Origin of the sequence: Streptosporangium sp. NPDC023963, from assembly GCF_040639135.1 — a bacterium.
Classification (GTDB): Bacteria; Actinomycetota; Actinomycetes; order Streptosporangiales; family Streptosporangiaceae; genus Streptosporangium.
In genome coordinates this window covers 1,051,045-1,164,560 of sequence record NZ_JBEZZK010000002.1, presented here as the reverse complement: position 1 = coordinate 1,164,560, position 113,516 = coordinate 1,051,045, and the positions used below count along the sequence as shown (strand labels likewise).

At 69.8% G+C, this 113,516-nt stretch carries 109 protein-coding genes and 1 pseudogene (1 of these 110 running past the window's edge); 29 read left to right on the top strand and 81 right to left on the bottom strand.

All coding sequences use genetic code 11. The features are described 5' to 3' along the window. Window positions 1-1,898 carry the 5' portion of a glycoside hydrolase family 95-like protein gene (locus AB0F88_RS11155; protein WP_362680485.1) on the bottom strand. 859 nt of this gene lie to the left of the window's left edge, so 1,898 of the gene's 2,757 nt are visible here — the first part of the coding sequence; the start codon lies at window positions 1,896-1,898; its stop codon lies off the left edge, out of view. Window positions 1,899-2,522: 624 nt separating this feature from the next. On the opposite strand from AB0F88_RS11155, the gene AB0F88_RS11150 reads away from it, so the two are divergent. The 4 genes from AB0F88_RS11150 (at window position 2,523) to AB0F88_RS11135 (ending at window position 9,826) form a co-directional block, all read left to right on the top strand. Then, window positions 2,523-4,646, top strand: a complete 2,124-nt coding sequence (locus AB0F88_RS11150; RefSeq protein ID WP_362680482.1) for a ThuA domain-containing protein — start codon at window positions 2,523-2,525, stop codon at window positions 4,644-4,646. Between the two features lie 46 nt (window positions 4,647-4,692). Further along, entirely contained in the window at window positions 4,693-8,013 is a 3,321-nt protein-coding gene (locus tag AB0F88_RS11145; RefSeq protein WP_362680479.1) for a discoidin domain-containing protein, read from the top strand. Window positions 8,014-8,312: 299 nt separating this feature from the next. Next, a complete protein-coding gene (locus AB0F88_RS11140) occupies window positions 8,313-9,158 on the top strand; it encodes an ABC transporter ATP-binding protein (RefSeq protein WP_362680476.1) in 846 nt (281 codons plus the stop codon). Then, the gene (locus AB0F88_RS11135; RefSeq protein WP_362680473.1) at window positions 9,155-9,826 is read left to right on the top strand and encodes a hypothetical protein; all 672 of its coding nucleotides are present in this window, start codon (window positions 9,155-9,157) and stop codon (window positions 9,824-9,826) included. Before AB0F88_RS11140 ends, AB0F88_RS11135 begins: the two co-directional genes overlap by 4 nt. A 220-nt stretch (window positions 9,827-10,046) precedes the next feature. On the opposite strand, the gene AB0F88_RS11130 is transcribed toward AB0F88_RS11135, so the two are convergent. From AB0F88_RS11130 to AB0F88_RS11120, 3 genes are all read right to left on the bottom strand, one after another. Then, window positions 10,047-11,543, bottom strand: a complete 1,497-nt coding sequence (locus AB0F88_RS11130; RefSeq protein ID WP_362680470.1) for an alpha/beta fold hydrolase — start codon at window positions 11,541-11,543, stop codon at window positions 10,047-10,049. A gap of 371 nt (window positions 11,544-11,914) precedes the next feature. Then, window positions 11,915-12,190, bottom strand: coding sequence for a hypothetical protein (locus tag AB0F88_RS11125; protein ID WP_362680467.1), 276 nt, complete (start codon window positions 12,188-12,190; stop codon window positions 11,915-11,917). 609 nt (window positions 12,191-12,799) lie between these two features. Continuing rightward, the gene (locus AB0F88_RS11120) at window positions 12,800-13,591 is read right to left on the bottom strand and encodes an SDR family oxidoreductase (protein WP_362680464.1); all 792 of its coding nucleotides are present in this window, start codon (window positions 13,589-13,591) and stop codon (window positions 12,800-12,802) included. A gap of 130 nt (window positions 13,592-13,721) precedes the next feature. Here AB0F88_RS11120 and AB0F88_RS11115 point away from each other — a divergent pair, with 130 nt between their 5' ends. After that, the gene (locus tag AB0F88_RS11115) at window positions 13,722-14,192 is read left to right on the top strand and encodes a helix-turn-helix domain-containing protein (RefSeq protein ID WP_362680461.1); all 471 of its coding nucleotides are present in this window, start codon (window positions 13,722-13,724) and stop codon (window positions 14,190-14,192) included. Here the strand turns inward: AB0F88_RS11115 and AB0F88_RS11110 are convergent. The 3 genes and pseudogenes from AB0F88_RS11110 to rlmN form a co-directional block, all read right to left on the bottom strand. Beyond that, window positions 14,183-14,512 (bottom strand): annotated as a pseudogene (locus AB0F88_RS11110) (23S rRNA (adenine(2503)-C(2))-methyltransferase RlmN); the annotation flags it as partial. The gene AB0F88_RS11115 and the pseudogene AB0F88_RS11110 sit on opposite strands and share 10 nt — an antisense overlap. A gap of 187 nt (window positions 14,513-14,699) precedes the next feature. Then, on the bottom strand, window positions 14,700-15,368 hold the full coding sequence (locus AB0F88_RS11105; RefSeq protein WP_362680639.1) for a DUF4143 domain-containing protein: 669 nt from the start codon (window positions 15,366-15,368) through the stop codon (window positions 14,700-14,702). A gap of 14 nt (window positions 15,369-15,382) precedes the next feature. Then, window positions 15,383-16,507: a 23S rRNA (adenine(2503)-C(2))-methyltransferase RlmN gene (gene rlmN / locus AB0F88_RS11100; RefSeq protein WP_362680458.1), complete on the bottom strand. Its 1,125-nt coding sequence runs from the start codon at window positions 16,505-16,507 to the stop codon at window positions 15,383-15,385. A 72-nt stretch (window positions 16,508-16,579) separates the two neighbouring features. Between rlmN and AB0F88_RS11095 the strand changes: the two genes are divergently transcribed. Next, window positions 16,580-17,671 carry a suppressor of fused domain protein gene (locus AB0F88_RS11095; protein WP_362680455.1) on the top strand — a complete coding sequence of 364 codons (1,092 nt, stop codon included), beginning with the start codon at window positions 16,580-16,582 and terminating at the stop codon, window positions 17,669-17,671. Between the two features lie 150 nt (window positions 17,672-17,821). Here AB0F88_RS11095 and AB0F88_RS11090 read toward each other — a convergent pair whose 3' ends face one another. From AB0F88_RS11090 to AB0F88_RS11065, 6 genes are all read right to left on the bottom strand, one after another. Beyond that, a complete protein-coding gene (locus AB0F88_RS11090; protein WP_362680452.1) occupies window positions 17,822-18,691 on the bottom strand; it encodes a phosphatidate cytidylyltransferase in 870 nt (289 codons plus the stop codon). 59 nt (window positions 18,692-18,750) lie between these two features. After that, a complete protein-coding gene (gene frr, locus AB0F88_RS11085; protein ID WP_362680448.1) occupies window positions 18,751-19,308 on the bottom strand; it encodes a ribosome recycling factor in 558 nt (185 codons plus the stop codon). A 440-nt stretch (window positions 19,309-19,748) separates the two neighbouring features. Next, complete coding sequence (gene pyrH / locus AB0F88_RS11080; RefSeq protein WP_362680445.1) at window positions 19,749-20,444, bottom strand: UMP kinase; 696 nt, start codon at window positions 20,442-20,444, stop codon at window positions 19,749-19,751. A gap of 122 nt (window positions 20,445-20,566) precedes the next feature. Next, a complete protein-coding gene (gene tsf, locus AB0F88_RS11075; RefSeq protein ID WP_362680442.1) occupies window positions 20,567-21,400 on the bottom strand; it encodes a translation elongation factor Ts in 834 nt (277 codons plus the stop codon). A gap of 109 nt (window positions 21,401-21,509) precedes the next feature. After that, entirely contained in the window at window positions 21,510-22,445 is a 936-nt protein-coding gene (gene rpsB / locus AB0F88_RS11070; protein WP_362680439.1) for a 30S ribosomal protein S2, read from the bottom strand. A gap of 237 nt (window positions 22,446-22,682) precedes the next feature. Beyond that, the gene (locus tag AB0F88_RS11065) at window positions 22,683-23,303 is read right to left on the bottom strand and encodes a helix-turn-helix domain-containing protein (protein ID WP_362680436.1); all 621 of its coding nucleotides are present in this window, start codon (window positions 23,301-23,303) and stop codon (window positions 22,683-22,685) included. Window positions 23,304-23,421: 118 nt separating this feature from the next. Between AB0F88_RS11065 and AB0F88_RS11060 the strand changes: the two genes are divergently transcribed. Continuing rightward, a complete protein-coding gene (locus AB0F88_RS11060; RefSeq protein WP_362680433.1) occupies window positions 23,422-24,744 on the top strand; it encodes an MFS transporter in 1,323 nt (440 codons plus the stop codon). A 252-nt stretch (window positions 24,745-24,996) separates the two neighbouring features. Here AB0F88_RS11060 and AB0F88_RS11055 read toward each other — a convergent pair whose 3' ends face one another. Next, window positions 24,997-26,409, bottom strand: coding sequence for a CoA transferase (locus tag AB0F88_RS11055; RefSeq protein WP_362680430.1), 1,413 nt, complete (start codon window positions 26,407-26,409; stop codon window positions 24,997-24,999). A 381-nt stretch (window positions 26,410-26,790) separates the two neighbouring features. Here AB0F88_RS11055 and AB0F88_RS11050 point away from each other — a divergent pair, with 381 nt between their 5' ends. Next, window positions 26,791-27,492, top strand: coding sequence for a M23 family metallopeptidase (locus AB0F88_RS11050; RefSeq protein ID WP_362680427.1), 702 nt, complete (start codon window positions 26,791-26,793; stop codon window positions 27,490-27,492). Window positions 27,493-27,675: 183 nt separating this feature from the next. Here the strand turns inward: AB0F88_RS11050 and dprA are convergent, their stop codons facing one another. Both dprA and AB0F88_RS11040 read right to left on the bottom strand, forming a co-directional pair. Next, window positions 27,676-28,902, bottom strand: a complete 1,227-nt coding sequence (dprA, locus tag AB0F88_RS11045; RefSeq protein WP_362680424.1) for a DNA-processing protein DprA — start codon at window positions 28,900-28,902, stop codon at window positions 27,676-27,678. Further along, window positions 28,899-30,356, bottom strand: coding sequence for an ATP-binding protein (locus AB0F88_RS11040; RefSeq protein WP_362680636.1), 1,458 nt, complete (start codon window positions 30,354-30,356; stop codon window positions 28,899-28,901). Before AB0F88_RS11040 ends, dprA begins: the two co-directional genes overlap by 4 nt. Before the next feature lie 94 nt (window positions 30,357-30,450). On the opposite strand from AB0F88_RS11040, the gene AB0F88_RS11035 reads away from it, so the two are divergent. The 4 genes from AB0F88_RS11035 (at window position 30,451) to AB0F88_RS11020 (ending at window position 33,978) form a co-directional block, all read left to right on the top strand. Then, on the top strand, window positions 30,451-31,002 hold the full coding sequence (locus AB0F88_RS11035) for a hypothetical protein (protein WP_362680421.1): 552 nt from the start codon (window positions 30,451-30,453) through the stop codon (window positions 31,000-31,002). A 188-nt stretch (window positions 31,003-31,190) separates the two neighbouring features. Continuing rightward, window positions 31,191-31,430 carry a hypothetical protein gene (locus tag AB0F88_RS11030; RefSeq protein ID WP_362680418.1) on the top strand — a complete coding sequence of 80 codons (240 nt, stop codon included), beginning with the start codon at window positions 31,191-31,193 and terminating at the stop codon, window positions 31,428-31,430. Continuing rightward, the gene (locus tag AB0F88_RS11025) at window positions 31,427-32,182 is read left to right on the top strand and encodes a DUF2637 domain-containing protein (protein WP_362680415.1); all 756 of its coding nucleotides are present in this window, start codon (window positions 31,427-31,429) and stop codon (window positions 32,180-32,182) included. Before AB0F88_RS11030 ends, AB0F88_RS11025 begins: the two co-directional genes overlap by 4 nt. Beyond that, window positions 32,179-33,978 carry an FtsK/SpoIIIE domain-containing protein gene (locus tag AB0F88_RS11020; protein WP_362680411.1) on the top strand — a complete coding sequence of 600 codons (1,800 nt, stop codon included), beginning with the start codon at window positions 32,179-32,181 and terminating at the stop codon, window positions 33,976-33,978. The genes AB0F88_RS11025 and AB0F88_RS11020 overlap by 4 nt, the downstream gene beginning before the upstream one ends. Before the next feature lie 360 nt (window positions 33,979-34,338). On the opposite strand, the gene AB0F88_RS11015 is transcribed toward AB0F88_RS11020, so the two are convergent. Continuing rightward, a complete protein-coding gene (locus tag AB0F88_RS11015) occupies window positions 34,339-34,590 on the bottom strand; it encodes a GntR family transcriptional regulator (protein ID WP_362680408.1) in 252 nt (83 codons plus the stop codon). Between the two features lie 230 nt (window positions 34,591-34,820). Between AB0F88_RS11015 and AB0F88_RS11010 the strand changes: the two genes are divergently transcribed. Next, window positions 34,821-35,342, top strand: coding sequence for a hypothetical protein (locus AB0F88_RS11010; protein WP_362680405.1), 522 nt, complete (start codon window positions 34,821-34,823; stop codon window positions 35,340-35,342). Window positions 35,343-35,633: 291 nt separating this feature from the next. On the opposite strand, the gene AB0F88_RS11005 is transcribed toward AB0F88_RS11010, so the two are convergent. From AB0F88_RS11005 to AB0F88_RS10940, 14 genes are all read right to left on the bottom strand, one after another. Then, window positions 35,634-35,942 (bottom strand): hypothetical protein, encoded by a 309-nt coding sequence (locus AB0F88_RS11005; protein ID WP_362680402.1) that lies wholly within the window; start codon window positions 35,940-35,942, stop codon window positions 35,634-35,636. Beyond that, complete coding sequence (locus AB0F88_RS11000) at window positions 35,939-36,154, bottom strand: hypothetical protein (protein WP_362680399.1); 216 nt, start codon at window positions 36,152-36,154, stop codon at window positions 35,939-35,941. The genes AB0F88_RS11005 and AB0F88_RS11000 overlap by 4 nt, the downstream gene beginning before the upstream one ends. A 23-nt stretch (window positions 36,155-36,177) precedes the next feature. Beyond that, on the bottom strand, window positions 36,178-36,552 hold the full coding sequence (locus tag AB0F88_RS10995; RefSeq protein ID WP_362680396.1) for a hypothetical protein: 375 nt from the start codon (window positions 36,550-36,552) through the stop codon (window positions 36,178-36,180). A gap of 573 nt (window positions 36,553-37,125) precedes the next feature. After that, a complete protein-coding gene (locus AB0F88_RS10990) occupies window positions 37,126-37,527 on the bottom strand; it encodes a hypothetical protein (protein WP_362680393.1) in 402 nt (133 codons plus the stop codon). Beyond that, window positions 37,527-37,733 carry a hypothetical protein gene (locus AB0F88_RS10985; protein ID WP_362680390.1) on the bottom strand — a complete coding sequence of 69 codons (207 nt, stop codon included), beginning with the start codon at window positions 37,731-37,733 and terminating at the stop codon, window positions 37,527-37,529. The genes AB0F88_RS10990 and AB0F88_RS10985 overlap by 1 nt, the downstream gene beginning before the upstream one ends. A gap of 101 nt (window positions 37,734-37,834) precedes the next feature. Further along, window positions 37,835-38,014: a hypothetical protein gene (locus AB0F88_RS10980; RefSeq protein WP_362680387.1), complete on the bottom strand. Its 180-nt coding sequence runs from the start codon at window positions 38,012-38,014 to the stop codon at window positions 37,835-37,837. Continuing rightward, window positions 38,011-38,646 carry a hypothetical protein gene (locus AB0F88_RS10975; RefSeq protein WP_362680384.1) on the bottom strand — a complete coding sequence of 212 codons (636 nt, stop codon included), beginning with the start codon at window positions 38,644-38,646 and terminating at the stop codon, window positions 38,011-38,013. Before AB0F88_RS10975 ends, AB0F88_RS10980 begins: the two co-directional genes overlap by 4 nt. Then, window positions 38,612-38,968: a helix-turn-helix domain-containing protein gene (locus AB0F88_RS10970; RefSeq protein ID WP_362680381.1), complete on the bottom strand. Its 357-nt coding sequence runs from the start codon at window positions 38,966-38,968 to the stop codon at window positions 38,612-38,614. Before AB0F88_RS10970 ends, AB0F88_RS10975 begins: the two co-directional genes overlap by 35 nt. Continuing rightward, window positions 38,965-39,168, bottom strand: coding sequence for a hypothetical protein (locus AB0F88_RS10965; protein ID WP_362680378.1), 204 nt, complete (start codon window positions 39,166-39,168; stop codon window positions 38,965-38,967). Before AB0F88_RS10965 ends, AB0F88_RS10970 begins: the two co-directional genes overlap by 4 nt. A 32-nt stretch (window positions 39,169-39,200) precedes the next feature. After that, window positions 39,201-40,970, bottom strand: coding sequence for a phage/plasmid primase, P4 family (locus AB0F88_RS10960; protein ID WP_362680375.1), 1,770 nt, complete (start codon window positions 40,968-40,970; stop codon window positions 39,201-39,203). After that, complete coding sequence (locus AB0F88_RS10955) at window positions 40,967-41,809, bottom strand: bifunctional DNA primase/polymerase (protein WP_362680372.1); 843 nt, start codon at window positions 41,807-41,809, stop codon at window positions 40,967-40,969. The genes AB0F88_RS10960 and AB0F88_RS10955 overlap by 4 nt, the downstream gene beginning before the upstream one ends. Beyond that, a complete protein-coding gene (locus AB0F88_RS10950; RefSeq protein WP_362680369.1) occupies window positions 41,806-42,156 on the bottom strand; it encodes a hypothetical protein in 351 nt (116 codons plus the stop codon). The genes AB0F88_RS10955 and AB0F88_RS10950 overlap by 4 nt, the downstream gene beginning before the upstream one ends. Next, window positions 42,140-42,286: a hypothetical protein gene (locus AB0F88_RS10945; protein WP_362680366.1), complete on the bottom strand. Its 147-nt coding sequence runs from the start codon at window positions 42,284-42,286 to the stop codon at window positions 42,140-42,142. Before AB0F88_RS10945 ends, AB0F88_RS10950 begins: the two co-directional genes overlap by 17 nt. Continuing rightward, window positions 42,283-42,480 (bottom strand): helix-turn-helix domain-containing protein, encoded by a 198-nt coding sequence (locus AB0F88_RS10940; RefSeq protein ID WP_362680363.1) that lies wholly within the window; start codon window positions 42,478-42,480, stop codon window positions 42,283-42,285. The genes AB0F88_RS10945 and AB0F88_RS10940 overlap by 4 nt, the downstream gene beginning before the upstream one ends. Window positions 42,481-42,629: 149 nt before the next feature. Here AB0F88_RS10940 and AB0F88_RS10935 point away from each other — a divergent pair, with 149 nt between their 5' ends. Beyond that, entirely contained in the window at window positions 42,630-43,169 is a 540-nt protein-coding gene (locus AB0F88_RS10935) for a hypothetical protein (RefSeq protein WP_362680361.1), read from the top strand. Here AB0F88_RS10935 and AB0F88_RS10930 read toward each other — a convergent pair. From AB0F88_RS10930 to rpsP, 12 genes are all read right to left on the bottom strand, one after another. Further along, the gene (locus AB0F88_RS10930; RefSeq protein ID WP_362680358.1) at window positions 43,166-44,644 is read right to left on the bottom strand and encodes a recombinase family protein; all 1,479 of its coding nucleotides are present in this window, start codon (window positions 44,642-44,644) and stop codon (window positions 43,166-43,168) included. The two genes, AB0F88_RS10935 and AB0F88_RS10930, sit on opposite strands and share 4 nt — an antisense overlap. A 4-nt stretch (window positions 44,645-44,648) precedes the next feature. Then, window positions 44,649-44,924, bottom strand: coding sequence for a magnesium chelatase domain-containing protein (locus tag AB0F88_RS10925; RefSeq protein ID WP_362680355.1), 276 nt, complete (start codon window positions 44,922-44,924; stop codon window positions 44,649-44,651). A 104-nt stretch (window positions 44,925-45,028) separates the two neighbouring features. Beyond that, window positions 45,029-45,382, bottom strand: a complete 354-nt coding sequence (locus tag AB0F88_RS10920; RefSeq protein ID WP_362680352.1) for a YraN family protein — start codon at window positions 45,380-45,382, stop codon at window positions 45,029-45,031. Window positions 45,383-45,627: 245 nt separating this feature from the next. Next, a complete protein-coding gene (locus AB0F88_RS10915) occupies window positions 45,628-45,951 on the bottom strand; it encodes a DUF2469 domain-containing protein (RefSeq protein ID WP_030511723.1) in 324 nt (107 codons plus the stop codon). A gap of 39 nt (window positions 45,952-45,990) precedes the next feature. Continuing rightward, on the bottom strand, window positions 45,991-46,677 hold the full coding sequence (locus AB0F88_RS10910; RefSeq protein WP_362680348.1) for a ribonuclease HII: 687 nt from the start codon (window positions 46,675-46,677) through the stop codon (window positions 45,991-45,993). Between the two features lie 64 nt (window positions 46,678-46,741). Then, window positions 46,742-47,338, bottom strand: a complete 597-nt coding sequence (gene lepB, locus AB0F88_RS10905; protein WP_362680345.1) for a signal peptidase I — start codon at window positions 47,336-47,338, stop codon at window positions 46,742-46,744. 9 nt (window positions 47,339-47,347) lie between these two features. After that, complete coding sequence (gene lepB, locus AB0F88_RS10900; RefSeq protein WP_362680342.1) at window positions 47,348-48,214, bottom strand: signal peptidase I; 867 nt, start codon at window positions 48,212-48,214, stop codon at window positions 47,348-47,350. A 156-nt stretch (window positions 48,215-48,370) separates the two neighbouring features. Next, the gene (gene rplS / locus AB0F88_RS10895; protein WP_362680339.1) at window positions 48,371-48,724 is read right to left on the bottom strand and encodes a 50S ribosomal protein L19; all 354 of its coding nucleotides are present in this window, start codon (window positions 48,722-48,724) and stop codon (window positions 48,371-48,373) included. Window positions 48,725-48,915: 191 nt separating this feature from the next. After that, window positions 48,916-49,725 carry a tRNA (guanosine(37)-N1)-methyltransferase TrmD gene (trmD, locus tag AB0F88_RS10890; RefSeq protein ID WP_362680336.1) on the bottom strand — a complete coding sequence of 270 codons (810 nt, stop codon included), beginning with the start codon at window positions 49,723-49,725 and terminating at the stop codon, window positions 48,916-48,918. Between the two features lies 1 nt (window position 49,726). Continuing rightward, complete coding sequence (gene rimM, locus AB0F88_RS10885) at window positions 49,727-50,260, bottom strand: ribosome maturation factor RimM (RefSeq protein WP_362680334.1); 534 nt, start codon at window positions 50,258-50,260, stop codon at window positions 49,727-49,729. A gap of 104 nt (window positions 50,261-50,364) precedes the next feature. Continuing rightward, on the bottom strand, window positions 50,365-50,607 hold the full coding sequence (locus AB0F88_RS10880) for an RNA-binding protein (RefSeq protein ID WP_362680331.1): 243 nt from the start codon (window positions 50,605-50,607) through the stop codon (window positions 50,365-50,367). A 1-nt stretch (window position 50,608) separates the two neighbouring features. Then, window positions 50,609-51,109 (bottom strand): 30S ribosomal protein S16, encoded by a 501-nt coding sequence (gene rpsP / locus AB0F88_RS10875; protein WP_362680328.1) that lies wholly within the window; start codon window positions 51,107-51,109, stop codon window positions 50,609-50,611. 258 nt (window positions 51,110-51,367) lie between these two features. On the opposite strand from rpsP, the gene AB0F88_RS10870 reads away from it, so the two are divergent. Continuing rightward, the gene (locus AB0F88_RS10870; RefSeq protein ID WP_362680325.1) at window positions 51,368-51,868 is read left to right on the top strand and encodes a hypothetical protein; all 501 of its coding nucleotides are present in this window, start codon (window positions 51,368-51,370) and stop codon (window positions 51,866-51,868) included. A 250-nt stretch (window positions 51,869-52,118) separates the two neighbouring features. On the opposite strand, the gene ffh is transcribed toward AB0F88_RS10870, so the two are convergent. The 5 genes from ffh to AB0F88_RS10845 all read right to left on the bottom strand — a co-directional run bounded on the left by ffh (window position 52,119) and on the right by AB0F88_RS10845 (window position 58,448). Then, window positions 52,119-53,678 (bottom strand): signal recognition particle protein, encoded by a 1,560-nt coding sequence (gene ffh, locus AB0F88_RS10865; protein ID WP_362680322.1) that lies wholly within the window; start codon window positions 53,676-53,678, stop codon window positions 52,119-52,121. Between the two features lie 85 nt (window positions 53,679-53,763). Next, on the bottom strand, window positions 53,764-54,324 hold the full coding sequence (locus AB0F88_RS10860) for an ATP/GTP-binding protein (RefSeq protein ID WP_031158879.1): 561 nt from the start codon (window positions 54,322-54,324) through the stop codon (window positions 53,764-53,766). A 13-nt stretch (window positions 54,325-54,337) separates the two neighbouring features. Continuing rightward, window positions 54,338-54,736: a DUF742 domain-containing protein gene (locus AB0F88_RS10855; protein WP_362680633.1), complete on the bottom strand. Its 399-nt coding sequence runs from the start codon at window positions 54,734-54,736 to the stop codon at window positions 54,338-54,340. 84 nt (window positions 54,737-54,820) lie between these two features. Next, a complete protein-coding gene (locus AB0F88_RS10850) occupies window positions 54,821-55,234 on the bottom strand; it encodes a roadblock/LC7 domain-containing protein (protein WP_326646986.1) in 414 nt (137 codons plus the stop codon). Between the two features lie 43 nt (window positions 55,235-55,277). Continuing rightward, window positions 55,278-58,448, bottom strand: coding sequence for a nitrate- and nitrite sensing domain-containing protein (locus AB0F88_RS10845; RefSeq protein ID WP_362680319.1), 3,171 nt, complete (start codon window positions 58,446-58,448; stop codon window positions 55,278-55,280). Between the two features lie 486 nt (window positions 58,449-58,934). On the opposite strand from AB0F88_RS10845, the gene AB0F88_RS10840 reads away from it, so the two are divergent. The 5 genes from AB0F88_RS10840 (at window position 58,935) to AB0F88_RS10820 (ending at window position 63,543) form a co-directional block, all read left to right on the top strand. Then, window positions 58,935-59,924: an ABC transporter substrate-binding protein gene (locus tag AB0F88_RS10840; RefSeq protein WP_362680315.1), complete on the top strand. Its 990-nt coding sequence runs from the start codon at window positions 58,935-58,937 to the stop codon at window positions 59,922-59,924. Next, a complete protein-coding gene (locus AB0F88_RS10835) occupies window positions 59,921-60,709 on the top strand; it encodes an ABC transporter permease (protein ID WP_362680312.1) in 789 nt (262 codons plus the stop codon). The genes AB0F88_RS10840 and AB0F88_RS10835 overlap by 4 nt, the downstream gene beginning before the upstream one ends. Next, window positions 60,709-61,500: an ABC transporter permease gene (locus AB0F88_RS10830; protein ID WP_362680309.1), complete on the top strand. Its 792-nt coding sequence runs from the start codon at window positions 60,709-60,711 to the stop codon at window positions 61,498-61,500. The genes AB0F88_RS10835 and AB0F88_RS10830 overlap by 1 nt, the downstream gene beginning before the upstream one ends. 9 nt (window positions 61,501-61,509) lie before the next feature. Then, window positions 61,510-62,292 (top strand): ABC transporter ATP-binding protein, encoded by a 783-nt coding sequence (locus AB0F88_RS10825; protein ID WP_362680306.1) that lies wholly within the window; start codon window positions 61,510-61,512, stop codon window positions 62,290-62,292. A 246-nt stretch (window positions 62,293-62,538) separates the two neighbouring features. Continuing rightward, on the top strand, window positions 62,539-63,543 hold the full coding sequence (locus AB0F88_RS10820) for a methyltransferase (RefSeq protein WP_362680303.1): 1,005 nt from the start codon (window positions 62,539-62,541) through the stop codon (window positions 63,541-63,543). A 77-nt stretch (window positions 63,544-63,620) separates the two neighbouring features. On the opposite strand, the gene AB0F88_RS10815 is transcribed toward AB0F88_RS10820, so the two are convergent. The 10 genes from AB0F88_RS10815 to AB0F88_RS10770 all read right to left on the bottom strand — a co-directional run bounded on the left by AB0F88_RS10815 (window position 63,621) and on the right by AB0F88_RS10770 (window position 75,981). Next, window positions 63,621-64,916, bottom strand: a complete 1,296-nt coding sequence (locus AB0F88_RS10815) for a flavin-dependent oxidoreductase (protein ID WP_362680300.1) — start codon at window positions 64,914-64,916, stop codon at window positions 63,621-63,623. Between the two features lie 25 nt (window positions 64,917-64,941). Further along, window positions 64,942-65,757, bottom strand: coding sequence for an ABC transporter permease (locus AB0F88_RS10810; protein WP_362680297.1), 816 nt, complete (start codon window positions 65,755-65,757; stop codon window positions 64,942-64,944). Continuing rightward, a complete protein-coding gene (locus AB0F88_RS10805; protein ID WP_362680294.1) occupies window positions 65,754-66,533 on the bottom strand; it encodes an ABC transporter permease subunit in 780 nt (259 codons plus the stop codon). Before AB0F88_RS10805 ends, AB0F88_RS10810 begins: the two co-directional genes overlap by 4 nt. Beyond that, window positions 66,530-67,504: an ABC transporter substrate-binding protein gene (locus AB0F88_RS10800; protein WP_362680290.1), complete on the bottom strand. Its 975-nt coding sequence runs from the start codon at window positions 67,502-67,504 to the stop codon at window positions 66,530-66,532. Before AB0F88_RS10800 ends, AB0F88_RS10805 begins: the two co-directional genes overlap by 4 nt. A gap of 1,220 nt (window positions 67,505-68,724) precedes the next feature. Next, window positions 68,725-69,264, bottom strand: a complete 540-nt coding sequence (locus tag AB0F88_RS10795; RefSeq protein WP_350948706.1) for an ATP/GTP-binding protein — start codon at window positions 69,262-69,264, stop codon at window positions 68,725-68,727. 7 nt (window positions 69,265-69,271) lie between these two features. Next, entirely contained in the window at window positions 69,272-69,670 is a 399-nt protein-coding gene (locus AB0F88_RS10790) for a DUF742 domain-containing protein (RefSeq protein WP_362680287.1), read from the bottom strand. Between the two features lie 9 nt (window positions 69,671-69,679). Continuing rightward, complete coding sequence (locus AB0F88_RS10785; protein ID WP_030906232.1) at window positions 69,680-70,102, bottom strand: roadblock/LC7 domain-containing protein; 423 nt, start codon at window positions 70,100-70,102, stop codon at window positions 69,680-69,682. Further along, window positions 70,099-73,071: a nitrate- and nitrite sensing domain-containing protein gene (locus AB0F88_RS10780; protein ID WP_362680282.1), complete on the bottom strand. Its 2,973-nt coding sequence runs from the start codon at window positions 73,069-73,071 to the stop codon at window positions 70,099-70,101. Before AB0F88_RS10780 ends, AB0F88_RS10785 begins: the two co-directional genes overlap by 4 nt. A gap of 197 nt (window positions 73,072-73,268) precedes the next feature. Next, window positions 73,269-74,675 (bottom strand): aminobutyraldehyde dehydrogenase, encoded by a 1,407-nt coding sequence (locus AB0F88_RS10775; protein ID WP_362680279.1) that lies wholly within the window; start codon window positions 74,673-74,675, stop codon window positions 73,269-73,271. A 34-nt stretch (window positions 74,676-74,709) separates the two neighbouring features. Then, entirely contained in the window at window positions 74,710-75,981 is a 1,272-nt protein-coding gene (locus AB0F88_RS10770) for a glycosyltransferase (RefSeq protein WP_362680276.1), read from the bottom strand. A gap of 126 nt (window positions 75,982-76,107) precedes the next feature. Here AB0F88_RS10770 and AB0F88_RS10765 point away from each other — a divergent pair, with 126 nt between their 5' ends. Next, on the top strand, window positions 76,108-76,716 hold the full coding sequence (locus tag AB0F88_RS10765) for a TetR family transcriptional regulator (RefSeq protein ID WP_362680273.1): 609 nt from the start codon (window positions 76,108-76,110) through the stop codon (window positions 76,714-76,716). Here the strand turns inward: AB0F88_RS10765 and AB0F88_RS10760 are convergent. From AB0F88_RS10760 to AB0F88_RS10745, 4 genes are read right to left on the bottom strand one after another with little or no spacing between them, the layout of a single operon-like run. Then, window positions 76,710-77,735, bottom strand: a complete 1,026-nt coding sequence (locus AB0F88_RS10760) for an ABC transporter ATP-binding protein (protein WP_362680270.1) — start codon at window positions 77,733-77,735, stop codon at window positions 76,710-76,712. The genes AB0F88_RS10765 and AB0F88_RS10760 overlap by 7 nt on opposite strands. After that, window positions 77,735-78,508: an ABC transporter permease gene (locus AB0F88_RS10755; protein ID WP_362680267.1), complete on the bottom strand. Its 774-nt coding sequence runs from the start codon at window positions 78,506-78,508 to the stop codon at window positions 77,735-77,737. Before AB0F88_RS10755 ends, AB0F88_RS10760 begins: the two co-directional genes overlap by 1 nt. Then, a complete protein-coding gene (locus AB0F88_RS10750; protein WP_362680264.1) occupies window positions 78,501-79,385 on the bottom strand; it encodes an ABC transporter permease in 885 nt (294 codons plus the stop codon). The genes AB0F88_RS10755 and AB0F88_RS10750 overlap by 8 nt, the downstream gene beginning before the upstream one ends. Beyond that, entirely contained in the window at window positions 79,385-80,509 is a 1,125-nt protein-coding gene (locus tag AB0F88_RS10745) for a spermidine/putrescine ABC transporter substrate-binding protein (protein ID WP_362680261.1), read from the bottom strand. Before AB0F88_RS10745 ends, AB0F88_RS10750 begins: the two co-directional genes overlap by 1 nt. A gap of 313 nt (window positions 80,510-80,822) precedes the next feature. On the opposite strand from AB0F88_RS10745, the gene AB0F88_RS10740 reads away from it, so the two are divergent. Further along, window positions 80,823-81,806, top strand: coding sequence for a hypothetical protein (locus AB0F88_RS10740; RefSeq protein ID WP_362680258.1), 984 nt, complete (start codon window positions 80,823-80,825; stop codon window positions 81,804-81,806). 85 nt (window positions 81,807-81,891) lie between these two features. Beyond that, window positions 81,892-82,896: an SIS domain-containing protein gene (locus AB0F88_RS10735; protein WP_362680255.1), complete on the top strand. Its 1,005-nt coding sequence runs from the start codon at window positions 81,892-81,894 to the stop codon at window positions 82,894-82,896. Window positions 82,897-83,001: 105 nt separating this feature from the next. Here AB0F88_RS10735 and AB0F88_RS10730 read toward each other — a convergent pair whose 3' ends face one another. Together AB0F88_RS10730 and AB0F88_RS10725 are read right to left on the bottom strand one after the other, a co-directional pair. Then, window positions 83,002-83,601, bottom strand: coding sequence for a DUF742 domain-containing protein (locus AB0F88_RS10730; RefSeq protein ID WP_362680252.1), 600 nt, complete (start codon window positions 83,599-83,601; stop codon window positions 83,002-83,004). Window position 83,602: 1 nt separating this feature from the next. Further along, the gene (locus tag AB0F88_RS10725) at window positions 83,603-86,587 is read right to left on the bottom strand and encodes a nitrate- and nitrite sensing domain-containing protein (protein ID WP_362680250.1); all 2,985 of its coding nucleotides are present in this window, start codon (window positions 86,585-86,587) and stop codon (window positions 83,603-83,605) included. Window positions 86,588-86,977: 390 nt separating this feature from the next. Between AB0F88_RS10725 and AB0F88_RS10720 the strand changes: the two genes are divergently transcribed. After that, window positions 86,978-88,015: an ABC transporter substrate-binding protein gene (locus tag AB0F88_RS10720; RefSeq protein ID WP_362680247.1), complete on the top strand. Its 1,038-nt coding sequence runs from the start codon at window positions 86,978-86,980 to the stop codon at window positions 88,013-88,015. Window positions 88,016-88,130: 115 nt separating this feature from the next. Here AB0F88_RS10720 and AB0F88_RS10715 read toward each other — a convergent pair whose 3' ends face one another. From AB0F88_RS10715 to AB0F88_RS10675, 9 genes are all read right to left on the bottom strand, one after another. Then, window positions 88,131-88,718, bottom strand: coding sequence for an ATP/GTP-binding protein (locus AB0F88_RS10715; RefSeq protein WP_362680244.1), 588 nt, complete (start codon window positions 88,716-88,718; stop codon window positions 88,131-88,133). After that, the gene (locus AB0F88_RS10710; protein WP_362680241.1) at window positions 88,699-89,061 is read right to left on the bottom strand and encodes a DUF742 domain-containing protein; all 363 of its coding nucleotides are present in this window, start codon (window positions 89,059-89,061) and stop codon (window positions 88,699-88,701) included. Before AB0F88_RS10710 ends, AB0F88_RS10715 begins: the two co-directional genes overlap by 20 nt. A gap of 39 nt (window positions 89,062-89,100) precedes the next feature. Then, window positions 89,101-89,514 carry a roadblock/LC7 domain-containing protein gene (locus AB0F88_RS10705; RefSeq protein WP_362680631.1) on the bottom strand — a complete coding sequence of 138 codons (414 nt, stop codon included), beginning with the start codon at window positions 89,512-89,514 and terminating at the stop codon, window positions 89,101-89,103. A gap of 5 nt (window positions 89,515-89,519) precedes the next feature. Further along, complete coding sequence (locus AB0F88_RS10700) at window positions 89,520-92,456, bottom strand: nitrate- and nitrite sensing domain-containing protein (protein ID WP_362680238.1); 2,937 nt, start codon at window positions 92,454-92,456, stop codon at window positions 89,520-89,522. Between the two features lie 204 nt (window positions 92,457-92,660). After that, on the bottom strand, window positions 92,661-94,937 hold the full coding sequence (locus tag AB0F88_RS10695; protein ID WP_362680235.1) for a [protein-PII] uridylyltransferase: 2,277 nt from the start codon (window positions 94,935-94,937) through the stop codon (window positions 92,661-92,663). A gap of 3 nt (window positions 94,938-94,940) precedes the next feature. Then, on the bottom strand, window positions 94,941-95,279 hold the full coding sequence (locus AB0F88_RS10690; RefSeq protein ID WP_329091194.1) for a P-II family nitrogen regulator: 339 nt from the start codon (window positions 95,277-95,279) through the stop codon (window positions 94,941-94,943). Continuing rightward, window positions 95,276-96,589, bottom strand: a complete 1,314-nt coding sequence (locus tag AB0F88_RS10685) for an ammonium transporter (protein WP_362680232.1) — start codon at window positions 96,587-96,589, stop codon at window positions 95,276-95,278. The genes AB0F88_RS10690 and AB0F88_RS10685 overlap by 4 nt, the downstream gene beginning before the upstream one ends. Window positions 96,590-97,305: 716 nt before the next feature. Beyond that, window positions 97,306-98,481, bottom strand: coding sequence for a ZIP family metal transporter (locus AB0F88_RS10680; protein WP_362680229.1), 1,176 nt, complete (start codon window positions 98,479-98,481; stop codon window positions 97,306-97,308). 1 nt (window position 98,482) lies between these two features. Further along, window positions 98,483-99,550, bottom strand: coding sequence for a multicopper oxidase domain-containing protein (locus tag AB0F88_RS10675; protein WP_362680226.1), 1,068 nt, complete (start codon window positions 99,548-99,550; stop codon window positions 98,483-98,485). A 365-nt stretch (window positions 99,551-99,915) separates the two neighbouring features. Here AB0F88_RS10675 and AB0F88_RS10670 point away from each other — a divergent pair, with 365 nt between their 5' ends. Both AB0F88_RS10670 and AB0F88_RS10665 read left to right on the top strand, forming a co-directional pair. Then, on the top strand, window positions 99,916-100,905 hold the full coding sequence (locus tag AB0F88_RS10670; RefSeq protein WP_362680222.1) for an RNA polymerase subunit sigma-70: 990 nt from the start codon (window positions 99,916-99,918) through the stop codon (window positions 100,903-100,905). 95 nt (window positions 100,906-101,000) lie between these two features. After that, the gene (locus AB0F88_RS10665; protein ID WP_362680219.1) at window positions 101,001-101,456 is read left to right on the top strand and encodes a DUF6069 family protein; all 456 of its coding nucleotides are present in this window, start codon (window positions 101,001-101,003) and stop codon (window positions 101,454-101,456) included. A 412-nt stretch (window positions 101,457-101,868) separates the two neighbouring features. Here AB0F88_RS10665 and AB0F88_RS10660 read toward each other — a convergent pair whose 3' ends face one another. From AB0F88_RS10660 to AB0F88_RS10635, 6 genes are all read right to left on the bottom strand, one after another. After that, window positions 101,869-102,816 (bottom strand): sigma-70 family RNA polymerase sigma factor, encoded by a 948-nt coding sequence (locus tag AB0F88_RS10660; RefSeq protein WP_362680216.1) that lies wholly within the window; start codon window positions 102,814-102,816, stop codon window positions 101,869-101,871. Between the two features lie 210 nt (window positions 102,817-103,026). After that, entirely contained in the window at window positions 103,027-104,199 is a 1,173-nt protein-coding gene (gene hutI / locus AB0F88_RS10655) for an imidazolonepropionase (RefSeq protein ID WP_362680213.1), read from the bottom strand. Beyond that, window positions 104,196-105,557: a formimidoylglutamate deiminase gene (locus tag AB0F88_RS10650; RefSeq protein WP_362680210.1), complete on the bottom strand. Its 1,362-nt coding sequence runs from the start codon at window positions 105,555-105,557 to the stop codon at window positions 104,196-104,198. Before AB0F88_RS10650 ends, hutI begins: the two co-directional genes overlap by 4 nt. Beyond that, window positions 105,545-106,768: an allantoate amidohydrolase gene (locus AB0F88_RS10645; RefSeq protein ID WP_362680629.1), complete on the bottom strand. Its 1,224-nt coding sequence runs from the start codon at window positions 106,766-106,768 to the stop codon at window positions 105,545-105,547. The genes AB0F88_RS10650 and AB0F88_RS10645 overlap by 13 nt, the downstream gene beginning before the upstream one ends. A gap of 164 nt (window positions 106,769-106,932) precedes the next feature. Next, complete coding sequence (locus AB0F88_RS10640) at window positions 106,933-107,619, bottom strand: SDR family oxidoreductase (RefSeq protein WP_362680207.1); 687 nt, start codon at window positions 107,617-107,619, stop codon at window positions 106,933-106,935. Between the two features lie 30 nt (window positions 107,620-107,649). Continuing rightward, window positions 107,650-107,979 (bottom strand): hypothetical protein, encoded by a 330-nt coding sequence (locus AB0F88_RS10635; protein ID WP_362680204.1) that lies wholly within the window; start codon window positions 107,977-107,979, stop codon window positions 107,650-107,652. 38 nt (window positions 107,980-108,017) lie between these two features. Between AB0F88_RS10635 and AB0F88_RS10630 the strand changes: the two genes are divergently transcribed. The 3 genes from AB0F88_RS10630 to AB0F88_RS10620 all read left to right on the top strand — a co-directional run bounded on the left by AB0F88_RS10630 (window position 108,018) and on the right by AB0F88_RS10620 (window position 110,404). Continuing rightward, window positions 108,018-108,548, top strand: a complete 531-nt coding sequence (locus AB0F88_RS10630) for a PadR family transcriptional regulator (RefSeq protein WP_362680201.1) — start codon at window positions 108,018-108,020, stop codon at window positions 108,546-108,548. 130 nt (window positions 108,549-108,678) lie between these two features. After that, complete coding sequence (locus tag AB0F88_RS10625; RefSeq protein WP_362680198.1) at window positions 108,679-109,638, top strand: ATP-binding cassette domain-containing protein; 960 nt, start codon at window positions 108,679-108,681, stop codon at window positions 109,636-109,638. A gap of 16 nt (window positions 109,639-109,654) precedes the next feature. Beyond that, on the top strand, window positions 109,655-110,404 hold the full coding sequence (locus tag AB0F88_RS10620) for an ABC transporter permease (RefSeq protein ID WP_362680195.1): 750 nt from the start codon (window positions 109,655-109,657) through the stop codon (window positions 110,402-110,404). 57 nt (window positions 110,405-110,461) lie between these two features. Here the strand turns inward: AB0F88_RS10620 and AB0F88_RS10615 are convergent, their stop codons facing one another. Further along, window positions 110,462-111,286 carry a MurR/RpiR family transcriptional regulator gene (locus AB0F88_RS10615; RefSeq protein WP_362680192.1) on the bottom strand — a complete coding sequence of 275 codons (825 nt, stop codon included), beginning with the start codon at window positions 111,284-111,286 and terminating at the stop codon, window positions 110,462-110,464. Between the two features lie 370 nt (window positions 111,287-111,656). Further along, window positions 111,657-113,312 (bottom strand): urocanate hydratase, encoded by a 1,656-nt coding sequence (gene hutU, locus AB0F88_RS10610; RefSeq protein WP_362680189.1) that lies wholly within the window; start codon window positions 113,310-113,312, stop codon window positions 111,657-111,659. Window positions 113,313-113,516: the final 204 nt, after the last annotated feature.

Sequence of the window (113,516 nt, the reverse complement as noted above, 5' to 3'; positions counted from 1 at the left end):
GTGTTGGTCGTCATGCCGTTGGGGTGGTTCTGGTACTTCTGTAGCATCGTCTTCATGCCCTGATACGCCTGGTCGCCGAGACCGAGGCGGGCCGCCTGCACCGCGTCGTTGGACCAGACGTTGCCGTAGGGGAACGGCCGCTGGTTCCAGGTGTTCAGCGCGGTCTGGTAGTCGGGGTAGCCGATGCCGGTGATGTTGTACGGCCAGATCAGCTCCGAGGCGACGTTCTCGTTGTTCCTCGTCTGCGAGATCGGCGGCTCGTGGGGCAGGTAGGCGCCGTTGCCCGTCGGGTAGGCGACGAGGTTGTTCACGATGTTCTGCCAGTCGGCGCGCAGCCCGGCGTCGAGGCCGAGCTGCTGGCTGACCTGGATCGTCAGCGGGAAGATGCTGCGCACCGCGGCCAGGTCGGTGATCGCGTTGCGGACGTTCCAGTACGTCTCGTGGGAGTGGGAGTTGGCCATGTAGTACTTGCCGGTCGGCCCGTCGAAGGACAGCAGGCCCTTGTAGAGCTTCGCGGTCTCCCGCATGTACGGGTACGCCACGTCCCGCAGGTAGTTCGCGTCGTTGGTGTAGCGGTACTGCAGGTACATGTTGTACGCGGCCTGGTAGCCGGTCGTCAGGATGTTCTTGGTGTAGTCGCTGTCGACCGTGCCGCGCGCGTTGCCGTCCCAGCCCATGGTCTCGGGCACCCACAGGGCGTCGATCCCGTACCTCGTCTGCGTGTACGCCTTCAGCGCGGTGTAATTACGGCTGTAGAGCCGGTTGAAGGTGTTCATCAGGTCGGCGTGGTTGGAGGCGAGGAAGGAGTTGTAGACGTCCCGCTGGTTCCAGTACCAGTAGGCGTTGCTCCACTTGGAGTTGTCCTGCGTGGCGCGGAAGACACCGTTGATGAAGTGCAGCGGGTAGTTGCCGTAGCCGCCCGCGGCGATCATGTACGTGCTGAGGTAGTAGACGTTCTCCAGGTAGTCGGCGTCGCGGTTGGAGTTGGAGTACTGGACGAACGACTTGGCCCAGAACGCGTGCCACCAGTTGCGGTAGTTGTCGAACGTGGTGGTGTAGCCGGTGTTCTTGACCGAGGTGAGCTGGCTGCGGGCCTGGGCCACCGAGTCGCGGTTGGGGGCGTTGATCCGGCTCGCGGCGGTGAACCAGATCGTGTAGCTGGAGGTGGGCGTGATGTTCAGCCGCACCTTCCTGCCGTCCACGACCTGGGTGGTGAAGTTCGCGCCCTCGACGGTGGCGGCCATGGTGTAGCCGAAGCCGTTCGCGTCGGTCTGGCCCCGGCTGAACCCGGCCACGCCGGAGTCGGAGAAGGTGGAGATCGTCCGCCAGGTGTTCAGGTCGGGCACATCCGCGATGTTCTGGACGGTGGCCGGGTCCCACATGCTGAGGTCGAACGCCACGTTGGACACGCCGCCCCGGGTGTCCTCGACGTGGATGCCCATGACCTCGGAGTTCGGCGACCCCATCACGGTCACGGTCCGGTTGGAGTCGTACCTGGTGGTCAGCGTCCCGTCGTACAGCGACAGCCGCTGCTGGAAGGTCGTGTACCCGGTGTCCATGGCCGGGGTGGTGCTGAGGTTCGCCAGGCCCGCCGCGTACGTCGACTGCGGTGACAGGTCCACCCCCGACACCTGCATCGTCAGCCCGTTCTGGTTCCAGGCCATCGCCCCGGTGCGGCCGTTGCCGACGGTCAGGCCCTGGACCGGGTTGGTGTTGGGGCGGTTGTAGACGATGTCGTGCTTCGACAGGTACGACCCGTGGTTGACCCTCAGCACCCCGGTCGCCTGGTCGAAGGCCGTGTCACCCGGTGCCGCCCACGCCGGCACGGCCATGCCGACCGCGGCGAGGCATGTCACGAGGAACCACATGAGTAAGAGGCGTACTGGTTTTCTCGACATGATCTTCCTTAATCGCCACCGGGGACGGCGGCCACGCCGCCCCGCCCTGACCAAGCGCGCGACTCACCCACCCGCGTGGCCGGCGCCTCCGCCTGGGGGAGAGCGGGTCGCTTCGGCGGGACGGGGCTGCCGGTGGGTGACGTGATGCGGGGGAAGTACGCCGGGGAGTCAGGGAGCCGCCGCCGGCAATCGGCGACCGGCGGCGGCTCCCTGACTTCCCCGCGGGTACAGATCCGTCACCAGGACACCTGTGATCACAGGCCGGGCCTGCTTCACATCTGGTAGATCGGATCTGTCAGCCGTAGTTAACATCGGACGTCTGCGCACGTCAAGATGTGAAATATCCCCTTTGGACAGGAAAAACCGATCTCTCGATCGCGATAAGTCGCTGACCAGGCCGTATTTTGTCCATCCCGTCCGGAAATTACAGCGCGCCGCAAATAAATACATCCGATGTATCAAGATCATCTTAAGGCGAATCGCCTGTTAGCGCTCCCATACATTGACGCTTTCGCCAGCCCATGCGAATCTTTTGTCGTACGGCGGCGAATGTCTCGACATCTCCGCCGAAAGGTTGTCACCAGGTGCGGCGGCGCGCTCCTTTACCCCCCTAGGAGTAGACGTATGCGCCGGATCCCGCGGGTTCTCCTCGCGCTGGCCGTCATGATCACCGGAGCCATCGCGCTGCTGCCCGGTACCGCCTCCGCGGCCCCCCTGACCAAGGTCCTCATCTTCTCCAAGACCGCCGGCTTCCGGCACTCCTCCATCCCCGTCGGGATCTCCGCCATCCAGCGGCTCGGCTCGGCGGAAGGCTTCACCGCGGTCGCCACGGAGGACGCGGGCGCCTTCACCACCGCCAACCTCGCCCAGTACCAGGCGGTCATCTGGCTGTCGACCACCGGCGACGTGCTCAACGCGACACAGCAGGCCGCCTTCCAGTCCTACATCGCGGGCGGCGGCGGATACGTCGGCGTCCACGCCGCGGCCGACACCGAGTACGACTGGCCCTGGTACGGCGGCCTGGTCGGGGCGTACTTCCGCGCCCACCCCGCCACCCAGCAGGCGACGATCCGCGTCGAGGACCGGGCGAACCCGTCCACCTCGCACCTGGCGCCCACCTGGACCCGCACCGACGAGTGGTACGACTACCGCGCCAACCCGCGCCCCGCCGTCAAGGTGCTGGCCAACCTGGACGAGTCGTCCTACGGCGGCGGCGGCATGGGCGCCGACCACCCGATCACCTGGTGCCAGGACTACCAGGGCGGCCGGGCCTGGTACACCGGCCTCGGTCACACCGACGAGTCCTACGCCGACCCCGGCTTCACGAAGATGCTGCTCGGCGGCATCCAGGTCGCCGCGAAGGCGAAGGCCGCCGACTGCCGTCCCGAGACCGGCTACACGTCGCTGTTCGACGGCACGCAGGCCAGCCTCAACCGGTGGCGGCAGGCCGGCGCCGGCGGCTTCACGCTGGCCGACGGGACGCTGTCCTCGGTCGGCGGCATGGGCCTGCTCTGGTACCCCGTCTCGACCTTCTCCGACTACTCGCTCAAGCTCGACTGGATGATGCCGGGCGACGACAACGGCGGCGTCTTCATCGGCTTCCCCGACCCGGGGAACGACCCGTGGCAGCCGGTCGACCTGGGACACGAGATCCAGATCGACGCCTCGGACGCCGACCCCACCCGGACCACGGGCAGCGTCTACGGCTTCAAGGCGCCCGACACGGCCGCGCGCGCCGCGGCGCTCAACCCGCCCGGCTCCTGGAACACCTACGAGATCGCGGTGCACGGGCAGCGCGTCGAGATCTACCTGAACGGCACCAAGATCAACGACTACACGAGCACGCGGAACATCGCCAACGGCTACATCGGCGTCCAGAACGACGGCGACGGGCTCGACATCAGCTACCGCAACATCCGCATCAAGCAGGACGGTCCCTCCAACCCCCCGGCCACCGACCTGGCGCGGGGCAAGCCCGTCACGGTCAGCAGCGTGGAGACCGGCAGCGCGCACGCCGGGGCGAACGCGGTGGACGGCGACCCCGCCACCCGCTGGGGCAGCGCCTACGCCGACCCGCAGTGGATCACCGTCGACCTCGGCGCGACCTACACCCTCAACCGGGTCCGGCTGAACTGGGAGGCCGCCTACGGCAAGGCGTACCAGGTGCAGACCTCCACGAACAACAGCACCTGGACCACCGTCCACTCCACCACCACCTCCGACGGCGGGGTCGACGACCTCACCGTCACCGGCACCGGCCGTTACGTGCGCGTCCACGGCACCCAGCGCGGCCTGCCCGCCTACGGCTACTCCCTGTGGGACCTCAACGTCTACGGCACCCCCGCCGGCTCGACCCCCACGCTGCTGTCCACCGGAAAGCCGGTCACGGTCAGCAGCGTGGAGACCGGCAGCGCGCACGCCGGGGCGAACGCGGTGGACGGCAACCCCGCCACCCGCTGGGGCAGCGCCTACAGCGACCCGCAGTGGATCACCGTCGACCTGGGAGCGACCCGCTCGATCAGCCGGGTCCGGCTGAACTGGGAGGCCGCCTACGGCAAGGCGTACCAGGTGCAGACCTCCACCGACAACAGCACCTGGACCAACGTGTACTCCACCACCGTGGGTGACGGAGGCGTCGACGACCTGACCGTCAGCGGCACCGGACGTTACGTGCGCGTGTACGGCACCCAGCGCGGCCTGGCCCCCTACGGCTACTCCCTGTGGGACCTCGACATCTACGGCACCTGACACCCCTCCCGCACGCATCTGCCTTTTCACCCCCCTGGAGACCTTCGTGTCAGGTTTCACGCGCCTTCGTACAGCCTTGGGCGTCGCGGTCCTCGCTCTCGCCGCCGCCACGGCGGGAGCCACCGGCACCACCGCCTCGGCGTCGACCACCACCGCTTCCACGCTCGGTAGCACCGTCGCCTTCGCTCCCCCGCCGACCAGCGCCTTCGAGAAGGTCAAGCTGGACGGCGGGCTGTCGATGGGCGAGCCCATCGAGCTCTCCGTCCTGCCCGACGGCAAGGTCCTCTACATCAACCGGGGCACCACCTCCGGCGGTGGCCAGGTCCGCCTGTACAACCCCGCGACCAAGGCCACGACCGTGGCGCTCACGCTCCAGCTGGACGCGCGCTTCGAGGACGGGCTCATCGGCGTCACCCTCCACCCGAAGTTCGCCACCAACCACTGGGTGTACCTCTTCTACTCGCCCAAGGTGACGCCGCTGGTGAACCGGATCTCCCGGTTCACCTTCAACGCCACCACCAACGTCCTCGACCCGGCCAGCGAGGACATGATCATCGAGTGGCCCACCGAGCGTGAGCTGTGCTGCCACTCGGCCGGCTCGATGACCTGGGACGGCAACGACAACCTGTACTTCGCCGTCGGCGACAACACCAACTCCGGCGGCGACTCGGCGGGCATGGCCCCCATCGACGAGCGCACGAGCCGCAACCCGCAGTACGACGCGCAGCGCACCTCCGGCAACACCAACGACCTGCGCGGCAAGATCAACCGGATCCACCCGGAGAACAACGGCACCTACACCATCCCCGCGGGCAACCTCTTCGCCCCGGGCACCGCGCAGACCAGGCCCGAGATCTACGTCATGGGCACCCGCAACCCGTACCGGATCTGGGTGGACAAGAAGTCGGGCAACACCCTGCACTGGGGCGAGGTCGGCCCCGACGCGAACGCGACCCTCGCCAACCGCGGTCCCGCCGCCTACGACGAGTTCAACCGCGCCACCGGGCCCGGCAACTACGGCTGGCCCTACTGCGGCGGTCCCAACGTCGCCTACAACGACTGGGACTTCGCGGCGAACGCCCCCCGTGGCTGGTTCCCCTGCGGCGGCACGACCGGCCCGGTGAACAACTCGCCGCGCAACACCGGCCTCCAGCAGCTGCCCCCCACCAAGCCGGCGCTGGTGTGGGAGCAGCACGGCGGCAGCAAGGAGTGGCCCGCCCTGGACAACCCCGGCGGCTGCGGCTCCCCCAACCACGCCGAGGTCTACCACTACGACCCGAACCTCGTCTCGGACGTGAAGTGGCCCGCCTACTACGACAACAAGCTGCTGATCTCCGAGTACTGCCGTAACTGGATCAAGGAGGTCCAGTTCGACAACGGCAACCCGACCACCGGGGCGCCGACCGTCATCGAGCCGGTGCTCGCGGGGATGAACCTCGTGCACCCCATCGACATGGAGTTCGGCCCCGACGGCTCGCTCTACCTGCTGGAGTACGGCAGCGGCTACTTCTCCGGCGCCGCCGACGCCGGCCTCTACAAGATCAACCACGTGCAGGGCGGCCGGTCGCCGATCGCCCAGGCCACGGTGAACCGGGACAACGGGCTCGCCCCGCTCGCGGTCACCTTCTCCAGTGCCGGGACCTCCGACCCCGACGGTGACGCGCTCACCTACGCGTGGGACTTCGACGACAACGGCACCGTCGACTCCACCGCCGCCAACCCCGCGTACACCTACACGACCAACGGCGACAAGCGGGCCCGGCTGACCGTCAGGGACCCGGGCAACCGCACCGGGACCGTCGTGATCCCCGTCGTGGTGGGCAACAACCGGCCTGCGGTGACGCTGAACGGCCTGCCCGCCGGAGGCATGTACGGCTGGGGCGACGACCTGGTCTCGACCGCGACCGCGACCGACGCGCAGGACGGCACCCCCGCCTGCGCCGACGTCGTCATCCGCGCCGCGCTCGGCCACCAGGAGCACGCCCACGAGGAGGGCCAGGGCACCGGCTGCGGCTTCACCGTGAACACCGGTCCCATCCACGCCGGGCTCGACGCCGTGCAGTTCTTCGTGATCCGCGGCGGCTACACCGACCGCGGCGCGACCGGCTCCGTCCCGCTCACCGGCGAGAAGGAGATCACGCTCTGGCCCAAGCAGTGGCAGGCCGAGCACTACGTCCAGCTCAACGGCCCCAGGGTCGTCGACCAGGCGGCGGCCGAGGGCGCCAAGCGGCTCGGCGACATCCAGAACGGCGAGTGGGTCAAGCACCACGCCGTCAGCCTCAAGGGCATCACCGGGGTGAAGGCACGCGTCTCCTCGGCCAACGCGGGCGGCACCGTGTCGTTCCGCTTCGACTCGCCCACCGGCCCCGAGGTCGCCCGCGTCGCGGTCGCCGGAACGGGCGGCTGGGACAACTACGCCGAGGTGACCGCCCCCGTCACCAAGCCCGACGACGGCACCCACGACCTGTACATCGTCTTCACCGGGACCGGCACCGGCGCCCTGTTCGACCTGGACAGCTACACCTTCACCGGTGCCGGGGCCGGCACCCCGCCCGGCGGCCCCGACCCCGGCGGCGACCTGGCTCGGGGCAAGCCGGTCACGACCTCCAGCGTGGAGGAGGGCAACGGCCGGGTCGGCGCCTACGCCGTGGACGGCGACCCCGCCACCCGCTGGAGCAGCGCCTACGCCGACCCGCAGTGGATCACCGTCGACCTCGGCGCGACCTACACCCTCAACCGGGTCCGGCTGAACTGGGAGGCCGCCTACGGCAAGGCGTACCAGGTGCAGACCTCCACGAACAACAGCACCTGGACCACCGTCCACTCCACCACCACCTCCGACGGCGGGGTCGACGACCTCACCGTCACCGGCACCGGCCGTTACGTGCGCGTCCACGGCACCCAGCGCGGCCTGCCCGCCTACGGCTACTCCCTGTGGGACCTCAACGTCTACGGCACCCCCGCCGGCTCGACCCCCACGCTGCTGTCCACCGGAAAGCCGGTCACGACCAGCAGCGTGGAGGAGGGCAACGGCCGGGTCGGCGCCTACGCCGTGGACGGCGACCCCGCCACCCGCTGGAGCAGCGCCTACGCCGACCCGCAGTGGATCACCGTCGACCTGGGGACCACCCGCTCGATCAGCCGGGTCCGGCTGAACTGGGAGGCCGCCCACGGCAAGGCGTACCAGGTGCAGACCTCCACGAACAACAGCACCTGGACCGACGTCTACTCCACCGTCGCCTCCGACGGCGGGGTGGACGACCTGACCGTGAGCGGCAGCGGGCGTTACGTGCGCGTGTACGGCACCCAGCGCGCGCTGCCCGCCTACGGCTACTCGCTGTGGGACCTCGACATCTACGGCAGCTGATCCCGTGGACCCGGAGCCGGACGGCACGTGACACCGCACCGGCTCGACGACGACGGAGACCTCGCGTTCGCGCGGGGTCTCCGTTCGCGTTCCGGGAGTCCTCGGCCGGGGAGCGGGTGCCGTCGACCGGGAAAGGCGGGGACCGGGGAAGACGGGGACCGGGGAAGGGGAAGACGGAGAGCGGGGAAAACGGAGATCAGGGATGCGGGCGAAAGAGCGGACGCCGGGAACCCGGCCGGAGAACCGGGGGATCGAGGACGCGGGCCGGAAAACGGATGATCACGGTAGGGTTGCGGCCTATGCGGCTCTCCACGGTGTCCTTCCGATACTCGCGGCGCGGCCCCTGGGTCCTGCGGGACGTCGATCTCACGCTCCGTCCCGGCTCCGTCATCGAGGTCACCGGCCGCAACGGCGCGGGAAAGTCGACGCTGCTACGCCTGATGGCGGGGTTCGTGCCCCCGTCCCGGGGCTCGATCTCCGACCGGCCGGGCGTCGTCGGCTACGCCCCCGACGTGTTCCCCGTGGACCAGCCGTTCACCGTCGCCGCCTACCTGGCCCACATGTCCAGGATCCGGGGCCTCTCCTCCGGCTCCGCGGCCGGGGACCTCGCGGGGCGGCTGAACGCGACCCACCTGCTGGAACAGCCGCTCGGCGACCTGTCCAAGGGCAGCGCGCAGAAGGTGGGACTCATCCAGTCGCTGCTCGCCCCGCCGGACCTGCTCATCCTGGACGAACCCTTCGCCGGGCTCGACGAGCAGACCCGCGCCGAACTCCCCGTGATCATCGAGGAGATCGCCGCGCGTGGCGGGACCGTCGCGGTCAGCGACCACCAGAAGCAACTCCAGGACTTTCCCGGTGCCGAACACTGGCTCGTCGCGGACGGCGGCGTCACCGTCGGCACCCGCGAGCCCTCGGCGCTTCCCACCCCGGCCCCCGGCTCCTCCCCGCGAGACACCTCCGAAACACCGCGACCACTTCCCGGGGTCTGTCCGGACACCTCGCAGGAGCCCCCGCCGATCCCCCGGCCCTCCCCTGAAGAGCCGTCCCGGCAGGTGGTCATCGAGGTGGTCGTGGACGCGGACGACGCCGACGAGGTGGAGCAGAAGCTCCGCGCCGACGGCTACCTCACCAGGCGGTCATCGTGATCCACCTCGTACGCTTCAAGCTCGCCGCCTACGCCCGGTCGCACCGGCTGCTCCAGCCGATGATCGGGCTCTTCGTGATGCTGCTCATCTTCTACTCCACGCTGACCCCGCCGGGCAAGGAACTGCCCGCGTACGCCGACTCGGCCGGGCTTCTGATCCTCGTCTTCGCCTGGGCCGCCCGGGGACTGCTCGACACCGAGCCCCCGACGCAGCGGCTGATCTCCATGACGGCCGCCGGGCGGCCCGGCCGCGAGATCGGGGCCGGGCTGCTCGCCGCGCTGGCCGTCACCCTCGGCATGGCGGCGATCGCGGTCGGGTTCCCGCTGCTCCACGGCTTCGCGGCCATGCCCACCTCCGCCGACCTGGCGCTCGGCATCGTGCTGCACGTGCTCGGCGTGGGCGTGGGAACGGCCCTGGGCACCCTGACCAGCCGCCCGATCCTGGCCTCCCCCGCCGTCTCGATGCTCGCCCTCTTCGGCGGCTATCTCGCCCTGCTGCTGATCAGCCTCACCCCGGTGGGCCGCCTCTCGGTGCCGATCATGCCCTGGATGCGCGCCGCCAACGCCGGCCTGCTCGACACCGTCGTGCTCCCCATCTCCGCCGCCACCCTCTTCTGGACCGCCGCGAGCCTCATCCTGTACGCGCGCCTGCGCCGCCTGAACCCCTGAACGGGGTGTCGCGAATGTCGGCCGATCGATGGCGACGGGCCCTGGAGAACGGCTGGGGCCGCAAAGGTCACACGCCGATCGTGTCCTGCCGGGGCCCGCGTCACACAGGCATGGGTGTCGTCGAACCACCGGACTCGCCGTGGTTCGACGACACCCACCCACTCGACAGCCGCACAGATCTCACCCGGATGAGCCGCCCGGGCGGAGGCCCGCTCCGGGGTTAGGAAACGGGCGAGGCCGCCCAGTGGTTCGGGCCGGTCGGCCACGTCCGCGACGGCGCCTGCTGCTTGAGCACACTCTCCTCGGGCGTGCCCACGGCGCAGCGCGTGCCGCGCGGCGGCACCTTCAGCGAGATCAGGTACTCGTCGAAGATGTCCGTCTGGCACTTGTCCTTGCCGTAAATGCGGTGTCCCCAGCCCTCGTATGTGAGCAACACCGCCTTGGACCCGAGCTGACGGGCCGCGTTGGCGGACCATATCCACGGGGTGGCCGGATCGTGCAGGGAATTCCCGAGCAGCAGCGGGGCGTCGCCCGTGTATCGCAGTGCGTGCGGCGCGTTGGTGGTCGGGTAGTTCATGCAGATCGGCAGATCGTCGATCGGGTACGGGTGGTACCCCGTGTCGGGTGCGAGCCCGCTGGAGACACGCATGAGCGCGGCGTACTCCGCGTAGTTACGCACCTTGAGGTGGTAGTCCTGGCAGAGGACCGCGGTCGGCAGATACGCGACGTCCCCCTCCACGGGCTGCCGGCCGGGCAGCGGGGGCACCCACTCCGGCTGCGGCCCGCCGTCCAACCAGTTGATCACCTCGCTCAGTATGTTCCAGGCCGGCCCCTCGGTGCCCAGCGCGGCGTTGTAGATGACCTGCAACTCGGTCATCGTCTGGCCCGTGCTCGGGTACTTCAGCTCACCGCGCCGCGCCTTCTCCCGCAGGTCCTTCCAGATCGCACGGATGTCACGCCCATGCAGGACGCAGCTGGTGTCCTGCTCGCACCAGCCGACGAACTGGTCGAACGCGTCCTCGATGGCGAGCGCCTCGGTGGCCAGGAAGCCCGCGACGCCGAGGCTGTGGTCCATGTTGCTGTCGAGCCCGAGGGCCCGGACGCGGCCGGGGAACAGCTCGGCGTACATCTGGCCGATCAGCGTGCCGTACGAGATCCCGTAGTAGGTGAGCTTCTCCTCGCCCAGGGCGGCGCGCAGCGCGTCCAGGTCACGGGCGACGTCGACGGAATCGACGTGGTCGTACAGCGGACCGGTACGAGCGCGGCAGTCGGCGTGCAGCTTCTTGGTGAACGCGTTCCAGGCGTCGAAGTCGGCCTGGCTTCTCATGACGGTGTGCGGCATCCGGTTGTACACCGACGCCGAGCAGATCACCGGGTTGCTGCGTCCCACGCCCCGAGGGTCGAACCCGACGATGTCGAACCGTCGCTGCAGTTCCTCGGTGTAGGACCCGGGAGCGCCGTACACGGCCTCCACGCCCGACCCGCCCGGACCGCCGGGATTGATCACCAGCGAACCGACCCGCGCGGCCGGATCCGTGGCCTTGCGCCGCGCGACGGCGATGTCGACCTTCGCCCCGCCCGGCTTCGACCAGTCGATGGGCACGCTCAACGTGCCGCACTCGGCGGCGGGCTCCTCCTCACAGGGCGCCCAGACGATGGTCTGCGCCTTCAGGACTTCGGTGTCCGCGCTGGCCACCCCGACCGGTAAAACCGTCACCGTCGCCAGGAGGACGGCGAACCAAGAGGTTCTTCTTCGCACAATGCTCCAGTCTCTAGTCGATCTTCTGTCGTAACGGGCGACGGTAGCGGATCACCACATATTCGAAGGCATAAACAGGAGAGAATGGCAGCATTTCCTCTAAATGGGTATCCGATCCGGTGGAGGTCGTGCCCTGTCATCGACATGGACGACGACACCGCCACGCGGACGTACGACCGGTGAAACAGGACCCGCCGGGTCCACCTCACGGGAAGGCCCCTCGGGTCCCCTCACGAGCGCCTCGAAACCGAAAGGCCGCTCGTCGGCGAGGGCGACGGCCGATATCGCCCTGTACGTGCCCGGTGTGAGCGCGGGAACGGCCCCTTTGATCAGTCAGTATCGGTGGCTGTGTCCAAGGCGTACCGCAGGTAGAAGTCTGGTTTGGCAAGAAAGCGTCGCCAGTGATCGACCAGTTGGAGCTTTTCCCACTCTGTGGTGCGGGTGCCGTGGTCGCCGAGTTCGGCGATCTGCGCACCGGGGAGGCTGGTGAGGATCGGCGAGTGGGTGGCGCAAATGATCTGCCCGCCCTCGTCCGCGACGCGGGCCATGAGGCCGACCAGGCGCACACATGAGTGAAACGAGAGGGCCGCCTCGGGTTCGTCCATGAGATCTCGGGTTCGTCCATGAGATAGAGCCCCGGCCCGGTCACCATGCGTTCCAGAACGGTGAAGAACCCTTCGCCGTGGGATTGCTCGGTGAGGTCTTCTTCCCAGAACCCGTACCGGCCGGAAACGTTCTGGCTGAGGTTGAAGAGAGTTTCGGCGCGGAGGAAGAACGCTCGGCGCTTGGTGCGAGGGCCGCGAAGAAGGCGGAGGCCGGTAGCCGTGAGTTCGGCGTCCATGACCTCCCCGAGGGGGGTGGCGGGTCCTGTGCTGGCGTATCGGGTGCCAGCCTTACCGCCTGCGGAATTGATGCCGCAGACGTCGGTGATCGCTTCCATGACGGTGGACTTCCCGGAGCCGTTCTCTGCGACCAGGAACGCCACTGAGGCGGTGAGATTCAAGCCGTGTTCGGAGAGGTGACGGACGGGCGGCAAGGTGGCGGCCCACCCTGGGGGAAGGTGACGGGTGCTCAGGCGGGTGAGGAGCACGCGCTATCGCCTTCCTGCGGGTTGGATCAGCCGGGCGACGTGGGCGCGCACTGGGGCGGCGAGGGTTGGGTAGTCGCCGCTTCGGCCGGCGCGGTCGAGAATGTGCCCGCTTGGTGGGGACCGGCTATTCGACGATCATGCCGCCGGTGAGGTTGGCGATGGTGCCGGTCATCCCGGTGGCGCGGTCGGAGGCGGCGAAGGCCGCGACGTTGGCGATTTCCTGGATGGTGGGCAGGCGTTTGCGGAGGGTCCGTTCAGCCATGCGGGCATGGAAAGCGTCGTAGCTGATGCCGTAGGCGCCGGCGTGAAGGCGGTAGACCTCGTCGAGCTGCGGGGAGTCCGGCATACCGGCCGCGTTCAGGCAGATGACCCGTATGCCGGAGGGGCCTAATTCGGCGGCCAGGCCGCGTGACAGCGATTCGATGGCCGCCCATGCGGGTGCCATGCCGCCCATCAGGGGTACGGCGGTGCGGGACGGGGAGGCGGTGATGGTGAGGATGACGCCGGAGCCTTGACTGGTCATGCGTCGGGCGGCGGCTCTGGCGGTAAGGAAGTTGGCCTTGGGATAGGTGTTCATGGGCAGATCAAAGCCGGCGGGTGTCATGTCGACGATGGCCGTGCCCTGGATGCCGGTCTGGGGAAGGCTGATGAGGTTGAAGGAGACGTCGACGCTCCCGGCGCCGCGGACGACCGCTTCGACGTGGGCTTCGACGGCGTCCTGGTCGAGCACGTCCACGGTGGCGGCGCTGGCGAGGCCGCCGGACGCCGTGATCTCGTCGGCGACCTCCTCCAGAGCGGCCTTACCGCGCCCGGCGAGATGGACATGTGCGCCTTCGGCGGCGAAGGTGCGGGCGACCACGCGTCCGACCGCTCCACCTGCTCCGTAGACGATCGCGTTCTTGTTCTCGAGCAGCATCGCCGGCTCCTGGTCTCTCGGATGATCCATCACATCTGGTCTCGTGATGAAACTAGATTGACCTTATCGACAGAGAGTTCCATCAAGCAACCACTCTCGTCATAAAACTGTTGGGGGGTAGGCTGTGGCCATGCTTGGTCGGACTTATGAGACCCAGAACTGTTCGGCGGCGCGGGCGCTGGAGATTGTCGGCGAGCGATGGAGCCTGGTGATCATCCGTCACGCGCTCTTCCGGGACATCACCCGCTTCGGGGACTTCCAGCGCTGCCTGGGGATCTCCCGCAACATCCTCACCGCCCGCCTGGACTGGTTCGTCGAGCAGGGCCTAATGGTGCGGCAGCCCCACGTGGACGGATCGGCGTACCAGGAGTACGTGCTCACCGACAAGGGCCGAGAGCTGCAACCGGTCATCGTGGCCCTCACGCACTGGGGCGACCGCTGGGCCGCGCCGGACGGCCCCCCTGTCGTCCTGCGGCACGCCGAGTGCGGCGGCCAGGTACGCCAGCACACGGTCTGCGATGACTGCGGCGAACAGGTGACCATCGACGCGGTGGAAGCAGACCCCACCGCCCACAGAAGCGACACCGCCACTCATGGGTGAGTCCCGGAGTTTCCCGTGAGCCGCCCGGCGGTGGTCTTCACCGTCACCGGCACGCCGTGATACTCCAGGCGGTGGACGAAGGCCCGCTCGTCCTCCGGGCGGGAGGCGGTCCACTTCGAACCCGGGGTCGGGTTGAGCGGGATCAGGTTGACGTGCACCAGCTTGTTCTTGATCAGCTTGCCGAGCAGGTCGGCGCGCCACTCCTGGTCGTTGATGTCCTTGATCAACGCGTACTCGATGGAGACCCGGCGCTTGGTCCTGGCCGCGTAGTCCCAGGCCGCGTCGAGGACCTCGGCGACCTTCCAACGGGTGTTGACCGGAGGCGGCTGGTACGCCGTGCGACGCACCAACATGTCGGCGTACGGACTTGAGCACGGCCTGTGCGATGTCCGCTGCGGAGCGACCGTGGAGGAACTGGCCCGCAACCTGGCAGAGGAGGCACGACTGGAAAGCCAACCCTGGCGACGCGTGCCGTTGTCACCAATGCGGTAACCGGCGACCAGGCGGTCACCCACGCGGAGCGGTGACCTCCCAGAGGGCGCTCACCGGCATGGCGCGCATGCGGTCGCCGAACGGGAGTGTCTGCGTCCCCGTGTAGAGGATGATTCCCACCGCGAAGTCGTCGCCGAGACAGGCCGCCAGGTGTCGCAGTCCCTTGAAGTCGTCCGGTCGCACCGTCGACGACGCCTTCACCTCTATGCCGACCGCGCGCCCCTGGCGATTCTCCAGGACGGCGTCCACCTCCACCTTGTCCTTGGTCCGGTAGTGGAACAGCTCCACGCGTTCGTCGGACCAGGTGAGCTGGCGGGCCAGCTCCATGAGGACGAAGCCCTCCAGGAGCGGGCCGAAGGCGCCCTCGGGACGCACCAGGCTCCGGGAGTCGGCTCCCAGGAGGTTCGCCGCGATCCCGGAATCGACGAAGGCCATCTTGGGGGTCCCGATCGCACGGCTGCCGAGGTTGCGCGACCAGGCGGGGATCCGCTTGATCAGGAAGACCTCCTCCAGCAGGCCGAGATAGCGATGGACCGTGCTCGCGGAGAGCCCGACCCCGTTGCTCAGGGATCCGGGCGGGCCACACCGGGCCGGTCGGCGATGCGGTGGGAGCCCGGAACGGCCGGGGAGCGCCGCCCCGGGTGGGTGAGCCGGGGCGGCGGTCGGCGCCTCGGGGGGGCGCAGCCGTACGGCAGGGGCTACTCGGCGGCGGCGAGCTGGCCGCAGGCGCCGTCGATCTCGCGGCCGCGGGTGTCGCGGACCGTCACCGGCACGCCGTGATACTCCAGGCGGCGGACGAAGGCCCGCTCGTCCTCCGGGCGGGAGGCGGTCCACTTCGAACCCGGGGTCGGGTTGAGCGGGATCAGGTTGACGTGCACCAGCTTGTTCTTGATCAGCTTGCCGAGCAGGTCGGCGCGCCACTCCTGGTCGTTGATGTCCTTGATCAACGCGTACTCGATGGAGACCCGGCGCTTGGTCCTGGCCGCGTAGTCCCAGGCCGCGTCGAGGACCTCGGCGACCTTCCAGCGGGTGTTGATCGGCACCAGCGTGTCGCGGAGCTCGTCGTCGGGCGCGTGCAGCGAGAGGGCCAGCGTCACCGGCAGGCCCTCGGCCGCGAGCTTGCCGATCGCCGGGACCAGGCCCACCGTGGAGACGGTGACGCCGCGGGCGGAGATGCCCAGGCCGTCGGGGGCGGGCTCGACCATGCGGCGGACGGCGCCGATCACGGCCTTGTAGTTGGCCAGCGGCTCGCCCATGCCCATGAAGACCACGTTGCTGACCCGCCCGGGACCACCGGGGACGTCGCCGGCCGCGAGCGCGCGGGCCCCGGCGACGACCTGCTCGACGATCTCTGCGGTGGTCATGTTACGGGTGAGACCCGCCTGGCCGGTGGCGCAGAACGGGCAGTTCATGCCGCAGCCGGCCTGCGACGACACGCACATGGTCGTACGGTCGCTGTAGCGCATGAGGACCGACTCGACCAGCGCGCCGTCGAAGAGCCGCCACAACGTCTTGCGGGTGGTGCCCGCGTCGGTGGTCATCTCCCTGACCGAGGTCAGCAGGCTGGGGAACAGCGCGGTGGCGAACTTCTCCCTGGCCGCGGCCGGCAGGTCCGTCATCAGCTCGGGATCGCCGTTGAACTTCTCGAAGTAGTGCCGGGAGAGCTGGTCGGCGCGAAACGGCTTCTCGCCCAGTTCGGCGACGACCGCCCGGCGCTCGGCCATGGTCAGGTCGGCCAGGTGGCGGGCGGGCTTGGCCCGGCGCGGCGCCACGAAGGTGAGCTGGCCGGGTACGGGGGTCCCGGACGGGCTGACGGTCGACAAGTCCAACGCCTTCTCTCAACGGTTACGCGAATGCTCGAAGCGGTGCCCGACAGTGATCTAGAGTCCGGAGGTATGGCGACAAACCGCCCCACGGGCCCCGCGGAACGGCGGGGAGACGGCGTCGAGGTCGTGTTCGCCGACGTCAACCCCTACGGAAGCCGCACCCTGGTGGTCGAACGCGACGGGACTTCCTCGGTAGCTTACCTGTGCGGGCCGGGGGGAACGGTGCACGGAGCCGTCTGGCTGGCCAACCACCGCCCGGCCCCGGACGGGATCGACCCGGACCGCCTGAACTCCGAACTGCCGCCGGTGGCCCCGAGGGCGAACACCCGCCACCCCGACGGCAGGGGGCCCCTGGGCGCGCTGCGATCGCTGTGGTTCGAGGAGGGCGACGGCGTCGCCCTGTACGAGAACGACGAGCTGCTCGCGGTCATTCCTGGATGGGCGGACATGGGCCGGGGAATGCCCGGCTACTCCCGTGACGCACTGGGCGAGTCCCCGTTCGCCTGGTCGCTGGAGGAGGCCCACGAAGGTCTGGCCTCCCGGATCGCCAAGGCCCGCGCCTACTGGGAGTGGCGCGCGGGAGACGGCTCCTGGGCCACGTTCCAGCAGTTCGTGATGGGGCACCTGGACCGCAAGGTCGGCACCGCGGGCAGGTTCTGGGACGCGGGGGGCGAGCGGATGCCCGCGGTGGGCATCACCGAACGCCCCCCGGAGCGGGGCAGGGAGCACACGATCCTGTCCACGGTCGGGATGAGCTGCCAGCGGATGCCCACCGTCGAGCAGTACATCGACCGGCCGGACGCGTACGCCCGGGTGGAGCTCGCCGTCGCCTCCCCCGGCGACGCCCGCGACGCGGCCCGGCTGTTCCTGTGGCTGGGGCAGTATCCGTGGCACTCGGTCACCTGGCTGGGCCACGGCCACACCGCCAGGTGGTACCACCGGCCGGAGACCTTCCCGCTCGGCTCCGCCTACGGCGGCGTCATGATGCTGACCGGGCTGCCGGGACTGCCCGACCTGTCGGGCTTCTCCTTCGGCGGCGACTCAGTGCAGTGGCTCTGGCTCGTCCCGATCACCCCGGACGAGCTGAACCTGGTCTCGGCCCAGGGCTACCGGGCGGTGCTCCCTCGCCTGTCCGCGACCCGGCTCACCAGGGCGGGCTGACCGGGACCGCCCAGGCCGTACGGGAGCGCGGAAGCCGCCGTACGGGGCGTGACGTCACGCGCGGACGGGAGGCCCGGTGACACGGGCCGGCGGTTCGGGTCAGCAGGGTGAGGTCAGCAGGGCGGTTCAGACCAGCGTTCAGACCAGCGTTCAGACCAGCAGGGTGAGCAGGACCCAGACCGGGATCAGCGCGGCCACCATGGAGTCGAGGCGGTCCATCATGCCCCCGTGGCCGGGAAGCACGCTGCCCATGTCCTTGACGCCGAGATCGCGTTTGATCACCGACTCGACCAGGTCGCCGAGCGTGGCGAAGACCACCACGACAGCGCCGATGAGGACGCCCTTCCAGATGTCGTCCTCCAGCAGCCACGCCACCAGCCAGCCGCCCACCGCCATGCAGGCCAGCGCCGAACCGGCGAAGCCCTCCCAGGTCTTCTTCGGGCTGATCACCGGGGACATCTTGTGCCTGCCGAGGGAGATCCCGGCGAAATACCCGCCGATGTCGCTCGCGGCGGTGGTGGCGATGAAGACGACCACCCGGTCCGGGCCCTGGTCGGGGTCGGCGAGCAGCAGCGCCACGAACCCGGCGAGCAGGGAGGGGTAGACGACGACCAGGATGGTCGCGGTGATGTCGCGGACGTAGTTCTCGGTGCCCTGGAACATCCGCCAGATCATCAGCACCAGCACGGTCATCGCGAAGACGCCGACCAGCCATGCGGTCCCGCCCCAGGCGGATCCGGTCACCTCACCGCCCCAGTAGGCGCCGACCAGCATGGCGGTCATGCCCGCCAGGACCGGGACGAGCGGGACGTTGATGCCTCTGGCCTCGAACGACCGGACCAGCTCCGTCACGCCGATGCCCACCGCCGCGATCACCACGGCGAGGAAGAGCACCTTCACGAAATAGAGGGAGGCGATGATGACCGCCGCCAGGGCGAGCCCCACCGCCACTGCGACGGGGAGGTTCCGGCCGGTACGGCTACTGCCCGCCACGGGTTCCACAGGGGGTCCTACTTTCATACCTGCACAAAATCCTTGCCCCGTACGGACAACGGCCCGCACGGGACAAGGATCATGGTTCAGACTTCGAGCAGCTCGGCTTCCTTGTGCTTGAGCAGCTCGTCGATCTTGGCGACATGCTTCTGGGTGAGGTCGTCGAGCTCCTTCTCCGCCCGGCGCACCTCGTCCTCACCGGCCTCGCCATCCTTGATCAGCTTGTCCAGGGTCTCCTTGGCATTGCGACGGATGTTGCGAATGGAGACCTTGGAGTGCTCCGCCTTGTTCCGAGCGACCTTGATGTACTCCTTGCGGCGCTCCTCCGACAGCTCGGGGAAGGCCACGCGGATCACCGCTCCGTCGTTACCGGGGTTCACACCGAGGTCCGAGTTGCGGATCGCCTTCTCGATCGCGGCCATCGAGCTCTTGTCGAAAGGCTGGATGATGACCATGCGCGCCTCGGGCACGTGGAACGAGGCGAGTTGCTGAATGGGGGTGGGTGTCCCGTAGTACTCAGCGCTGATCTTGTTGAACATCGACGGGGTGACACGACCTGTGCGGATACCCGCGAAGTCGTCCTTCGCCACCGACACGGCCTTGTCCATCTTTTCCTCGGCTTCGAGGAGGGTTTCGTCGATCACAGCGGCTCCCTGTCTTCTCGGTCACTCCCCATCCTCACGCACTTCGCGGGACGCCATCACGCCGGAGGCCCAGCCTGGACCGCCACGGTCGCGTACCGTTCAGCTCGCTACGTCAGGTTCGCATCCTGTCCTCTGGTCGCTCACCACTCCTCACGCGCTTCGCGGGACGCTCCTACCTCGCGTACCACTCCGCTCGCTACGTCGGGTTCGCTCCCTGTCTTCTCGGTCACGCGCCCCTCGCGCGCTTCGCGGGACGCTCCTACCTCGCGTACCACTCCACTCGCTACGTCGGGCTCGCTCCCCGTCCTCTGGTCGCTCACCACTCCTCACGCGCTTCGCGGGACGCTCCTACCTCGCGTACCACTCCACTCGCTACGTCGGGTTCGCTCCCGCCGTACCGGCCCCGTCGCAGGACCGGCTCGGTCACCGTTCCGGCGCCGTCACCGGGCCGGGCTCACCAGCGTGCCGATCTTCTCACCGCGTACCGCCCGCAGGATGTTGCCCTCGCCCATGAGGTCGAAGACCACGATGGGCAGGCTGTTGTCCATGCACAGGCTGATGGCGGTGGCGTCCATGACTCCGAGGCCCCGGGTCAGCACCTCACCATATTCGAGATGGTCGAACCTGACGGCGTCGGGGTTCTTGCGGGGGTCGGCGTCGTAGACGCCGTCCACCTGGGTGCCCTTGAGCAGCGCCTCGGCACCGATCTCCAGCGCTCGCTGCGCGGCGCAGGTGTCGGTGGAGAAGAACGGCGAGCCGAGCCCCGCCCCGAAGATGACCACGCGGCCCTTCTCCAGGTGACGGATGGCCCGGCGGGGCAGGAACGGCTCGGCGACCTGCTGCATGGTGATCGCCGTCTGGACACGGGTGTCGACGCCCCGCTTCTCCAGGAAGTCCTGGAGGGCCAGGCAGTTGATGACCGTGCCGAGCATGCCCATGTAGTCGGCCCTCGCGCGGTCCATGCCGCGCTCGGACAGGGCGGCGCCGCGGAACATGTTTCCGCCGCCCACCACGACCGAGACCTGGACGCCACCGCGAACGGCCTCGGCGATCGAGTCGGCGAGGTGGCCCACGACACCTGGGTCGATACCCAGCGGCTCGCCGCCGGCGAACGCCTCACCGGACAGCTTCAACATCACCCGCTTCCAGCGAAGCGGGTCCGAGTACGAAGAAACCGCCGGCGTAGCGGGTCCTGGGTTCTCCTGCACGGCGGCGGCCTCCTCGTTTGGTGCTCTGCTTGAAGAGCGGATGTCAGGGATTAGGCCTGGCCGACCTTGAAGCGGACGAAGGCCTGGACCTTGACACCATTCTCGTCCGCGAACTTCGCGACCGACTTCTTGTTGTCCTTGACGAAGGACTGCTCAAGGAGGGTGAAGTCCTTGTACCAGCCGTTGATCCGGCCATCAACGATCTTGCCGATGGCGGCCTCGGGCTTGCCCTCCTCGCGGGTCATCTCCTCGAAGAGCGCGCGCTCCTTCTCGACGACGTCGGCCGGGACCTCGGCGGGGCTGAGGTACTTCGGGGCCATCGCGGCGGCGTGCTGCGCGATGTCCTTGGCGACGTCGGCGTTCGGGGAGTCGAGCTGCACGAGCACGCCGACCGCCGGGGGAAGCTGGGGGTCGGTCTTGTGCATGTAGGCGCCGATGAAGCCGCCCTCGAGCACCGCGAACCTGCGGATCTCGATCTTCTCACCGAGCGCGGCGTTGGCCTCGTCGAGGTGCGTCTTGACGCTCTTGCCGGCGAGCTCGGAGTCGAGCAGCGAGGGCACGTCGGACGGCTTGGTGGCCAGGATGTGGTCGACCACCTGGCCCGCGAGCTCCTGGAAACGCTCGCCCTTGGCGACGAAGTCGGTCTCGCAGTTGAGCTCCAGCAGCGCGGCGGCGGAGTCGCCCTCCTGCTTCAGGGCGACCAGGCCGTTGGAGGCGGTACGGGCCTCACGCTTGCCGACGTCCTTGGCGCCCTTGAGGCGGAGGATCTCGACCGCGCGGTCGAAGTCACCCTCGGAGGACTCGAGAGCCTTCTTGCAGTCCATCATGCCGGCGGCGGTCAGCTCACGAAGCCGCTTGACGTCGGCCATGTTCACGGAAGCCATTGTCTTTTCCTCGTGGGAATCGTCGTGGATCGGGTGGGTGCCCCCGACTGAGCGGCACCCACCCGGAAGGGTCTTGCGGGTCGTACGGCCGGGGCCGTACGAAAGTGACCTAGGCCTGCTTCTCGGTCTTCTCGGCGGACTCGTCCTCGGCGGCGGGAGCGTCCGTCGCCTCGGCGGGGGCCTCGGCGGTCTCGGTCTCCGTGACCTCGGCCTCGGCGGGAGCCTCGGCGGTCTCGGCCTCGGCGGCCGGGGCGCTGTCGGCGCTGCCCGCGAGCAGCTCCTGCTCCCACTCGGCCAGCGGCTCGGCGCCACCGGCGACGGCCGGCTTGTCGTCGCCGCGGTTGGCGCCGGCGCGGGCCATGAGACCGGCGGCGACGGCGTCGGCGACGACGCGGGTCAGCAGGCCGACGGCGCGGATGGCGTCGTCGTTACCCGGGATCGGGTAGTCGACCTCGTCCGGGTCGCAGTTGGTGTCGAGGATGGCGACGACCGGGATGTGAAGCTTGCGAGCCTCGCTGATCCCGATGTGCTCCTTCTTGGTGTCGACGACCCACACGGCGCTGGGGATCCGGGACATGTCACGGATGCCGCCGAGGGTGCGCTCGAGCTTCTCCTTCTCGCGGCGGCGCATGAGGAGCTCCTTCTTCGTGAGCCCCGAGGCGGCCACGTTGTCGAAGTCGAGCTCCTCCAGCTCCTTCAGGCGCTGGAGCCTCTTGTGCACGGTGGAGAAGTTGGTGAGCATGCCACCCAGCCAGCGCTGGTTGACGTACGGCATGCCGACGCGGGCGGCCTGCTCGGCGATGGCCTCCTGGGCCTGCTTCTTCGTGCCGATGAACATGATCGTGCCGCCGTGCGCGACGGTCTCCTTGACGAAGTCGTAGGCCCTGTCGATGAAGGCCAGCGACTTCTGAAGGTCGATGATGTAGATGCCGTTGCGCTCGGTGAAGATGAAGCGCTTCATCTTCGGGTTCCAGCGACGGGTCTGGTGGCCGAAGTGCACGCCGCTTTCCAGCAGCTGTCGCATGGTGACGACGGGGGTGGACATTGATCGTCCTCCAGATCGGGGCGCCCATCTCTGGGCGCTGTTCTCGGTTGGACGCGACAGCCTGCGGCTGTCGCCCTGATGCCCCGAACAGGATCCAGCCGGGCTCTCGCCCGGACCGAGGGACCCCGGTTCTTGACGGGGCATGCGAAGTCGGCCCATGACTCACAGGCCTCCAAAAGTGTACCCGCAACCGCGCCTCTTCCCGACCTTCGGGCGTCAGGCCGCCTTTACCCGTCTTTACCCGTCGCGTGGGAGGCCGTGCGGCCGTCGCCGGGCGCGGGGGAAGAGACTGAGCTGCGCCTCGGCGACCCGGGCTCCGGGCGGGGCGCTCTCCCGGTCCCTCACGGTGGTCTTGTAGGGGGCGAGCAGCTCGTCGATCCGCTCGTTCAGCGTCTTCAGCTCGTCGGCGTCGACCAGCAGGATGGCACGGTTGAACATCGCGGCCTCGCGCCACTCGTGTGACTCCCGCTCAAGGCCCTCCAGCGCCCTGCTCGCCTCGTCCGCCGCCTGCTCCCGGAACGCCTTGATCAGGAATTCCTTGGCGCTGCGCACGTCCGGGCCGTCGTCAGGCTCGGGACTGACGCTGAACCCCACGGCGCTGGAGCGCCACAGGCGCTCCCTGCCGTCACCGCGGCCGTCGTCGCGCGCGGGCGCGTCCTCGACGAAGCCGTACTTGGCGAGCATGCGCAGGTGGTAGCTGGCCGCGCTGGGCGTGACCCCGACGACCTCGGCGACCTCGGTCGCGGTGCAGGGCCCCTCGGCCTGGAGCCGGTTCAGGATCGCGAGCCGCGCCGGGTGCGCCAGGGCGCGCATCGCCGTGGGGTCGGTGAGGGGCTTGCGCCTCGGTACCTCGGTCATGTGCAGACCGTACCCACTCCACATATGAAGCATTGCCTTCATAACTATGAAGGGTTATCTTCACAGTTATGAAGCGTTCCCTTCAGAATCGCCGGAAGCCGGAGAGGGGCCGATCCCTGTGACTTCCGGGTCCTCCGCGATCAAGCCGGTGCCCCTCAGGAAGCAGCGTGACTACCGGCTCCTGCTCTCCGCCCGTGCCGTCACCGAGACCGGCACCGAGGTCTCCCGGCTCGCGGTGCCGCTGACCGCCGCCGTCCTGCTCGGCGCCTCCCCGGTCCAGATGGGCGTGCTCACCGCCGCGACCTCGTTGCCCTACCTGCTGATCGGGCTCCAGGCGGGGGCCCTCGCCGACCGGCTGAGGCGGCACCGGCCGGTCATGGTCGCCTGCGACACCGTCTCGGCCGTCGCCATGGCCACGATCCCGGCCGCCTGGATCACCGGGCTGCTCAGCGTGCCGTGGCTGATCGCGGTGGCGTTCGTCGTCGGCACCTGCTCGGTGATCTTCCGGACGGTCAACTTCCCGCACCTGGCCACGGTGATCCACGAGAGCCAGCGGACCGAGGCGCTCGCGGGCTTCCAGTCGGCCTTCGCCGTGGCGACCGTCGCGGGACCGGGTCTGGCCGGACTGCTCGTCCATCTGATCACGGCCCCGTTCGCGCTCCTGGTCGACGCGGTGTCGTTCCTGGCCTCGGCGTTCCTGATCAGATCGATCAAGACGCCGGAGAACCACACGCCCGCCGCTCCGCGCGGCATGTGGACCGAGATCCGCGAGGGTCTGGGCACGGTGGCCCGGCATCCGGTGCTCCGCGCGCTCTGCGCCGCCGGGATCACGATCAACTTCTTCGGCAGCGTGTACATGGCGCTGTTCGTGATCTACGCGCTCACCGTGGTCGGCCTGCCCGCGGGGCTGGTCGGCGCCATCACCGCCTTCTTCGGCGTCGGCGGCCTGCTCGGTGCGGCCCTCGTCCCGCGCCTGACCCGGCGGTTCGGCGAGAACCGGGTGCTGGCCTGCTCCGCACTGCTCTTCCCCGTCGACTTCGTGGTCGCCGCGCTCGCCTCGGGACCGGTGTGGCGCAGCTTCCTGTTCCTGGCCGCCAGCGCGGCGATCTCCGGCACGGCCGTCGTGGCCTTCTCCGTCTGCATGGGCGCCATCACCCTGCGCGAGACCCCCGCCGAGCTTCGCGGCCGGGTCAGCGCCACGCAGTCGTTCATGATCCAGGGTGTCGTCACCCTCGGTGGTCTCGCGGGCGGCCTGGCCGGCGAGCTACTCGGGTTGCGCCCGGTGTTCTGGATCTCCGCGGCCGGAGTCCTGACCACGATCGCGTGGATCTGGCTCTCTCCCCTGCGCCGCTCCCCCGCCTCGGTGGCCCCGGCCGCTCCCCCGTCCCCGGCGACCCCGGCCGGACCCGATGACCCCGATGACCCCGGCCGACCCCGATGACCCCCGGCCGGACCCAATGACCCCCGGCCGGACCCGATGACCCCGCGCAAGCCGCTCCTGCCCGCGCGGATACGCCCGATCACGGGTGGGCCCGACCCCGTGCACACCCACGGCGAGGCTGTTCGCGGGGCCTCTTGAGAGGGCGTTCGGGAGAGGCCTTTCAGAAGCGGGAGCGGGTGCGGAAACGGAAACGGGAGCGGGAGCGGGAGCGGGATTCGGGAGAGGTCCTCCGGGAACGGTCGTGGAAAGGTCTCACCACCAGGCGGGCGGGTGCTCGCCCCTCTCCGGAGGCGGACTCGACCAGTACGGTGACACGCCGTCGACGGTGCCGGGCGGCCTGAGGTAGGTCAGACGGCCGAAGGCGCTGTCCATCTCCTCGATCATGCCGGTGACGTCGGGCTCCGGCGTGGCCGCTCCTCCGACCCGGCCGAGACCGTCCAGCCACCGCGCGGTCCTGGCCAGGGAGAGTTCCACCCTCCAGGATCCCCCCTCGATGGATCGGCGGAGCAGGGCGGCCATCGCGCCGAAGGCGGCCAAATGGCCGGTGGCGTGGTCGAGGACCTGGGCGGGCAACGGGTGCGGCCGCGATCCGTCGCCGCCCTCGCGGGCGATACCGGACACCATCTGCACCAGGCTGTCGAATCCGCGCCTGCCCGCCCACGGCCCCTGCCTGCCGTACGCCGAGACGTCGACGCACACGATTCCCGGCCTGATCCCGGCCAGCGTCCGGGAACCGAACCCCAGCGCTTCCAGGGCGCCCGGCCGGTAGGACTGCACAAGCACATCGGCCTCCGCCACCAGGTCGCGTAGCGCGGCACTCCCGGCCGGAGTCCTCAGATCGAGGTGGCAGGACCGCTTACCGAACGCGGTGCCGATCACCGGCCCCGGAACCTCGGGAAGGTGCCGGGCCCCCACCCTGAGCACCTGGGCCCCGTGGGCGGCCAGCGTGCGGGTCGCCACCGGCCCGGCGATCACCCTGGTCAGGTCGAGCACCCGTACCCCGTCAAGCACCCGCCCTCCCTCGCCTCTCGGAGCACCGGTCCTCGGAGTACCGGTTTTCGGAGTACCGGCTCTCGGAGCACCGGACTCCGGAGCACCGGCTCTCGGAGCACCGGACTCGCCGATCCGGGTCAGATGAACGAGCGGCGACGCGGCGACCGCCCGCGACTGAGGGTGCTCCCGCCATCCGGCGCGGTCGCGCATGGCCGCCGCGCATCCTCCCGCGGCCGTCACCGCCTCCTCGACCTCGACGGCGGTACGCCCCGCGCAGGCGCGTTCGACGGCGTCCCTGCCCGTACCGATGGGCAGTCTCAGTGCCGTGAGGACCGCGTCACGATGGTGGTCGAAATTGCAGTGCAGCCGGACCCAGCCGTCGGCGGTGCGGTAGTCACCGGAGAGGGGAGCCCAGAGATCCACGGCGGCTCCGTCGATCCTGAAGTGGCGCTCGTCCAGGAAGGCGATCGCCGCCTCCCGCACGTCCACCGCGGCCCGGCTCCCGCTTCCTTTGAGCGCCGCGGCCGCCGCGGTGGCGGCCCCGACGGCGACGGCGGCCGCGGTGCCCACCCGGAAGACGGAGGGCAGCACCGGATCGCCCCCGCTCACCCTGACCGGCGGCAGCTCGACGCCCACCTCGGCGGCCAGCCCGCGGATAAGCTCTTCGACCACGCGATCCTCACTCGTGCACGACGTTCCGGGCTCTCCCCGCTCGCCCGGCGTTCCCAGGCTCGCCCCGCTCATACGGCGTTCTCCTGCTCTCCCCGCTCGCCCGACGTTTCCCGGCTCGCCCCGCTCATACGGCGTTCTCCTGCTCTCCCCGCTCGCCCGACGTTTCCCGGCTCGCCCCGCTCATATGACGTTTCCCGGCTCTCCCTGCACAGCCGATATTTCCGGGTCATCCCATTTCACATGACATGCCAGGACTCTCATCGCTCACATGACGCTCTGGGACCCTCTTCGTCCCCGCCCTCAGCCACATCCTCGATCACCTATCCACAGAATCCCGTTCGGCCCATACCCGGCCCATCACGGGACTTCATGCTCACGGGCATGAAGTCCGTCCACACCGTGGGGCTGCGAGCCCTGTTGTGCTCACTGATCCTGGCCATACCGGCGGCGGGCACCCGTCACGCGACCGCCCTCGCCCACCCCACCGGCGTGACCGGCCGCGCGTACGGCGTGACGACTCCCGCGACCACCCCCGCGTCCGCCCGCACGGGTGCGCGCGGCCCGGCGATGACGGCGCGTCCCGCCGGAGCACCCGCCCCCTCCTTTCACAGGGAACCGCTCTACGGGGAACCGCCCCACAGGGAACGGCCCCATTGGGAATGGCCGCTCGCCGGACGGCCGAGGGTGCTCAGGGGCTTCGCACCACCGGCGCAGCCGTGGCTGGCCGGTCACCGGGGCACCGACCTCTCCGCGTCTCCCGGAGCCGAGGTGCGGGCCGCGGGAGCGGGAACGGTCGGCTACGCCGGGCCGCTCGCGGACCGGGGCGTGGTGACCGTGCTCCACTCCGGTGGCCTGCGGACGACCTACCTTCCCGTCCAGCCCTCGGTGCGGCGCGGGCAGGCGGTGTCCACCGGCGAGGTGATCGGCACCCTCCAGGACGTCCCTGGGCACTGTCCCGTCGCCTGCCTGCACTGGGGCCTGCTCCGCGACCGTGCCTACCTCGACCCTCTGCTCCTCCTCGGTCATGGCCAGGTCCGTCTTCTTCCCCTCTGGCCCGCTCCGGCCTCGCGGCCTGCTTCGTAGGCTGCTCTGGACCCCTGGTCCGAGTTTTCTGCTTGGGCCGTTTCGAGTTTTCTGCTTGGGCCGTCTCGAGCCTTCGGCTTGGGTTGTCTCGAATCTTTGGCCGAGCTGTTCCAAATCTTTGGCTTGGGCCGTCTCGACTCCTTGGGATCGACCGACGACCGTCCCTCGCGGCCCGAGAACGGGCTATCCGCCGGGAGGGCGGTCGGGGCGGAGGCGCCAGCCCCGGGAGACGCGTTCGACGTAGCCGGCGGCCGCCAGACCGCCGAGGCAGGCGAGCACGGTCTCCAGGTCGACCCCCGCGGCGACGGCTATCGTCGCGGGGCCCACGCCGATCCGGGTGGGCATGGCCTCGACGACCTTCCGGGTCTCCGGGTCGAGCCGGTCGCGAGGAAGCATCGGACCGCGCGGCTCGGAGGCCAGGTCGGTGCCCATCGTCCCGGCGAGCTCGATCACCTCCTCGGGACCGGTGACGCAGATGGCCCTGCCCTGGCGGATCAGCCGATGGCACCCCGCCGAGAACTCCGAGGTCACCGGGCCCGGCACCGCGGCCAGGTGGCGGTTGAGCGCGATCGCGTGCCCGGCGGTGTTGAGCGCTCCGCTCCGCACGGCCGCCTCGACGACCACGGTGCCCCTGGACAAAGCCGCGATGACGCGGTTTCTGATCAGGAACCTCGGCCGGGTCGGGTGCGCGCCCATGGGGCACTCGCTGACCAGCACCCCCCGCTCCCGGATGGCGGCGAACAACTGCTGGTGCGCGCTGGGGTAGGCGACATCGGCGCCACAGGCCAGCACGGCGACGGTCGGCCCCTCGCAGGCGAGGGCGCCCCGGTGAGCGGCGCCGTCGATGCCGTGGGCGCCGCCGGAGACGACACCCCACCCCCTCTCGCTCAGCCCTGCCCCGAGCTCCGCCGCCACGTGCGAGCCGTATGGCGTGGCGGCTCGGGAACCGACGACCGCGACGGATCTGAGGCAGGAGAACCGCAGGTCGGCGTCACCGTGGAGCCAGAGAGCATGAGGACGGGAGTCTCCCAGGTCGTCCAGCTGGGTCGGCCATTCCGGATCGCCGGGAACCACCAGCCTCGCCCCTATCCGCTCGCCCTCGGCCAGGTCGCGCACGGGGTCGGCCGTCTTCGACCGGGCCGCCCAGGAGGTGACCATCCGGTCCAGCCTGGCCGCGAGCCGCCCGTTCCTCGCGACCTCCGAGCCGTTGTCCGCTCCAGACCGGCCGGGACTTCCGGCCGGGCGGCCGTGCGTTTCGGCGAACCATCGGGTGAGATCCGCGTCCGCGGAACCCCTCCGGGCCAGGGCGACGGCGGCCTCGGGGCCGCGCAGGGCGACGAGAGCCCCCATCACGGTGTCGCCCGGCTCGGCCAGGCGCATCAGGGTGAGCCGGGCGAGCCTGTCGCTCATCGTTCCTCCCCCAGCCACAGTCCCAGCGCGGAGTTGGTCTCGTGGAGCTCCGGCCGGTCCTTGCCCGCGAGGTCGGCCAGCGTCCAGGCCACCTTGATGATCCGGTCGAGGCCCCGGGCGCTCAACCGGCCGCTGTCGAGATGCCCGAGCAACGGCGACATCGCCGCGGGCGGTGGCCGGTATTCGGTGTGGAGGGCTCGGGCGGGCACCTCCGCGTTGCACCGCCACGGCGTGTTCGCGAACCTTTTGGCGGCCCGCTCACGCGCGAGCAGCACCCGCTCGGCCACCGCCCCGCTCGACTCGATGAACCGGCGGTCGGCGAGGAGCTCGCGCCTGGTCGAACGGAACAGGCCGACCTTGACGTCCACCCGGTCGAGCAGCGGGCCGGAGAGCCTCGCGAGATAGCGGCGGCGGGCCGCGGGAGCGCACGTGCACGGGTCTTCCGGGGTGGAGGGCCGCGCGCACGGGCATCTGTTGGCCGCCAGCACCAGCATGAACCTGGCGGGGAAGGTCACCGACGCCAACGCCCTGGAGATCGTCACCCGCCCCGATTCGAGCGGCTGCCTGAGCGCGTCGAGGACGGTCGTCGAGAACTCGGGCGCCTCGTCCAGGAAGAGGACTCCCCGGTGGGCCAGTGAGACCGCCCCCGGACGGATCATCCCGCTGCCCCCGCCGATGACGGACGCGACGGTCGCGGTGTGGTGGGGCGCCACGAACGGCGGGCGGACCAGCAGGGGGCGGTCCCTGGGCAGCACACCGGCGACCGAGTGGATGGCGGTCACCTCCAGGGCCTGGTCCCGCTCCAAAGCGGGGAGCAGGGTCGGCAGCCGCTCGGCGAGCATGGTCTTCCCGGTGCCGGGGGGACCGAGCATCCAGAGGTTGTGTCCTCCGGCGGCGCAGATCTCCAGCGCGCGGCGGGCGAGCGGCTGTCCCGCGACGTCTCCCAGGTCGGGCGCGTCGTCCGGGCCGTCCCCGGCATCGTGAGCGCCTCCAGGACCGGCCTCCCCGGGGAATCCCGGTGGAAGGGGGCACGCGCCCCCCATGCCGCGATCGCCGGCACCGGCACCCGGCTCTCCCCCACCGGCTTCCTCGCCCCCTCCTGAACCGCCCCCTCCGGAACCGGGCCCTCCGGAACCGGATCCTCCGGAACCCGGCGGAAGACCTTCCGCCGGGTCATCGCTCCGCAACCAGCGCACCAGGGCGCCCAGCGTGGTCGCGGGCACCACGCTCACCCCCGGCACGAGACCGGCCTCGGCGGCGTTACGGGCGGGGACGACGACGGTGTGGGCACCGGCGGCGACGGCCGCCAGCACGGCGGGGAGCACGCCCCGCACCGGCCTCACCGAGCCGTCCAGGCCCAGCTCGCCCAGGAAGATCGGCTCGGCGACCCTGGCGGCGGGCACGAACCCGGCCGCCGCGAGCAGAGCCATGGCGATCGCGACCGCGAACGTCAGGCTATGGCTTAGTTACTTCTGCAAGACGGGCCAAGCCGGTGCTGCGAACACCGACTCGGCCCTAGATCCACAACCGCACAGGGAAGTAGATCCAATGCACCACCTTAAAACCCTCTCCACCGGCACGGTTCACGCTGCGATTGACGGGCGGCCCGCCTGCCCGACCCGCGCGAAGACCGCCACCGCGTACAGCGACACCACCGACGCCGTCACCTGCGGTCACTGCCTCAAGCTGGCACCGGCCGAGGTCGCCGAGGTCGACATCATCGCCCTCACCGATGACCAGCTCGACGGCATCGCCTGCATCCGCTGCCACCGCACCGACACGCCGATGATCCCCGCCGGCACCGGTGAGCGTGGCCAGCTCTTCGAGTGCATCCCCCACGGCATCGCCGACGAGCCGGGACCGGTCTCCGACCACGTCCTGATGGTCGCGATGTCCTGCGGCATGCTGCTCGGCCTCGAAGCGGTCGACCAGCACGGCTACGGCGACGCCGAAACCGTCATGCGGCGGATGGCGCGCAAGGAGTTGTCCGGCTTCGACATCGGCGAGATGGCCAGGGCGTTCCGCGGCGTGTTGTCCCGGCGGGAGGCGTCCGACGCGTGCGCCGAGGACACGTGCCTCATGTGCCAGGTCCTCGTCTGACCTTTCCGAACCCCTCATAGCAAGACGGCTGCGGTCGGTGTGTCACCACCGGCCGCAGCCTCGACCCCAACCTGACTAGACCAGGAGAGACCGTGTCGCAGAATCTACAGCCTCCGCTTCAGCCGGGGCAGTGCCCCAGTTGGTGCCGACGCGAGCACATCCCTGGCGAGCCCGTCGTCACTCACGGCGTGATCGTCGAGTACACCGGCATCCAGATCATCTGGCTGCAGGCAGAGGAAGACGGTGTCGTCCACGCGCCGATGGTCAGGGTCAGTCACCCGACCGAAAGGGGCCGGCGAGTCCTGGAGTGGCGCCCGGAGGACGCGGCGGACGTCGGCGACTTGCTCGCCTCCATCAAGCTGCAGGACGTCGGCGACGTCGCGGCCCGCCTGATCGACTCGTTCACCCAGATGGGACGGACCCTGTGATCCGGTTCGCTACAACCGTCGCTGTCCTCCTCGTCGCTGGCGTCGCTGGCGTGATCAGCTACCAGCACGCCTACACGCTCGTCACCGCCCACGGGGAGACCGGTCTCACCGCGATCCTGGCGCCGCTGACGGTCGACGGCGCGATCTTCGCCTCTTCGATGGTGCTGCTCGACGCGGCACGCCGGGGACATGCTGTCCCTACCCTCGCCCGCTGGACTCTCGGCCTTGGGATCCTGGCGACCCTCGCGGCGAATGTCGCGGTCGGGTGGGCGCATGGCGTGGTGGGGTCGATCGTCGCCGCATGGCCGGCGGTCGCACTGGTCCTGTCATACGAGCTGCTGATGGGCATGATCCGGCGCGGAGCCGTACCCGCGAAAACCCATGAGAATCTAATGGGTTTCGGGGTCGTCGAGGAGGCGTGGCGCGATGTCGAGGAACTCCTGAAGCTCGCCGACCAGGCTGAGGTACACCTGCCTGCTGTACCTCCGCAGGTCAACGGCTCGACGGTTCGGGCAGAGCTGCCGGAAGCACCGCCCGATCTGTCTGGCATGCCGAACGGCGAGGTACACCTGCTCCCTGTACCTGACCCCGACGCGGAGCTGTACCCGCTGGCGCTGTCTCACTTCCTCGCCGACGTCACCCAGGGCGAGTTGCCGTCCGTCCGCACGATCAAGAGTCAGATGTCGGTGGGTACGGACCGGGCGCGGAAGCTGCAGGGCTACCTTGGTCAGCTCGTCGGGGCGGCGTCATGACCGACGCGTCATTCCAGCGGCCTCGGACGCCGGTCGAGTTCTGGCAGCGACGCAACCCGGCGGGTGTGCGCGTCCGTCAGCTCGTCCACAAGGTGCGGCACGGCCGGTACCCGTCCCGCACCGGGCGGTTCGTGTGGAGGTCGGCGACCGCGCCGGTCGACGGCACGACCCTGCTCACCCGGCGGGCGTGGCGGTGGATTCGCGCCGATGACTACGCCGGCACCGACGACTTCAAGTTCCGTGAGGCGGTGAGGACTCGGCGGCGTCGTACGGCGTGGTGGATGGGCGCCGGCTACCTCGCCTCGGCGGTCACGTCCACCGGTGTGTACGGCGGGACCGCGGCGGCCGTCGCGGTGGGCGCGGTCGTCGGTGTCGGGACGGCGGTCGAGGTCCACAAGCGCGTCAAGGACCGGCCCGCGCCGCTGCGCTTCCCCGGCATGGGCAAGGGTGGTACCCCAGGGGAGAACTCCGTCATCAAGGCGGCGATTGACGCGAAGCTTGGTCGCGCCGAGGGGATGCGGCTGGCCGGGCCGGTCCTCACCGAGGACGGCGGGTGGTCGACGATTCTGCAGCTGCCGCCCGGTCAGCTCGCCCGCAAGTGCCTCGGCCTGGAAGGGGCGTTCGCCTCAGCGCTGGGTGTCGGCGAGTCGCGCGTCATGTTCGACCTGATCGACGAGCACGCGGGCCGCCTGGCCATATTCGTCGCGAAGTCGGACCCGTTCCTCACCGTCCACCCGTCGCCGCTGATCGGCCGGACCGACGCTCTCGACTTCTGGGCGGGCGTGCCCGCTGGGGTCGACGGGCGCGGCCGGACTCACACGCTGCGCCTCGTCGACGCGTCTCTTCTCGTCGCCGGGGAGCCGAGGGCAGGCAAGTCCGCTGCGGTGAACCAGATCCTCGGCGCCGCGGGCCTGGCCGTCACAGTGAAAATCCACCTGTTCGACGGGAAGGGCGCCGGCGACCACCGGCCGTGGAGGCGGATCGCGCACACCGCCGTCAAGCGCGACGCTCCCGCCCTGCTGGCACACCTCAAGAAGATGCGCAACGAGATGGAACGGGTCTTCGACCTGCTCGACGAGGCGGGCGGCGGATCGAAGCTGAACCCGGAGTTGTGTCGTCAACTGGGCGTTGACGTCGAACTCACCGTGGTCGACGAAACCCGGTACTACGTGACGTCGCCGCAGGGCGCGGAGATCGTGGACCTGATGGTCGACATCGCGTCGCGCGGTCCAGCGGCGGGGAAGCTGCTGGTCATCGCCTCTCAGAGGATGACGACCGACGCGATCCCCGGCGCCCTCAAGGGCGTGTGCAGCCTCAGATGGGGGATGCGCTGCCCGGACACCACCGCGAGCAACGCAGTCCTCGGCCAGGGCGCCGCGGGCGCCGGCTACAACTGCTCGGAGATCCCGCGCAGCCATCGAGGCGTCGGCATCCTCGACGCGGACGGCGCGGACCCCGTCAAGGTGCGGTCGTTCTTCATGGACGACACCGGGACGGACCTGGTCGACGTCGCCGCGGCGGCGTACGAGCTGCGCCGCGCGGCCGGAACCCTGCCCGCTCGAGAGATGGCCGTGGTCGACGACGACCCCATTGAGTTGATCCTGTCGGCGCTCGACGGGGCCGAGCGGCTCCACACGGTCGACCTGGTCGAGGCGCTCGGCCAGGGGTGGACGCCCGCCCGGGTGGCCGAGGTGCTCAAGCCGTACGGCGTGACCCCGGGCAACGTGAAGATCAACGGCCGGAACCTCAACGGGTACCGGCGCGAGGACATCGAGGCCGCTCTCAGCCGGGCCTGACCGGCTCTACCGGGGCTCTACCTCCGAAAGCGGGTCTACCTCGCCTCTACCGCCTCTGGCCTGCGAGGTAGACCCCGTAGACCCCATCCGCACCATCCCCAAATACGGCCACAGAGGGCCGAACCAGAGAGGTGAAGGCATGGAATTGATACTCGCCGGGATCGCGGCCCTGATGCTCTGGTGGTCATGGGATCGGCGCCGGCACCCGTTGAAGCGCTGCCGGTCCTGCCAATCCTCGCCGGGCCGGAAGATCAGCAGTTGGAACAACCAGGCGTACGGGGCTTGCCGCCGGTGCGGCGGGCGGGGCGAGGTGCGCCGGTAGTGAGTTGGGCTGCGTGGTGCTGGTCGCCACGCAGCCCATCACTCGGCCGGCCAGGACTCCCGAGGTGCGACGAACGAACCACGCCCCTGCACGGTCACGGTCCACCCCTGTTCGCCGAGATGCGCCATGGCGCGGCGGACCGTGCCCCGGCTCACGCCGTACTCGTCTTCCATCTGCTTTTCCGAGGGCAGCACTTGGCGCGGCTCGTAGTCGCCCGCCTTGATCTGCGCAGCGATGATCCGGGCGACCTGCTCCCAAAGTGGAGTCTGGTCGAGGTGGTCAACCGTCATAGGTCAAACGTAAGAGACACCCTTAATGACCTGCACAGACGGTCCGTATTGCACGTGCTGTACGGGCTGTACGAGTTGAACGTGTAGCCCGTACAGTGATGCGTGACGGTCGCTCAATGTGACGAGCCCGCCTCGACGCCGTGAACGTCGTGACGGGCTCTTGATCAGGAATGAGGTCCTGACCCGTGCATCAGCCTACGACCAGCACAACCGGCCCGTCAGCGCTCCGGATGACCGACGACCAGGCTCGCGCCCTCCTGCTGCACATCAGCCGCGCGTTCCCTCCGTGGCGCACCTGGTGGGCCGCTGGCACCTGGTACGCCACCGGGCCCTGCCGGATCCCGGAATGCGCGTGCTCGCGCACCCTGCACGCGCCCGGACCGGCCGATCTGTGTCGACAGCTCGCCGAAGTGGAGCGGGCCGGGCGGGAGCAGCGAGGAGACGGCGCCCTGTCGAACGAGGCGGCGTTCCTCCTCGGCGAGGCACAGTTCTCCGACGAAGCTGCGCACCTGGCCGAGCGGCAACTGCAGGCGCTGCAGCAGGAGTTCCCTGGCTGGGACATCACCTGTGTGGCCGACCTGTCTACCCCGGTCTGGCACGCCGTTCTCCGCGCCGAGCCGACCGCCCGGCAGAAGACAGCCGGGGTGGTGGCCAAGCTCATGCGGTTCTCGGCTGAGGCGCTCGCGTCCGCCTTGTCCACGCAGGTGGAGCGGATCCACCGGGCGCGAGCCAGCCACACCTTCACTTCCTGAACTCCCTGCAGGTCGGCGGCGCGAAACACCAAAGGCCGTCTGCAGGGTAGGTGCGGCCCCCGATCCCTCTGGAGGGGGTAGGTCGGGGGCCGCCACCATGACTCCCCGCGGGCGGTGGTGCGCAACCAGGGGCCGCCTGCGGGGGTTGAGCGTGGCCGGGCGACGTCTCAGGGACGGGACGTCTGCTGAACAGCCGGCCGCGAACCAGTGCCCCGCCTCGACTCATTCTCCGGGCGGGGCACTGTCATGTCGCGCGCACGTAGGAGACTCCGAAAACCCCGGAACCCTGACCTACGCCGAGCACTGGTAACACCAGTGGGCGCCACCCCGACCCCGGCACCACCGACGTCCCGAATGCCAAAGGCCCGTCTCCTCAAGCCACCGCTCTACCGGCGCTGCCCCCTCACCCCGGACAGTCAGAGCATCCAGCGTCGGTACCGTGCCGACGAGATCCAGCTCCTCGGCCAGCTCGACGAACCGGGCGTAGTACTCCTGTGTGAAGTCCGCCCCGACCATGGCGCCGTAGCCGGCCAGCTCCATCTTCGTGACAAGCTCCTCGGCCGTCGCCCACCGCTCCCGGACCGCGCCGCGGCGCCTCACGATGCCCGCCGCGGATACAGGCCACCATCCACGGCCCACCCGTCGATGTCCGCGAGCACATCCCGCAGAGCAGGCGGCGGCGGCAACTCAAGAAGCTTCGCCACCTCGACCAGGCGGTCATATGCCCACAGATGCGTCTGGTCGGGCTGCAGCTCCATCCCGTAGTGGACGCCGGCAACCAGGCCACGCGCCTCCGTCTGGAGAGCCTGCACCGATCCTGCTGCCCTGCGGCGCCTCACTGGACCCTCCGCAGGTTGTACGCGCCCCGAGCCGCTCCCCGGCGCTGCGGGCGGTCCATGTCGGTCTCACCCTCCTGCAGACCGTTCGGCAGGCGCAGGGAGGCAACCAGGCGAGCGAGCAACAGCGACTGCTGGCGACTCTCAGTCAGCAGCGGATGGGCGACCTCATCACCCTTTGAGTTGGTCACCGTCAGCGGCGAGTTCTCCAGCTCGGCCGCCATCGCATCGAGGCGATCAACGGCCCTCACCGCCTGCAGCAAAACGAGTTCCTCGTGCGAGTCGAGATCAAGATCCCCCATGATCGACCGCCACAACTTCCGCCCCGACGGACCCGAACCCTTCGGTACCGGCGGCACCTTCCGCTCGTCCACCCCATCACCTCCGAAAACGCGTCACGGATACAGCTTTCTGACCTGCATAAACGCGAAACCAAGCCGAATGGCCCCAGAATTGACCACAGAAACGACCCCATGCGAGCCCCTGACCTGCGCAAACTTGGCCCCTAGGACCGTTTCAGGGCTCAGCGACAGGCGAGCGCTATACCGTACCGGTGCCGCTTGAATAGGACAGAAGGGGACTCCCCCACCTATATCGGCATGAATCGGACATCGGGTCATGTGGTGAGACCGGGGTGAGGCTCATCGGGTCGCTTCCTCGGCTTGCGGTTGGCCTGTCGTCCGGCTGCTGCCTGCTGGCCTGTCCTCAGTGCGTGGTGGCCATGGCAGAGCAAGCGGAGGTTCGCCAAGTCGTGATCGCGAGGGTCGCCGATGTGGTCGACTTCGAGGCGGTCGTTTGATCCGCACACTCTGCCGTCTGCGATCCATCGGCATGACTGGTCGCGCCTACGTACGGCGTCGCGTCGTGCTGGCCAGTCAACAGGGAGAGGGTTGGTGCGCCGGCCTGGCGTGCTCTCGACTCTGTCACGCGGGTCGGCCTGTATACGCCTAGCCATGCTCGACCCTGAGGGGGCTGAACACGGCGTCGGTGTCGTTGACCTCGATGGTCAGGTGTACGTCTTCACCGAAGGTGTCGGCGAAGTCGGCGGCCAGGTCAGCGAGGAGGCGGGCCTCGTCTTCGGCGGTGTCTCTGTTCCACTGCTGCTTGTCGACGAGATAGGTCGCGACGAGGTCGACGTATCGGTGTAGGTCGAGGTCGGTTCGGTCGGTGATCGCGGCGAGGGTGGTTCCCTTCTCGCTGCCTACACCTGCCCATGAGCGTTCACATCCGCATGCCCCGTGATCTCCGGTGGAGCAGACGAAGGGCCGGAAGAGGAGTTCGCCGGGGATGGCGCGGTTGAATCCTCCGTCGCGTGGGTCTTCGGCGTCGGTGGCTGTGAGGACGCGCATCACTGGTTTCCTGTCTGCTGCTCGGCGAGCTGCTGGTCTCTGAGCTGTTCGAACTCGGCTCGCCATACGCCGTTCGCCGTGCCCCAGCAGTCTTGGGCCTTCCTCCATAGCTCACGTGCTCGGAGGGTGGGGTAGCGGACGCTGGACTCGACGAGTGGCATCCATTCGGCTTCGGTGTAGGTGAGCAGGCTGTTCGGGATCTTCATTGGTTCTCCTGTTGTGTGGCCCCGACCCGAGATGGCCAACCGAGTCGGGGCCGGCGGTGCCGCCGCTGCATAGGGAAGGAGGGACCCTGACGGCACCGGGCTTATCGGACGCGCTGCCACAGATCCCTGAGCGGGTCTGTCGACTCGTCAGGTTCGGCAGGCATGGCGCCGGGGGTGAGGGATTCCACGTCGTCCTGTGCCGGTTGGAGTTCCTCGGCGGACCAGGTGAACCGGTCGGCCACCATCTCGTTGTAGGCGTCGCGGATCGGGTCGTTGTTCATTCCGCGGTCGCCTCACTACGGAGCTTGGCCTTCATCGCTTCGGCGCGGAGTAGGCGTTCCTGTCGCTGCTCGTCGGTCTCGACGTACGGCTTAGGTGGGACGTTCAGTCGGACCTGTGGTTCAAGGTGCCGGGAGCTGCCGGCGGTGCTGCACGCGTCGCTGAGGGCGGCAGCGATGACGACGCCGGGGTTGGCCGTGATGGAGTGACGGCGGCCGTCGACCATCAGCGAGTCCGGAATGCCCATGCCTGCCTCGTGCCAGCCGATGCCCTCGATGTCTTCGCCGGCGGGAACCTTGAGCCGCATGAGGTCGGCGCGGGCGGTGCGTACGGCTTTGGCGAGGTTGAGGTGACGGCCGATGATGCGGACGGTCGCGGCGCGGATCGTCGCCAGGTCGGCCTGGTCGTCAACGGCTGCTTCAGCGTCGATGACCGTGGCCTTGACCGCGCGGACATGGTCGCGGTGGTCGTCTTTGGCTTTCTGGGCGGCGGCCTTCTGATCGGCGAGAACCTGCAGCTCTTCGATCTCGGCGAGGGTCTGCGCTTGGGCGTACTCCTCGGGGGAGACGGTTCCGCCGTCGAGAATCCGCTGCCGAAGTTCAGCGAGACTCGGTGTCTCCTTCGTCGTGCCCATCCATGTCCTCCACCTTGATCAGCCAGTCGCGCCCTGCTCGGCGAGCCGTGAGTTGGCCTGCTCGGCACATGCGCCGGATGTGGCGTACGGAGTAGCCGGTTCGGTTGGCCATCTCTGTACTGCTGATCTCTATTTTTTCAGGCGGTTCGAACATGTGTCCGCTAGCGGGCATGGGTGCGGGGTCGAGGAGGTCGCGGACGTAGGCGGTCAGCCAGGCCGGCACGGGACGACCGTCGAGGGCATCCTGTCGGGCGTGGGAGAGCAGCCAGGCCGCCAACCCGGCGGGCGGGGTGACGGCCTGGCCGTGCTGCTGGGCGGTCACAGCACCCACATGAGTTCGTCGACCTCCGCCTGTGTCCAGACGGAGCGAACTCCGCCGGTGTTGCAGGAGGGACGGCCTATGTCGTCATCGCTGTGATCTATGCGGACCACGTAGTCGGATCCTTCGTAGCCAGTGATCTCCCCGTCGATGGCGCCCAGGCCGACCCCGCATGCGAGGCAGAACGGTAGGGGAAGGATCACCCCGTCACCGATTGTGCGAGCGAGTTCGACCATCAGGACCCGTCCTTTTTGCGCTGGGCGTAGGCCGCGGTCCGGTGTGCGGGTGAGCAGTACTTCGCGTCGGCCCGCTTGGGCGTGAACGACTTCCTGCAGACCTCGCATCGCTTCTTCAGAGGCTTGGGCTTGGACGCCTCGACGGTCCTCGGACGCTTCGGCGGAGTCTCATCCCTAGTTGGCTCAACAATGGGAGGGGTCGCGGCCCATCGCGGCCCATCGTTTTCAGGCTGCGACAGTGCGTTAGTGGGCCGCGTGACGGCTTCTGCGTCGTCGCTGGTCACAGGCTTGGGCCGCGATGGGCCGCGACCTTCCGCATTGTGGTGCTTACTTTTCTTGTCCTCGCCTGCATCGCGGCCCACTCGAAGCGTCACCCCGACGAAGTGCGGGATGCGGACCTTGTCCACGTAGATCTTCGACCGCTTCAACCCGGCCACGACGGCGCGGAGATCACGGCCGAACTTCTGGACGTCACCGCTCTTGTGGTCACCTTCCTCGCACCACTCGCGCCAGGCGTCGAAAAGCTCCTTCACCGGAACGCTCTTGTCCGCGCCCACCTCGCACTCATCACGGACGAATGCCGTCGCCGGCGAAGCGATGTTCACCAGCTCGGCCGTTGCCTCGATAGAGGTCTTGGGCATGGTGAACCTGCCCTGTGCGGTGAGCCGGTCGAGGCCGTCGAGCGCCCACAAGAGGATCCCGGGCAGCTCCTCGCGAAGCTCGTCAGTCAGGTGCGGGTTCTCCTTGCCCAGGAACGACACCTGCAGATTCAGAATCAGGAACCGGTGGGCGATGGCCGCGGAGGCGTCACCGAACCTGGGCAGCTCGTTGGACAGGATCAAGAACCGAGTCGGGAGCTTGCCCGTCCAGGTCGGCAGGTACTTACGGTCGATCGTGACGGAGTCCTCACCGCTGATCGACAGCAGCCGCTCGGCGATCTGCGTAGTGGAGATCCCGTCGATACGAGCATCCGAGACGATCGCGATGGTCTTACCGATGAGCGGTTGCAAGCCGAAGTTCGTGCCGAGACTGGGCAGGGTGGGAGCGGCGACGTTGCCGTGCCCGATCAGGCCCGTGAGAGTCCGGGCAACCACGCCCTTGCCGCCGCGGGTCGGCCCGATCAGCATCGGAATCTTCTGCAGGTCACTCCTGCCGCTGACGAAGTAGCCGAATGCCTCCTGCAGTGCTTTGACCGCATCCACGTTGGCCTGCGCCTGCTCCTGGTCGGCAAGGTCGTCCGGCCAGAGCTGGCCGAGGAACTCGATCCACCGCTTGGGCTCGGGCGCGTCCGGGTCGTAGTCGAAGGGCACCGACACGCGAGAGAAGAACTTCGGGGTAGCCGGAAGCACCGTGCGCGTAGGAACGTGCAGGAGACCGTTCTGACAGGCCACGACCTCACTCGCCGGGTAGGGCGGGGTCGTGGTGTCGATCCAGGACGGGGACTCGACGAACTCGGGCAGATGGACGATGGCCGCGAGGGCATCGATCACGTCAGCGATCTTGCGCCGGTTCGGCTGCCAACGCCGAGTCTCCCGCGTCTCGCCGTCCCTGGTCTTGGCCACGTGAATGTACGTTGCGTCGGCCAAATGCCTGTAGAGATGGGCGCGGCGGGCGGCTTCCTCATCAAGGGTCCAACGCGAGCCATCCCACCGCAACCAGTCACCCCGCCAGTAGCGGAGCTTCAGGCAACCGTCTTCGGTCGTGAAGTCCTTGATCAGCTCCCGCGCGACGGCCATTGGTTCGGTCGGCGCCGGCATGAGCTTGGTCACGCGTTCCTCCTGGCAACGGTGCGCCGCGCGGAGGCGACAGTACGACGGGACGCGTCCTCAGGCAGACCGATGGACATCGCAACCCGAACAAGTTCATCAAAAGCGGCATCGCCGAGATCCTGCTCAGCAGCCCGGCAGCACGCCCAGTGAAGGGACCGGTTCCGGTTGCCCTCCTGCTGCCTCGACAGCCACGACGCCAGACCAGCCACGCCCGGGATGCTCTGTCCTTGACCTGAGGTGCGTCGAGCCGAGACCGGTGACCGCTTCGGACGCAGCACCTCGACCAACCACTCAGGCGCGGGCAGGATGGGCGTCGACGAGTCCACCGGCGTGTAGATCACGCCCGTCTCGTGGACGGAGCCGGGGCCGATGACGTACCCGCCCTTCCCGCGGATGTCGATCCCCAGCCCCTTGAGCGCGCCGGGCGAGTTGCCCAGTTGCTCGCCCTCGGGTTGCCAGTAGTAGAAGTGACGTCCCTTGGCCGTCGCCACGGTGAACGTCGGGTCGATGGTCTGGCCGACGCTGGCGGCGTACTCGGTGAAAGCGCCCTGTCGGTCTTCGTCCACGATCAGCAGGTTGTTCAGCCCGGCGGGCAGCAGGATGTTCCTCGGCCCGCGACCGAACTGGGCGCGAAGACCTGCCAGGTTGTTCGTCGCGACAAGCGGCCAGCGGCCAACGGGGTGTTTGCCTCGCTGGTCGTCACAGGGGCGATCGGGGTAGTGGGCGCCGACGCATTCGGGGTTGGCCGGATGATCGGCGGTGGCCATCTTGAAGTTGAACCGGTGTGCGAGCCACTGGACCGCCGTCCAAGTCGAGGTGTCATAGAGCATCCCCGTCATGCCGCTCTCCTGCCACGCTTGATCCTCGGCCTGTGCAGGGCGAGCTCGTAGCGGACACCGCAGCGGGCGCGGCGGCTGAGCAGGACGGGCGCGGGCCACTTCACCTGGTGCCGGTGCCAGCCACCGCAGGCGCATTCGTCGTCAAGCATGATCGGCGCGTACGTGAGACCGAGGTCGGGCGGGTACACGGTGGCGGACCTGACGATGGGAAGCTGCCCGGTCACGTGACGCGGGCTGCAGTTCCGGTTACTCTTGGCCTTGTCGTTGGCGGCCATCTGGTCGTTCGGGCGGGTTTCGGGGGTGATGACCCCGGACCCGCCCTTCTGCGTGTCAGGCGGCATTCGCATCCGCCTCTCCCCTCTGCAAGATCAGGGCGAGCCGCGCCCGCTTCTCCGGGCTGAGCGGCGGCATCTGGTCGACGTTGCGCTTCACCAGCGCATAGAGCGGGTCCGACTTGAAATCGGCGAAGTCGCTCATGCCGCTCGCCCGCCGGTCGCCTGCTCGGCCCGCAAGCGGCCCATGTACTGGACCAGCGCGTCAGCCGGGATGATTCGACAGCCCTGGACCTTCACGCTCTCGACTTCGCCCGAGTTGACCAGGTCCCACATGGTGCGCTCCCCGATCCCGAGCGAGTCGGCGCATTCCTTCACGCGGTAGCCGAGTCTTTCCATACTTCCCCTCCGATACGAACAAGTGCGCGTACTAGAGCGCACGATGCCAGTGGTACCAGAGATCAAGTGGTGCGCGCAACTCCGCGCACTATTACGCCCTATGGTGCGCGGCTATGCGAGCAAGTCGGGATCGGTCTATCGTCAGGACCATGAAGTTCCTTGGGTTCGACGCATTCAGCTCCTGGGTCAGCTATGCAACCGACACGCCGGGCCTGTACCTGATGGCCAGATTTGTGCCCGACGAGAGAGGGGAGCTCGTCGTGCGCGATCTCGTCTTGTCGGCGAAGGACGACAGGCGGATCACTGCGGCGGACTTGCGTGGAATCAAGGTCAGCGCGATCGAGGGGCAGGCGAACGCGCCCGCGTTCCTGAGCCAGCACCTGAGGGAGAAAGCGCAGCCCGAAGACGAGTACATCGCCAAGTTGCGGGTTGCTCTGGCCGAAGTTCCTGAGGAGAAGCGGGCGGCGAAGCGGCCGAAGATCGAGTTGACTCGGCCGGATGGCCAGGACCCGGAGGGGTTCTATCAGCAGGTCGCGGACGCGTACAGGCTCGCTATGGCTGAAACGACAAAGCCAGCCATGCGGCTGGCTGATGTCGCTGGGGTGCCGGTTGGTACGGCGCGGAGGTGGATTAACGAGGCTCGCAAGCGGGGCTTCCTCCCGAAGGGGAAGCCAGGGCGGGCGGGCTAGACCAAGTCAACGATCTTGACACCCTCGGGATTGAAGTAGCCCCAGACCTTCCCGTACTCGGGGGTCCAGCCGGGCGGCCGGCCTGTGGTCGAGGGCAGGACGATCACGCGGAACAGCTCGGCGACCACGGCTCGCTTCTGGTCGAGGTTCAGCCCGGCCCAAACCTCCCCCGGCTCGCCATTCCCGAACGGCCTGAGAGCCGTCACGCGGGCCTGAGCCTCGTCGGCCTGGTCGAGCTCGGCTCGGCGCTCGGCGGTCTTCTCATTCACTCTCAGAAGCGCAGACTTGGTCATCTGGCCGAGGGCGAACATCTCCGCAGCCTCCGTGTCCCGGAGTCGCAGCGCTTCCCGCTCTACCACCCGGGCGCGCATGGTGTCGTCTACCCGCCCGCCGTGTACGAGATCGACAACGTCGGGGCGAGAGAGACGCTCGATCACGTGCATGACCACGAAGCGCTCAAGATGATCCGCGTTGCGGACGACGTGCTTACCTTTGCCAGCGCGGCACTGGTAGGCGGGGACTGTGGAGCGCCCGCCCTTGGCGCTCATCCCTGCGGTACCCACGATCAGTCGGGACGTGATCCCCTCCTGCTCGCACGGCCCACACTCGGCGATTCCTGAGAGCAGCCAGCGGCGAGCAGAACCGGGCGTGGTTCGGCGGCCAGGATCGGCCAGCAGCGCCGTGACGGCCCGCCAGGTCGACTCGTCGAGAATGGCCGGCCACACTGCGGGGCCGACCTCTTCGCCCTGATGCTCCATGATTCCGGCGTTGCGTGGCCGGGAGAGGACCCGCCCGACGGATCGGGAACTCCACTGCTTGCCGGTCGAGGTGGGCACGGCTCGCTCATTCAAATCTCGGGCGATCGCGTTGAGGCTGGACCCGGACAGGAGCGCATCGGCCATCTGCTGGATCTCGGCAGCCTCAGCCGGTCGAACGGTGACACCGTCGTCCTCGTAGCCGAATGGGCGCCGTCCGCCCAACCATCGGCCTTCCATGACAGCCTCCGCTTTCATCGACTCGATTCGTTCGATCATGTGATCTACCTCGAACGTGGCGTCCACCACATCATTGCGGAATCGCTTGCGGCCAGTCGGCGTAGCCAGGTCATAGGAGCCGGATCGGGGCGTCTCCACGGGGTGATTTCCCGCCACGCACGCCTTCACGAACGTCTCGCACTCGGTCATGTCGCGGTGCAGCCGGTCCGCATGCCAGGCGATCACGCCCAGAGGGATCGGCCGGGCGTCATTGCGAAGCGTGTCCAGCATCGCCTGGTAGTCGTCGCGACGAGAGGGGGCAGCGCCGAACTTGACGAAGGCGGTCCGGTCGGTATCGACGAACTCGGCGACGATCCGCCCGCCGATCCGGTCGCAGTGGGTTTGGCAATCTCGGCGCTGCCGGGCGATGCCTGCTCGTCCTTTGGACTTGCGGAGGTAGACCAGGAACTCGCGCCCAGCAAAGGGGGAAGGATTGCTCATGGAACTAAGTATGCCATGGGTTGACATTCGCGACGTCGAACAGGCTGCCGCGCTTGGGCAGGCTGGCGGGAAACAGGCTGACCGTGATCCGGGCGTCGGGCCAGGCGTAGCGGCTGTTGACCAGGGCGGAACGGACCCGGTCCCGGGCCTCGCTCAGCGCGGTGTCGAGCATGCCGATGAGGTGAAGGCCCGCCACGCCACTGCCGACATCGGCCTCGACCTCGACGAGACGGCCGGTCACCCCGACCAGGGCGACGCAGCGCGTGCGTGCGACGGCCACTCACCCCACCCCCCGCGGAGAGCGAACGATCCACGACAGGCCGGGAGACGTCGACAGAGCGGGAGACGTCGAGACACCGGGGAACCTCGACACACCGGGAGACATCAGCACACCCCCCGCTCGTGGCGGATGGCGAAATCCCCGGCGAACCGCTCCAGGGCGACGACGTCGACACGGATCGCGTCGAATCGGTCCGGGCGCTCGGCGAGCCAGCTGGCCGCGAGCCTGCGCAGACGAGCGATCTTCGCGTTGGTGACCGCTTCGAAGGCGGTGCCGTGACTGCGCCCCGAACGGGTTTTCACCTCCACCGCGACGAGCGTGCGCCTCTCCCGGGCGACGATGTCGATCTCCCCGCCCGGGCACCGCCAGTTGCGATCCAGGATCTGCAGGTCGTGTGCCAGCAGATAATCGACGGCGATCTGCTCACCGTGCTTGCCGAGCTCATCTTTCGCGGCCATGGAACCACCTCCGGTTCCAGACCTTCGCTCAGCTCACCGCACCACCAAGAAGCCGAACGCGATTCTGTGGAAATCCGGCCGGGCACGGAGCGTGGCTGTGGACAACCTCTCGCGGCCGCTCAGCCGCATCACGAGGCCCCGGGGCGCTCGGCCCCACCCACTGGCCCCTCCGGCCCTCCAGCCTCTCGGGAACGCCTTCGAAGCCGCCCTGCGAAGCCGCCGGGACAAGGGCCCGGGAAAGCCGCTCAGGAGGAGAAGCCCTCCTTGGGCATCTCCAGATCGGGCTTGGCGAGCTCCTCGACGTTCACATCCTTGAAGGTCACCACGCGGACGTTCTTGACGAACCTCGCCGGGCGGTACATGTCCCAGACCCAGGCGTCCTGCATCTTCACGTCGAAGAACACGTCACCGTTCTCAGCGGTGCGCACGTCGAGGTCGACGGAATTGGTGAGATAGAAGCGCCGCTCGGTCTCCACGACATAGGTGAAAAGGCCGACAACGTCGCGGTACTCACGGTAAAGCTGCAGCTCCATCTCGGTTTCGTACTTTTCGAGATCCTCTGCGCTCATACCGGTCCTCCTGTTAAACGCCCACCCCGGCCCGCCCGATCAGACGGCGCCGGCCCCCACTTCATTCTCACCCATCACCTCGCCCGCTCCTGACCGCGCCACCGTCGAGAACGAGAAGCGGTGATCCGGACACGGACCGTAGGTTCTGAGAGCCCTGCGATGGTCGGCGGTGCCATACCCCTTGTGCACGGCGAATCCGTACCGGGGATGGCGTTCGTGCAGCGCCACCATCATCTCGTCCCGCGTCACCTTGGCCACGATCGAGGCCGCGGCGATGCAGGCCGCGACCTGATCTCCCTTCCACACGCCCAGCGACGGCGCGGGCAGGCCTGGAACGGGGAACCCATCGGTCAGAACGTAGCCGGGGTGGCAGGGTAACCGCGCCACAGCCCTGCGCATTCCTCCGATGTTGGATCTGTGCAGGCCCCGGGCGTCGATCTCACCCGGCGGGATCACCACCACGCTCACCGCCTCCGCGGTCACCGTGATCCGCTCGAACAGCGACTCACGCCGGGAGGCCGTCAGCAGCTTGGAGTCACCCAGACCGTCGATCGGGCCGTTCAGCACCACGGCGGCGACCACCAGCGGCCCGGCGCAGGCGCCCCGGCCCGCCTCGTCGACTCCCGCCACGGGACCGAGCCCGCGCCGGCTGAGAGCCCGCTCGTAGCCGTACAGTCCCGAATCCCGCCGGACCACGCTGGGTCTGGGGCGAAACGCAACCGTCATGGCACCACGGGTGACAGAGCGACCATGACCAGAGAGTACGCCCCCTCCGGTGCATTCGGTACCGCTATCTCACCTTCAGGAAGCTCTCCGGCCTCGAAAGGACCGTGGCCCTGGAGAACGGCCAGTAGATCGCGACGGCACGGCCGATGACGTCGCTCTCCGGGATCGACCCCTCTCCCAGCCTCTCCTCGTGGGCGCGCGAGTCGGCGGAGGCGGTGCGGTGATCACCCATGACCCACAGCCGCCCCTGGGGTACGACCTTCTCGAACGCCTCTCCCGAGGGGAAGTCGCCGGAGAAGAGGTAGGAGCTCTCTTCGAGCGGCACTCCGTTGACCGTGATCCGCTTCTTGGCGTCACAGCACTTCACCGTGTCACCGCCGACCGCGATCACCCGCTTGATGGTGTCCTCGTTGTTCCAGCCTCTGAAAACCACGATGTCACCGCGCTCGGAGTCTCCGTGCAGCTTGTTGACGACCACGCGGTCACCCACCAGAAGGGTGTTCTGCATCGACTCCGACGGGATCCAGAACGACTGGAAGACGAACGCCTGCAACAGCAGCGCCGCCACCACCCCGCACACCAGCAGGAACAGCGACTCGCGCAGGCCACCGCCCTTGCCGCGCTTGTCTTTCTTCTTCTCAGCCTCGGGTTCAACGGTCATGAGATGGGGCTACCGCCTTGAGAGCCAGCGACGACGCCACAGCACCAGCGGCACGGCGCCCGCGAAACCCGCGAGGAGCGGGGCGGCCCCTCCCAGGGCCGCGGCGGCCTTGAGGGCCGGCTGGCCGAAGGTGTCGGGAATGGGAAGGGTCGTGGCCCTGGAGAACGGCCACACGATCACGAAGGCCCGGCCGATCACCTTGTCGACCGGGATCGTCCCGCCACCGGGATCGCCCAGGTGGGAGCGGGAGTCGAGGGAGACCAGCCGGTGGTCGCCCATCACCCACAGGCGCCCCTCACCGACCTTGGCCTCGAAGAAGCTCTGGGAGGGCACGTCGCCGGGGTAGAGGTACTCCTCGTCGAGGGGAACCCCGTTGACCGTCACCCGGCCCTGGGCGTCGCAGCACTTCACGGTGTCGCCGGCGACGCCGATGACCCGCTTGATGTAGTCCTTCTCGCCGGGGACCACGCCGAAGGCGGTGCCGACCCAGCGGAAGAATCCCGCGACCGGGTTGGGTGGCTCCTCGAGGTCGATCTCGGGGTCCCAGGAGTCGACCCCGGAGAAGACCACCACGTCGCCGCGCTCGATGTCGCGGACGCGGTAGACGAGCTTGTTGACCAGGACCCGGTCGTTCGTGAGGAGGGTGTTCTCCATCGACTCCGACGGGATGTAGAAGGCCTGAATCACGAAGGTCTTGATTATGAGGGCGAGCACCAACGCCACGACGACCAGAACAGGCAGCTCCTTCCAGAAGGAGCCCTTCTTCTTGTCCTTGCCGTCCCCGGCGCTCTTCTGAGTGTCTTCGGCGACCACGTCCACCTCGTCCTCGACAGGTCGACGCGAGACTGCGCCGTACTCCCGGTCTTCGCTAGTCATCGCTGACGAGCCTAGATGATGGGCGGTACCGAGTGCTCGAGTGACGGGGTACCGCATAGCCATGCGTATTGCCATAGGAGGTCAAACCTCCTTACATGCGACTGGCCCGCTCCCCGGTGACGGGGGCACGGGCCAGGTCGGCGGACGCTGACGCGCCTAGCGGGCTTCGCGCTTCTCGCGGATGCGAGCGGCCTTGCCGCGCAGGTCACGCATGTAGTAGAGCTTGGCGCGGCGGACGTCGCCACGGGTCACGAGAGTGATCTTCTCGATGACCGGGCTGTGCACCGGGAAGGTCCGCTCGACACCGACGCTGTAGCTGACCTTGCGGACGGTGAAGGTCTCGCGGGAGCCGCCGCCCTGGCGACGCAGGACGAAACCCTTGAAGACCTGGACACGGGACCGGCTGCCCTCGATGACCCTGACGTGGACCTCAAGCGTGTCACCGGGCCGGAAGTCCGGGACATCGGTGCGGAGCGCGGACTTCTCGAGCTCGCTGATCAGCGTGTGCATGGCAGTGGTACCTCATTTACGAGCGCACACGGAGGTCCATCCGGCCGCGACGGGGCGGCGTCGCGATGGACACGCGTGCTGAAGTGGACTATGTCTCGGAGCTGGCCGACCGCGATGAGACCGGTCTGGGAACCGGATGGGCAGTCGGCGGCAACGCTTCAGTCTGCCATATTTTCCCGACCGACCGGAAATCAACCGGTCAGGACGGCCGGGCCCGCGGGATCCGCCGGCCCCGCCTCGGGGAGATCCAACTCCGCCAGGGTTCGCCTGTCGTGCTTGTCCAGGCTCTCCGGGTCGAGCGCGGCCAGCAGCTCGGGCCGGTTCCTCGCGGTACGGCGCAGCGCCTGGTCCCGCCGCCACCGGGCGACCTTCCCGTGGTGCCCGGAGAGCAGGATCTCCGGCACCTCGTGCCCCCGCCACTCGGGCGGCTTGGTGTAGACGGGGCCCTCGAGGAGGTTCTCCATCGCGCCCGGCGCGAAGGAGTCGTCCACGGCCGAGTTGACGTTGCCGAGCACGCCCGGCAGCAGCCGCCCGACGGCCTCGATCATCACCAGCACCGCCACCTCGCCCCCGGCGAGCACGTAGTCGCCGACGCTGACCTCGTCCACGCGCATGCGGGCGCCGTACTCGGCCATCACCCGGGAGTCGATGCCCTCGTAGCGGGCCGGGGTGAACAGCAGCCACGGCTCGGCGGCGTACTCCATCGCCAGCCTCTGGGTGAAGGGCACGCCGCTGGGGGTCGGCACGATCATCCTCGGCGGTCCGGCCGGGCCCGAGGCGAGGACCGCGTCGATGGCCTCCCCCCAGGGGCCCGGCTTCATGACCATGCCGGGACCGCCGCCGTAGGGGGTGTCGTCCACGGTGCGGTGCACGTCGTGGGCGTGGTCGCGGAGCTGGTGGAGGTGGACGTCGAGGATGCCGCGCTCGCGGGCCTTGCCGATGAGGGAGACGTCGAGGGGGGCGAAGTACTCGGGGAAGATGGAGATGACGTCGACGCGCATGTCAGACGATCTCGTCCGGGTCGAGCAGCCCGGCGGGGCCGTCCACGACGAGGACGCCCTTGACGAGGTCGACCACCGGGACCAGCGCCTTGACGAACGGCACGTAGACCTCGCCGCCCCCGGCGGCCCCGGCCTTGCCGCGCCGTACGACGAGCAGGTCCTGGCCGTGGTGGAGCACGTCGGACACCTCTCCCACCGCCTCCCCGTCGGGTTTGACCACGGTGAGACCGATGAGCTGGTGGTCGTAGAACTCGTCGGGGTCGTCGGAGGGCGGGATGTCGTCCGAGTCGATGACGAGCATGGTGCCGCGGAGATCCTCGGCCTGGTCACGGCCGGTCACGCCCTCGAACCTGACCAGCAGGATCCCGGAGTGCCAGCGGCGGGACTCGACGACCAGCGGGCCGGCCGACGCGGGGTCGGTGGCCAGGGCCGCGCCCGGGGCGAAGCGCCGGTCCGGCTCGTCGGTACGCACCTCCACGGACACGTCCCCGCGGAGCCCGTGCGGGCGGCCGATCCGGCCTACGACGAGCTGCACGCCCGCCTCCTCACGTAGTGGTGTCTAGGGAAAGTCTGGGAAAAGCAGACGGGCCACCCACGCTGGGCGGGTGGCCCGTTCGCTCGATGGACGCGTCTCGCCGGCTAGCGGGCCTCGTTCAGGTCGAGAAGATCGACCCGGATGTACTTGCCGTCGCCGAGGGCGTTCACGACCGTGCGAAGCGCCTTGGCCGTACGGCCGCCGCGGCCGATGACCTTACCGAGGTCCTCGGGGTGGACCCGGACCTCAAGCACACGCCCGCTGCGGATGCGGCGGGCGTGAACCTGGACGTCGTCAGGATGCTCGACGATGCCCTTCACCAGGTGCTCGAGGGCCTCCTCGAGCACCTCAGGCCTCGCCTTCCGGCTTCTCCTCGGCGGCCGCGGTGGGCTCAGCCGGGGTCTCGGCGGCGGCCTCTTCAGCCTTGGGGGCCTCTTCGGCCTTGGCCTCTTCAGCCTTGGGAGCCGCCTTGCGGGTCGACTTCTTCGGCGTGGTGGCGGCCTCCAGGGAGAGCGCCTCCTTGGCCGCGGCCTCGTAGACGGCGTGGCGGTCGGCCTTGGGCTCGGCGACCAGGAGCGGAGCCGGAGCCGGCTCGCCCTTGAACTTCTGCCAGTCGCCGGTGAGCTTGAGGAGCTTGAGCACGGGCTCGGTCGGCTGCGCGCCGACACCCAGCCAGTAGGCCGCCCTGTCGGAGTCGACCTCGATGCGCGAGGGGTTCTCCTTCGGGTGGTACAGGCCGATCTCCTCGATCGCCCGGCCGTCACGCTTGGTGCGGCTGTCGGCGATGACGATGCGGTACTGCGGGTTGCGGATCATGCCGAGCCGCTTGAGCTTGATCTTGACTGCCACTGGTGTGGTCTCTCCTGCATTAGGGCGTGGGTGAGCGGCGTCTCATCGAGTGGGGCACGAGGAGAGGACCGTTCGAGGGACAGGCATGGCACGCGGGAGTGAGAGGGCAACCACGTGTCACGATGTTCCAACATGTCATTGTGCCAGACGTGCGGGGGTGCCCGGCCAACCCGAGGCCATCCGGTACGGCGGCCGGAAGGCAAATCTCGGTAATCCCCGTGTGTCCGGACCCCGTGGCGGGCCGGCCTGGTGCGCTAAATGGCCGCCGTGGCAACCACCCTCAGATCTCTGCTGCTGACCGCGACCGGATCCGTCACCGTGCTGGGCGCGGTCCTGGCCATCAGGGCGACGACCCCGGCGGGCCAGGCCGACGTGTCCCCGGCGCCCATCTCGTCCCCCGCCGGAACCCTTGACGGGACCCTCGACGGAGCCCTCGGCCGCCCCGGGGCGACCACCGGGACCACCGGGACCACGGGAGCCTTCGGTGTCCTCGGAACCGGTCGCGTGACCGACCTCATGACCGGCGGGGACCGCGTCCCCGGGAATTCTCAGGCCCCGTGGGGAGCACCCGGACGGCCCGGAGCCCCCGAACCGCCCGGGGCCCCCGCGCGGTGGGGAGATCCCGCCGTGCCGGAGGCCGTGCCCGGGGTCGTGCCCGGGGTCGTGCCGGAGGCCGTGTCCGAGGCACCGCTTCCGCGGGGAACCGTGGTCCTGCCGGGAACACCGGTCTCACCGGTGGTCCCGCTTCCGCCGTACTAGGACCGGCCGGGCGGCCGGACGCGAGAGCCGCGGCTTTCGTGGCGGCCGCCCGGTCAACCGTGATCCAGACCCCTGCGGGCGGCGGGACACGGCCGGACGCCGCGTCGATCGGATCGCGTCGATCGGATCGAGGAGCAGCGCGGGCACTACTTGGGGCGTACCCCGAGGAGTTCGAGCACGGCGACGAGGATGAAACCCCCGACGATGATCACCCAGATCCACCTGGCTCGCGAGTGGAAGCCGTCATCGCTCATTTCTGTCCCGGGAGCTTGAACTTCGAGGGGTCGAAGCCCGGCGGCAGCTCCAGGCCCGGCGGCAGCTGCTGCCGGGAGCCCAGCTTGCCGAGGAGGCCGCTCCCCGCGGGGGTCGCGGGCTCGTCGGTCTTGTCGGGGACGGCCTTGCCGAGCGCCGCCTTGCGCGGGTCACCGCTGACCCTGCGCCCCTTGGCCGCCTTCTTCTGCGCGGCCTTGCCGCCCTTGCGACCGCCCGGCATGCCGGGGATGCCCATGCCGCCGGCCATCCGCTTCATCATCTTCTGGGCGTCGAAGAAACGGGTGACCAGCCCGCTCACCTCGGTCACCGTCACGCCGGAACCCCTGGCGATACGGGCCCGGCGGGAACCGTCGATCATCTTCGGGTTGTGGCGCTCGGCGGGGGTCATCGAGCGGATGATGGCGGCGATGCGGTCGAGATCGCGGTCGTCGACCTGGTTGAGCTGCTCGCGCATCTGCCCCATGCCGGGCATCATCCCGAGCAGGTTCTTGATGGGGCCCATCTTCTGGACCATCATCATCTGCTCGAGGAAGTCCTCGAGGGTGAAGCCCTCGCCCGAGGTGAGCTTGCTCGCCATCTTGGCGGCCTCGGCCTCGTCGAAGGTCTTCTGGGCCTGCTCGATCAGGGTGAGGATGTCACCCATGTCGAGGATGCGGGACGCCATCCGGTCGGGGTGGAAGGCGTCGAAGTCCTCGAGCTTCTCACCGGTGGAGGCGAACATGATCGGCCTGCCGGTGATGTGGCGGACCGACAGGGCGGCGCCACCGCGGGCGTCGCCGTCGAGCTTGGTCAGCACGACGCCGTCGAAACCCACGCCCTCCATGAAGGCCTGGGCCGTGGAGACGGCGTCCTGGCCGATCATGGCGTCGACGACGAACAGGACCTCGTCGGGCGAGACCGCGTCGCGGATGTCGGCCGCCTGCCTCATCAGCTCCTGGTCGATGCCGAGGCGGCCCGCGGTGTCGATGATGACGATGTCGTGCTGCTGCCGCTTGGCGTGGTCGATCGACTGGCGGGCCACGGCGACCGGGTCGCCGACGCCGTTGCCCGGCTCGGGCGCGTAGACCGCGACGCCCGCGCGCTCGGCCACGACCGAGAGCTGCTGGACGGCGTTGGGTCGCTGCAGGTCGGCGGCGACCAGCAGCGGCGTGTGGTTCTGCTCGCGCAGCCAGCGGGCCAGCTTGCCGGCCAGGGTCGTCTTGCCCGCGCCCTGCAGACCCGCGAGCATGATGACGGTCGGCGGGTTCTTCGCGTAGCGAAGCCGCCGGGTCTCCCCGCCGAGGATCTCGATGAGCTCGTCATTGACGATCTTCACGACCTGCTGGGCCGGGTTCAGCGCCTGGGAGACCTCGACGCCGCGGGCGCGTTCCTTGACCTGGGCGACGAACGCCTTGACCACGGGCAGCGCGACGTCGGCCTCGAGCAGCGCGATGCGGATCTCGCGGCAGGTCGCGTCGATGTCGGCTTCGGACAGCCGACCCTTGGATCGAAGGGAGGAGAAGACCGATGTCAGCCGGTCGGAAAGCGTCTCGAACACGTGATTGGCCAGCCTCTGCGCTACAGGTCTGCGACTCGACCTCCCAGCCTATCCGCTGGGAGGTGCGACTGACGCCCTCCAGCGGTCAGCGACCCCAGCCGGGGACGGCCATCCGCATGGTGAGGGCGTGCTCCACGAGCGTGATGAGTGTGGCCTTCACCGCGTCGCGCGAGCGGGCGTCGGTCCGGGAGATGGGGATGTGCGGCGCCAGTGTCAGCGCCTCGCGCACCTCCTCCTCACCGTGGAGATAGGTGCCGTCCCAGCCGTTGACCGCGACGACGAAGGGGAGCTTGGCCTCCTCGAAGTAGTCGATCGCCGGGAAGCTGTCGGCCAGCCGCCGGGTGTCGACGAGCACGATCGCGCCGATCGCGCCGCGGACCAGGTCGTCCCACATGAACCAGAACCGGTGCTGACCCGGCGTACCGAACAGGTACAGGATCAGGTCACGGTCCAGCGAGACCCGGCCGAAGTCCATCGCGACCGTGGTCGTGGTCTTGTTCGGTGTGAGGCCGAGATCGTCGATCCCGGCGCTGGCGTCGGTCATCACCGCCTCCGTGGTCAGCGGCAGAATCTCCGACACCGCCCCCACGAAGGTGGTCTTGCCAACACCGAATCCCCCGGCGACGACGATTTTCGTCGATGTCAGGCCGCCGCCGCGGCTAGAGCCTGCGAAGTCCACTGAGCACCCTTTCCAGCAGGTTGAGATCCGGCTTGCCCGCGTCCAGCTGCGGCTGGTGGATCTGCACCAGGGCCTCGGCGGCCATGTCGGCCACCAGGATCCTGGTCACGCCGAGCGGGATGCGGAGCATCGCGGAGATCTCAGCGACCGAACGCACTTGCCGGCACAGGGCGCTGATCGCCTGATACTCCGGGGTGCGGGTGGATAAATCATGATGTATGGAGGTCGCCGAGGAGACCAGGGCCTCCAGGGCGAGTTGGGTCCGGGGGGCGGTGCGCCCCCCGGTCACGGCATACGGACGGACGAGGGAGCTCTGCTCCGACGGCGCCGGGTGCATGAGATGGGAAGGACCGCCCTGATGCCGGTGGGGGTCGTCCATTGATTGATAGGGATACCCGCCGTGCGGGTCGCCCTCACCGGTCCAGCCGCGGCCTGCCACGACAGCCTCCTAGCGTCATCGCCGTCACCGTGAGTGGGAAGACTGCAGTTCGGCGCGGACTGCCGGGGTCAGCACCTGACCTGCCCGCTCGACGAGCATCGTCATCTGGTAGGCCACCAGCCCCATGTCACAGTCGGCGGCGGCCAGCACCGCCAGACAGGAACCGTCACTGATGGACATGATGAGGAGCAGCCCTCGCTGCATCTCCACCACGGTCTGGGTGACCGCACCGCCCTCGAAAACCCGCGAGGCACCCTGGGTCAGGCTGATCAGGCCGGCCGCGACCGCGGCCAGCTGGTCCGCCCTGTCCCTGGGAAATCCGTCCGAGTACGCCAACGGCAGACCGTCGGCTGACACGACGACCGTGTGCGCCACACCTGGGACGTTGTTCACAAAGTCGGTGATCAGCCAATTGACCCCCCGGGCGGCCTGGCTCATTTCGCGCACGTGTCATCCTCCTTGGCGACCATGATGAGCTCGCTCACCGGTCCTCCTTGTTTCCTTCAACATCCCGGCCGAAGTCGGGATACGGCCGCCCGTCTCCGGCGCCGCCCCTGGCGGCCGCGCGACCCTGCCGTACTCCCTGCTGGAAGCTCGCCAGCCTGCTGCGCACCGCCTCGGGGGAGACCGTCGGCCGGTGCACGGGAGTTTGGGGGGCCGCGCTCAGGTCGGGCGCGGCCGTACCGGGTACCAGGTTCGCCTTGGGCACCCGCTTGGGCAGCCCCGAACCGGTGACCCCGCCGAGCGAGGGCTCGCTGGCGGCCTTGGCGGCCTGCCAGCCCACGTCGGCGGGCGACGACCAGCCGCCCGGTGCGGGGGTGGCCGGTTGCGAGAGCTGGACGGTCTCCTGAACGGCCTGGGCCTGGGCCCGGGGGGCCTCTTCGACCCGCTCCTGGACGGCCGGGGCCGGCTCGACCTTCTTGAACCAGTCGGACTCGACGGCCGCGAAGATCGGCAGGAACTCCTCCTTCGCCTCTTCCATGGGCGAGGCGTCGGGGATCACCGGCAGCGGGCCGGTGTTGTCCGCCGGGTCGAGGACGCGCCGCCCGAACGGCCCGGAGTCGCCGGTGGACGGCCAGCCTCCGGAGTCGCCGCGCGAGGAGGTGGACCAGACGTCGGAGCCGGTGTCCCTGCTCTGCTGACCGCCGGGCCAGACGGGGGCGTCGCTGCGCGGGGCCGTGTTCGGGCCCGTGGACCACGTCCCCGCGTCGCCGCGGGGCCCGCCCTGTCCCTGCCGCCACCCCGAGGGGTCGGGCTGGGAGGCGTTCGGCCAGCCGTGGCCGGGGTCGGTGCCGGGCTGCGGTACCTGTCCCGGCCAGGGGGTGTCGACGGGTGCCTGCCCGAACTGGCCGCCTCCGAAGGGAGACTGCGAGGCCTCGAAGGAGTTGAACTGCTGCCCCATGTCGAAGGAGGCGAACGAGTTCTGGTGGGCGGCCTCGAACGAGGCGAAGGACGGCATCGGGGGGGCGGTGGGGCTGGCCAGCACGGGCGGGCGGTCCATGGAGGCCATGGACCCGGCCCAGTCGCCGCTCTGCATGCTGGGGGAGGTCCCGCCCGGGCGGTTGGTGACGGCGAGCAGGTTCTCCGGGAGCAGGACCATCGCGGTCAGGCCGCCGCTGTCCTGCTGCCTGAGCTGGACGCGGATGCCGTGCCGCAGGGCGAGGCGGCCGACCACGAACAGGCCCATCCGGCGGGAGACGGAGACGTCCACCACCGGCGGGTTGGCCAGCCGCCAGTTGGCCTGGGAGAGCTCCTCGGCGGTCATGCCGATGCCGATGTCGGTCACCGAGACCATCACTCCGCCGCCGTCGATGCGGTTGCTGGAGACGATGACCTTGGTCTCGCGGGGGGAGAAGGAGATCGCGTTCTCCACGAGCTCCGCGACCAGGTGGACGACGTCGTTGACGGAGGTGCCCACCACGGACACGCCCGCGGACAGCTGCAGGTCGACCCGTTCGTAGTTCTCGACCTCCGACAGCGAGGCGCGGACCACGTCGATGAGCGGGACCGGCTGGCTCCACCGGCGGGCGGGCTCCTGGCCCGCGAGGACCAGGAGGTTCTCGGAGTTGCGGCGCATGCGGGTGGCGAGGTGGTCGAGCCGGAAGAGGCTGCCGAGCCGGCCCTCGTCCTGCTCGCCCTGCTCCAGGCTCTCGATGAGGGAGAGCTGGCGTTCGACCAGGGTCTGGCTGCGCCGGGAGAGGTTGACGAACATCGAGTTGACGTTGCTCCGCAGCGTGGCCTCCTGGCCCGCCAGCCGCACGGCCTCACGGTGGACCTCGTCGAAGGCCCGGGCCACCTCACCGATCTCGTCGTCGGAGGCGACACCGATCGGGGTGATGTCGGCGGCCGAGGCCTCGCCGCTCTCGCGCATCGTCTGGACGGTCTCGGGGAGACGCTGGCCGGCGATGGACAGCGCCTCGGTACGGAGCTTGCGCAGCGGCCTGACCAGCGACCTCGCCATGACGGCGGTGACGATCAGGACGAGGAGCAGCAGCAGTCCGCTCAGGCCGGCGGCGATCAGCGCGCCGCGCTGCTCGGACGCCTGCAGGTCCGAGCTCTGCGTGATGAGGGTCCTGGCGACCTGTTCCTCCACCACGCGCATGCGCTCGATGATGTGGGTGGAGGAGTCGAACCAGGAGGGCAGGTCGTTGAGCCCGCTCTTGGAGACGTCGACGTTCACCAGCGGCCGGCCGTTGAGGGCCAGGAAGATGGCGCGGGCGCGCGTCGCCGCCGCGCGGTCCTTCTTCTGGCTGCTGACCGTGTCGTCGTAGAGCTGGCGCTGCTGGATCGACGCCTCGGAGCGGAAGGTCGCGAGCTCGCTGTCGAACTGCGCCCGGGCGGCCAGCATGGCGTTGAGGCCCTCGGCGCTGAACTCCCTGACGACGAGGGCGGCGGTGAGGTTCGCCCGCTCCCGGGACGCCTGCTCCTTGGCCCTGGTCAGCGCGGCGAACGCGGCCGCGCTGCCGGTGAGGTCCTGGTCGGAGACACCCTGGATGATCTCGTCGTGCAGGGCCAGCAGGTCCGCGATGGTACGGGAGTACATGGCGATCGTGGGCTGGGCCGGCACCTGGGTGGCCGTGCCCGCGGCCAGTTCGCGCAAGCTCTTGAGCTCGTCGATGCGGCGGCGGATCTGGGTGAGCTCGGTCTGGCCCCGGGCGCCGAGGGACTCCAGGAGGCCGCTGTCGGCCATGGCCCTGTTGACGAGGGGGCTCACCTCCCCGGCGACCCGGTCGACGGACTCGTACTGCTTGCGTACGCTCGCCCTGCTGCTGGCCTGCCTGCCTCCCGCCACGTGCCGGGCCGACAGGTCACGTTCGAGCTGCAGCTCGTCGACCAGGTCGCTGAGGCCGGCGGTGAGTTCGGCGGTGGCGCGCACGCGTTCGTACTCGGCGGCGCTGCTGATCGAGGTGGTGACCCGCAGGCCGCCCAGCACGATCGCGGCGACGGTGGGGATGACGATGAGCGCGACCAGCCGCGATCTCACTCGCCAGTTCTTGAGCGCGAGCCTGCTGCCGTTCTTCTCGGACTTCTCGGAGTCACGACCGTCGAGGTCCTGACCCGCGCCGCTCCGCGGCTGCCCCCCCTGGTTGTCGAATCCCAGGGCAGGTGCCAGCCCGGATTCGCGTTCGCTGGGGATTGACGCTGTCCTCACTGGCCTCCGCTGCCTCTCCTCGGATCGTCTGCTTGGAGGGGATCGCGTCACGCAATGATGTGCGAGTGACGCCGACGCATCCATGGGGTAGGGGTTATTGGAGCACAGCCGGATGAGTTCGGCCAACAGCACATAACTCGCATTCTTCACTTAACAGGCACACAGCATCCGCAACCGGGCGATGACTCTCCGTCCTGTAACCGCAAACTTCCACAAAGTTGCGAAACAGATTTATTGACTTCTTTCACGGCGCCCGCTAGATCCGCCCATCGGCGATTGATACGAGTGTGGCAACCGGGAGCCCTGTGACCCTTTTGTGGCTTAGGGGCGGAAGGGGCAATATTTGTAATTTGACTGATCTACTCCGCTACTCTGATCGGCGGTCGGCATACCCCCCTTGACCAACATGCCTCCCGGGACCCCCTCCATGTCGCCCGAGTCACCGCGAGTTCCGGCAGGGGCGGTCAAACGCAGCTAAGGAGACCCATGAGGTTCAAACTTGCGAGCCGGGCCGTCATCGCGGGAGTGGCCGCCGCCCTCGCGCTGAGCGCCTGCGGAAGCTCTGAGACCCCCGCCGGCCCCACCACCGCCGCGAACGCGGGTGGCCTGGAGAAGGCCACCATCAAGATGGGGGCCCTGCCGATCCCCGACTCCGCGGCGCTCTACATCGCCAAGAAGCGGGGCTTCTTCAAGGAGGAAGGGCTCACCGTCGAGATCGAGCCGGTGCCCGGCGGCGCCCAGGCCCAGCTGGGTCTCATGGGCGGCACCTTCGACGCCACGCAGACGAACTACGTCTCGACCTTCCTGGCGGTCTCCAAGGGCCAGAAGATGAAGATCATCTCTGACCTCTACCAGGCCGCCCCGAACTCGTTCAACCTCATGGTGCCGAAGGACTCCGGGATCAAGACGCCCGCGGACCTCAAGGGCAAGAAGATCGCGGTCAACAGCAAGCAGAACATCGGCACCCTGGCGGTGACGACGGTGCTCAAGACGCACGGTCTCACCGAGAAGGACGTGGAGTTCGTCGAGTTCTCCTTCCCCGAGATGGGTGCCCAGCTGGCCAACAAGACCGTCGACGCCGCCTGGATGACGGAGCCGGCCCTGACCGCGGCGCAGAAGAAGATCGGCGCCCAGAAGCTCGCCGACACGATGGTCGACTCCACCGCCGACTTCCCCATCGCGGGCGTGGCCGTCACCGAGAAGTTCGCCACCGAGAACCCCAAGACGGTCGCCGCCTTCCAGCGCGCGATCGCCAAGGCGCAGCAGATCGCCGCAACCGACCGCAAGGCCGTCGAGGAGATCCTGCCGGACTACACCCAGATCGACGCGGCGACCGCGGCCGTCATCACGCTCGGCTCCTTCCCCACCAGCCTTGACGAGACCCGCCTGCAGCGGGTCGCCGACCTCATGCTGGAGCAGGGTTACCTCACGAGCCCGATCGAGGCCAAGACCATCCTCCCCGGAAACCTCGGGTGACAAGACGCAACCCGCTCGACAGCAGACTGCTCTGCGGCGCCCTCGGCGTCGCGGGGCTGTTCTGCGTCCTGGAGGCCGCGGGCCGGACCGGGCTGATCGACCCGCTCGCGTTCCCGCTGATCTCCACGGTGCTCGGCCGGGCGGCCGCTCTCGTGGTGGACGGGGAGTTCCTCTCCGACGTCGTCTCGACCCTCGGCGCGTGGGCGACCGGGCTGCTGATCACAGTCGTGATCGCGGTGCCCCTGGGGTTCCTGCTCGGCACCCTGCCCCGCGTGGAGAGCGCGCTGCGGCCGATCGTGGAGTTCCTGCGCCCGATCCCGTCGATCGCGCTGATCCCGCTGGCCCTCGTCGTGTTCTCCGACAGGTTCGACATGAAGGTCACCCTGGTCGTCTACGCGGCGACCTGGCCCATCCTGATCAACACGATGTACGGCCTCAAGGACGTCGACCCCCTGGCCAAGGAGACGCTCCGCAGCTTCGGGTTCGGCAGGCCGGCCGTGCTGTGGCGGGTCTCCCTGCCGAGCACCGCACCCTTCATCGCCACCGGCGTCCGGCTGGCGTCGGCGATCGCGCTCATCGTGGCGATCAGCGCGGAGCTGCTCGGCGGCGGCGCCGACGGCATCGGCAGCTACGTCCTGGAGAGCGCGGGCGGCGTGGACGCGACAGAGTACGTCATCGCCGCCGCCATGTGGGCCGGCGTCATCGGCCTGGTCACCAACGGCCTGTTCGTGTCCGCGGAGCGGCGGCTCTTCCGCTGGCACACCGCCCGTACGGAGGTGGTGTGATGAGCGGCGCGATGCGCGTCGTCGGCCGGGTGTGGCCGGTCGCGGCCGTCGTGGCGCTGTGGGAGCTGCTCACCCGCCACCTGGAGGCGCTGGGCTTCCCGCCTCCGTCGGAGATCGCGGCCAGCGCGTACACGCTGTGGCTGACCGGCCCCGCGGAGCGGCTCTGGCTCACCGACGCGGCGCTGGAGAACATCCCCGCGAGCGTCGGACGGCTGCTGGCCGGGTGGGTGCTGGCCGGGGTCGTCGGGATCGCGCTCGGGGTCGCCCTGGGCCGCTCCCCGCTGCTCTTCCGCCTCGTCGACCCCCTGGTGCAGTTCGCCCGCGCCATTCCCCCGCCCATGCTGCTGGCACTGTTCCTGGCACTGTTCGCCATCGGCCCGCGGATGCAGATCAACTTCATCGCGTTCGGCATCGTCTGGCCGGTCCTGATCAACGCGTGCGACGGCGCCAGGCACGTCGACCGCCAGCACCTGGACACCGCGAGCGTCTTCGGGCTGACGGGCCGCGAGCGGCTGTTCCGGATCATCCTGCCCTCGGCCATGCCGAAGATCTTCGCGGGGCTCCGGGTCAGCCTGTCGCTGGCACTGATCCTCATGGTGCTCTCCGAGCTGATCGGCAGCACCGACGGGATCGGCTACCAGCTCCTGGACGCCCAGAGGTCGTACGACTTCCCCGGCGTGTGGGCGACCATCGTGGTGCTCGGCGTCCTGGGATACGCGTTCAACTCGGCGTTCCTGGCGGCCGAGCGACGTGTCCTGTCCTGGCACCGATCCGCCAAGCAGACGACCTGAGGACCTGCTGTGCTCGAAATCACGAACCTGTCCCATACCTACGGCAGCGGGCCGACCGCGCACAACGCGCTGGGCGGCATCGACCTGAAGGTCGCCCAGGGCGAGCTGGTGTGCGTCGTCGGCCCCTCCGGGTGCGGCAAGTCCACCCTGCTGCGCTCCATCGCGGGGCTGATCCGGCCCAGTGGCGGCCAGGTCACGCTCAACGGCACCCGCGTCGAGCAGACACCCGACAACCTGGCCGTGGTGTTCCAGGACTACAGCCGTTCCCTGTTCCCCTGGATGTCGGTGGCCGACAACGTCTCGCTCCCGCTGCGCCGCAGGGGTCTGGACAAGCAGCGGCGCAGGGAGTCCGCGCTGGAGGCGCTGGAGGAGGTCGGGCTGCAGGGCGCCGCGGCCAAGTACCCGTGGCAGCTGTCCGGCGGCATGCAGCAGCGGGTGTCCATCGCCCGCGCGCTGGCCTACCGGCCGGCGCTGCTGCTGATGGACGAGCCGTTCGGCTCCGTCGACGCCCAGACCCGCGAGGACCTGGAGGACCTGACCCTGCGGGTCCGCGGCCTGCACAACATGACCATCGTGCTGATCACCCACGACATCGACGAGAGCGTCTACGTCGGTGACCGCGTCGTGGTCCTGTCCAAGGCCCCCGCCGGGATCGTGGGCGACCTGCGCGTGGACCTGCCGGGACCGCGCGACCAGATCACCACCCGCGAGCACCCCGACTTCGTGCACCTGCGCGCCGAGGTCGGCCGCCTGGTGCGCGGCATCCCCAGCCCGTCCACCCCGGCCCACTGAGCCCGGGCCCACTGAGCCCAGGCCCGCTGAGCCCGGCCCGGCACCGGCCCCCGCCCCGGCTCACGGTCACGGACCGCGGCGGGACCGCCTGCGAACCACTGACGGGCCCGGCTCACGGTGCCGTGAAGAACACCCGCCGGAGCCGGCGCGCCCCCCGCCCGGGCGCACCGGCGCTCCGGCGTGGACGCCCGACCCGGGCGTGCCGGTCCCCCTCACGGATCCGCACGCCACACAGAGAGGATCTCCATGAGCAACCCACAGGCACCGGTCTGGGACGCGATCGGCGGCGTCTCCCGCTTCGCCGCCCTCGCGACGATGGCCGAGCTCGGCTGCGCCGACCACCTGCGCGACGGGCCCCTGGACGTCGACGAGCTCGCGCGGCGCTGCGGCGCCGACGCGCGCGCGCTCGGCAGGGTGCTGCGCGAACTCGCCTCCATGGGCATCGTCGCGACGGTACGGCCCGGCGTGTACGAACTGACCGAGGCCGGAGCCACCCTGCGCGACGACGTGCCGGGCTCGCTGCGCCCGGCGGTACGGATGATCTCCGAGGAGGGCTTCTGGTACGGCATGGGCAAGGTCCCGCAGACCGCCCGCACCGGCAGGTCGGGGTTCGCCGAGCGGTACGGCCCGCTGTACGGCTACCTCAAGGCCAACCCCCAGGCAGGGGCTTTGTTCAACGACTACATGGTGGTCCGGGCCAAGCCTTTCGCGGAGGCGGTGGCCGAGCGCTACGACTTCTCCGGCGTGCGCACGCTGGTGGACGTGGCCGGCGGCAAGGGCCACATCCTGGCCTCCGTTTTGAACAGGTATTCAAATGTCGCGGGCATTCTTTTCGACCAGGAACAGGTGGTCGACGACGCCAGGCGATTCTTCACCGAGGCCGCTCTTGAAGACCGGTGCAAATTCGTCTCCGGCGATTTCTTCGCCTCGGTGCCCGAGGGCGGAGACACCTATCTGTTGAGCAGCGTCATCCACAACTGGTCCGACGAGGACTCGGTGCAGATTCTGCGCAATGTCCGTAAGGCCATTTCCGACGACGGCCGGGTGCTGCTGGTGGAGGCCGTGGTGCCCGACGACGACCGGCCGCACATCAGCAAGGACATCGACATGCGCATGCTCGCCCTGTTCGGGGACGGCATGGAGCGCAGCGCCTCCCAGTACGCCGCGCTGCTGGAGGCCTCCGACTTCCGGCTCGGCCGGCAGGTGGAGCTGCCCCAGGGCGCCTCCATCGTGGAGGCCCTGCCTGTGTGACGGGGCTGCGTGGTGACAGGGCTGCATGGTGACAGGTTCGGCGGTCACCGGCCCGGGCCACCCGTCACCAGAGTCTCCTACGTACCTGCATAACGAGCGTTCCACGAGGAACGGGCGTTGAGGGCGCTCACGTCCACGTCGGTGATCCTCTGCTGGGCGGCGGCCATCTCCGCCAGTTCCTTCGGCGTGAGCACGTCCGCGATGTCGTCGAACCCGCCGGGCGCCCGCTCGGCGACCAGCGCGATGGTCCTCTCCATGGGCAGCTCGCGATGGGCGAGCACGAGCCCCGTGGTGGCGGTCCTGCGCTCCTTCTCGTACGCGGCCAGTCCCGCGGCCGGATCGGCCGCGCCGGCCAGCTCCCTGGCCAGGACCCGGGCGTCCAGCACGGCCTGCGAGCCGCCGTTGGCGCCCACCGGGTACATCGGGTGCGCGGCGTCTCCCAGCAGGGTGACCCGGCCCGCTCCCCACCGGGGGAGCGGGTCCTTGTCCACCATGGGGTACTCCAGGATCCGTTCCGAACCGGAGATGAGCGCGGGCACGTCCAGGTAGGGCAGTCTCCAGCCGTCGAAATGCGGGAGCACGTCCTCCAGGCGGCCGGGTCTGGACCAGTCGGCGGCCGGGACGGGGCCGGGTTCGGCGGTCATCACCTCGGCCACCCAGTTGATCAGCACTCTCCCCCGGGCCCGGGCCCGCGAGATGGGGTAGACCACGAACTTCGCCGACAGGTTGGAACCCGCGACGATCATCGTGGTGCCGTCGAGAAAAGGATCCCCCTCGGCCGTCCCCCGCCACATCCGGATCCCGTTCCACAGCAGCGGCCCGTCGCCGGGATGCAGCCGGGCACGCACGGCCGAGTGGATGCCGTCCGCGCCCACGAGGACGTCGGCCGTCTCCTTCAGGTGCCCACCGGTCCGCACGTCGCGCAGCGAAACCGTGACGCCGGTGGTCCCGGCGGGCCCGGCGGGCCCGGTCTCGTACCGCTCGAAGTCCTCCAGCCGCAGCCCGGTCCTGACGGCACCGGCGCCGAGCCGTTCACGCACCGCGGAAAGAAGCAGCATCTGCAGCTCACCGCGGTGAACGGAGTACTGGGGCCAGTTGTATCCCGCGAACCTTCCACGCGGCAGCGACAGGATCGTTCCGCCGAACCTGTCCGTGAAGTTCATGGAACCCGTCGGCACGCCGGTCTCCGCGAGCTCGTCCCCCAGGCCGAGCTCGGTCAGCTCCCGGACGGCGTGGGGTTGCAGGTTGATGCCCACCCCCAGCGGGCGCAACTCCACGGCCGACTCGGCGATCACGCAGTCGATACCCGCGGCATGAAGGCTCAGCGCGGCGGTGAGCCCTCCGATGCCACCTCCGATGATCAGTACTCGCATGGCGTCCTCGATGTCCGTCGGGGGTTCATGTCTCGTTCCGCGCGTTCAGGTGCCACCTGAGCGCCCGCTTCTCCACCGCCACGAAGACGGCGTTGAGCAGGTATCCCAGCACGCCCAGGATCATGATTCCCGCCCACATCTGGGACAGTTCGAAGCTGCGCTGGGCGCCTATGAGAAGCGAGCCGATGCCCACGGTGCTCCCGATGAGCTCGGACAGGACCATCAGGATCAGGGCGAGGCCCAGGCTGATCCGGAGCCCGGCCACGATCTTGGGAGCCGCAGCGGGGATGACGATCCACAGCAGCCTGCGGATCCCCCGCACCCCGAAGACCTCGGCACTGTCCAGATGGAGCTGCTCCACCGTACGGACGCCGTCGGTGGTGTTGAGCAGCACGGGCCAGATGACTCCGGAGACGATGGTCGCCACCTGCATGGGCGTCCCGAGCTGGAACGCCACGATGTAGAAGGAGATCAGGGTGGGCGGCGGAACCGCCCGCCCGAAGTGGACCATGGGCTCCACGTAGTCGGCCAGCGTGCGGGACAGGCCCAGCGCGACGCCGACGGCGACCCCCGCGAGACAGGCGAGCGCCCATCCTCCGAAGAGGTTGTACAGGCTGTGCCCGAAGTCGTCCAGCGCGTCCTGGGTGAGGAACAATCGGCTCGCCGGACCGGAGAACCACAGCTCGTACATCGTCGCGACGATCTGGGACGGCGGCGGGAAGTAGCTCTCCTGGACGATCCGGGTGGCCACCTCCCAGATCGCGATCAACGCGGCCGCGAGCCAGAACCGGGACACCACCCCGGTGATGGCACCGCGCGCCGCCGTACCGGCCCGGCTCATCGTTCCGTCTCCTCGGCGCGCGCGAAGTGCCAGCCGAAGAGGCCGCGTTCCACCCGGAGCAGCAGCGCGTTGACGACGAGGCCGAGCGCTCCCGCCCAGACCGCACCGGCCAGTATCACGTCGGTGTTGCCTCCGGAGCTGCCCGCGGTGATGAGGAAGACGCCGAGACCGCTCGTGCCGCCGCTCAGCAGTTCGGCGCTCACGACCACGACCAGCGCGATGCCCGCGGAGACACGCACCCCGGTCGCCACGAACGGCGCCGCGCTGGGAAGCGAGACCCGCCAGAGCACAGCCAGGGGACCGAACCCGAAACTGCGCAGCGCGTCCTTCGCCACGGGGTCCACGTCGCGAAGCGCGTAGAGCGTGTTGAGCAGGATGGGCCAGGAGGCCGCGTAGAGGATCAGGGACACCTTCATCTCGGTCTCCGCCCCGAACAGCAGGATCGCCAGCGGGATCAACGCCACCGAGGGGATCGGGCGGAGAAACTCCACCACGACCCGGCTCGGCGTGCTGAGCCACGGGACCGATCCGAGCACCACCCCGGCGGTGACCGCCACGACGACGGCCAGGGCCAGGCCGATCAGCCAGGCCAGGACCGTGTCCGCCACACCGGCGAGGAAGAGGGGGTCCCCCGCCAGCGTGACGGAGCGGAGCAGCACGACCGAGACCGGTGGCACGACCTCCGAGTCGGCGATCCCCAGCCGGATGACCGTCTCGGCGAGGACCATCGCCGCGCAGGCCCCGATCACCCCCCGGACGACACGCTTTCTGTTCACGTGCCGGCGACGATGAGGTCCTGCACGTTGAGCGTCTCGTCGAGGAGGCCGGACTCGCGCATGGCGTCGGTGACCCGCTGGAGACTTGTGGCGTCCAGCGTGGTGGGGAAGGTTCCGAAGGCGAGGTCGGCCGCCGTGTCCGCGGTGATCTTGGTGTATTTCGGGATGGCCGCGATCACGTTCGCCCGGTCGGCCGCGAGCGCCTTGGCCTCCGCCATCGCCCGCTGGAACGCCGCCACGGTGTCGGGGTTCGCCTTGGCGAACTCCGAGGTCACCGCGTAGCCGGCGATCGGGAAGTCCGCGGTCGGGCCCTGGGAGAGGTCCCAGAGGACCCGGGCGCCGATGGACCGGCCGATCAAGGTGCCGAACGGCTCCACGACCACGACGGCGTCGGCCGTGCCGGCCTTCAGCACGCTCTCCATCTCCGGGAAGGGGAACTCCACGAAGCTCTTGTCCTCGTCGAGCTCGATGTTGTGCGCCTTGGCGGCCACCCGGGCCAGCATCGTCGCGATGTTGCGCTTGGTGTTGACCGCGATGGTCCTGCCCTTGAGGTCGGCCACGGTCCGGACCGGGCTGTCCTTGGCGACCATGATCGTATGCGTCCCGGGAGCGCTCCGGAAGCCGTCGGAAACGATCTTGAGGTCGATGGCACCCTTGGCGTGGGCGCCGAAGAAGGAGACGTAGTTGCCGAAACTGACGTCCAGGCTGCCGCCCTTGAGCTTGGGGATGGCCTCCGCGCCACCCGCGAGCATGCTCAGCGTGACATCGAGACCCTGTTTCTTGAAAAGCCCCTTCTCTATCGCGATCTGCAGCGGGGCCGTGTCGAGGACCGGGATCGTGCCGACATTGATCTTGACCTTCTCCGGGCCGGAGCCGCCGGCGCCCCCGGCGGGCTCCTCGGCGCCGCCGCATCCGGTGACCGCGATAAGTGCCAGCGCCAGAATTCCGGCAATGGACGAGCGTAATCTCATGGATCCCCCAAGGCCGCACAGCATGAAGAAACGATCTTCGGAACGAGGAACGGCAGGATTCTAACCCACATATATATCTATAATACGAATTCCGCTATTCTGTCATCAAATTTCCGATTTAGAACATATTTCACAATGATCGAGAGGGTGGCACGAACCGGACATGGCATCACCGGGTGCCATGAGCTCCGCCCGAGTCCCCGCACCCGTTCCAGCGAGTCGCACCCCCCGGGAATCACCGTCCTCGAAATCGCCGGTCTCGCCCGCGCCTACGGCGGTGGCGAGAGCGCACCGGGCCGTCGACGGGCTCGAACCGAGCGTCGCCGAAGGTGAGTCTCTCCGCGTCGCCGGCCCTTCCGGCTGCGCAAAGTCCACCCCGCCGCGCCCGATCACCGGCCTCGCCGGGCCGACCGACAAAACCGTCGAAGTGGACGGGGTTCCGGTCCGGCGGACGCCCGGCAATCCGGCGGCGCTCTTCCAGTACCACCGGGCATGACCCAGCCGTGCGCACAAATAATATATTTACGCCCTATATTCCGATATAAGTGACGTGTCTATATTCGTGGCCATCCATCCGCCGGGCCGACGCGCCGTCATGCCGCGCCGTCCTCACACATGAGATGCGCCGTCCTCACGCATGAGATTCTGCCGACGGACAGGACGCTTCTGCCAATGGACAGGACGCGGCTCCCCGATTAAGGGAAACCTATAAGGATCGGATTTCCGTCCGTAATTATCTCATCGGCCCCGTCGTCGCCCCCGCCCTCGCCCCATGCGGCGATTCCGGCGCCGGCGCGGAAGGCCGGCCGACAGCGCGGGCACGGAGAAGGCCGGGCTCACCATCGGCGTCGTCAAGGACTCGCCCATCGGGGAATCCGGGGACCTCAGGAGCGAGAAGATCGCGGTGAACGTGCTCGAGGCCCTCGGCGCGGTCACCGTCGGCGCGCGGCCGAAGGCCCACGGCCCGGCGCCGACCAGCGCCGACCAGTGCCGGTTTCGTCGCGGTGCCCACTGCGGGCCGGACGGACCGGACTGGCCGGGCGGGCAGGACTGGCCGGCGGGCCGGACGGACCGGACGGGCAGGCGGGCCGGACGGCCTCCGCCTTCCGCGAGAGTGAGGGTCTTCTCAAAAGGAGTGAGGTCTCCTCAGAAGCGGGACTCATCGAAAACGTCAAAAGCGCGGGCCTCGTCCCGATGAGGACGAGACCCGCGCCGGAACGTCAGACCCGGAGGGTGAGAACGTGCTCGACCAAGGTGATCAAGGTCGACTTCACGGCGTCGCGGGACCGGGCGTCGGTCCGGACGATGGGGATGTGCGGGGAGATCGTCAGAGCCTCCCGCACCTCCTCCTCACCGTGGACGTGCGATCCGCCGAACCCGTTGAGGGCCACGACGAACGGCAGGCCGGCCTCTTCGAAGTAGTCGATCGCCGGGAAGCTGTCGGCCAGCCGCCGGGTGTCGACGAGCACGATCGCGCCGATCGCGCCCTTCACGAGGTCGTCCCACATGAACCAGAACCGGTGCTGACCCGGCGTACCGAACAGGTACAGGATCAGGTCACGGTCCAGCGAGACCCGGCCGAAGTCCATGGCGACCGTGGTGGTCCGCTTTGTCGGAATGTGCGAGAGGTCGTCGACGTCCGCACTCGCCTCCGTCATCACCGCTTCCGTGGTCAGCGGCATGATCTCGGAGACCGCGCCGACGAAGGTCGTCTTGCCGACACCGAACCCGCCGGCAACGACGATCTTCGTCGACGTCATTCCGGCGTCAGAGCCTGCGAAGCCCACTGAGCACCCTTTCAAGCAAATTGAGATCCGGTTTACCCGCATCCAGCGACGGCTGGTGGATCTGCACCAAGCCCTCGGCCGCCATGTCCGCGATCAACACCCGGGTCACGCCGAGAGGCATGCGCAACAGGGCGGAGAGCTCGGCAACCGAGCGCACCTGCCGGGACAGCGAGATGATCGCCTGATATTCCGTGGAGAGCGTGGTGGGATCCACGCCCGCGAACGTCGCCGAGGAGACCAGCGCCTCGAGAGCCAGCTGCATCCGAGGAGCGGTCCTGCCCCCGGTCACAGCATACGGACGGATCAAACGATCTCGCCCGCTCTTGGCCTGGGACGTGCCCAGAGATTCTTCCGGGCCACGCCAACCTGGTGCGTCCATATCACCCCCCTATCGCTGAACCGACTGCAGCTCGGCCCGGAGCGCAGGCGTAAGGGCCTGGCCGGCACGCTCTGCGAGCAATGTCATCTGGTAGGCCACGAGGCCCATGTCGCAGTCCGGCGAGGCCAGCACGGCCAGCGCGGAACCATCGCTGATCGACATGGTCAGCAGGAGACCCCGCTGCATCTCGATCACCGTCTGTGCCACGGGACCGCCCTCGAAGACCCGCGAGGCCCCCTGGGTGAGACTGATCAGACCGGCCGTGATCGCGGCGAGCTGGTCCGCCCTGTCCTTGGGGAAACCCTGGGAGTAGGCCAGCGGGAGCCCGTCCGCGGAGACGATCACCGCGTGCGCCACTCCGGGCATCTCCTTGACGAACTCGGTGATCAGCCAGTTGAAGCCGCGAGCGGCCTGGCTGAGTTGGTTGTTCACTGCTGGTTCTCTCCCTCGACGGCGTTGGCGCGCTCGCTCATCTCAGCACGTCCCTGCCGTACGCCTTGCTGGAAACTGGATAGACGGCTGCGCACCCGTTCCGCCGAGATCGGCGGCATCGGGGGGGCCGGAGCCGCCGGAGCCGCCGAGGCGGCCCCGGGAACGAGGTTCGCCTTGGGCACCCGCTTGGGAAGGCCCGCTCCTGTCACGCCGCCCTCCACGGGCTTCTTGGCGACCTCGGCGGCCGCCCAGCCCTGGTCGGAGGGAGTGCTCCACGGCTGCCTCTCGGCCGCCGGCTCGGCCGGCCTGGGCTGCTGCGTCGGCTGGGGCGTGCGCTGCGGCAACGGCTGCGCCTGCTGCTGGGGCGTCCGCTGCGGCAGCGGCTGGGACTGCTGCTGCGGCGGTGGCGAGGAATGCGTGATCTGCGGGATGTTCTGGGTCTCCAGCCCCTGCGGGCCCCGCCTGACCCGCTGCTCCAGCGGCCGTGGCCTGACCTCGGCCACGGGCTCGGGAGCGGCCTCCGGCTCCGGCTCGGGAGCGACGGACGCGCTGCTGCGGAACCAGTCGGAGCCCACCGCCGCGAAGATCGGCAGGAACTCCTCGGGCTCCGGTTCCGTCGGCGGCACCTCGACCACGGGAAGGGCCTGGGTGTTCTCCATCGGTTCCAGCCGCTGCGGCGTCCAGGGGTCGATCGCGGGCGGGTCGGGCCAGGCCGAGGGGAACGACGGCGGCGCGGTCGACGCCAGCGGGGACGACCACAGGTCCTCCACCGCGGAGGCGGGCACCACCGGCCCGGACCACAGGTCCGCGGACGTCGGCGCCGGCACCTGGGGAGGCGCCTGGGCGGGCGGCGTCCCGGGACCGGCCTGCGGCCGGGTACCCCGCCCGGCCCCGATCCCGGTCCCGAACGGGTCCGGGTTCGGGACGGAGCCGAACGGGTCGGGGTTCACCGTGCCGAACGAGTCCTGGTTGGACATGTTCGACATGCTGGACATGGAGCCGAACGAGCCCGCCGGACCCCCGAAGGAGCCGGACGGCATGCCCTGTGCCGACATCGCCATCTCGGGCATCATCGTGGACTGGGCCACCACCTGCACCGGCAGGAGCACGACGGCACTGAGGCCGCCGGTGTCCGGACGCCTGAGCTGGACCCTGATGCCGTGGCGCATGGCCAGGCGGCCGACCACGAACAGGCCCATCCGGCGGGAGACCGACAGGTCCACCGCGGGGGGCTCGGCCAGGCGGCGGTTGGCCTCGGCCAGTTCCTCGTCGCTCATGCCGATGCCGGAGTCGGTGACCGCCAGGATGACGGCGCCCATCTCGTTGCCGTTGCTGGTCACCGTGATCTTGGTGTCCTGCGGCGAGAAGAAGATCGCGTTCTCGACGAGCTCCGCGACCAGGTGGACGATGTCGTTGACGGCCTGGCCGATGATCGAGATACCCGACTCGACCCGGAGGTTGACCCGCTCGTAGTTCTCGACCTCCGACAGCGAGGCGCGGACCACGTCGCTGAGCGGGACCGGCTCGCTCCACCGGCGGCTCTGCTCCTGGCCGGCGAGGACCAGGAGGTTCTCGGAGTTGCGGCGCATGCGAGTGGCCAGGTGGTCCAGCTTGAAGAGGCTGCCCAGCCGGCCCTCGTCCTGCTCGCCCTGCTCCAGGTCGTCGATGAGGTCGATCTGCCGTTCCACCAGCGACTGGGTGCGGCGGGAGAGGTTGACGAACATCGCGTTGATGTTGCTGCGCAGGCGGGCCTCGTCACCGGCGAGCCGGATGGCCTCGCGGTGGACCTCGTCGAAGGCCCGGGCCACTTCCCCGATCTCGTCGCGGGAGGCCACTCCGATGGAGGGCACCTCGACGTTCGGGGCGTGGTCACCGGACTCCCGCAGCACCCGGACGGTCTCGGGCAGCCGGGTGTCGGCCACTTCGAGCGCCTCGCTGCGCAGCCTGCGCAGCGGCCGGACGAGCGTGCCGGCCACCCAGGCGGTGATGAGCAGGATCAGCACCAGCAGGACCAGGATCGAGGCGCCGGAGATCACGGCGCTGCGCTGCTCGGCGCTCTCCATCTCCTGGCTGCGGGCGACGACCGCGGACGCCAGGCGGCGCTCGAGGGTCCGCATGCCCTCCACGATCGAGGTGGAGGCTCCGTACCAGGTGTTGGCGCTCGCGGACCAGGTGCGGCCGGCCATCCGCTCCAGCGGCTTGTTCTCGCGCATGAGGGACATGACGAGAGCGCGCACGGAGTCGGCCTGGTCGACCTTGGGGCCGGTGACCGCGTCGCGGAAGCCCTTGATGTCGGTGGCGGAGGCGGTGGCCCGGAAGGCGTTCTCCTCGCTCTGCTGGCTCCGGTACGCGCCGAGGAGGTCGGCGGGGTCGTCGAAGTCGAACTTGCGGTCCAGGAAGCTGACCATGAGGGTGCCGCGCTGCCTGGCGACCTGCTCCTTGGCCCGGGTCAGCGCGCCCAGCGCGAGCGCGTCTCCGATGAGGCGCTCGTCGCCGCCGCTGCGGCCCAGGTCGTCGTGGAGGGTGATGAAGTCGGTGATCATCCGCGTGTACATGCCGAGGGCCGCCCGGGGGAGCACGCTTCCGTCGGTCATCAGCCTGCGCAGGCCCGGGAGGCCGTTGAGCCAGCGGCGGATCTGGGCCACCTCGGTGCGGACGCGGGCGGCCTGCGACGCGTCGAGGGCGTCCATGGCGGCCAGCGTCTGGTTCCTGCTCCGGTCGACCACCTCGCGCTGTTCCTTGACCCTGCCCAGGTTGGTGCGGGTCTTGGCGGCGATGGACCAGGCGGTGAGGTCGCGTTCCTCGGCCATCTCGTGGGAGAGGGTGCCGAGCGACTCGACCAGCGAGGCGACCTCGCTCATCCGGCGGTACTCGTCGGCCGTGGACAGGGCCGTGGTGAGCTGGAGGCCGGTCAGGAGCACGGCCGCGGCGGTCGGGAGCAGGATCAGCGCGACCAGACGGGGACGCACGCGCCAGTTCGCCGGCAGGAGTCGACTGCCCACCCCTGACGCGCGGTGGCTCCGGCGGTCTTGTGTCATCACTGGCCTACGTAACCCCTCGCCGGATTTGGAAGCGGCGGAAGCAATTTGAGCACATCCTTTATGTCACTTCGAATGGAGTAAGTGCCGACATATCCCCTTAAAAGGGACATACGGCATCAAAGTTTTCAGGCGGGCCGGAAGGAATCCTTCACCTCCGGAGCCTGGTGCTTGATCATCAGATGGCGGGTCACAGAGTATTCCTGAACCGCCTCCTGACTCATGTCCTTGCCGAAGCCACTTCCCTTGACCCCGCCGTGCGGCGCCTCGGACGCGATGGGCAGATGGTCGTTCACCCAGGTCACGCCCACGTCGAGCCGATGCGAGACGCGCAGTGCCCGCGCCACGTCCCTGGACCAGACCGAGGAGGCCAGCCCGTAGGGGGTGTCGTTGGCCAGCCGTACCGCCTCGTCCTCACCGTCGAAGGGCAGTGCCACAAGGACCGGACCGAAAAGCTCACCCTGAACGATCTCACTGTTCTGCGCGGCGCCGGAAACCAGGGTGGGCGGATAGTAGAACCCGGGCCCCTCGAGGGGGACGCCGCCGTGCAGCACGGAGGCGCCCGCGGCGACGGAGCGCTCGACGAAGCCGTGCACCCGGTCGCGGTGCCCGGCGGAGATCAGCGGGCCGATGTCGGTGGCCGGGTCCCAGGGGTCGCCCACCGTGATCTGGGCCAGCGTCGCGTGGAGCGCCTCGACGGCCTCGTCGTACACGTCGCGGGAGATGTAGACGCGGGTCGCGGCCGTGCAGTCCTGACCGGTGTTGTAGGTGGCGCCCATCGCGACGCCCCTCGCCATCTCCGACAGGTCCGCGTCGCCGAAGACCAGCGCCGGGGCCTTGCCGCCGAGTTCCAGGTGGACCCGCTTCAGGGAGCCGGTGGCACCGCGCATGACGGCGCGGCCGGTCGCGGTGGAGCCCGTGACGCTCACCATGTCGACGCCCGGGTCGGCGACGAGGGCCTCCCCCACCTCGGCGTCGCCCAGGACGACCTGGAGCAGGCCGTCGGGCGCGCCGGCGCGGGCGAACAGCTCCGCCATCCTGAGCGTGGTGCCCGGCGTCTGCGGGGCGGGCTTGATGACCACCGCGTTCCCCGCCGCCAGCGCGGGGCCGATCTTCCACACCGCCATGACCAGAGGGAAGTTCCAGGGGGCGATCGATCCCACGACCCCGACCGGGCGGCGCACCAGCACCGAGGTGTAGCCGGAGCTGAGCACCCCCGCGCCGGTGCCGTCCAGCGAGCGGGCCGCGCCGGCGAAGAAGCGGAGGTTGTCGGCCGCGAACGGCAGCTCGCCGTCGCGGAAGACCGCGGCGGGCTTGCCGGTCTCGATGACCTCCAGCCGGGTGAGCTCCTCGGCGTCGCCCTCGACGAGGTCGGCGAAGCGCAGCAGCACCCTGGACCGTTCGGCCGGGGTCGCCGTGCTCCACTCCTCGAACGCCGCGCGGGCCCGCCGCACGGCGGCGGCCACCTCCTCGACCGGGGTGTCGGCCACCTCCCGCAGCAGGTCGCCGGTCGCCGGATTGATCAACTTGCCCATGGAACTTCCCTCGTCGTGGTGATGCGGGGAGCCGTCAGGCGCCGGCCCGCTCGATCAGGTCGGCCGCCCTGCGCAGGCCGTCCCGGCCGCGGATCTCCTCGCCCGCGGCGGCCAGGCGCTCGCGGAGCGCGGTGTCGCCCAGGAGCCGCTCCAGCGCGCCGGTCAGCTCCTCGTCGGAGAAGGCGTAGGTGGCCAGGCGCACGCCGTAGCCGAGCTCGTGGACGCGCTGCGCGTTGTCGTACTGGTCCCAGAACAGGGGCAGCAGGATCATCGGCTTGCCGAAGTGCAGCGCCTCGGTGGTGGTGTTGTTGCCGCCGTGCGTGATGACCAGGTCGACCATCGGAATGATCTTGGTCTGCGGCACGAACTCGGCGCCCCACATGTTGCCGGCCAGCTTGATCTCCTCGTGCAGCGGCCCCATGGAGACGATGAAGCGGTACGGGGTCGTGGCCAGCACGTCGATGACCCGCTGCATGAGGGCGACGTCCGCCGAGCCGAGCGAGCCCAGCGAGAAGTAGACCAGCGGCCCCTCCTGCCCGGCCAGCGACGCGGGGAGCTCGAAGCCGCCCTCCGTCTCGCGCACCGAGGAGTCCAGGCGGTGCCAGGAGTCGCCCAGCGGCCGGGCGTCGGTGTAGTCGGCGATCTCCGGGAAGACGTACAGGTTGAGGTCGCCCTCGTGGATGAAGTCCAGGTCCGGCAGCGGGCGGGCGCCCTGCTCGACGACCCACTCGTTGAAGGCGGTCCAGATCTCGCGGTGGGTGCGGTCGTACTCGGCGTTGAAGGCGCCCCACTCGGAGCGGTCGTCGGCGGGCAGCCCGGAGAAGACCGGCGCGACGCCCTCGCCGCGCACCTCCAGCGGGTTGCAGGACACGATCCGCACGAACGGCTTGCCCGCCGTCAGCAGCGCCGGGAAGGTGATGACGTTGTCCTCGACGATGACGTCCGGCTGGACGCGCTCGATAATCGCCTTCAGCTGAGGCTCGCAGTACTTGGCGCCGTCGATAAGCGCGTCCCAGATCGGCTTGGTGACCGTCTCCAGCTGTTCCAGGGTCGACTTCCGGTATTCGGGGGCGGTGTCCCTGATGAAGTCCTTCCAGAACTGCCCGGCGTCCTGCTCCTCCTCGGACGGCGGCGCGAGATCGACCAGGTCCTCCTCGAATCCGAGAGCCTCCAATTTCCCCTTCCAGGAGGCCTCAGCTGCGAAAACGACTCGATGTCCGCGCTTACGAAGAATGTCACCGATGCCGATGCAGTTGTTCGTCGGCCCGTAGGCACTCTCCGGCATGAACAGGATCGTGAGAGACATCACGCCTCCTTGCGTCTAGGGGGTTGCGGCTTTTGAAGAATGATTCAATTCTCGGCTGGTAAAAACGCCGGGAAACGGTCACTATGGACCCCGGCACAGAGCGTGGTTTTCAACGAGCGGGGGAATATGACGCGCAAGGGACGGGCGGACCGGCGCCTGGATCTCATCGCGGCCGCACACCGGGCGATCGTCCGGCACGGCACCGAGGGGGTGCATCTCAACCACGTCGCCGAGGAGGCCGGTCTCACCTCCGGGGCGGTCCTCTACCACTACCCGCGCCTCAGCGAGTTGCTGGTCGACGCCCACCACGCCGGGATGGAGCGCTTCTACGAGCAGAGGCTCAAGCGGATCAGCGGCATGCGCGACCCCGCGGAGAAGCTCGTCGTGACCATCCGCTCGGGGCTGCCGCACGGCCCGGACGACCCGGACGTCCGGCTGCTCAACGAGCTCGGCGGCGCCGCGGCCCGCAACAGGATGTACGCGCTCCTGCTGACCACGCTCTACGACCGCCAGGTCGCGCTCTACCAGAGCATCCTCGACACCGGGGCCGCCCTGGAGACCTTCAGGCTGTCCGGCGACTCGCTGCCCATCGCCCGCAACCTCGTCGCGCTCGAGGACGCGTACGGCTACCGCATAACGGCCCGCCACCCGGTGATCGGCGCGCAGGAGGCGGCGGAGCTCATCCTCGACTACGCCAGGACCGCGACGAACAACCCGCTCAAGTCTTCTCATTGAGGGATCAGCACTCCGTCCCCGTCCGCCCAGCCGAGCGCGACGGGGGAACCGGCACGCACCTGCGTGGCCCCGGGGGTGGCCACCAGGACGGGCGTGGGGCGCCCGCTCACCTGGACCGACACGTGCGAGACGCCGCCGAAGAAGCTCACGTCGACGACCTCGCCGCGCAGTACCCCCTCGGTCCCGAGCTTGAGCCGCTCCGGCCGTACGGCGAGCAGCGCGGGCGTGCCGTCGGGCAGGTTCGAGACGCCGGGAAGCACGCCGAGCCCGTCGCTGGCCAGGCCGACCGAGCAGGCCCTGCCGGGGAAGATGTTGTTGGCCCCCACGAAGTCGGCGACGAACGGGGTGCGCGGGCGCTCGTACAGCTCCACCGGGGCGTCGACCTGCTCGACCGAGCCCGCGTTGAAGACCGCGATCCTGTCGGCGAGCGACATGGCCTCCTCCTGGTCGTGGGTGACCACGACGAAGGTGATGCCGACCTCGTTCTGCAGCCGCTTGAGCTCCAGCTGCATCTCCGCGCGCACCTTCTTGTCCAGCGCGGACAGCGGCTCGTCGAGCAGCAGCAGGCGCGGCCGCTTCACGATCGCGCGGGCCAGCGCGACCCGCTGCCGCTGGCCGCCGGAGAGCTGCTGCGGCTTGCGCCCGGCCATGGTGTCCAGCCCGACCTTCTCCAGCACCTCGCCGACCCGGCGGCGGACCTCCGCCCGGCCCAGCCCCTCCCGCTCCAGGCCGTACGCGACGTTCTTCGCCACGGTCATGTGCGGGAACAGGGCGTACGACTGGAACATCAGGTTGACCGGGCGGCGGTGGGCCGCCTGGCCGAGCAGGTCCTCGCCGTCGAGCGTGACGGAGCCCTCGTCGGGGGACTCGAAGCCCGCCAGGATCCGCAGGAGCGTCGTCTTGCCACAGCCGCTGGGGCCGAGCAGCGCGAAGAACTCGCCCTGCCGGATCTCCAGGGAGACGTCCGACAGCGCCGTGACGTCGCCGAACCGGCGGCTGACACCTGTGATCTTCAGCATTAGGACAGCGACTCCGTCAGTCGGGTCATCCGCTGGGTCACGATCACCGCGGTGAAGCTCACCAGCAGCAGCAGCGTGGCCAGCGCGTTGATCTCGGGGGTGACCCCGAAGCGGACCATTGAGTAGATGACGATGGGCAGGGTCGGCGTGGTGGGCGCGGCCGTGAAGTACGCGATGACGAACTCGTCGATCGAGAGGGTGAACGCCAGCAGCGCGCCCGCCGTGATGCCCGGCGCCAGCTGCGGCAGCGTGACCCGCAGGAACGTGGTGAAGGGCGTCGCGCCCAGGTCCCTGGACGCCTCCTCCAGGGAGGTGTCGGCTCCGGCGAGCCGGGTGCGGACCACCGCGGTCACGAACGCCATGCCGAACACCGTGTGGGCCAGCAGCACCGAGTGCAGGCCGAGGGTCGCCTTGACGGTGGCGTAGAACACCAGCAGCCCGATGGCGAGCACCAGGTCGGGCAGGACCGCGGGCAGCACGCCCAGCGCGTCGAGCGCCCGCGACCTGGTGTGCCGGGCCAGGCCCACCGCCAGCAGGGTGCCGAGCACCGTGGCCAGCACGGTGGAGCCCGCGGCCACGACGAGGGTGTTGACCAGCCCCTCGCGGATCTTGGCGTTCTGCGCGAGGACGCCGTACCAGTCCAGGCTGAAGCCCTCGTAGACGTAGGGGGACTCGCCGGCGTTGAACGACATCACGACGAGCACGACGATCGGCGTGTAGAGGAAGACGTAGGCCGCCCAGAAGGGGACGTACAGCAGGCGTGATCTACGCACGTCGGGCACTCCAGGCCTGCAGGAGCAGCAGGACGATCAGCACGGCGATCAGCGCCAGCGCGAGGGTGGATCCGAACGGCCAGTCGCGCGCCTTGAGGAACTGGTCCCTGATCAGGTTGCCGACCATGACGGAACGGCCGCCGCCGAGCAGTTCGGGGATGATGAAGTTGCCGAAGCTCGGCACGAAGACGAACAGGCAGCCGGTGAACACGCCCGGCAGGGTGAGCGGCAGCGTCACCGACGCGAACGTGCGGACCGGTGAGGCGCCGAGGTTGGCCGAGGCCTCGCGCAGCTGCGGGTCGAGCTTCTCGATCGCCGCGTACAGCGGCAGGACCATCAGCGGCAGGTACGAGTAGACCAGGCCGGTGACGATGGTGCCCTGGTTGTAGAGCAGCTCCAGCGGCTTGTCGATCAGCCCCAGGTCCATCAGGGTGCTGTTGACCAGGCCGGGACCGCTCAGCAGGATGATCCAGGCGTAGATGCGGACCAGGAAGTTGGTCCAGAACGGCAGCACGATCGCCACCAGGGCGATCGTCTTCCACTTCCGCGGGAGCCGGGCGATCAGATAGGCCGTCGGGTAGCCGACCAGCAGGGCGATCAGCGTGGCGATCGTGGCCAGCTTCAGCGAGCCGAGCACGACGTCCAGATAGAGCGGGTCGAGCAACCGGGCGAAGTTCTTGCCGGTGACCTCGTAGACCACCCCGCCGAACCGGCCCCTGCGGAAGATCGTGAAGCTGAGGAGCAGGGCCAGCGGTACCAGCAGGAGGACGAGCAGGTACGTCAGGCCGGGCCCCAGGAAGACGAGCCTTCCCAGGGCACGCGACCGGCGCGCCCGCGATCTCGCGGACGCGCCGGAAACGGTGGTGGAACGTGTCACTATTTCGCCGATACCTCGGACGCGAGCTGGCCGAACTTGACCGAGTCCTCGCCCAGGTCGATGATCGACTCGCCCTTGAGCAGGTCGGACGGCGTCATCTGCAGCGGGGCGTTGTCAGCCTTGAGCTTGGGGTCCATCGCGTCCATCGCGGCCTTGTTCGGGACCTTGTAGAGGATGTTCTCCGCGGCCCAGCCGTGGACCTTCGGGTCCAGGATGTAGTTGATGAAGGCGTGCCCCGCCTCCTTGTTCTTGGAGGACTTCAGCACGACCATGGTGTCCACCCACAGGTCGCTGCCCTCCTTCGGGATCACGAACTTGATGTTCTTCTCGGTGGTCGGGCACCAGCCGTCCCACGCCTCGACCATCACGGCCTCGCCGGTCTTGAGCTTCTCGCCGAAGGTGGTGTCGTCGTAGCTGAGCAGCTTCGGCTTGGCCTCCAGGAGCTTCTCCTTGACCTTGGCGATCTCCTCGTCGCTCCTGGTGTTGACCGAGTAGCCGAGCGCCTTGATGGCGGGGAGGGCGAGCCAGCGCTCGGTGGTCATCATGGTGACCTTCTTGAGCGCCTCGGCCGGCGGGTTGAGAATATCGTTCCAACTCGTCGGCGGCGTCTTCACCAGGTCCGTGCGGTAGCAGATGCCCGTGGTGCCCCAGGTGTAGGGGACCGAGAAGACGTTGCCCTTGTCGTAGGACAGCTCCTTGGCCTCGGGGTAGAGGTTCGCGAGGTTGGGGATCAGCTCGGGGTGCAGCGGCTCCAGCAGCCCGGCCTCGTTGAGGGCCTGGGCGTACTGGCCGGAGACGAAGGCCACGTCGAGGCCGGTGTCGGCACCGCTGGTGAGCTTCGCCATGATGTCCTCGTTGGTGGCGTGCTCCGTCACCTTGAGGGTGGTCTTGAGGTTGTCCTTGACCCGCTGGGGCAGGTCCTCGGGCGTGTAGCCGGCCCAGACGGAGATCGTGACGCTCTGCTTGGAAAGGTCGGCGTTGGGGTTGAGCTGCGCCGACGAGGCGCTGGCGGCGGGCGCGGCGGCGGTGTCCGCGGCCTCACCGCCACAGGCCGAGACTGCGAGCGCGAGACCGGCGACCAGGGCGGCGGCCGGAAGACGACGGGTGTACCGAGTGCGGGACACGGCCGCTACTCCTTCAGAATTCAGTGTAATTGGGGTAGACCGGCCGTTAGGGACACGGCAGACCAAAGCAGGAGTGTTGCAGTCAACATTAACTTGAGCAAGACTTCCCCCGACATCACCCCTGGAAAGTTTGGTCCGTTTGTTAAATCCTGCTTCAATCTGGGACCGGCTCGACACGGTTCCCCAGGCCGGCGACGGGCGGACCAGTGAGCTCATCGCGGCTCTGACCTGCGATGTCCCGGCTCCATTCGACGTCCGCCGATTCCATCCGCTCCCCGAGCCGATCACTACTCTTTTCTCAATCGACACTCAATTGTCATCGACCGGCGAGGGCGTCCGAGGCGCCGAACGGGGGGTCGGGGTCGACCAGACCAACCACTCGGTGGTCGTCGGCGAGCGGGTCGTCGTGAAATGGCTCACCCCGCCCGCGCCGCTCCCGGCGCCCGCGCCCGACGTGTTCGCGCACCTGACGTCGGTCGGCTTCACCGCGACCGCCACGCCGTACGCGTCCGTCTCCCGGCGCGCCGGCGACGGCTCCGAGCTGCTGCTCGCCCTCGTCACCGCGTATCTGCCCGGCGCCGCGGACGGCTGGGAGTGGTGCGTGGACGAGGCCGTCTCCGGCGGCACCTCCTTCGCCGCCGGCCTGGGTGTCCTCGCCGCCGACCTGCACGCGGCGATGGCGACCCCGTCCGAGACCTTCCCCGACCCCGTGACGCACGCGGACGCCGTACGGGCGGGAGAGAGCCCGTGGTCGCTTCGGGCGGGCGAGGCGCTGGAGGAGGCGCTGGCGCTGACCGGCGGCGAGGACGGCGACTGGCTCGCGGAGCGCGCCGGCGCGCTCCGCGCCGAGCTGGCCCCCCTCGCCTCCGTGGGGGCCACCCCGCTGATCCGCATCCACGGTGACCTGCACGTCGGCCAGATCCTCCGCTGGCGGGACGGCTACGCGGTGATCGACTTCGACGGCAACCCGACCGTCGCGGGCGCCGACCCCTTCCAGCCCGCGGCCCGCGACCTCGCCCAGCTCACCACGAGCCTCGAACACGTCGGCCAGGTCGCGATCAGGCGCCGCGGCGCGGACCCCGAGGTGATCGCCGGCTGGTCCGCCACGGCCCGCGCCACCCTGGAGCCGGCCTACCTCGGGCGGCTGGCCGAACGGGGCCACGCCGCGCTCCTGGACCGTTCCCTGCTGCGCCCGTTCGAGATCGAGCAGGAGTGCCGCGAGCTCGTCTACGCGGCCAGGCACCTGCCCCGCTGGCGTTACGCCCCGATGGGCGTGCTGCGGTCCCGGTACCGATGAACCCGACGGACCCGACACCGACGAACCCATCGACACCGATGAACCCGACGGACCCGACACCGACGAACCCGACGAAGGAGAGACCGTGATCCCCGAGCTGTACCTCGCCGATCTGGAGGCCAAGCCCGCCGCGCTGGCCGCCCTGGCCGACGCCCTGGAGGCGGGCGACCCCTTCGCGGGGATCCCCTCGGGGATCCGGCGGGTGCTCCTCCTCGGCATGGGCAGCTCCCGCTACGCCGCCCGGGTGGCCGCGCTGCGCCTGCGGGCCGCGGGGGTGGACGCGGTGGCCGAGTACGCCTCCGCCGCCCTGTCCTACCCGCCGAGCCCGGACACCCTGGTGGTCGCCATCTCCGCCACCGGCGGCAGCCGGGAGACCCTGGACGCGGTGGCCCGCCACCGGGGCCGGTCCTTCGTCCTGGCGCTGACCAACAACCCGGACTCGGCCGTCACCGAGGGCGCCGACCTGGTGGTCCCGATGGTGGCGGGCGAGGAGCGCGGCGGCGTCTCCTGCCGGACCTTCCAGCACACCCTCGCCCTGCTCCTGGCACTCGGCGGTCATCTGACCGTCCCCGGCTGGGGCGGGCGGGTCCCGGCCGGGGACGAACCCGGCGGTTTCGGCCGGGACATGCCCGAGCTGCTCCGCCGCACGGCCGAGGCCACCGCCGACCTGCTCGACCGCCGCGACGAGTGGCTGGAGGAGGCGGCGGCGCTGCTCGACGGCCCGCACGGCGTCTACACGATCGCTCCCGCCGAGCACCTGTCCTCGGCCGAGCAGTCGGCGCTGATGTTCCGGGAGGGCCCGCGCAGAGCGGCCGACGCGTGCGAGACCGGCGACTGGGCCCACGTGGACGTCTACCTCACCAAGACCCTCGACTACCGCGCCATCCTCTTCCCCGGCTCCCGCTACGACGAGCAGGCCATGGACTGGATCGGGCAGCGCGGCTCCACCGTCCTGGCCGTCGGCGGTGAGCTTCCCGGCGCCAGGGCCTCCGTCCGCTACCGCCACGACGACGACCCCGACGTGGCGCTGCTGACCGAGACCCTGGTGGCCGAGCTCGTCGCCGCCCGCTGGTGGCTCGCGGGAAACTGACGCGGGCTCCCACCTCCCTCGCGCGAGACCGGCGCGGGCTCCCCCGCCCCCTCTCGCGCGAAACCGGCGCGGTCGCCCCTGCTCCGAGGCAGCCCTGGCGGGACCTCAGCCCCTGAGGTGGTTGAGGACGCGTTCGAGCAGGTCGGGCCCGGGACCCGCCGCGGTGACCCGGGGATGGTGGATCCGCACCAGGCCCTCGGACTCCATGTCGGAGACCAGGACGCGGGTGACGCCGAGGGGGACACCCAGGAGAGCGGATATCTCCGCGATCGAGCGGATGCTGCGGCACAGATCGCTGATGAAGCGGTACTCCCGGATGTAGGACAGGCCGAGCGGGGTCGTGGTCGTGGTCGAGACCAGCGCCTCCATGGCGAGCTTCGAACTCGGCACGACCCGTCCCCCGGTCACGGCGTACATCCGGACCAGCGCGCTCTCCTCCTCGGCCGGCTCGTCATGCTCCGGCTCGTACCCGAGGCGCCCCTCCCGCCGGGTCCCGAACCCGGACGGCTCCTCCGGGGAGCCGTATCCCGGCGGCTCCGCCCCGGAACCGCGCGCGGGCGGCGCCGCGGGCCATCCGTGTCCCGCCGGCTCGGCCGGGAGGCCGTACCGGGGCGTGTCGTCCCACCGCTCGTCCCACCCCTCCTGCCGGGAGGAGGGGTGACCGTCGCGAAGCTCGCGCCCGTGGTCCCGGTTGCCGGCCCGCACGCTATTCCTCCCGCTTCGGAAGCTCGTTGCGGGCCTTGCGCACGCCCTCCTGGAAGCTCGCCATGCGGCTGCGCACCCGCTCGGGCGAGAGGGCGGGCCTGTCCGTCGCCGGCGCCGGGGACGGTTCGGACCGCACGGGCGGCGTGACCGAGCCGGGGACCAGGTTGGCCCGGGGGGTGCGCCTGGGCAGGCCGGCCTCGGTCGTACCGCCGAGCACGGGAGCGCTCGCCGCCTGCGCGGCCTGCCAGCCGAGGTCACCGGGCGAGGTCCACGGCTCGGGCTCGGCCCGGGGCTCCTCGGAGGCGGGGTCACCGGAGTCCCCTGAAACGGAGCCCTCGGAGGCGGGGTCACCGGAATCCTCGGAAACGGAGCCCTCGGAGGCGGGGTCACCGGAGGAGGAGTCGTCCTCGGAAACGGGCCCGGAGGAGTCGCCGGAGGCGGCACCCGCCTCGGGGCGGGCCGTCCGCGCACCGGGATCGGGGGCAGGAGCGGCGGTCCTGAACCAGGCGGACTCGACCGCGGCGAAGATCGGCAGGAAGTCGTCCTCCCGCTCCGCCGAGGTCCCCGCACCGGACGGCGACCCGGTCTCGCCCTGCGCGGGAAGGCCGTCGAGGAAACCGGGCGAGCCGTCGAGCGGACCGGGAAGGCGGCCGAACGGGCCGCCGGGCGGCTGCGGGAAATCCCCGCGCTCCCCCTGCGGGCGGCTCCGCTCCGCGGGCGGGCTCCACACGCTCCGCGCGGTCGCCTCCGGCCTGACCCGCGAGGGCAGCGCCGGCCTCGCCGCGGGAGGTGCCTGCGTGGCCGTGGGCGCCGCGAGCAGGGGAACCCGCGGGACCGGGGCGGCCGGATCGTCCTCGTCGGCTTCCGGGGTGTGCGGGAACGGCGGAACGGGCGAGCCTCCCGCGTCACCGGGGAACGGGGAGCCGGCCGCCCCCGCGGGGAAGCCGACCACCCCGGCGGGAAGGCCGGTCGCACCGGCCGGCGTCACCGGGAAGGCTGCCGCGGGCTGCGGGTAGCCGGCCGGCCGTCCCGCGAGGGGCGGCAGGACGAGGAGCGACTCGGGAATCATGATCATCGCGGTCAGGCCGGTGTCCTGGGGACGGAGCTGGACGCGGACGCCGTGCTTGAGCGCGAGGCGGCTGACGACGAACAGGCCCATGTGGCGGGCGATCGAGGCGTCGGCGTCCTGCGGGTCGGCCAGGCGCCGGTTGACCTGGGAGAGCTCGTCGTGCGTCATGCCGATGCCCTGGTCGGTCACCGAGACCATCACGCCGCCGTCGTCGATCCGGCTGCTGGACACCGTGACCCTGGTGTCCGGCTGCGAGAACGAGACGGCGTTCTCGACCAGCTCGGCGAGCAGGTGGACCACGTCGCTCACCGCGGGGCCCGCGACGGCGACCTCCGACTGGACCCGGTTCGTCACCCGCTCGTAGTTCTCCACCTCCGACAGCGCGGCCCTGACCACGTCCATCAGCTCGACCGGCTGCCTCCAGCGCCGCGCCACCTCCTGCCCGGCCAGGACGAGCAGGTTCTCGCTGTTGCGGCGCATGCGGGTGGCGAGGTGGTCGAGCTTGAACAGGTCCGCCAGCCGCTGGTCGTCGCGCTCGCCGCGCTCCAGCCGCTCGACCAGGGTGAGCTGGCGCTCCACCAGGCTCTGGCTCCGCCGTGAGAGGTTGACGAACATCGCGTTCACGGTGGCGCGCAACCTGGCCTCGTCGCCCGCCAGCCGCACGGCCTCCCGGTGGACCTCGTCGAACGCCCTGGCGACCTCGCCGATCTCGTCGCGCGACACCACCCCGATCGGCGGCACGTCGGCGACGATCTCCCCTTCGCGCGACTCGCGGACCCGCTGGACGTACGCGGGCAGCCGCTCCCCCGCGACGTCCAGTGCCTCCCTGCGCAGCCGTCTCAGCGGCACGACCAGCGAGCGCGCCACCCCGACGGTGATCGCCAGCACGAGCGCGAGGAGGGCGGCGACGGCCGCGGCGACCATCAGGGCGCGGCTCTGCTCGGCGTCGCCGAGCCGCTGGCTGCGCGCGACGATGTCCCGGGCGTGCCGCTCCTCGGCCTCGCGCATGTGGCCGATGGTGACGGTGGCCGCGTCGTACCACTCCTTGGCGTCGTCCTTCCGTTCCAGGGTCAGGCCCCTGAGCGGGACGCCGGAGGCCGCGCGGAGCAGGACCAGCTCGCGCAGGAGTTCGGCGCGTTCGGCGGTGCGGCCGTTGACGGTCTCGTCGAAGAGCCGGCGGTCCCGGCTTCCGGCCTCGGCGGCGAAGGTCCTGCGCTCGCTGCGCTCGGTGGAGAGCGCGCCGAGGAACTGCTCCATCTGCCCCTGCTCGAACCGGCCCGCCACGAGCACCACTGTCAGCAGCGCCCGCTGGAGGGAGATGGCCTCCTTGGCGCGGGCGAGCGCGTCCAGGGTGATCGCCTGGCCGAACAGGACGTCGTCGGCGCCGCCCTTGCCGAGCTCGTCGTACAGGGAGAGCAGGTCGGCGATGAGCAGGGAGTAGGCGGCGATGGCCGCGTCGGGCAGCAGCGTCGACCTCAGGGCCTGCTCGCGCAGCGGGAAGAGGTCGTCCAGACGGCCGATCGCGCTCTCGACCTCGTCCCTGGTACGGCCGCTCACCTCCTCGCCGAGCAGGGAGCCGCTCTCGCGGACGCGCATCGCGGAGCCGTCGACCAGGTCCATCTGGGCCCGCACGTTCCTCACGCCGTTCTCCGGGCGGCCCAGGGCGATGAACCAGGCGGTCTGGTCGCGTTCCTCGGCCAGTTCGTGGGTGAGCGTGCCGATGTGGGCGGAGAGCCGGGCGAGGTCGTTGACCCGCTGGTAGTCGCCCGCGGCGCGCATCGAGGCGAACATCTGGACACCGCCGAGCAGCACCGCGGCGATCGTGGGAACCAGGACGAGCGCGACAAGGCGCCGGCGTACCCGCCAGTTCCGCGGGCGCAGGCGGCTGCCCGCGTCGTGGATCTCGTGTGGACTCACCGAACGCTGCCCTCTCGGTGGATGAACCTCTGGCCGAATTTCCCATGGTCCCCGGCAATTCGAGCACATATCAACCCGTGGGGCCAAGCGAACGCAGCTCGGTAAATGCGGTATCCCCGGCAGGACAGGGACCGGACCCGGGGCTCCGCCTACGACTGGAACCCCGTTTTCGGTCCTCCGGATACCCTTATTGGGCATTTAGCGACCTATATGACCGTTTGCATCGTTCCATCCTGCGGTCGCGGGAACCCGCGACGAGAGCGCCCCGGCCGCCGGGGGATCACGAAATTGTGATTCGCCATATTTACGCCATATCTTGACTCCCTACATCCGTAGCCCGCACCGCACCCCCGGCCCGCCGAATCCGGGCGGCGAGCCCTGGAGGAGACCGTGGCCACATCCGGCGACGTCGCGAGCCAGGTTCGCGGCTCCCGCCCGACCGCCCGCGCCCTGCCCCTCCCCCGGCCGCCCCTCCCCCGCCGTCTCCTGGCGCTCGGCGCGGCCACCGCGTTGTTCGTCTCCCTCGCCGCGTGCACCGGCCAGGACGCGCCGGAGGCGGCCGCACCGGCTCCCCCGGCCTCCGGCGGGACCGTGAGGATCGCCCTCAGCGAGTGGGCGGGCTACGAGGCCGGCGCCGCCGTCATCGGCCGCCTGCTCACCCAGGAGCTCGGCTACCAGGTGCAGACGGTGAAACTCACCCCGCCCGAGTCCTGGGAGGGCCTTGAGAAGGGCACGGTGGACGTGATCGTGGAGAACTGGGGGCGGGAGGCGCTGAAGCGGACCTACATCGAGGAGAAGAAGGTCGCGGTCTCCGCGGGAAGGATCGGCACCAGGGGGGTCATCGGCTGGTACGTCCCCCAGTGGATGGTGGACGAGTATCCCGGGATCACCGACTGGCAGCGGCTCAACAGGTACGCCCACCTCTTCAAAACGGATAAATCCGGCAATTTAGGCCAGCTTCTCGACGGGGACCCCTCGTACGTCACCAACGACGAGGCCCTGGTCCGCAACCTCGGCCTCAACTACCGGGTCGTCTACGCGGGCAGCGAGAAAGCGCTGATCGACGCCGCGAAACGGGCGACCCGCGACCGGACCCCGCTGCTGATGTACTTCTACGAACCGCAGTGGCTCTTCACCCAGATCAAGCTGGCGAAGGTCGACCTCCCGCCGTACGCGATCGGCTGCGACGCCGACCCCGCCAAGGTGCGGTGCGACTACCCGCCCTACCTGCTCGACAAGATCGTGAGCAGGCGGTTCGCCGACACCGGGGGCAGGGCCTACGAGCTGGTGCGGAACTTCTCCTGGACGAACGAGCAGCAGAACGCGGTGGCGAACGACATGGCGGGCAACGGCCTCGACCCCGCCACGGCCGCCCAGAAGTGGATCGACGCGAACAGGATCACCTGGAAGGAGTGGATCCCGGACTGACGGGTCCCCCTGCGCGAGCCGGACACCGGACCGCGTCCCGCTCCGAGGACGGCCCGAAACCCCGTCCGGGGACGGTCCGCGGAGCGCGGGCCCGTCCCCGGACGGAAAAGCGTCACTACACCGACGTACCGTAGGCCGTGCGGACCCGCAGCACGTGCTCGACCAGGGTGATCAGCGTGCTCTTCACCGAGTCGCGGGAGCGGGCGTCGGTCCGCACCACGGGGACGTGCGGGGCCAGCGTCAGAGCCTCGCGCACCTCCTCCTCGTTGTGCGGGAACTCGCCGTTCCAGCCGTTGACACCCACCACGAAGGGGAGCTTGGCCTCCTCGAAGTAGTCGATCGCCGGGAAGCCGTCGGCCAGCCGCCGGGTGTCGATCAGGACCACCGCGCCGATCGCGCCGCGCACCAGGTCGTCCCACATGAACCAGAACCGGTGCTGACCCGGCGTACCGAACAGGTACAGGATCAGGTCACGGTCCAGCGAGAGGCGGCCGAAGTCCATCGCGACCGTGGTGGTGGTCTTGTGAGGAGTCAGCCCCAGGTCGTCGATCCCGGCGCTGGCGTCGGTCATCACCGCCTCCGTGGTCAGCGGCACGATCTCCGACACCGCCCCCACGAACGTGGTCTTGCCGACGCCGAACCCGCCCGCGACAACGATCTTCGTTGACGTCAGGCCACCCTGGCTAGAGCCTGCGAAGTCCACTGAGAACCCTTTCGAGCATGTTGAGGTCCGGTTGTCCCTCGTTGAGGTGCGGCTGGTGGATGCGGACCAAGCCCTCGTCGACCATATCCGCCACCAGCACGCGGGCCACGCCGAGCGGCACCTTCAGCAGAGCCGAGATCTCGGCGACCGACCGGTACGAACGGCAGAGCCTGATGATCGCATCCTGCTCGGGGGTGAGCAGAGCCAGGTCCTCCTCCATGATGAAGGAGGAGGAGACCAGCGCCTCCATCGCCATGTGGAAGCGCGGCTCCGACCTGCCGCCGGTGACGGCGTACGGACGGAACAGGGGCTCGTCGTCCCCGGTTCCGTCAATCCCGAGCACGAGCCTCTCCCGTGAGGACACCGGGCGTGCGCGCGGTCACTACCGGCCCCGGGAGGACTGCAGCTCGGCGCGGAGCGCCGGGGTGAGCACCTGTCCGGCCCTGTCGACGAGCATGGTCATCTGGTACGCCACCAGCCCCATGTCACAGTCGGGAGAGGCCAGCACGGCGAGCACGGAGCCGTCGCTGATCGCCATGACCAGCAGCAGGCCGCGCTCCATCTCGACCACCGTCTGGGTGACGGCGCCTCCCTCGAACACGCGGGAGGCGCCCACCGTCAGGCTGAGCAGGCCCGCCGCGACGGCGGCGAGCTGGTCGGCCCGGTCGGGGGGGAACCCCTCGGAACTGGCGATCCTCAGCCCGTCGGCGGAGACGCACACCGCGTGCGCGACACCTGGCGTGCCGCGGACGAACTCGGTGATCAGCCAGTCGAACCTGCGTGCCTCATGACTCAGGATCGTCACGAGCCCTCCTCCTTGTCCACCAGGCTCCTGGTGGTGGTATCGACTACTTCGGCACGGCCCCGCCGTACACCTTGCTGGAAGCTGGACAGACGGCTGCGCACCCTGTCCGGTGACATGGGCGGCATGGGGCTGGACGGCACGGCTGCGGCCGTACCGGGTACGAGATTCGCCTTGGGGGTGCGCTTGGGCAGGCCCGCGGCGGTCACCCCGCCGAGCGCGGGCTCACTCGCCGCCTGGGCGGCCCGCCACCCGGCGTCGGCGGGGGTGTTCCAACTGTCCGGCTCGGCCGCCACCGCTTCCACCCGCTCTCTTGCCGGCGGTGTGTCGCGAACCGTCTCGCGCACCGGCATGCCGGTCGGGGGCGTCGGCTCCTCCCCCCACGCCGGCGCGTCATAGGGCTCGCCCTCCGCTCCGGGAGACGCCTCCCGTCCCGGGGATCCCCCCGCGACCGGGTGCTCTCCCGACTCCTCCGCCCGGCGGAACCAGGCCGACTCGATCGAGGCGAAGATGGGCAGGTACTCCTCCTGCTCGACCTCGAGCGGGGAGACGCCCACCGCGGGCATCGCCCCCACCGCCGTGTCCTCGTACGAGGACTGGCTCCAGGCGGAGAAGTCGGAGACGGGAGCGCCGTTGCCGTTGCCGTTGCCGTTGCCGTTGACCTGTCGCTTGGGCAGCGGCGGGCCGCTCCTGGCCGGGCCGTCGGGCGGACCGGAGGGGACCCCCGGGGCCGGGGGGGCACCGAACGGCGGAGCGGAGCCGAACGAGGGCACGTCCACGGACGCCTGCCCGAACGCCTCCTGACCGAAAGCCTCCTGACCGAAAGCCTCCTGTCCGAACGAGGTCTGCCCGTACGAGGCCTGCCCGAAGGGATTCGACCCGAACGGGGACTGTCCCTGCTCGAACGAGGGGTGGGTGTGTCCGAACCCGGGCTGGGGCTGCCCGTACGAGGGCTGCCGGACGGGCGGGCGACCCGCCGGCGTCTGGGCGAAGAGGTCCTGCGAGGGAGCCTGCTCGGTCCCCCAGGAGGGGGTCTGGACCGGCTGGACCGCCTGGACGACGAGCTCCGGCGGGAACAGGACCATGGCGACGAGACCGCCGCCCTCCTGCGGGCGCAGCTGGACCCGGATGCCGTGGCGCAGCGCCAGGCGGCCGACCACGAACAGGCCCATGCGCCGTGACACCGAGACGTCGACGACGGGCGGGTCCGCCAGCCGGCGGTTCGTCTCGACGAGTTCGTCGTGGGTCATGCCGATGCCCGGGTCGCTCACCGCGAGCAGCGCGCCGCCGCCCTCGATCACGCTGCTGGAGACCACGACCTGGCTGGCCCGGGGGGAGAACTGCAGGGCGTTCTCCACCAGCTCGGCGACCAGGTGCACGATGTCGTTGGCGGCGCTGCCCGCCACCGAGATGGTGCGGTGCACCTTGACCTGGACCCGCTCGTAGTCCTCGACCTCCGACAGGGAGGCGCGGACGACGTCGACGAGCTTGGCCGGCTGGCTCCGCCTGCGGGTCGGCTCGTGACCGGCGAGGACCAGGAGGTTCTCGGAGTTGCGGCGCATGCGGGTGGCCAGGTGGTCGAGCCTGAACAGGTCGGCCAGGCGGCTGCCGTCCTCCTCGCCCTTCTCCAGGCCGTCGATCAGCGAGATCTGCCGCTCGACCAGGGTCTGCGTGCGCCGCGACAGGTTGACGAACATCGCGCTGATGTTGGAGCGGAGCTCGGACTCCTCGGAGGCCAGGCGCACGGCCTGCCGGTGGACCTCGTCGAAGGCCTTGGCGACCTCCCCGATCTCGTCGCTGGTGTCGACCGAGATGGGATCGACGTCGGGGGTCCGGGTGTCGCCGGAGACCCGCAGGCGCCGCACGACCTCGGGAAGCCGGAAGCTCGCCACCTCCAGCGCCTCGGCGCGCAGGCGGCGCAGCGGCGTCACCATCGAGCGGGCGATGACGACCGTGAGGCCGAGCACCAGCAGGAGCAGGAGCAGGATGAGCCCGGCGGTGATGATCGCGTTGCGCTGCTCGGCGTCCTCCAGGTCCCTGGCCCGGGTGACCACGTCACCGGCGACCTGGGTCTCGACCTTCCGCATCCGGTCGAGGACCACGCTGTTGTCCGAGAACCACTGCTTGACCTCGTTGAAGTCGGACAGCAGCCGTCCGGTGCGCGCGGGGTTGCTGGCGAGAACGATCACCCTGGCCTTGATCAGCTCGGCCCGGTGGACCCGCTCGTCGATCAGGGCGGTGACGAGGAGCTGGGCGTTGTCCGGGCTCGCCTCGACGCCGAAGTCCGCCTCGTACTCGTCCATCCGGGAGCGGGAGGCGATGAACTTCTCGACCTCCTGCGGGTTGATCAGCGAGGGCGCGTAGTAGCCGGCCAGCAGCCGGGCGCGCTGCTTGGAGACCTCCTCCTTGGCGTACGCCAGGGCGCTGAGCGCGCGGGTGTTGCCGATGATCTCCGGGTCGTCGCTGACCAGCGTGAGCTCCTCGTGGAGCGTCAGCAGCGGGGCGATCATGGAACTGTACCGTTCCACACGGGCGATGCCCGGCAGGCGGCGCAGCTCGGGAAGGCCCTCCAGCTGGTAGGCCACGTTCCTCGCCGCCTCGACGACCCGGGCGCCGTAGGAGTCGTCGATCGCCTGGACTTCCAGCCGCACCTTCCTGGCCAGCGCGTCCACGGTCTTGCGCTGCGCGTCGGAGCTTTCCTTCAAGCCCTTGTTCGAAGGCTGGAACGACGACCACGCGCCCCGGTCACGTTCCAACCCGAGTGCCTGGGCCAGGTCGCGAAGACCGCCCGAGTACTCCGCCGCGGTGGCGGTCCGCTGGTACCCGGCCACGCTGTCCACGGAGGTCACCACGCGCGTGCCGGCGAGCACGACGCCCACCGCCGTCGGCACCAGGATCAGGGCCGTCAGACGCGAACGGACACGCCAGTTTTTCAAGCCGAACCGGGCGGCAGGCCGCTTGCCGCGGTCGGGTGCCGAAGCACCTCCGCTCTCGGATGTCGCCGTAGTCACCGCTCTCGCTACCCCTCAATCGCGACACAAGTGGACAACATCAGACCACAAGGTCATGGGAAAGAATCGGCAAAACCGACATAGCGACTTTAATCGTTACGAAGGCGACGAGGGACCGATTTTTTACGGTTACCGCAGGGCAGCCAGCACCTGATCGCGCACCTGCGCCCGCTGTACCTCGTCGGTCAGCGGGCGGCCGGCTCTGTCGACCACGTAGAAGACGTCCACCGCCTCTGCGCCGAGAGTCTCCACACGGGCGGCCCGTACGTCAAGGCCACATTCACCGAATGCTCTACCAATCCGCCACAAAAGTCCCGGACGGTCATGGGCCCGCACCTCGATGACGGTCGCGGTGTTGGACGCGTCGTCCACCAGGTTCACCCTCGGCGGCGCCACCGGCACCCGGGCCGGTCGCATCGACCTCGTCCTCCTGGCCAGGCGTTGCTCGATGTCGAGGCGGCCGGCCAGCACCAGGCGCAGGTCGGCCTCCAGCGTCGCGGGGTCGGGCGGCGAGCCGTACTCGGGCACGACCGAGAACTCGATCACGGCGGTCGTCCCCGCCGAGGCGGCCGACGCGGCGCGGACCACCATCCGGTGCGCGGCCAGCACTCCGGCCGCCCGCCAGAGCAGCCCGGCGCGGTCGGGCGCGACCACGGTGACCGCTCCCCCGTTGACGCGCACGGCGCCGCCGCCGTGGCGGGCCAGGGACGCCTGCTCCACCGAGAGGGACGGCGCGGGACGCAGCGGGGTTCCCGAGAGCGCCGAGCGGACCCGGCGCACCAGGTCGGCGACGAGCGAGGCCTTCCACGTGTTCCAGGCGGCGGGCCCGGTGGCGTGGCCGTCGGCCACGGCGAGGGCCGCCAGCAGTTCGAGGACCTCGCGCGAGCCGACGGCCTCGGCCACCCGGGAGATCGTCACCGGGTCGTCCAGGTCGCGGCGGGTGGCCGTCTCGGGCAGCAGCAGGTGGTGGCGGACCACGGTCTCCAGGATGTCGACGTCGGCCGGGGGCAGGCCCATCCGGGCCCCGATGTCGCGGGCGACGACGGCGCCGGTGGTGGAGTGGTCGCCGGGGTACCCCTTGCCGATGTCGTGCAGGAGCGCCGAGATGAGCAGCAGGTCGGGCCGGGAGACCTCGCGGGTGAACGAGGCGGCTCCGGCGGCGGCCTCGATCAGGTGCCGGTCGACGGTGTAGCGGTGCACCGGGTTGCGCTGCGGGCGGTGCCGCACCCGCTCCCAGTCGGGCAGCAGGCGGACCAGGATCCCGGCCTGGTCGAGCTCCTCCCAGACCGGCACGGCCGCGCGACCGGCGCCCAGCAGCGCCACCAGGGCGTCACGCGCCTCGTCGGGCCAGGGCACGGGCAGCGGCGGCGACTGGGAGGCCAGCGCGGTGACCGTGGCGGGCGCCAGCGGCAGGCCCGCCTCGGCCGCGGCGGCGGCGGCGCGCAGCACCAGCACCGGGTCCTTGCGCGGGTTGACCCCGCGGGCGAGCACGACCTCTCCACCGTGCTCGACGACGCCGTCGGCGAGCGGGCGGCGGCCACGCGGGGTGGGACCGGTCAGCAACCGGTCGACGGTGCGCCAGGTGGCGTCGAAGGAGTGCCCGATCGTCCTGGCGGCCTCGGCGAGCCTGCGCATCAGCGCCTCGGCGTCGAGCAGGCCGAGCATCCCGGCGACGGCGTCCTGTTCCTGGAGCACAAGCCTGTCCGCGCCGCGGGCGGTCACCAGGTGCAGGCCGTGCCGGATGTCGAGCAGCAGCTCGTAGGCCTCGCGCACCCGGGGGCCGGGCGCCGAGGCGACCCAGGCCGCCGCCACGGCCTGCATCGCCTGCACGTCGCGGATGCCGCCGCGGGAGTCCTTGAGGTCGGGCTCGAGCAGGAACGCCAGCTCGCCGCTCGCCTCCGCCCGCTTGTCGGCGGCGTCGCGCAACTCGCCCAGGCGGCGGCGGGAGTCGGCGCGCCACTCGGCGAGCACGATCTCGCGCGCCGAGCGGGTCAGCTCCGGGTCTCCCGCCACGTGCCGTGCCTGGATCAGGCCGAGGACCGCCTTGAGGTCCTCCCTGGCGACCTTGGCCGCCTCGTCCACCGTCCGCACCGAGTGGTCGAGACCCGTCCCGGAGTCCCAGATCGGGTACCAGATGCGGTCGGCGACGCGCGCCACGTCCTCCCGCCCGTCGTGGAGCAGGACCAGGTCGAGGTCGCTGCCCGGCGCGAGCTCGGAGCGTCCAAGGCTCCCGACCGCGACGAGCGCGACTCCGCCGAGGGCGCCGCGCTCGTCGTTTCTCGTCGTTCCCCCGTTGGGCCCGTACGGCGTGCCGACCGCGGTGCGGACCAGGTCCGTCAGCCAGCGGTCGATGTCCGCGGCCCGTTCCTTACGGGCCGCGGCGTACGAGCGCGTGTCGCCTCTCACCGGTTAGAGCGCCTCGGGTCCGCGTTCTCCGGTGCGGACGCGGACGACCGTGTCCACCGGAACGGACCAGACCTTGCCGTCACCGATCTTGCCGGTCTGCGAGGCCTTGACGATGACGTCGATGACGTCCTCGGCGTCCTCCTCCTCGGCGAGCACCTCGAGGCGGACCTTTGGCACCAGGTCGACCTGGTACTCGGCGCCGCGGTAGACCTCGGTGTGACCGCGCTGGCGGCCGTAGCCGCTGGCCTCGCTGACCGTCATGCCCTTGACCCCGAACTGCTCCAGGGCCGCTTTCACGTCATCGAGCTTGAACGGCTTGATGATCGCTGTGATGAGTCTCATGCGTCCACCTTCTTAGACGCCGGGGTGGGGGCCGGACCGTTGACGGCGGCCACACCCGAGGAGTGGATGGTGCCGAGGTCGTAACCGGTCTCGGCGTGGGAGGTGATGTCGACGCCGGTGACCTCTTCCTCGGCGCCGATCCGGAAGCCGACCGTCTTGTCGATGATCTTAGCGATGATCCAGGTGATGATGAAGGAGTAGGCGCCGACCGCGACCGGGCCGAGAATCTGCAGGCCCAACTGCTTGACGCCGCCACCGTAGAAGAGGCCGGTGCTCTGCTGGTCCAGGAACGGGTAGGCGGCGATGAAGCCCAGGGAGACCGCGCCGATCACACCGCCGACCAGGTGCACGCCGACCACGTCGAGGGAGTCGTCGTAGTTGAGCTTGTACTTCAGGCCCACCGCGTAGGCGCAGACCGCACCGGCGACGAGGCCGAGGAGGAGAGCCGCCCAGGGGTCCACGAAACCACAGGCCGGGGTGATGGCGACCAGACCGGCGACGGCGCCGGAGGCGACACCGAGGCTGGTGGCGTGACCGTCGCGGAGCTTCTCGACCACGAGCCAGGCGCCCGCCGCGGCGGCGGTGGCGATCTGGGTGTTCATGAACGCGAGGCCGGCGGTGCCGTCCACCGCGAGCTCGGAGCCCGCGTTGAAGCCGAACCAGCCGAACCACAGGAGACCGGCGCCGAGCAGGACCAGGGTCAGGTTGTGCGGCCGCATCGGCTCCTTGCGCCAGCCGGCGCGCTTGCCGAGCACGATCGCCAGTGCCAGCGCCGCGGCTCCCGCGTTGATGTGGACCACGGTGCCACCGGCGAAGTCCTCGATGCCGAGGTTGAACAGCCAGCCGTTGCCCCAGACCCAGTGGGCCACGGGGAAGTAGACGATGGTCGCCCAGACGATGGTGAACAGCACCCAGGCGCCGAACTTGGCGCGGTCGGCGATGGCACCGCTGATCAGCGCGACGGTGATGATCGCGAAAGTGAGCTGGAAGGCCGAGAACACCAGGCTCGGCATGCCCGTGCCGTCGTCCTTGGTGGCGGTGTCGACCAGGCTCTGCAGGCCGAGGGCGTCGAAGCCGCCGATGAACTTGTTGACGAGCTCGCTGCCGTTGTCGGTGAAGGTCAGCGAGTGTCCGTAAAGCACCCATGCGATAGTGACGGTGATGATGCTGACGAACGACATCATCATCATGTTCAGGACGCTCTTGGCCCTTGTCATTCCTCCGTAGAAGAACGCGAGGCCAGGAGTCATCAACAGCACCAACGCGGTGGCTGTGAGCATCCAGGCAGTGGTGCCGCTATCGATCTTCATTCGACGCGACCCTCCCTTACAAATGGCGTGTGGCCGGTTTCACAGTCGCAGTGATCGCTTCCTGGGCTCCATCGACCGGCCGCGCACTGACGTTGCGCCACAGCGTGTTCTTCCACCGTTTCAAGGTGCGACCTTGCGTGTTTCGCATCTGTGAATCTCGACCGCATGGTGTTTCAAGCGTGTTTCGGACGAGGCATGCCATGACTTGCAGTTGACCGTAAAAGCGCCCAGGTGGATCGCGCTTGACGGTTCCCGGGAGCCTGGAAGCCCTTGCTCCCGGCCGTCGCCACGCCCACCGTGTCCCCTCGAGCCGGACATATAGGTAGGCCCGTAACCCCTGGCCAGGACCCCGTGTGATCTTGATCGGCTCCGGCGCCGTTCACGCTCCGGCGGGCGGGTGCTCCGGACGGCCGTCTCAGTCGCTGTCTCGTGATCCAGGCCGCCGGTCTGCTCGGGCGCGATGGTTACGGGCTCTTTTTAAGCCGTCCGGAACACCCGCCCACCTCCGCTGCACGCGTTCCGGCCGTACGGCGCGCGGACCGTGGCGGCTTTCTCTCCGGCCGCCCAGGGGACTCTGTGCGGCTGAGGCAATCCGTACGAGACCGTTCGGAGCGGGCCGCCGTAACCGAAGCGTCACTTTCGAAAGGAGCGCACGGCGAGCATCGTGAGAATCAGATGCTCACGACCTGGGAAGAGACGAATTTCGTCGCGTGTGGTCAGGTCAGGAGTCCCGTGGCGTACATGAGGGCCATTCCGGCGAGGATGCCCGCGATGCCGAGAGGGTGCAGCAGCCGTCCCGTGTGATCACGCGCTGACGGCGCGATCTGGAGTATCACCTGCACGATCGCGCCGACACCCAGCCCCAGCAGCAGCGCGGCGATCGCGGGTTGCACCGTGGCGGCGCCGAGCCAGGCGCCGAGGATGGCCGGGCCGCCGGCGATGAGGCCCAGAAGCGCCAGACGTGGCGGTGAGACGCGTTCCTCGCTGACCGGCGCGACGATGGCGAGGCCCTCGGTGGTGTTGTGGATCGTGAAGCCGACGACGAGCGTCGCGCCGAGGGCGAGCGCGCCGACGGCGTAGGCCGAGCCGATCGCGAGCCCTTCACCGAGGTTGTGCAGGCCGATGCCGACGGACACGAGCAGCGCCAGGCGGTGGCCGCCCGCCTGTCCCGGTCGTGCGGCCATCCAGGCGTGCACGCCGGACAGCAGCAGGTACGCGGCGACGGCGCCCATCGCCACGAGTCCGGCGCCGCCGAGCCCGCTCGCACCGGCGTCGGCGACCTCCATGCCTTCGAGCGCCGCGTCGATCGCCAGCCAGGCGAGCAGGCCGATGGTCAGTGCCATCAGGGCGCGGATCCAGGAGGGAGGTACGCGCCGTAGCCACGGCAGCCAGAGCATCCCGATGGCCACGGGGATCACCCCGACGTATGTCCCCAGGAGCGTCATCAGGCCGAGGAATCCGGACGGGTCGGGGGTCGTGACGGCGACGGGGATGTCGTGGGTGACGACGCCTCCGGTGGAGGTGAGGAGCGTCACCTCGTAGGCCTCCGCGCCGACCCACGGGTAGGTGATCCGGACGTTGGCGGAGCCGAGGCGGCCGATCTCCGGTTCGCTCATCCGGAAGTCGGTGAAGGCGTCGTTGACCGCGACCTGGACGACGGCGACCGGATCGGCGCCCTGGTTGCGCACGACCAGTTCGATGGAGCCCGCGCCGAGTATCGTCCGCTCCACCGTGAGCTCCTCGGCCGGAGGGCCGTTGCGCGAGGTCAGGCCGGGGCCGTCCAGGACGGCGAGACCCGCGACGGCGACGGCGATGACGCACAACGGCAGGAGACCGAGCAGCCACGTGTTCAGGCGGGTGCCACTCGGATGACGTGCCCGGCGTTCTTCCATGTCACCGGTTCCTTTCGCAGTCGGTGGAAGCGGTGCCACCGCAACCGGCCTCGAAGAAGCCCATCCAGCCGAGCTCGGCGAACTCCGACTGGTGCGCGTGGAACATGAAGCGCCCCTGGCGGGGAAACGTCATCTCGAGAATTCCCCGCTGGCCCTGGCACAGCATCACGGTGTCGGTGTGCTCCGCCGGGCGCGGTGACGTGCCGGTCGGATACCAGTCGAAGAAGTTTCCATGGACGTGAAAGGAGTTGACGAGGTCGTATTCGAGGATGTTGACGAGATAGATCCTCACCAGCTCGCCGACGGTCACCTTCACCGGCTCCCCCATGTACGCGAAGGGAATGGTGTTGACCGCGTACAGCTCGTTCGAGCGATCGAAATTGGTGTCGAACCCGTTCATGACCATCACCAGCTCGTCGGCCTCGGTGCGCGCGCCCTTCGGGTCGATGACGAAGGCGCCGTACAGGCCCTTGGCGATGTGGGCGGCGAGCGGTGTCACGTGGCAGTGGTACAGATGCACGCCGAACGGCTCCGCGTCGAACTCGTACACCGCCCGCCCGCCCGGCTGGATCAGGCCGAGGCCCATTCCCGCGACCCCGTCGACCTCCGCCGCGTGCAGACCGTGAAAGTGAAGCGTGTGCGCGTGCGCCGAGTGGTTGACGAGGGTGATTCTCAGGCGGTCGCCCTCATTCGCGCGAAGTGTGGGGCCGGGAATCCTGTCGTTATAGGTCCAGGCGGGGAACACGACCCCGGGAGCCACTTCGATCGGCTTCTCGCGAGCCACCAACGTCCATTCTCGAAGCGTTCTTCCACCGGACAGCGAAGATGTTCTCCCTCTGTCGAAATCCCGCAGGAGCGTCGTCGGATGAAACCCGTTCTTTCCATTGTCCACCTGGGTGCCCGACCTGAAGCCGGCGTGCGCGGACCCCGCGGTGTGTGCCGGAACATGCTGGTGGTCGCCCGGACCGGGTGCCGGAACCGCCGGCCCCCCGGCCAGACGCGCGGCGACAGCGGCTCCGACCGCGGGAGCCAATGCGGCAATTGCGCTACGTCGAGAGATGTCTGACATACGAAACACGGTAAATGGTCAAGGCTCACGTTACAATACGCAAATTAAGCCCTCATTTGACCCAATATGCCAGAATAAAAGATATTTTGTTGGCGATGACAGTTTAACGGCAATTCCCGCCACACGACAGCCGAGCCCATGGCGACATCACGGTCAATCGACATGCCACTAACATCCGATTTAGCGGAATTGCCGCAATAAGCCTTTTCCAACCTGATCTTGTAGATGAGGGCGGGTACGGCAGACCCGGGCATCGATGAGGGCGAGGCTCGGGATCGGCCATGCCGGCCGGCCCCGGTGATGAGTTTCCGCGCCCGCACCCGTCATACCTACGACGGAAGATGACGAGACGGAAAGATGACGTGATGAGTGCGGACATACGGCTGGAAGAGCTGGGCGTGAGCGAGGTCGACGAGCCGGCGTTCTCGGGGCTGGCGGAGCGGCACCGGCGGGAGCTGCACGTGCACTGCTACCGGATGCTCGGGTCGTTCGAGGACGCCGAGGACACCGTGCAGGAGACGTTCCTCCGTGCCTGGCGGCGGCGGGAGACCTTCGAGGGGCGGTCGACGTTCCGGGCCTGGCTCTACCGGATCGCCACCAACGCCTGCCTGGACCTGCTCGCCAGGTGCCGCCCGGAGCCCGCGACCGGCGGCGAGGTGCTGTGGCTGCAGCCTTACCCGGACCGGCTGCTCGACGAGCTGCCCGCGGGCGACGCGGACGAGCCGGAGGCCGTCGCGGTCGCGCGGGAGACGATCGAGCTGGCGTACGTGGTCGCGGTCCAGCACCTCGCGCCGCGCCCGCGGGCCGTGCTGATCCTGCGGGACGTGCTCGGCTGGCCGGCGAAGGACGTCGCGGAGCTCCTCGGGGACTCCGTCAACTCCGTGAACAGCGCGCTGCAGCGGGCCCGCGCCGGCATGCGGGAGCACCTGCCCGCCGAGCGGCAGGACTGGACCGGCGGCGAGGATGACGCCGGGACGCGCGAGCTGGTACGCCGCTATACCGACGCCAGCGTGGCCACGGACATCGACGGGCTCGCCGCGCTGCTGCGGGACGACGTCCGCTGCTCGATGCCGCCCACGCCGGGCCTGTACGTCGGCCGCGACACGGTGGTGAACGACTGGGTCGAGAACGGCTTCGAGAGCATGAAGCGCCTGCGCGCCGTCCTCACCTCCGCGAACCGGCAGCCCGCCGTCGCCTTCTACCTCTGGCAGGAGCGTGAGGGTGCGTACCTGCCGCTGACTATCGACGTCCTGCGCGTCACCGGCGGGGCGATCACCGAGATCGTCACGTTCCACGATGACCGGTTCCCGCGGCTCGGGCTGCCGGAGCGCCTGCCTGCGGACGGCACGGAGTAGTCCCGGCCGTCGCGCGGCGAGTCGCCCCCGGGGCCAGGACCGTCACGTGCCGGTCAACACACCCTCACGCCGGTTACCGAATGATGAAGGATGACATGAACAGCATGAACGACACCGGGGTCGTCGCAGGCCCGGCACCGGGCCGGACCGGCCGCGCCCACCGATTCCGCGGGCTTGCCGGAACCGGTTTCGCCGCCACGCTCGCGGCGATGGCGGCCACCACCCTCGCCGCCGCGCTCGCCCAGGCCGCCGGCGTCGACTTCGAGGTCCCCGACGGCGGCGAGACGATCCCGTTGCCCGGGTTCGCCGTGGTGACCGGCTTCTTCTCGGTCGTCGGCATCGTCATCGCCGTCGCTCTTCTTCGTTGGAGCGCTCGCCCCGTCGAACGATTCGTGTGGACGGCGGTGTCGCTGACCGCGATCTCGCTGGTCCCGCCCTTCCTCGTCGGGGCGAACACCGCCACCGTCACCGCCCTCCTCGGGCTACACCTCGTCCCCGCGGCGGTGATGATCCCCACCCTGGCGCGGAGCCTCCGCGCCCGGACCGATTGACGATCCCCGCGACGGGACAACGCGCGGCGCAAGGGCGTTGGCCTCCAGAGTCGGGTATCGAGGCACCCAGGCCGTGGGCCACGTGGTGTGGGCGCGGTTCGACCTCACGCCACCGTGACACGGTACGGCGTCCCGCCCTGCGTTCCTTTCCGAGGTGGAGCTTCAGCTCCGGCGCCCCACGCCGAGCGCTCCCGTACGGATCGCTTCAGCCGCGCAGGGAACACCGGGCGGCCGGAGAGAAAGCCACTACGGTCCGCGCGCCGTACGGCGAGAAGGTGTGCGGCGGAGGTGGGCGGGTGTTCCGGACGGCTTAAAAAGAGCCTGAACAACCATGGACCCGCCCCAGCGACAAACCTCACCGCAAAAACCGATCCGGCACGGTCCAAACAAGACCGTGCCGGATCGTCAGGGACTAAGCGGCCGTGGCCATCTTCCGCAGCCGGGCCAGGGCGTCACGCTCGATCCGGCGGGCGCGGTCGCGGCCGATGCCGTAGCGCTCGCCGACCTCGGTCAGCGTGTGCTCGCGGCCGTCCATCAGGCCGTAGCGCCAGCGGAGCATCTCGCGGGTCTGCCCCTCCAGCCCGGTCAGCCACACCTCCAGGCGCTCGCGCTCCAGGATGTCCATCGCCTGCTGCTCGGGATCGGCCCACGTGTCGTCGGCGATCATGTCGCCGAGCTCGGTCTCGTCCTCGTCGCCCACGCCCAGTTGCAGGGAGACGGGGTCGGAGGCCCAGCGGCGGAGCTCACGGACCCGCTCGATGGGAAGTTCGAGCACCGTCGCCAGGTCGGCGTCGGTCGGCTCCTGGTCGAACTCGGCGAGCATGTCGCGGCGGACCCGCATCAGCCTGGTCATCTGCTCGCCCGCGTGGGTGGGCAGGCGCACCGGCCGTGCCTGCTCGTGGATGGCGCGCCCCACCGACTGCCTGATCCACCACGTGGCATATGTCGAGAACTTGTAACCGCGCCGGTAGTCGAACTTCTCGACCGCGCGGACCAGCCCCAGGTTCCCCTCCTGGACCAGATCGATCAGCGGCATTCCCCGCCCCGAATATTTGCGCGCGACGGCCACCACAAGACGTAGATTGGCCTGGATGAATTCATCCTTGGCCCTCCGCCCGGAAACGGCCAGTCGTTCAAGCTCCTCATCGGCCGCGTCCCCGATCCGCGGCTCCGTCAATCCACCCAACCCACCGTCCAGCAACTGCTCGGCGAAGAGACCCGCCTCGATCCTCTTGGCGAGTTCGACCTCTTCCTCCGCGGTGAGCAGGGGCACCCGTCCGATCTCTGCCAGGTAGGTCCCGAGCAGGTCTCGATCAGAGACATGCTGATCCTGCGTCCGATTCCCCGTCGGCCTTGCCATCCGATGGCACCTCGCTCCGCCTGCTTATGACGTGTCCACTCGCTCGTTTGACGCCCCGTGCGCGCAGACACATCGCTTGTCTTTTCAACGGACGTGCCAGGGCAAAGATTCCCTCAAAAAGTACGCCTGGAGAATGGTTTGGATTTCCTCCTCAAGGAGGAGGTTTCCCGACGTGCCGCCAAGACTCGCGACTAACCCCTGCAAAGGGCCTCAAACCAGGCGACGGCCCCGCTTCCACACCTGCGTCACCAGCGGCACCCCCGGCCGGTAGGCGAGGTGGACGTAGCTGGGTGTGTCCAGAATCACCAGGTCCCCGCTGCTTCCCACCCGCAGCGTGCCGACGTCCCCGCGGCGCAGCGCCCTGGCCCCGCCGTACGTGGCGGCCCTGATCGCCTCCAGCGGCGTCATCCTCATCTCGCGGACCGCCAGCGCCACGCAGAACGGCATGGAGGAGGTGAAGGAGGAGCCCGGGTTGCAGTCGGTGGCCAGCGCGACCGTCACCCCGGCGTCCAGCAGGCGGCGGGCGTCCGGGTAGGGCGAGCGGGTGGAGAACTCCGCGCCGGGCAGCAGGGTGGCCACCACGCCCGCCGACGCCAGCGCCGAGACGTCGTCGTCACTCAGGTGGGTGCAGTGGTCGGCGGAGGCCGCGCCCACCTCGGCGGCGATCCGTGCCCCCGGCCCCTCGCCCAGCTGGTTGGCGTGGATCCGCGGCAGCAGCCCCGCCTTCACCCCGGCGAGGAGGATCTCCTTGCTCTGGTCGGCGTCGAAGGCCCCGCGCTCGCAGAACACGTCGACCCACCGGGCGTGCGGCGCGCAGGCCTCCAGCATCTCCCCGGTGACCGTGCGGACGTACTCGTCGGCCGAGGAGGCGTCGGGGGGGACGACGTGCGCGCCCAGGTAGGTGGTCTCCTCGGTGAACCCCCGCGCGATCTCCAGCGACCGGCGCTCGTCGTCGACCGTGAGGCCGTACCCGCTCTTGATCTCGACCGTGGTCGTCCCCTGGGCGAGCATCTCGGATACCAGGCCGGCGGTGCGCGTCACGAGTTCGGCGTCGGAGGCGGCGCGGGTGGCCGACACCGTCGTACGGATGCCTCCTGCCGTGTACGGGCGGCCCGCCATGCGGGCGGCGAACTCGGCCGTCCGGTCACCCGCGAAGACGAGGTGGGCGTGGCTGTCGACGAAGCCCGGGATCACGCAGCGCCCCTCCACGTCCACCCGCTCGTCGGCGCACGGAGCCGCGCCGGCGGGTCCCACCCACACCACCTCGCCGCCCTCGACGACGAGCGCCGCGTCCTCGATCTCCTCTCGCGCCGGGTCGCCCGTGTAGAGCAGGCCGATGCGGTCGAAAAGGGTGCTCGTCACCGGCCGGTCCTCGCTCGTCATACCGACTTCTCCTCTCGCGCCTCGGCGATCGCCTCGGCGAGCATGGTGCCCACGTCGCCGAGGGCGTGCCTGCCGTCGACGACCACGTGGCGCCCGCCGGACACCACGGAGTGCACGTCGGCGGCCGTGGCGGCGAAGACCACGGTCTCGGCCAGGTGCGCCGGGTCGGCTCCGGCCGTGCGGACCGAGTCGAGACGCAGCGACACCAGGTCCGCCCACGCGCCGGGGACGAGCATGCCCGCGCAGGCGAAGCCGAGCGAGTCGTGCCCCGCGGCCGTGGCGGCGTTCAGGAGCTCGGCGGCCGACCAGTGGCCGCGTCGCTCGGTGGCCAGCCGCTCGTCCAGCTCGACCGCGCGGGCCTCCTCGAACAGGTCGACGACCGCGTGGCTGTCCGAGCCGAGCGTGATGGGCGCGCCCGCCTCGAACAGCCTCCTGGCCGGTCCGATGCCGTCGGCGAGGTCGCGTTCGGTCGTCGGGCACATGCACACGCGCGTGCCCGAGGCGCCGAGCAGCGCGACGTCCACGTCCGACAGGTGCGTGGCGTGCACGGCGGTCGAGCGGGGGCCGAGCGCGCCGTGAGCCTCAAGCAGCTGGACCGGGGTCGCGGCGTAGGCCTCCACGCAGGCGGCGTTCTCCGCGCGCTGCTCGGAGACGTGGGCGTGCAGCGGGACTCCGTGGTGCCGGGAGAACTCGGCGACCACGGGGATCTGCTCTGCCCTGACCGCGCGGACCGAGTGCACGGCCACGCCGATCTCCACGTCCCGCTCGCCCCGGTAGCCGGCCGCGAGCGCCTCCGCCCGCGCGGCCCACCCGTCGACGTCCCTGTCGCCGAACCGCCGCTGCACGCCGCTCAGCGGGGTGCCGACGCCGCCGGTCAGGTAGCAGGCGTCCAGCAGCGCGATGCGCAGCCCCGCTTCCCGCGCGGCCTGGACGAGCACGTGCCCCATGGCGTTCGGGTCGTCGTACGGCCTGCCGTCCGGCCCGTGGTGCAGGTAGTGGAACTCTCCCACGCAGGTGATCCCGGCCAGCGCCATCTCGGCGAACGTGGCCCTGGCGAGCCTGAGGTAGGAGTCGGGGTCGAGCGTGCCCGCCACGCCGTACATCTGCTCGCGCCAGGTCCAGAAGCTGCCCTTCTCGCGCTGCGTCGCCCCGCGCAGGGCGCGGTGGAAGGCGTGGGAGTGCGCGTTGGCCAGCCCGGGGAGGGTGAGCCCGGCCAGCCGGACGGCTCCGCCGGGCGGGGCGGTCACGCCGGTGACGATCTCGGTGATCAGGGTGTCGTCGACCTTGACCAGCACCCCCGCGACGACCTCGCCCGGCGGCAGCCAGGCCAGCTCGCACCAGTAGCTCAGTTCCCGCACAGGTCCTCCACAACGGCGGCGAGGGCGGTGACCCCGGCGTGGCAGTCGGCCCTGTCCGCGTGTTCCTCCGGAGAATGAGAGATGCCCGTCGGATTGCGGACGAACACCATCGCACTGGGCACACCCGCGGACGCCAGGATGCCCGCGTCGTGTCCGGCGCCGGTCGGCAGGACGGGCGCGCTCCCGGCCGCGGCCACGTTCCCGGCCACGTTCCCGGCCGCTTTCCCGGCGGCGACCGCGCCCCCCGCGGCGGCCGCGACCCGTTCCCGCAGGACCGCGTCGAAGTCGACGACCGGGGTCCACGACTCGACGGTCACCTCGGCTCCGGAGAAGTCGCTCAGCTCCTCGACCAGCTCCCTGACCGCGACCTCGTCGCCGCCCCTGGCGTCCAGCCAGGCGGTGACCAGGCCGGGGACGGCGTTGGCGTTGTTGGGCGACACGCGCGCCTTGCCGAAGGTGGCGAGCACGCCGTTGCGCTCGGCGGCCTGACGGGCGTGCAGGACGGTACGGGCGAAGGGCAGCATCGGGTCGTCGCGGTCGGCCAGCCGGGTGGTGCCCGCGTGGTTGGCCTGGCCGTGGAAGTCGAACCGCCAGCGGCCGTGCGGCCAGATGGCCGAGGCGACGCCGACCTGGGCGTCCCGGTGGACCAGGTCCTGTCCCTGCTCGACGTGGAGCTCGACGAAGACGCCGATGTGCCGCAGGGTCTCCTCGTCCCGGCCCAGCCCGCCGGGGTCGCGCCCGGCCCCGCGCAGCACCTCGGCCAGCGAGTCGCCCTCGTCGTCCTTCAGGGCGCGCGCCCTGTCCGGGTCGAGGATCCCGGTCAGCAGGCGCGAGCCGACGCAAGGGACGCCGAACCGGGCGCCCTCCTCGTCGGTGAAGCAGGCGATCCCCAGGGGGCGCCCGGGCCGGAAGTCCCTGGCACGCAGCAGGTCGAGGGCGGCGAAGGCCGACACGACGCCGAGGGGACCGTCGAAGGCGCCGCCCTGCCGCACCGAGTCGAGGTGGCTGCCGGTGACCACGCCGGGCCGGGCCGAAGGGTCGCCCCACCAGGCCCACAGGTTGCCGTTGCGGTCCTCCCTCAGGTCGAGGCCGCGCCTGGCGGCCTCCTGCCCGAACCATCGCCGAAGTTCCAGATCCGCGGGCGACCACGCGTCTCGCAGGTAGCCGCGGGTCCGCTCGTCACGTCCGAGGTGCTCTATGGCACCCCACATCTCGTCGAACACCCTCCCATTATGTGAATGGGTCCATTCATTGGCGAGCCCGCCGCGCCCTCAGCCCGGCCGCGTCCTCAACCCGGCCGCGTCCTCAACCCGGCCGCGTCCTCAACCCGGCCGCGCCCTCAACCCGGTCACACCCTCGGCCCGCCGTACCGCTCTCAGTTCGGGGGTCCGGCGGCGGGACGGACGGTGATCTCGGTGATGTGGGCGTCGGAGGACGCGGTCAGCGCCGTCAGCGCCACCCGGGCCACCGAGTCCGGGTCGAGGTAGTTCTCCGGCTGGTAGGGGCCTCCCTCGCTGGCCCGCACCTCGCGCTGCATGTCGGTGGCGACCCGCCCCGGGTAGACCGTGGTGACCTGGAGCCCGGGCTCCTCCAGGCGGAGCCCGTCGGCGAAGGCGCGCAGCGCGTGCTTGCTGGCCGAGTAGGAGATCCAGTTCGGGTTGGCCCGCTGCCCCGCCCCGGAGTTGATCAGCACCACGTGGCCGCGCGCCGCGCGGAGCGCGGGCAGCAGCAGCCGGGTCAGCTCGGCCACCGCGATCACGTTGATCTCCATCGTGCGCCGCCACACCTCGGCCGGGGTCTCCTCGACACGCCCCAGGGTCACCACGCCCGCGCTGTGCACCAGCACGTCGAGCCGGTCGATGCCGGCGACGTCGGCCTCCGTGACGGCGGTGAGCTCCACCGGCCAGGGCCGCGCGCCGGGCAGGCCGGGGATCATCCCGGCCAGCGCCTCGGTGTCCCGGCCGCCGAGCAGCAGGTCGTGCGTGGGAGCCAGGGCGCGGGCGATCGCGGCGCCGACCCCTCTGGAGGCGCCGGTGACCAGCGCGGTGGGACGTGCGGACATAACAATCACCCTACTTCGAACAAGATTCATTTAATCGGGACGAAACGTCTCCGGCCCGGGACGCTCCAGCGTCACCGCGAGAACATTCTCACGCGGATAGCCGGCGTCGGCCGGCCGGACCCTGACCGCGTCGGCCGCCGCCTCCACGATCACGCACCGGTACCACTCCCCGTCCTCCAGGAACCGCCAGGGCCGCATCAGCACCTCCAGCCCGGACCGGTGGACCACCTCCAGGGCCGACGCCTCCGAGGAGGGCTCCCCCATCGGGTAACCGAACACGGTCAGGGGCTCCCAGCCCTCGCCCGCCGGGCGGACGAAGCCCAGGAGGGCGCCGTCGTCGTCACGTCTGATCTCTCGCACGGTTGACACTATACTCAAACTTGAATACAAATTTGAGTATGTCCTCCACCCGGATCCTGCTGCTCGGCGTGCTGCTCGACGGCCCGCTGCACGGCTACGAGGTACGGCGCCGCCTCGAACTGTGGGGCGCCGACAACTGGGCCAACGTGGCCTACGGCTCGATCTACCACGGCCTGGCCAAGATGGCCGACGAAGGGCTGCTGGAGATCATCGAGCAGGGCAGGGGCGGCAAGACGGTCTACGGCGTCACCGAGGCGGGACGGGCCGACTTCCACCAGCAGCTGATGAACAGCTGGTGGTTCGTGAAGCCGATCGTCGACCCCTTCCAGGTCGCCCTCACCTTCATGGACCGTCTTCCCCCGGCCGACCTGGTCAACGCCATGGAGGCGAGGGCCGAGCAGCTGCGGGCGTCCATCTCGATGATGCGGCGGGCGCTGGGCGGCAAGCAGGGCTACGGAGCCCCCCGGCACATCGACGAGTGCCTCCAGCTCAACATCCGCCAGTTCCAGGCGCAGCTCGACTGGATCGAGGAGTCCGTCGCCGACGTCAGGGCCGGAAAGCTGCCCTGAGATCCGCCCCGGCCCGCGCACCGGGACGCGGGCCCTCTCGAAAGCCTCCGTACGCCCGCCGGGCGGGAAATCCGGTTGGGCCCTCACCGCCGTTCCCCGAGTCTTTCGGTACCCCCTACGACGGAGAATCATGATCATCGAAGCGCACGACCTGCGCAAGACCTTCACCACCGGGCGCGGCCGGGACAGCCCCCGGGAGGTCGAGGCCGTCAAAGGCGTCGACCTGTCCGTCGCCGAGGGCGAGATCTTCGCCTTCCTCGGCCCGAACGGCGCGGGAAAGACCACCACGATCCGGATGCTCGCCACCCTCGTCACCCCGACCTCCGGCACCGCCCGGGTGGCGGGCCACGACGTGGTCACCGAGGCGGCCAGGGTGCGGGAGAAGATCGGTTACGTCGGCCAGGGCGGCGGCGTGGACGAGAACTCCCCCGGCCGCGAGGGCCTGATCCTCGCCGCCAGGATCGGCGGCATGTCCCGCGCGCGGGCGAAGGCGCGCAGCGAGGAGTTGCTGGCCGCGTTCGACCTGGCCGAGCTGGCCGACCGTCCCGTACGGACGCTGTCGGGCGGCCAGAAGCGCAGGTTCGCCCTCGCCGTCGGCCTGGTCAACCACCCGCCGCTGTTCTTCCTCGACGAGCCCACCACCGGCCTCGACCCTCAGAACCGCGCCAACCTGTGGGACGAGGTGCGCTCCCTGCGCGAGCGGGGCACCAGCGTGCTGCTGACCACCCACTACCTGGAGGAGGCCGACGCGCTCTGCGACCGGCTGGTCATCATCGACCACGGCCGCGTCGTCGCGGAGGGCACCCCCGCCGAGCTCAAGAAGGAGGTCACGGGCGACGTCGTCACGCTCCGCCTCGACCGGGCCGCCGAGGCTCGGGTGCTCCTCGACGCCGAACCGTACGTCAGGGAGGTCCGCGAGGAGGAGGACGTCCTGCGCGCCTACCTCGACGACGGGGAGCACAACCTGCCCGCCCTGCTCCGCGCCCTGGAGGCCGCAGGGCTGCCGATCCGGTCGATCTCCCTGGACCGGGCCACGCTCGACGACGTGTTCCTGCGCCACACCGGCCGTTCCCTGCGCGACGCCGACTGAACGACAAGGACCTCCCGTGCTCCGACACACGATGTTGTTTTTGGGCTACGAGCTCAGTGCCACCCTGCGCAACCCCGTCTGGCCGCTGTTCGGCCTGATGCAGCCCGTCCTGTACCTGCTCCTCTTCGCGCCGCTGGTGGCCAACACCACCGCGGGCGGCACCATGGGCGACACGCTGCGGATGTTCACGCCCGGCGTGATGATGATGATCGCCCTGTTCGGCTCGCTCTTCGTGGGCTTCGGCATGATCAACGAGATCCGCAACGGCTACCTGGAACGGCTCGCGGTCAGCGCCGTGTGGCGACCCGCGATCGTGCTGGGCCGCACCCTGCGCGACATGATCGTGCTGGTCGTCCAGGCCCTGCTGGTGATCGCGCTGGCCATGCTGATGGGCATGCGGGCCAGCCTGCCGGGGCTGGCGCTCATGCTGGTGCTGATGGCCGCCACCGGGCTGCTCGCCTCCGGCCTGTCGTACGGCATGGCGCTGGCGCTGCGCGACGAGAACGGCATGTCGCAGATCATGCAGTTCTTCGCGATGCCGCTGATCCTGCTCACCGGCATCATGCTGCCCATGTCGCTGGCCCCCGACTGGATGCGGGCGGTCGCGCAGTTCAACCCGCTCTACCACGCGGTCGAGGCAGGCCGGGCGCTGTTCGACGGCGACTTCTCCGACGGCTCGATCCCGCTGGCCTTCGGCCTCATCCTGGTCCTGTCCGCGATCAGCCTGCGCTGGTCGGTCGGCTCGATGAGGCGGCTCGCCGGATAGGCCCGGCCCGATCCCGCGACGGCGCCTCCCCCGGGACGCGGCGGGACTCTCACGCCGTCAGTCGAGCTGCTCGGTGAAGACCCCGGCCCGGTCGGTCATCCGCTCGTACTCCTCCAGCCGGGCCTGCGTGCGCAGCGGTGCCGCGTCGGCCATGGCCTCCACCAGCACCATGGCCAGGGCCAGCGGCGCCGCGTGCGAGTCGAAGACCAGCCGCTCGCCGACGGGGGCGGCCAGCACTACGTCGGCCTCGAAGGGCACGTCCCGCCGGTCGGTGATCACCGCCGTACGCAGGCCGAGGTCGCGGGCGCCCCGCAGGGCCTGCACCGCCTCGGCCGGGTAGCGGGGCAGGACCACCGCGACCAGCCAGCCGGCCCCCGCCCGGCGCGCGGCGTGCAGCCCGTCGGCCAGCTCCGAGCCGCCGTGGGTCAGCAGGCGGACGTCGGGGTGGATCCGGCGCGCGAAGTAGGCGAACGTGGTCGCCAGCCCGCTCGACACCCGCAGGCCCAGCACCGGCAGGGGCTCGCATCCGGCCAGGTTGGCACCCAGCTCCGCGAGGTCGGAGGGGTCGCTCAGCGTGTCGCGCACGCTCCGCAGGTTGTCGATCTCCACGTCGATCGCGGTCTGCAGGTCGTTGGCCCGCGACGGTTTCCTGCCGCCCACGACGAGGGGCCGCAGCGCCTGCCTGAGCTCGGGGTATCCCGCGAAGCCGAGGACCACCGCGAACCTCGTCACCGACGGCTGGCTCACCCCGGCCCGGTCGGCCAGCTCCACGCTGGACAGGAAGACGGCCTCGGACAGGTGGTCGCCCAGGTAGCGCGCGATCCGCCGCTGGACGGGCGACAGCCGCCGCCCCTCCAGAAGCCGATCGAGTCCGTCACCCACGCCCCCTCCAACCGCTCGAAGGCCCACGAGCATCCCCTCCCCCCGTCCCTCCCCGATGTCGTTCATACACCCGCGCGGGAGGAAGCGAGCGGCGCCCGGAGGAATCACGCCCCGGAATCGGGACGCGGCGCGGTGCACGGGGCCGGAACGCGGACCGGGACGGGGGCCGGGACGCGGATCGGCACGCGGATCAGCACCGGGCCTAGACGCGGACCGGCACGCGGATCAGCACCGGGCCTAGACGCGGACCGGCACGCGGATCAGCACCGGGCCTAGACGCGGACCGGGACGCGGATCGACGCACGTACGGTCCGGTCAGGACCTGAGCCCGGTCACGACCCGCGTGCCCCCGGTCACGATCCGCGCCCGGTCAGGACTCGCGCATGGGGATGCGCACGCCTCGCTCCTCGGCCACGGTGACGGCCTCGTCGTACCCGGCGTCGACGTGCCGGATGACCCCCGTGCCCGGGTCGTTGGTGAGGACCCGGTTGAGCTTCTCGGCGCCGAGCCTGGTGCCGTCGGCCACGGTGACCTGCCCGGCGTGGATGGAACGGCCGATGCCGACGCCGCCGCCGTGGTGGATGGAGACCCACGCGGCGCCGGAGGCGACGTTGAGCATGGCGTTCAGCAGCGGCCAGTCGGCGATCGCGTCGGAGCCGTCGGCCATGCCCTCGGTCTCCCGGTACGGGCTCGCGACACTGCCGCAGTCGAGGTGGTCGCGGCCGATCACCAGCGGGGCCTCGATCTCCCCCGAGGCCACCATGTCGTTGAACCGCTCCCCGGCCAGGTGACGCTCGCCGTACCCGAGCCAGCAGATGCGGGCGGGCAGCCCCTGGAAGTGGACCTTCTCCCCGGCCAGCCGGATCCACCTGGCGAGCGGCTCGTTGTCGGGGAACAGCTCCAGGATCGCGCGGTCGGTCTTGGCGATGTCGGAGGCCGCGCCGGACAGCGCGGCCCAGCGGAACGGGCCCTTGCCCTCGGAGAACAGCGGCCGGATGTAGGCGGGCACGAAACCGGGGAAGTCGAACGCGCGGGTGTAGCCCGCCAGCTGCGCCTCGCCCCGGATCGAGTTGCCGTAGTCGAAGACCTCGGCCCCGGCGTCCTGGAAACCGACCATGGCCTCCACGTGGGCGGCCATGGCCTCGCGGGCCCTGCGGGTGAAGGCCGCCGGGTCCTTCTCCCGCTCGTCGGCCATGTCCTCGAAGGCCACGCCGATCGGCAGGTACATCAGCGGGTCGTGGGCGGACGTCTGGTCGGTGACGACGTCGATCTCGGCGCCCCTGCGCAACAGCTCGGGCACGACCTCGGCCGCGTTGCCCTCGACCCCGATGCTCAGCGGCCTGCGCTGGTCGCGGGCCTCGTACGCCAGGCGCAGCGCCTCGTCGAGGTCGGCGGCGCGGACGTCCAGATAGCGGTGCTCGATCCGCCGGTCGATCGACCTGGGGTCGCAGTCGACGCAGATCGCCACGCCGCCGTTCATGGTCACGGCCAGCGGCTGGGCGCCGCCCATGCCGCCGAGCCCGGCGGTCAGCGTGATCGTCCCGGCGAGGCTCCCGCCGAACCGCTTGGCGGCCACGGCCCCGAAGGTCTCGTAGGTGCCCTGCAGGATGCCCTGGGTGCCGATGTAGATCCAGGAACCGGCCGTCATCTGCCCGTACATGGTCAGCCCGGCGGCCTCCAGGCGCCGGAACTCCTCCCAGTTGGCCCAGTCGGGCACCAGGTTGGAGTTGGCGATGAGCACCCGGGGGGCCCACTCGTGGGTGCGGAACACCCCGACGGGGCGGCCCGACTGCACCAGCAGCGTCTCGTCGCCCTCCAGGGTGGTCAGGGTACGGGTGATCGCGTCGAAGGAGCGCCAGTCGCGGGCGGCCTTGCCCGAGCCGCCGTAGACGACGAGCTGTTCCGGGTGCTCGGCGACCTCGGGATCGAGATTGTTCTGGATCATGCGGAGTGCCGCTTCCTGCGGCCACCCCTTGGCGGTGAGCGTGGTACCGCGCGGCGCGCGCACGATCCGGCTGCCGGACATGCCCGACCTCCCCCTCAGGAATGAATGAACGTATTCATATTTGGTCACCCGGAGGCTACAGGTCAACCCGGAAAAGGGGGTGTGGGGGGGGGCCCCCCCCCCCCCCCCCCCCCCGGCCCCCCCCCCCCCCCCACCCCCCCCCCCCCCCCCCCCCCCCCGCCCCCCGAGGGGGGAGACCAGCGCCTCCGCCGCGGACGGCCACAC

Excerpts from the sequence above, each read along its gene's own strand:
- trmD (WP_362680336.1), bottom strand. The coding sequence starts at position 49,725 with ATGCGCGTCGACGTCATCTCCATCTTCCCCGAGTACTTCGCCCCCCTC.
- AB0F88_RS11065 (WP_362680436.1), bottom strand. The coding sequence starts at position 23,303 with ATGACCGAGGTACCGAGGCGCAAGCCCCTCACCGACCCCACGGCGATG.
- AB0F88_RS10765 (WP_362680273.1), top strand. The coding sequence starts at position 76,108 with ATGACGCGCAAGGGACGGGCGGACCGGCGCCTGGATCTCATCGCGGCC.
- AB0F88_RS11140 (WP_362680476.1), top strand. The coding sequence starts at position 8,313 with ATGCGGCTCTCCACGGTGTCCTTCCGATACTCGCGGCGCGGCCCCTGG.
- lepB (WP_362680342.1), bottom strand. The coding sequence starts at position 48,214 with ATGACTAGCGAAGACCGGGAGTACGGCGCAGTCTCGCGTCGACCTGTC.
- rpsB (WP_362680439.1), bottom strand. The coding sequence starts at position 22,445 with ATGTCCACCCCCGTCGTCACCATGCGACAGCTGCTGGAAAGCGGCGTG.
- AB0F88_RS10930 (WP_362680358.1), bottom strand. The coding sequence starts at position 44,644 with ATGAGCAATCCTTCCCCCTTTGCTGGGCGCGAGTTCCTGGTCTACCTC.
- tsf (WP_362680442.1), bottom strand. The coding sequence starts at position 21,400 with ATGGCTTCCGTGAACATGGCCGACGTCAAGCGGCTTCGTGAGCTGACC.
- AB0F88_RS11010 (WP_362680405.1), top strand. The coding sequence starts at position 34,821 with ATGACCGACGACCAGGCTCGCGCCCTCCTGCTGCACATCAGCCGCGCG.
- lepB (WP_362680345.1), bottom strand. The coding sequence starts at position 47,338 with ATGACCGTTGAACCCGAGGCTGAGAAGAAGAAAGACAAGCGCGGCAAG.
- AB0F88_RS10680 (WP_362680229.1), bottom strand. The coding sequence starts at position 98,481 with ATGGAAGAACGCCGGGCACGTCATCCGAGTGGCACCCGCCTGAACACG.
- AB0F88_RS10810 (WP_362680297.1), bottom strand. The coding sequence starts at position 65,757 with ATGAGCCGGGCCGGTACGGCGGCGCGCGGTGCCATCACCGGGGTGGTG.
- rplS (WP_362680339.1), bottom strand. The coding sequence starts at position 48,724 with ATGCACACGCTGATCAGCGAGCTCGAGAAGTCCGCGCTCCGCACCGAT.
- AB0F88_RS11050 (WP_362680427.1), top strand. The coding sequence starts at position 26,791 with ATGAAGTCCGTCCACACCGTGGGGCTGCGAGCCCTGTTGTGCTCACTG.
- AB0F88_RS11015 (WP_362680408.1), bottom strand. The coding sequence starts at position 34,590 with ATGACGGTTGACCACCTCGACCAGACTCCACTTTGGGAGCAGGTCGCC.
- AB0F88_RS11095 (WP_362680455.1), top strand. The coding sequence starts at position 16,580 with ATGGCGACAAACCGCCCCACGGGCCCCGCGGAACGGCGGGGAGACGGC.
- AB0F88_RS10775 (WP_362680279.1), bottom strand. The coding sequence starts at position 74,675 with ATGGGCAAGTTGATCAATCCGGCGACCGGCGACCTGCTGCGGGAGGTG.
- AB0F88_RS10670 (WP_362680222.1), top strand. The coding sequence starts at position 99,916 with ATGAGTGCGGACATACGGCTGGAAGAGCTGGGCGTGAGCGAGGTCGAC.
- AB0F88_RS10760 (WP_362680270.1), bottom strand. The coding sequence starts at position 77,735 with ATGCTGAAGATCACAGGTGTCAGCCGCCGGTTCGGCGACGTCACGGCG.
- pyrH (WP_362680445.1), bottom strand. The coding sequence starts at position 20,444 with ATGTTGAAGCTGTCCGGTGAGGCGTTCGCCGGCGGCGAGCCGCTGGGT.
- AB0F88_RS10770 (WP_362680276.1), bottom strand. The coding sequence starts at position 75,981 with ATGTCTCTCACGATCCTGTTCATGCCGGAGAGTGCCTACGGGCCGACG.
- AB0F88_RS10625 (WP_362680198.1), top strand. The coding sequence starts at position 108,679 with ATGATCATCGAAGCGCACGACCTGCGCAAGACCTTCACCACCGGGCGC.
- AB0F88_RS10800 (WP_362680290.1), bottom strand. The coding sequence starts at position 67,504 with ATGAGATTACGCTCGTCCATTGCCGGAATTCTGGCGCTGGCACTTATC.
- AB0F88_RS10640 (WP_362680207.1), bottom strand. The coding sequence starts at position 107,619 with ATGTCCGCACGTCCCACCGCGCTGGTCACCGGCGCCTCCAGAGGGGTC.
- AB0F88_RS10685 (WP_362680232.1), bottom strand. The coding sequence starts at position 96,589 with ATGAAGATCGATAGCGGCACCACTGCCTGGATGCTCACAGCCACCGCG.
- AB0F88_RS10980 (WP_362680387.1), bottom strand. The coding sequence starts at position 38,014 with ATGAACAACGACCCGATCCGCGACGCCTACAACGAGATGGTGGCCGAC.
- AB0F88_RS10870 (WP_362680325.1), top strand. The coding sequence starts at position 51,368 with ATGGCCGCCGTGGCAACCACCCTCAGATCTCTGCTGCTGACCGCGACC.
- AB0F88_RS10645 (WP_362680629.1), bottom strand. The coding sequence starts at position 106,768 with ATGTGGGGTGCCATAGAGCACCTCGGACGTGACGAGCGGACCCGCGGC.
- AB0F88_RS10935 (WP_362680361.1), top strand. The coding sequence starts at position 42,630 with ATGAAGTTCCTTGGGTTCGACGCATTCAGCTCCTGGGTCAGCTATGCA.
- AB0F88_RS11120 (WP_362680464.1), bottom strand. The coding sequence starts at position 13,591 with ATGCTGCTCGAGAACAAGAACGCGATCGTCTACGGAGCAGGTGGAGCG.
- AB0F88_RS11035 (WP_362680421.1), top strand. The coding sequence starts at position 30,451 with ATGCACCACCTTAAAACCCTCTCCACCGGCACGGTTCACGCTGCGATT.
- AB0F88_RS10915 (WP_030511723.1), bottom strand. The coding sequence starts at position 45,951 with ATGAGCGCAGAGGATCTCGAAAAGTACGAAACCGAGATGGAGCTGCAG.
- AB0F88_RS11150 (WP_362680482.1), top strand. The coding sequence starts at position 2,523 with ATGCGCCGGATCCCGCGGGTTCTCCTCGCGCTGGCCGTCATGATCACC.
- AB0F88_RS10630 (WP_362680201.1), top strand. The coding sequence starts at position 108,018 with ATGTCCTCCACCCGGATCCTGCTGCTCGGCGTGCTGCTCGACGGCCCG.
- AB0F88_RS10945 (WP_362680366.1), bottom strand. The coding sequence starts at position 42,286 with ATGAGCGACTTCGCCGATTTCAAGTCGGACCCGCTCTATGCGCTGGTG.
- AB0F88_RS11020 (WP_362680411.1), top strand. The coding sequence starts at position 32,179 with ATGACCGACGCGTCATTCCAGCGGCCTCGGACGCCGGTCGAGTTCTGG.
- AB0F88_RS10920 (WP_362680352.1), bottom strand. The coding sequence starts at position 45,382 with ATGGCCGCGAAAGATGAGCTCGGCAAGCACGGTGAGCAGATCGCCGTC.
- AB0F88_RS11090 (WP_362680452.1), bottom strand. The coding sequence starts at position 18,691 with ATGAAAGTAGGACCCCCTGTGGAACCCGTGGCGGGCAGTAGCCGTACC.
- AB0F88_RS11115 (WP_362680461.1), top strand. The coding sequence starts at position 13,722 with ATGCTTGGTCGGACTTATGAGACCCAGAACTGTTCGGCGGCGCGGGCG.
- AB0F88_RS10850 (WP_326646986.1), bottom strand. The coding sequence starts at position 55,234 with ATGAGCCAGGCCGCCCGGGGGGTCAATTGGCTGATCACCGACTTTGTG.
- AB0F88_RS10830 (WP_362680309.1), top strand. The coding sequence starts at position 60,709 with ATGAGCGGCGCGATGCGCGTCGTCGGCCGGGTGTGGCCGGTCGCGGCC.
- AB0F88_RS10985 (WP_362680390.1), bottom strand. The coding sequence starts at position 37,733 with ATGAAGATCCCGAACAGCCTGCTCACCTACACCGAAGCCGAATGGATG.
- AB0F88_RS10795 (WP_350948706.1), bottom strand. The coding sequence starts at position 69,264 with ATGACGTCGACGAAGATCGTCGTTGCCGGCGGGTTCGGTGTCGGCAAG.
- AB0F88_RS10660 (WP_362680216.1), bottom strand. The coding sequence starts at position 102,816 with ATGGCAAGGCCGACGGGGAATCGGACGCAGGATCAGCATGTCTCTGAT.
- AB0F88_RS10975 (WP_362680384.1), bottom strand. The coding sequence starts at position 38,646 with ATGGGCACGACGAAGGAGACACCGAGTCTCGCTGAACTTCGGCAGCGG.
- AB0F88_RS10955 (WP_362680372.1), bottom strand. The coding sequence starts at position 41,809 with ATGACGGGGATGCTCTATGACACCTCGACTTGGACGGCGGTCCAGTGG.
- AB0F88_RS10940 (WP_362680363.1), bottom strand. The coding sequence starts at position 42,480 with ATGGAAAGACTCGGCTACCGCGTGAAGGAATGCGCCGACTCGCTCGGG.
- AB0F88_RS10690 (WP_329091194.1), bottom strand. The coding sequence starts at position 95,279 with ATGAGACTCATCACAGCGATCATCAAGCCGTTCAAGCTCGATGACGTG.
- dprA (WP_362680424.1), bottom strand. The coding sequence starts at position 28,902 with ATGAGCGACAGGCTCGCCCGGCTCACCCTGATGCGCCTGGCCGAGCCG.
- AB0F88_RS10990 (WP_362680393.1), bottom strand. The coding sequence starts at position 37,527 with ATGCGCGTCCTCACAGCCACCGACGCCGAAGACCCACGCGACGGAGGA.
- hutI (WP_362680213.1), bottom strand. The coding sequence starts at position 104,199 with ATGACGAGCGAGGACCGGCCGGTGACGAGCACCCTTTTCGACCGCATC.
- hutU (WP_362680189.1), bottom strand. The coding sequence starts at position 113,312 with ATGTCCGGCAGCCGGATCGTGCGCGCGCCGCGCGGTACCACGCTCACC.
- AB0F88_RS10815 (WP_362680300.1), bottom strand. The coding sequence starts at position 64,916 with ATGCGAGTACTGATCATCGGAGGTGGCATCGGAGGGCTCACCGCCGCG.
- AB0F88_RS10820 (WP_362680303.1), top strand. The coding sequence starts at position 62,539 with ATGAGCAACCCACAGGCACCGGTCTGGGACGCGATCGGCGGCGTCTCC.
- AB0F88_RS10840 (WP_362680315.1), top strand. The coding sequence starts at position 58,935 with ATGAGGTTCAAACTTGCGAGCCGGGCCGTCATCGCGGGAGTGGCCGCC.
- AB0F88_RS10855 (WP_362680633.1), bottom strand. The coding sequence starts at position 54,736 with ATGGACGACCCCCACCGGCATCAGGGCGGTCCTTCCCATCTCATGCAC.
- AB0F88_RS10790 (WP_362680287.1), bottom strand. The coding sequence starts at position 69,670 with ATGGACGCACCAGGTTGGCGTGGCCCGGAAGAATCTCTGGGCACGTCC.
- AB0F88_RS10665 (WP_362680219.1), top strand. The coding sequence starts at position 101,001 with ATGAACAGCATGAACGACACCGGGGTCGTCGCAGGCCCGGCACCGGGC.
- AB0F88_RS10675 (WP_362680226.1), bottom strand. The coding sequence starts at position 99,550 with ATGTCAGACATCTCTCGACGTAGCGCAATTGCCGCATTGGCTCCCGCG.
- AB0F88_RS10910 (WP_362680348.1), bottom strand. The coding sequence starts at position 46,677 with ATGACGGTTGCGTTTCGCCCCAGACCCAGCGTGGTCCGGCGGGATTCG.
- AB0F88_RS10950 (WP_362680369.1), bottom strand. The coding sequence starts at position 42,156 with ATGCGAATGCCGCCTGACACGCAGAAGGGCGGGTCCGGGGTCATCACC.
- AB0F88_RS11125 (WP_362680467.1), bottom strand. The coding sequence starts at position 12,190 with ATGGACGAACCCGAGGCGGCCCTCTCGTTTCACTCATGTGTGCGCCTG.